Origin of the sequence: Pseudomonas entomophila, from assembly GCF_018417595.1 — a bacterium.
GTDB lineage: Bacteria > Pseudomonadota > Gammaproteobacteria > Pseudomonadales > Pseudomonadaceae > Aquipseudomonas > Aquipseudomonas entomophila_C.
Window position 1 is genome coordinate 1844888 of record NZ_CP070982.1, and the last position, 115343, is coordinate 1960230.

The 115343-nt window shown below is 65.0% G+C and carries 90 protein-coding genes, 1 other RNA gene and 1 pseudogene (2 of these 92 running past the window's edge); 43 read left to right on the plus strand and 49 right to left on the minus strand.

Annotated elements, in window-relative coordinates; genetic code table 11:
• Window positions 1–98 carry the final stretch of a WG repeat-containing protein gene (locus JYG34_RS08200; protein WP_213660233.1) on the plus strand. 1522 nt of this gene lie to the left of the window's left edge, so only the last 98 of its 1620 coding nucleotides appear in the window; its start codon lies beyond the left edge, outside the window; it ends in the stop codon at window positions 96–98.
• 40 nt (window positions 99–138) lie between these two features.
• Here the strand turns inward: JYG34_RS08200 and JYG34_RS08205 are convergent, their stop codons facing one another.
• Window positions 139–1119, minus strand: coding sequence for a DUF1853 family protein (locus JYG34_RS08205; protein WP_213660234.1), 981 nt, complete (start codon window positions 1117–1119; stop codon window positions 139–141).
• Window positions 1120–1163: 44 nt separating this feature from the next.
• Here JYG34_RS08205 and JYG34_RS08210 point away from each other — a divergent pair, with 44 nt between their 5' ends.
• The 11 genes from JYG34_RS08210 to JYG34_RS08260 all read left to right on the plus strand — a co-directional run bounded on the left by JYG34_RS08210 (window position 1164) and on the right by JYG34_RS08260 (window position 13253).
• On the plus strand, window positions 1164–2054 hold the full coding sequence (locus tag JYG34_RS08210) for an NAD(+) kinase (protein WP_011532967.1): 891 nt from the start codon (window positions 1164–1166) through the stop codon (window positions 2052–2054).
• Entirely contained in the window at window positions 2054–3025 is a 972-nt protein-coding gene (locus JYG34_RS08215; protein WP_213660235.1) for a metallophosphoesterase, read from the plus strand. The genes JYG34_RS08210 and JYG34_RS08215 overlap by 1 nt, the downstream gene beginning before the upstream one ends.
• On the plus strand, window positions 3022–3900 hold the full coding sequence (locus JYG34_RS08220) for a rhomboid family intramembrane serine protease (RefSeq protein WP_213660236.1): 879 nt from the start codon (window positions 3022–3024) through the stop codon (window positions 3898–3900). Before JYG34_RS08215 ends, JYG34_RS08220 begins: the two co-directional genes overlap by 4 nt.
• A 13-nt stretch (window positions 3901–3913) precedes the next feature.
• Window positions 3914–4174, plus strand: coding sequence for a YeaC family protein (locus JYG34_RS08225; protein WP_011532970.1), 261 nt, complete (start codon window positions 3914–3916; stop codon window positions 4172–4174).
• Window positions 4171–5001, plus strand: a complete 831-nt coding sequence (locus JYG34_RS08230) for a DUF2797 domain-containing protein (protein ID WP_213660237.1) — start codon at window positions 4171–4173, stop codon at window positions 4999–5001. The genes JYG34_RS08225 and JYG34_RS08230 overlap by 4 nt, the downstream gene beginning before the upstream one ends.
• Window positions 5002–5013: 12 nt before the next feature.
• Window positions 5014–7671: an aminopeptidase N gene (gene pepN / locus JYG34_RS08235; RefSeq protein ID WP_213660238.1), complete on the plus strand. Its 2658-nt coding sequence runs from the start codon at window positions 5014–5016 to the stop codon at window positions 7669–7671.
• 275 nt (window positions 7672–7946) lie between these two features.
• Window positions 7947–8963, plus strand: coding sequence for a WD40/YVTN/BNR-like repeat-containing protein (locus JYG34_RS08240; RefSeq protein ID WP_213660239.1), 1017 nt, complete (start codon window positions 7947–7949; stop codon window positions 8961–8963).
• Entirely contained in the window at window positions 8960–11362 is a 2403-nt protein-coding gene (locus JYG34_RS08245) for an efflux RND transporter permease subunit (protein ID WP_213660240.1), read from the plus strand. The genes JYG34_RS08240 and JYG34_RS08245 overlap by 4 nt, the downstream gene beginning before the upstream one ends.
• A 100-nt stretch (window positions 11363–11462) precedes the next feature.
• Window positions 11463–11753, plus strand: a complete 291-nt coding sequence (locus tag JYG34_RS08250) for a DUF5629 family protein (RefSeq protein ID WP_213660241.1) — start codon at window positions 11463–11465, stop codon at window positions 11751–11753.
• A complete protein-coding gene (locus JYG34_RS08255; RefSeq protein WP_213660242.1) occupies window positions 11719–12846 on the plus strand; it encodes a lactonase family protein in 1128 nt (375 codons plus the stop codon). Before JYG34_RS08250 ends, JYG34_RS08255 begins: the two co-directional genes overlap by 35 nt.
• 230 nt (window positions 12847–13076) lie before the next feature.
• Window positions 13077–13253: a hypothetical protein gene (locus tag JYG34_RS08260; protein WP_213660243.1), complete on the plus strand. Its 177-nt coding sequence runs from the start codon at window positions 13077–13079 to the stop codon at window positions 13251–13253.
• 157 nt (window positions 13254–13410) lie between these two features.
• On the opposite strand, the gene JYG34_RS08265 is transcribed toward JYG34_RS08260, so the two are convergent.
• The 9 genes from JYG34_RS08265 to JYG34_RS08305 form a co-directional block, all read right to left on the minus strand.
• Window positions 13411–14004: a glutathione S-transferase gene (locus tag JYG34_RS08265; protein ID WP_213660244.1), complete on the minus strand. Its 594-nt coding sequence runs from the start codon at window positions 14002–14004 to the stop codon at window positions 13411–13413.
• Entirely contained in the window at window positions 14001–17645 is a 3645-nt protein-coding gene (locus tag JYG34_RS08270; protein WP_213660245.1) for an AAA family ATPase, read from the minus strand. The genes JYG34_RS08265 and JYG34_RS08270 overlap by 4 nt, the downstream gene beginning before the upstream one ends.
• Complete coding sequence (locus JYG34_RS08275; protein WP_213660246.1) at window positions 17642–18880, minus strand: exonuclease SbcCD subunit D C-terminal domain-containing protein; 1239 nt, start codon at window positions 18878–18880, stop codon at window positions 17642–17644. The genes JYG34_RS08270 and JYG34_RS08275 overlap by 4 nt, the downstream gene beginning before the upstream one ends.
• 189 nt (window positions 18881–19069) lie before the next feature.
• Window positions 19070–20695 (minus strand): BatD family protein, encoded by a 1626-nt coding sequence (locus JYG34_RS08280; protein ID WP_213660247.1) that lies wholly within the window; start codon window positions 20693–20695, stop codon window positions 19070–19072.
• Window positions 20692–22404 carry a tetratricopeptide repeat protein gene (locus JYG34_RS08285; RefSeq protein ID WP_213660248.1) on the minus strand — a complete coding sequence of 571 codons (1713 nt, stop codon included), beginning with the start codon at window positions 22402–22404 and terminating at the stop codon, window positions 20692–20694. Before JYG34_RS08285 ends, JYG34_RS08280 begins: the two co-directional genes overlap by 4 nt.
• Complete coding sequence (locus JYG34_RS08290; RefSeq protein ID WP_213660249.1) at window positions 22401–23477, minus strand: vWA domain-containing protein; 1077 nt, start codon at window positions 23475–23477, stop codon at window positions 22401–22403. The genes JYG34_RS08285 and JYG34_RS08290 overlap by 4 nt, the downstream gene beginning before the upstream one ends.
• Entirely contained in the window at window positions 23470–23967 is a 498-nt protein-coding gene (locus JYG34_RS08295; RefSeq protein WP_213660250.1) for a DUF4381 domain-containing protein, read from the minus strand. The genes JYG34_RS08290 and JYG34_RS08295 overlap by 8 nt, the downstream gene beginning before the upstream one ends.
• The gene (locus JYG34_RS08300) at window positions 23964–24908 is read right to left on the minus strand and encodes a DUF58 domain-containing protein (RefSeq protein WP_213660251.1); all 945 of its coding nucleotides are present in this window, start codon (window positions 24906–24908) and stop codon (window positions 23964–23966) included. Before JYG34_RS08300 ends, JYG34_RS08295 begins: the two co-directional genes overlap by 4 nt.
• Before the next feature lie 5 nt (window positions 24909–24913).
• Window positions 24914–25873 carry an AAA family ATPase gene (locus JYG34_RS08305; RefSeq protein ID WP_011532987.1) on the minus strand — a complete coding sequence of 320 codons (960 nt, stop codon included), beginning with the start codon at window positions 25871–25873 and terminating at the stop codon, window positions 24914–24916.
• A 510-nt stretch (window positions 25874–26383) separates the two neighbouring features.
• Between JYG34_RS08305 and JYG34_RS26285 the strand changes: the two are divergent.
• Both JYG34_RS26285 and JYG34_RS08310 read left to right on the plus strand, forming a co-directional pair.
• Window positions 26384–26563, plus strand: a pseudogene (locus tag JYG34_RS26285) (hypothetical protein); the annotation flags it as partial.
• A gap of 115 nt (window positions 26564–26678) precedes the next feature.
• Window positions 26679–26948, plus strand: a complete 270-nt coding sequence (locus tag JYG34_RS08310; RefSeq protein ID WP_213660252.1) for a DUF3077 domain-containing protein — start codon at window positions 26679–26681, stop codon at window positions 26946–26948.
• 698 nt (window positions 26949–27646) lie between these two features.
• On the opposite strand, the gene JYG34_RS08315 is transcribed toward JYG34_RS08310, so the two are convergent.
• From JYG34_RS08315 to JYG34_RS08345, 7 genes are all read right to left on the minus strand, one after another.
• Window positions 27647–27862: a hypothetical protein gene (locus JYG34_RS08315; protein WP_213660253.1), complete on the minus strand. Its 216-nt coding sequence runs from the start codon at window positions 27860–27862 to the stop codon at window positions 27647–27649.
• A 369-nt stretch (window positions 27863–28231) separates the two neighbouring features.
• A complete protein-coding gene (locus JYG34_RS08320) occupies window positions 28232–28666 on the minus strand; it encodes an SMI1/KNR4 family protein (RefSeq protein WP_213660254.1) in 435 nt (144 codons plus the stop codon).
• Window positions 28663–33390: an RHS repeat-associated core domain-containing protein gene (locus JYG34_RS08325; protein ID WP_213660255.1), complete on the minus strand. Its 4728-nt coding sequence runs from the start codon at window positions 33388–33390 to the stop codon at window positions 28663–28665. The genes JYG34_RS08320 and JYG34_RS08325 overlap by 4 nt, the downstream gene beginning before the upstream one ends.
• Window positions 33391–33521: 131 nt before the next feature.
• Window positions 33522–34850, minus strand: coding sequence for an MFS transporter (locus JYG34_RS08330; protein WP_213660256.1), 1329 nt, complete (start codon window positions 34848–34850; stop codon window positions 33522–33524).
• A gap of 45 nt (window positions 34851–34895) precedes the next feature.
• Window positions 34896–36089 (minus strand): L-2-hydroxyglutarate oxidase, encoded by a 1194-nt coding sequence (gene lhgO / locus JYG34_RS08335; protein WP_213660257.1) that lies wholly within the window; start codon window positions 36087–36089, stop codon window positions 34896–34898.
• 103 nt (window positions 36090–36192) lie between these two features.
• Window positions 36193–36903 carry a FadR/GntR family transcriptional regulator gene (locus tag JYG34_RS08340; RefSeq protein WP_213660258.1) on the minus strand — a complete coding sequence of 237 codons (711 nt, stop codon included), beginning with the start codon at window positions 36901–36903 and terminating at the stop codon, window positions 36193–36195.
• A 218-nt stretch (window positions 36904–37121) separates the two neighbouring features.
• Window positions 37122–37475: a hypothetical protein gene (locus tag JYG34_RS08345; RefSeq protein ID WP_213660259.1), complete on the minus strand. Its 354-nt coding sequence runs from the start codon at window positions 37473–37475 to the stop codon at window positions 37122–37124.
• A gap of 271 nt (window positions 37476–37746) precedes the next feature.
• Between JYG34_RS08345 and JYG34_RS08350 the strand changes: the two genes are divergently transcribed.
• Complete coding sequence (locus tag JYG34_RS08350; RefSeq protein ID WP_213660260.1) at window positions 37747–42612, plus strand: NAD-glutamate dehydrogenase; 4866 nt, start codon at window positions 37747–37749, stop codon at window positions 42610–42612.
• 155 nt (window positions 42613–42767) lie between these two features.
• On the opposite strand, the gene ppsR is transcribed toward JYG34_RS08350, so the two are convergent.
• Window positions 42768–43586 carry a posphoenolpyruvate synthetase regulatory kinase/phosphorylase PpsR gene (gene ppsR, locus JYG34_RS08355; protein WP_213660261.1) on the minus strand — a complete coding sequence of 273 codons (819 nt, stop codon included), beginning with the start codon at window positions 43584–43586 and terminating at the stop codon, window positions 42768–42770.
• 181 nt (window positions 43587–43767) lie between these two features.
• Here ppsR and ppsA point away from each other — a divergent pair, with 181 nt between their 5' ends.
• From ppsA to JYG34_RS08395, 8 genes are all read left to right on the plus strand, one after another.
• A complete protein-coding gene (gene ppsA / locus JYG34_RS08360; RefSeq protein WP_213660262.1) occupies window positions 43768–46143 on the plus strand; it encodes a phosphoenolpyruvate synthase in 2376 nt (791 codons plus the stop codon).
• A gap of 160 nt (window positions 46144–46303) precedes the next feature.
• Window positions 46304–47302 (plus strand): alpha/beta fold hydrolase, encoded by a 999-nt coding sequence (locus tag JYG34_RS08365; protein WP_213660263.1) that lies wholly within the window; start codon window positions 46304–46306, stop codon window positions 47300–47302.
• Window positions 47303–47389: 87 nt separating this feature from the next.
• A complete protein-coding gene (rraA, locus tag JYG34_RS08370) occupies window positions 47390–47881 on the plus strand; it encodes a ribonuclease E activity regulator RraA (RefSeq protein ID WP_011532999.1) in 492 nt (163 codons plus the stop codon).
• A gap of 27 nt (window positions 47882–47908) precedes the next feature.
• Complete coding sequence (locus JYG34_RS08375) at window positions 47909–48904, plus strand: zinc transporter ZntB (protein ID WP_213660264.1); 996 nt, start codon at window positions 47909–47911, stop codon at window positions 48902–48904.
• Window positions 48905–49021: 117 nt separating this feature from the next.
• Window positions 49022–49285 carry a CrfX protein gene (locus tag JYG34_RS08380; RefSeq protein ID WP_213660265.1) on the plus strand — a complete coding sequence of 88 codons (264 nt, stop codon included), beginning with the start codon at window positions 49022–49024 and terminating at the stop codon, window positions 49283–49285.
• Window positions 49286–49287: 2 nt separating this feature from the next.
• A complete protein-coding gene (locus JYG34_RS08385) occupies window positions 49288–50112 on the plus strand; it encodes a mechanosensitive ion channel family protein (RefSeq protein ID WP_213660266.1) in 825 nt (274 codons plus the stop codon).
• Between the two features lie 113 nt (window positions 50113–50225).
• Complete coding sequence (sigX, locus tag JYG34_RS08390; protein ID WP_044487874.1) at window positions 50226–50792, plus strand: RNA polymerase sigma factor SigX; 567 nt, start codon at window positions 50226–50228, stop codon at window positions 50790–50792.
• A 110-nt stretch (window positions 50793–50902) separates the two neighbouring features.
• Window positions 50903–51943: an OmpA family protein gene (locus tag JYG34_RS08395; protein ID WP_213660267.1), complete on the plus strand. Its 1041-nt coding sequence runs from the start codon at window positions 50903–50905 to the stop codon at window positions 51941–51943.
• A 240-nt stretch (window positions 51944–52183) separates the two neighbouring features.
• Here JYG34_RS08395 and JYG34_RS08400 read toward each other — a convergent pair whose 3' ends face one another.
• From JYG34_RS08400 to JYG34_RS08415, 4 genes are all read right to left on the minus strand, one after another.
• A complete protein-coding gene (locus JYG34_RS08400) occupies window positions 52184–53854 on the minus strand; it encodes a bifunctional protein-serine/threonine kinase/phosphatase (RefSeq protein ID WP_213660268.1) in 1671 nt (556 codons plus the stop codon).
• Window positions 53851–55062: a nitrate/nitrite transporter gene (locus tag JYG34_RS08405; RefSeq protein ID WP_213660269.1), complete on the minus strand. Its 1212-nt coding sequence runs from the start codon at window positions 55060–55062 to the stop codon at window positions 53851–53853. Before JYG34_RS08405 ends, JYG34_RS08400 begins: the two co-directional genes overlap by 4 nt.
• Before the next feature lie 184 nt (window positions 55063–55246).
• Entirely contained in the window at window positions 55247–55822 is a 576-nt protein-coding gene (locus JYG34_RS08410) for an ANTAR domain-containing response regulator (protein WP_213660270.1), read from the minus strand.
• A gap of 9 nt (window positions 55823–55831) precedes the next feature.
• A complete protein-coding gene (locus JYG34_RS08415) occupies window positions 55832–57046 on the minus strand; it encodes a CmpA/NrtA family ABC transporter substrate-binding protein (protein WP_213660271.1) in 1215 nt (404 codons plus the stop codon).
• A gap of 126 nt (window positions 57047–57172) precedes the next feature.
• On the opposite strand from JYG34_RS08415, the gene JYG34_RS08420 reads away from it, so the two are divergent.
• Window positions 57173–58195 carry a quinone-dependent dihydroorotate dehydrogenase gene (locus tag JYG34_RS08420; protein WP_213660272.1) on the plus strand — a complete coding sequence of 341 codons (1023 nt, stop codon included), beginning with the start codon at window positions 57173–57175 and terminating at the stop codon, window positions 58193–58195.
• A gap of 179 nt (window positions 58196–58374) precedes the next feature.
• Here JYG34_RS08420 and rmf read toward each other — a convergent pair whose 3' ends face one another.
• A complete protein-coding gene (gene rmf, locus JYG34_RS08425; protein WP_003248687.1) occupies window positions 58375–58590 on the minus strand; it encodes a ribosome modulation factor in 216 nt (71 codons plus the stop codon).
• 549 nt (window positions 58591–59139) lie between these two features.
• Between rmf and rlmKL the strand changes: the two genes are divergently transcribed.
• Both rlmKL and JYG34_RS08435 read left to right on the plus strand, forming a co-directional pair.
• Complete coding sequence (gene rlmKL / locus JYG34_RS08430; RefSeq protein ID WP_213660273.1) at window positions 59140–61332, plus strand: bifunctional 23S rRNA (guanine(2069)-N(7))-methyltransferase RlmK/23S rRNA (guanine(2445)-N(2))-methyltransferase RlmL; 2193 nt, start codon at window positions 59140–59142, stop codon at window positions 61330–61332.
• A gap of 93 nt (window positions 61333–61425) precedes the next feature.
• Window positions 61426–63822, plus strand: a complete 2397-nt coding sequence (locus JYG34_RS08435) for a sensor domain-containing diguanylate cyclase (protein WP_213660274.1) — start codon at window positions 61426–61428, stop codon at window positions 63820–63822.
• A 156-nt stretch (window positions 63823–63978) separates the two neighbouring features.
• On the opposite strand, the gene JYG34_RS08440 is transcribed toward JYG34_RS08435, so the two are convergent.
• On the minus strand, window positions 63979–65328 hold the full coding sequence (locus tag JYG34_RS08440) for an NCS2 family permease (RefSeq protein ID WP_213660275.1): 1350 nt from the start codon (window positions 65326–65328) through the stop codon (window positions 63979–63981).
• A gap of 356 nt (window positions 65329–65684) precedes the next feature.
• Here JYG34_RS08440 and JYG34_RS08445 point away from each other — a divergent pair, with 356 nt between their 5' ends.
• Together JYG34_RS08445 and aqpZ are read left to right on the plus strand one after the other, a co-directional pair.
• A complete protein-coding gene (locus JYG34_RS08445) occupies window positions 65685–66443 on the plus strand; it encodes a GntR family transcriptional regulator (RefSeq protein ID WP_213660276.1) in 759 nt (252 codons plus the stop codon).
• Window positions 66444–66660: 217 nt separating this feature from the next.
• The gene (gene aqpZ / locus JYG34_RS08450) at window positions 66661–67359 is read left to right on the plus strand and encodes an aquaporin Z (protein WP_213660277.1); all 699 of its coding nucleotides are present in this window, start codon (window positions 66661–66663) and stop codon (window positions 67357–67359) included.
• Here aqpZ and guaD read toward each other — a convergent pair.
• From guaD to xdhA, 4 genes are all read right to left on the minus strand, one after another.
• The gene (gene guaD / locus JYG34_RS08455) at window positions 67356–68660 is read right to left on the minus strand and encodes a guanine deaminase (protein WP_213660278.1); all 1305 of its coding nucleotides are present in this window, start codon (window positions 68658–68660) and stop codon (window positions 67356–67358) included. The genes aqpZ and guaD overlap by 4 nt on opposite strands.
• 11 nt (window positions 68661–68671) lie before the next feature.
• Window positions 68672–69517, minus strand: coding sequence for a xanthine dehydrogenase accessory protein XdhC (xdhC, locus tag JYG34_RS08460; RefSeq protein ID WP_213660279.1), 846 nt, complete (start codon window positions 69515–69517; stop codon window positions 68672–68674).
• A gap of 130 nt (window positions 69518–69647) precedes the next feature.
• Window positions 69648–72047, minus strand: a complete 2400-nt coding sequence (gene xdhB / locus JYG34_RS08465; protein WP_213660280.1) for a xanthine dehydrogenase molybdopterin binding subunit — start codon at window positions 72045–72047, stop codon at window positions 69648–69650.
• Window positions 72040–73494 (minus strand): xanthine dehydrogenase small subunit, encoded by a 1455-nt coding sequence (xdhA, locus tag JYG34_RS08470; protein ID WP_213660281.1) that lies wholly within the window; start codon window positions 73492–73494, stop codon window positions 72040–72042. The genes xdhB and xdhA overlap by 8 nt, the downstream gene beginning before the upstream one ends.
• 271 nt (window positions 73495–73765) lie before the next feature.
• Here xdhA and JYG34_RS08475 point away from each other — a divergent pair, with 271 nt between their 5' ends.
• From JYG34_RS08475 to JYG34_RS08505, 7 genes are all read left to right on the plus strand, one after another.
• Window positions 73766–74425, plus strand: a complete 660-nt coding sequence (locus JYG34_RS08475) for a GntR family transcriptional regulator (protein WP_213660282.1) — start codon at window positions 73766–73768, stop codon at window positions 74423–74425.
• A 3-nt stretch (window positions 74426–74428) separates the two neighbouring features.
• Complete coding sequence (gene smc, locus JYG34_RS08480; protein WP_213660283.1) at window positions 74429–77917, plus strand: chromosome segregation protein SMC; 3489 nt, start codon at window positions 74429–74431, stop codon at window positions 77915–77917.
• A gap of 205 nt (window positions 77918–78122) precedes the next feature.
• Window positions 78123–79007, plus strand: coding sequence for a cell division protein ZipA (gene zipA, locus JYG34_RS08485; protein WP_213660284.1), 885 nt, complete (start codon window positions 78123–78125; stop codon window positions 79005–79007).
• Window positions 79008–79107: 100 nt separating this feature from the next.
• Window positions 79108–81462 (plus strand): NAD-dependent DNA ligase LigA, encoded by a 2355-nt coding sequence (gene ligA / locus JYG34_RS08490; protein WP_213660285.1) that lies wholly within the window; start codon window positions 79108–79110, stop codon window positions 81460–81462.
• 243 nt (window positions 81463–81705) lie between these two features.
• Window positions 81706–81802: signal recognition particle sRNA small type (gene ffs / locus JYG34_RS08495), an RNA gene on the plus strand.
• A gap of 150 nt (window positions 81803–81952) precedes the next feature.
• The gene (locus JYG34_RS08500; protein ID WP_213660286.1) at window positions 81953–82342 is read left to right on the plus strand and encodes a hypothetical protein; all 390 of its coding nucleotides are present in this window, start codon (window positions 81953–81955) and stop codon (window positions 82340–82342) included.
• 31 nt (window positions 82343–82373) lie between these two features.
• Window positions 82374–84323 (plus strand): hypothetical protein, encoded by a 1950-nt coding sequence (locus JYG34_RS08505; protein WP_213660287.1) that lies wholly within the window; start codon window positions 82374–82376, stop codon window positions 84321–84323.
• Between the two features lie 24 nt (window positions 84324–84347).
• Here the strand turns inward: JYG34_RS08505 and JYG34_RS08510 are convergent, their stop codons facing one another.
• Window positions 84348–84743 carry a helix-turn-helix domain-containing protein gene (locus tag JYG34_RS08510; protein ID WP_213660288.1) on the minus strand — a complete coding sequence of 132 codons (396 nt, stop codon included), beginning with the start codon at window positions 84741–84743 and terminating at the stop codon, window positions 84348–84350.
• A gap of 84 nt (window positions 84744–84827) precedes the next feature.
• On the opposite strand from JYG34_RS08510, the gene JYG34_RS08515 reads away from it, so the two are divergent.
• A complete protein-coding gene (locus JYG34_RS08515) occupies window positions 84828–85322 on the plus strand; it encodes a DUF2938 domain-containing protein (protein ID WP_213660289.1) in 495 nt (164 codons plus the stop codon).
• Here JYG34_RS08515 and JYG34_RS08520 read toward each other — a convergent pair.
• The gene (locus JYG34_RS08520; protein ID WP_213660290.1) at window positions 85319–86089 is read right to left on the minus strand and encodes a substrate-binding periplasmic protein; all 771 of its coding nucleotides are present in this window, start codon (window positions 86087–86089) and stop codon (window positions 85319–85321) included. The genes JYG34_RS08515 and JYG34_RS08520 overlap by 4 nt on opposite strands.
• Window positions 86090–86221: 132 nt before the next feature.
• Here JYG34_RS08520 and dnaX point away from each other — a divergent pair, with 132 nt between their 5' ends.
• From dnaX to recR, 3 genes are all read left to right on the plus strand, one after another.
• The gene (gene dnaX / locus JYG34_RS08525; RefSeq protein WP_213660291.1) at window positions 86222–88273 is read left to right on the plus strand and encodes a DNA polymerase III subunit gamma/tau; all 2052 of its coding nucleotides are present in this window, start codon (window positions 86222–86224) and stop codon (window positions 88271–88273) included.
• 65 nt (window positions 88274–88338) lie between these two features.
• Window positions 88339–88674, plus strand: coding sequence for a YbaB/EbfC family nucleoid-associated protein (locus JYG34_RS08530; RefSeq protein ID WP_011533041.1), 336 nt, complete (start codon window positions 88339–88341; stop codon window positions 88672–88674).
• Between the two features lie 88 nt (window positions 88675–88762).
• A complete protein-coding gene (gene recR, locus JYG34_RS08535) occupies window positions 88763–89365 on the plus strand; it encodes a recombination mediator RecR (protein ID WP_213660292.1) in 603 nt (200 codons plus the stop codon).
• A 149-nt stretch (window positions 89366–89514) separates the two neighbouring features.
• Here recR and JYG34_RS08540 read toward each other — a convergent pair whose 3' ends face one another.
• The 16 genes from JYG34_RS08540 to ccoN (JYG34_RS08615) all read right to left on the minus strand — a co-directional run bounded on the left by JYG34_RS08540 (window position 89515) and on the right by ccoN (JYG34_RS08615) (window position 105159).
• On the minus strand, window positions 89515–90063 hold the full coding sequence (locus JYG34_RS08540; RefSeq protein WP_213660293.1) for an adenine phosphoribosyltransferase: 549 nt from the start codon (window positions 90061–90063) through the stop codon (window positions 89515–89517).
• A 52-nt stretch (window positions 90064–90115) separates the two neighbouring features.
• Window positions 90116–90850, minus strand: a complete 735-nt coding sequence (fnrA, locus tag JYG34_RS08545; RefSeq protein ID WP_186715618.1) for a Crp/Fnr family transcriptional regulator FnrA — start codon at window positions 90848–90850, stop codon at window positions 90116–90118.
• A 187-nt stretch (window positions 90851–91037) separates the two neighbouring features.
• Complete coding sequence (hemN, locus tag JYG34_RS08550) at window positions 91038–92420, minus strand: oxygen-independent coproporphyrinogen III oxidase (protein ID WP_213660294.1); 1383 nt, start codon at window positions 92418–92420, stop codon at window positions 91038–91040.
• Between the two features lie 158 nt (window positions 92421–92578).
• On the minus strand, window positions 92579–93262 hold the full coding sequence (locus tag JYG34_RS08555) for a sulfite exporter TauE/SafE family protein (protein ID WP_213660295.1): 684 nt from the start codon (window positions 93260–93262) through the stop codon (window positions 92579–92581).
• On the minus strand, window positions 93255–93467 hold the full coding sequence (gene ccoS, locus JYG34_RS08560) for a cbb3-type cytochrome oxidase assembly protein CcoS (RefSeq protein WP_213660296.1): 213 nt from the start codon (window positions 93465–93467) through the stop codon (window positions 93255–93257). Before ccoS ends, JYG34_RS08555 begins: the two co-directional genes overlap by 8 nt.
• Window positions 93449–95920, minus strand: coding sequence for a heavy metal translocating P-type ATPase (locus JYG34_RS08565; protein WP_213660297.1), 2472 nt, complete (start codon window positions 95918–95920; stop codon window positions 93449–93451). The genes ccoS and JYG34_RS08565 overlap by 19 nt, the downstream gene beginning before the upstream one ends.
• 152 nt (window positions 95921–96072) lie before the next feature.
• Entirely contained in the window at window positions 96073–96600 is a 528-nt protein-coding gene (locus JYG34_RS08570; protein ID WP_213660298.1) for a FixH family protein, read from the minus strand.
• Between the two features lie 15 nt (window positions 96601–96615).
• Entirely contained in the window at window positions 96616–98031 is a 1416-nt protein-coding gene (ccoG, locus tag JYG34_RS08575) for a cytochrome c oxidase accessory protein CcoG (protein WP_213660299.1), read from the minus strand.
• Between the two features lie 290 nt (window positions 98032–98321).
• Window positions 98322–99299, minus strand: a complete 978-nt coding sequence (gene ccoP, locus JYG34_RS08580; protein WP_213660300.1) for a cytochrome-c oxidase, cbb3-type subunit III — start codon at window positions 99297–99299, stop codon at window positions 98322–98324.
• Window positions 99296–99487 carry a CcoQ/FixQ family Cbb3-type cytochrome c oxidase assembly chaperone gene (locus JYG34_RS08585; RefSeq protein ID WP_011533052.1) on the minus strand — a complete coding sequence of 64 codons (192 nt, stop codon included), beginning with the start codon at window positions 99485–99487 and terminating at the stop codon, window positions 99296–99298. The genes ccoP (JYG34_RS08580) and JYG34_RS08585 overlap by 4 nt, the downstream gene beginning before the upstream one ends.
• Window positions 99488–99492: 5 nt before the next feature.
• Window positions 99493–100101 carry a cytochrome-c oxidase, cbb3-type subunit II gene (gene ccoO, locus JYG34_RS08590; RefSeq protein ID WP_011533053.1) on the minus strand — a complete coding sequence of 203 codons (609 nt, stop codon included), beginning with the start codon at window positions 100099–100101 and terminating at the stop codon, window positions 99493–99495.
• The gene (gene ccoN / locus JYG34_RS08595; RefSeq protein WP_213660301.1) at window positions 100101–101543 is read right to left on the minus strand and encodes a cytochrome-c oxidase, cbb3-type subunit I; all 1443 of its coding nucleotides are present in this window, start codon (window positions 101541–101543) and stop codon (window positions 100101–100103) included. The genes ccoO (JYG34_RS08590) and ccoN (JYG34_RS08595) overlap by 1 nt, the downstream gene beginning before the upstream one ends.
• 431 nt (window positions 101544–101974) lie before the next feature.
• The gene (ccoP, locus tag JYG34_RS08600) at window positions 101975–102916 is read right to left on the minus strand and encodes a cytochrome-c oxidase, cbb3-type subunit III (RefSeq protein WP_213660302.1); all 942 of its coding nucleotides are present in this window, start codon (window positions 102914–102916) and stop codon (window positions 101975–101977) included.
• Window positions 102913–103107, minus strand: coding sequence for a cbb3-type cytochrome oxidase subunit 3 (locus tag JYG34_RS08605; protein WP_011533056.1), 195 nt, complete (start codon window positions 103105–103107; stop codon window positions 102913–102915). Before JYG34_RS08605 ends, ccoP (JYG34_RS08600) begins: the two co-directional genes overlap by 4 nt.
• A 5-nt stretch (window positions 103108–103112) precedes the next feature.
• A complete protein-coding gene (gene ccoO / locus JYG34_RS08610) occupies window positions 103113–103721 on the minus strand; it encodes a cytochrome-c oxidase, cbb3-type subunit II (protein ID WP_213660303.1) in 609 nt (202 codons plus the stop codon).
• Between the two features lie 13 nt (window positions 103722–103734).
• Window positions 103735–105159, minus strand: a complete 1425-nt coding sequence (ccoN, locus tag JYG34_RS08615) for a cytochrome-c oxidase, cbb3-type subunit I (protein WP_011533058.1) — start codon at window positions 105157–105159, stop codon at window positions 103735–103737.
• Window positions 105160–105208: 49 nt separating this feature from the next.
• Between ccoN (JYG34_RS08615) and JYG34_RS08620 the strand changes: the two genes are divergently transcribed.
• Window positions 105209–105898 (plus strand): alpha/beta family hydrolase, encoded by a 690-nt coding sequence (locus JYG34_RS08620; RefSeq protein ID WP_249746228.1) that lies wholly within the window; start codon window positions 105209–105211, stop codon window positions 105896–105898.
• A gap of 124 nt (window positions 105899–106022) precedes the next feature.
• Here the strand turns inward: JYG34_RS08620 and JYG34_RS08625 are convergent, their stop codons facing one another.
• Both JYG34_RS08625 and JYG34_RS08630 read right to left on the minus strand, forming a co-directional pair.
• Window positions 106023–106307, minus strand: a complete 285-nt coding sequence (locus tag JYG34_RS08625; RefSeq protein ID WP_213660304.1) for a pyrimidine/purine nucleoside phosphorylase — start codon at window positions 106305–106307, stop codon at window positions 106023–106025.
• A gap of 72 nt (window positions 106308–106379) precedes the next feature.
• Complete coding sequence (locus tag JYG34_RS08630; protein WP_213660305.1) at window positions 106380–106931, minus strand: exonuclease domain-containing protein; 552 nt, start codon at window positions 106929–106931, stop codon at window positions 106380–106382.
• A gap of 191 nt (window positions 106932–107122) precedes the next feature.
• Here JYG34_RS08630 and JYG34_RS08635 point away from each other — a divergent pair, with 191 nt between their 5' ends.
• Together JYG34_RS08635 and JYG34_RS08640 are read left to right on the plus strand one after the other, a co-directional pair.
• Window positions 107123–107923 (plus strand): substrate-binding periplasmic protein, encoded by an 801-nt coding sequence (locus JYG34_RS08635; protein ID WP_213660306.1) that lies wholly within the window; start codon window positions 107123–107125, stop codon window positions 107921–107923.
• Window positions 107924–107986: 63 nt separating this feature from the next.
• Window positions 107987–109000, plus strand: coding sequence for a GNAT family N-acetyltransferase (locus tag JYG34_RS08640; RefSeq protein WP_213660307.1), 1014 nt, complete (start codon window positions 107987–107989; stop codon window positions 108998–109000).
• 116 nt (window positions 109001–109116) lie between these two features.
• Here JYG34_RS08640 and JYG34_RS08645 read toward each other — a convergent pair whose 3' ends face one another.
• The gene (locus tag JYG34_RS08645; protein ID WP_213660308.1) at window positions 109117–109644 is read right to left on the minus strand and encodes an RNA polymerase factor sigma-70; all 528 of its coding nucleotides are present in this window, start codon (window positions 109642–109644) and stop codon (window positions 109117–109119) included.
• A 319-nt stretch (window positions 109645–109963) separates the two neighbouring features.
• Between JYG34_RS08645 and JYG34_RS08650 the strand changes: the two genes are divergently transcribed.
• Window positions 109964–115343 carry the 5' portion of a non-ribosomal peptide synthetase gene (locus tag JYG34_RS08650; RefSeq protein ID WP_213660309.1) on the plus strand. Its footprint extends 7568 nt past the window's final position, so only the first 5380 of its 12948 coding nucleotides appear in the window; its start codon is at window positions 109964–109966; the stop codon falls past the right edge of the window.

The following is a 115343-nucleotide window of genomic DNA, read 5'->3' on the forward strand; positions in this document are numbered from 1 at the left end:
GCGCGGAGCAGGTGGTCGACGGCAAAGGCCAGGTGCTGTGGCCAAAGGATGCCCAGGCGCATTGCCCGGCGCCTGAGCCGGTGGCCGAAGCGTCCTGACGCTTGAATACCCCGCCGTCAGCGAGGCGGCGGGGCCGTTTCAGCGTGGGGGGAGGTCAGGCCAGCCATCGGCCACCAGGAACATCCGTTCGACCTCTTCCCAGTGCCCTTGCGCCTGCTGCTCCAGTCGGGTCAGCAGGTGTGCATGGGCATCGGGCTCCAGCCCTTCGCGCCAGGCGGCAAAGCGTTCCGTGCTCCAGCATGCCGCTGCTTCGATTCGCGCCGGTGCCAGCCATGCCTGGCGGGACAGGGGTTGCCAGCAGCTGTTGTCGGCGACGTTCCATTCGCCATGGCGCATCCAGCTACCGCGCAGGTGGCCGGGGTTCGTCCCGCTCGGCGCTCGTGTTCGTCCCGCATGTGGGTAGAACAGGTAACCGCCAAGCCAGAGATGAGCCTGCACCTGGTCCAGGCCCAGCCCGGCCAGCACGGCGTGACTCTGTGGCCCGCTCGACATGGGCAACTGATGTTGTGTCAGGTGTGCCAGCTTTCTTCCCAGTCGATCATGGCAACCGGGGCCAAGCCATTGGTCCGGGTCGCTGCCATCACCACTGGGTGGCCCCAGGTAAAGTTTGATCGCCAGCTCCAGGTGATGAACGCCTTCACGGTCGCGCAGCACGATGTCCAGCTCGCCCAGGGTTCGCCCGCCGTCGCGGATCGCCAGGTTGGCGGCCAGCAGCTCGATGCCCGGGGCCTGGCGCAGGGCAAACTGCCACAACGCCTCGTAGTAGAGCCCCAGGCGTCGGCTGGTCAGGCGCGACAGCCAGTCCAGCAGCGCTGTGGGTTCATGATCGAGCGCGCGCAGCCAGTCGGCCAGTTGCCCGGGGTCGTCGGCCCAGGCGCTGGCGCTCAGCGGGTGGCGTTGCGGGGTGCAGGCGTCGTCCAGCAGCGGCGGCGACAGGACCGCCCACGCCAGGTCGCGCACGGCAGGCTGGCGCAGCTGGCGGAGCACGGGCTGCAGATCGGCGAAGGGCATCATCCTGCGAGCATAGCCGGTTTGCCGCTGGCCGGTCCTTTCGCCCATAATCGCGGCATTGTCACCCCGCCGCAGAGCCTCGCAGGAGCACCATGGAGCAATTTCGCAATATCGGTATCATCGGACGCCTTGGCAGCTCCCAGGTGCTCGACACCATCCGCCGACTGAAAAAATTCCTCCTCGAGCGCCACCTGCATGTGATCCTCGAGGACACCATCGCCGAAGTGCTGCCCGGCCACGGCTTGCAGACCTCCACGCGCAAGCTGCTGGGCGAGGTGTGCGACCTGGTCATCGTGGTCGGTGGCGACGGCAGCCTGTTGGGCGCCGCCCGGGCCCTTGCCCGGCACAACATCCCGGTGCTGGGGATCAACCGCGGCAACCTGGGCTTCCTCACCGACATCCGCCCCGACGAGCTGGAAGAGAAGGTCGCCGAGGTGCTCGACGGTCACTACCTGGTCGAGAACCGCTTCCTGCTGCAAGCCGAAGTGCGCCGCCACAACGAGGCCATCGGCCAGGGCGATGCGCTCAACGACGTGGTGCTGCACCCGGGCAAGTCGACGCGGATGATCGAGTTCGAGATCTACATCGACGGCCAGTTCGTCTGCAGCCAGAAGGCCGACGGCCTGATCGTCGCCACCCCCACCGGTTCCACCGCCTACGCGCTGTCCGCCGGCGGCCCGATCATGCACCCCAAGCTCGACGCCATCGTCATCGTGCCCATGTACCCGCACACGCTGTCGGGCCGGCCGATCGTGGTGGATGGCAACAGCGAGCTGAAGATCGTGGTTTCGAAGGACCTGCAGATCTACCCGCAGGTCTCCTGTGACGGCCAGAACCACTTCACCTGCGCCCCCGGCGACACCATCACGGTGAGCAAGAAGCCGCAGAAACTGCGCCTGATCCACCCGCTGGACCACAATTACTACGAGGTCTGCCGCACCAAGCTCGGCTGGGGCAGCCGCCTGGGAGGCAGGGACGACTGATGCTCGATCCGGCGCGCAGTTTCGACATCATCGGTGACGTGCACGGTTGTGCGCTCACCCTCGAACGCCTGCTCGACGCGCTCGGCTACAAGCGGGTGGGCGGGGTGTGGCGGCATCCGCGGCGCCAGGCGCTGTTCCTCGGCGACATCGTCGACCGTGGCCCGCGCATCCGCGAGGCGCTGCACATCGTCCACGACATGGTCGAGGCCGGTCAGGCCTTCTGCATCATGGGCAACCATGAATACAACGCCTTGGGTTGGGTTACCCCGGCGCTGCCCGGCAGCGGCAAGGCGTATGTCCGCGAGCACACGCCGCGCCATGCGCGGCTGATCGACGAAACCCTCACCCAGTTCGCCCAGCACCCCGGCGACTGGCACGACTTCATCCAGTGGTTCTACGAGTTGCCGCTGTTCGTCGACGCTGGCCGGTTCCGCCTGGTGCACGCCTGCTGGGACCACCAGTTGATCGAGCCGCTGCGCCAGCAGTATCACGACGGGCGTATCGACGAGCATTTCGTCCAGGCTTCGGCCGTGTCCGGCAGTTTCGCCAGCACGGTGTGCAACCGCCTGCTGCGCGGCACCGACATGCGCCTGCCGGACGGCCTGACGCTCACCGGTGGCGACGGCCTGACCCGCGCTTTCTTCCGCACAAAATTCTGGGAAGAAGACCCGCAAACCTACGGTGACATCGTGTTCCAGCCCGACGCACTGCCGGACGAGGTGGCCCGCACGCCGCTCAGCCACAGCCAGAAGAATGCCCTGCTGCGCTACGCCGAGGACGAGCCACTGCTGTTCGTCGGCCATTATTGGCGCAGCGGCCGGCCGGCGCCGATCCGCGCCAACCTGGCCTGCCTCGACTACAGCGCGGTGCTGTACGGCAAGCTGGCGGCCTACCGGCTGGATGACGAAACCCGCATCGACCCGCACAAGTTCGTCTGGGTCGATGTCGAACGCCCGCAGGCCAGCCAATGAACGTGATCGAAGTGTTGCGCCTGCCGCTGACGGTCGACCTCGGCGGCTTCGTCGCCTTGCTGCGTCGCCTGCAAGTGCCGCACCGGGTGGTGGAGGAGGGCGAGGAACAGGTGCTCTGGGCGCCTCCCGCCATGGCCGACGACGTGCGCCAGCTGTACCAGCGCTTCCCCGACGGCAATGCCGATGTCGACCTCCCCGTGGCAACCGACTTGCCGGCGAACACCCCCGTGGCGCCTTCCCTCAAGGAACAGGCCCGTGCCTGCAAGATCACCGCTGCCGTCCTGTTCCTGAGCCTGGTGGTGGCCGGCCTGACCGGCCTGGGCGACAACCTCACGACCATTGCCTGGTTCACTTTCCTGCCATTCCAGGTGCAGGGGGACTACATCTACTTCACCTCATTGCCCCAGGCGCTTGCCGAAGGTCAGTGGTGGCGCCTGGTGTCGCCGATGCTGCTGCACTTTGGTGTGCTGCACCTGGCGATGAATGGCCTGTGGTACTGGGAACTGGGCAAGCGCATTGAACTGCGCCAAGGGCCGTGGATGCTGCTGATGCTGACCCTGCTGTTCAGCCTGGTGTCCAACCTGGCCCAGCATTTCAGCAGCGGCCCGAGCCTGTTCGGTGGCCTGTCCGGCGTGCTCTACGGTTTGCTCGGGCATGTCTGGCTGTACCAGTGGCTGGCACCCAATCCGCAGTTCAGCCTGCCCAAGGGCGTGCTGGTGATGATGCTGGTCTGGCTGCTGATTTGCCTGAGCGGCGTGGTCGGCCAGCTCGGCTTCGGTCAGATCGCCAACGCCGCCCATGTCGGTGGGTTGCTCATCGGATGCCTGACCGGGCTCTTGGGTGGATGGCTCGCCAGGCGTAGACTGTCGGCCTGACTGAGGAGACCCCATGTCCACATTCGCGCAAATGATCGAAAACATCACCCCCGAGATCTACGAGAGCCTGAAGACGGCCGTGGAGATCGGCAAATGGTCCGACGGCCGCAAACTGACGGCTGAACAGAAAGAACTGTCGCTGCAGGCAGTGATCGCCTGGGAGATGAAGAACCTCCCCGAAGAGCAGCGCACCGGCTACATGGGCCCGCAGGAATGCGCCTCGAAGTCCGCGCCGATCGCCAACATCCTGTTCAAGTCGGACTCGGTACATTGATCGAACTCGCTCGTGGCTCTCTGAGCAAGATGGCGGTGCGCCTGGACGCACCGGTCGTTCAATACAGTTTCCGCCTGGATGACACCGAGGTTCCGGTCAACCCGCTGATCGGCCAGTCGATCCGCCTGGAATACCTCGGCGCCATTCACTGCACCCATTGCGGAAAACGCACCAAGACCAGCTTCAGCCAGGGTTACTGCTACCCGTGCATGACCAAGCTGGCCCAGTGCGACGTGTGCATCATGGCCCCGGAAAAATGCCACTACGACGCAGGCACCTGCCGTGAACCATCGTGGGGCGAGCAGTTCTGCATGACCGACCATGTGGTGTACCTGGCCAACTCGTCGGGCATCAAGGTCGGCATCACCCGCGCCACCCAGCTGCCCACTCGCTGGCTCGACCAAGGCGCCAGCCAGGCGCTGCCGATCATGCGCGTGGCCACCCGCCAGCAATCCGGGCTGGTCGAGGACGTGCTGCGCAGCCAGGTGCCGGACCGCACCAACTGGCGCGCGCTGCTCAAGGGCGACGCCGAGGTGCTCGACCTGCCGGCCATCCGCGAACAGATCTTCGACGCCTGCGCCGACGGGATCCGTGGCTTGCAGGAGCGCTTCGGGTTGCAGGCCATCCAGCCGCTGCCCGGCGCCGAGGTGGTGCAGATGCGCTACCCGGTCGAGGCCTACCCGAAAAAGATCGTCAGCTTCAACCTCGACAAGGACCCGGTCGTGGAAGGCACGCTGCTGGGCATCAAGGGCCAGTACCTGATCTTCGATACCGGCGTGATCAACATTCGCAAGTACACGGCCTACCAACTGGCCGTGCTCCAGTAAAGGATCGTCACCATGCGCACTGAACAACCGCAAGTGATCTACCTCAAGGACTATCAGGCCCCCGAGTACCTGATCGACGAGACCCACCTGACCTTCGAACTGTTCGAGGACCACACGCTGGTGCACGCGCAGCTGGTCATGCGCCGCAACCCCGAGCGCGGCGCCGGCCTGCCGCCGCTGGTGCTCGATGGCCAGCAACTGGAACTGCTGCGGGCGTCGCTGGATGATGTCGAGCTGAACACCGGCGACTACCAGCTCGATGCCGACAGCCTGACCGTGCAGCCGAAAACCGAGCAATTCACCCTCGATACCAGCGTGAAGATCCACCCGGAAAGCAACACCGCGCTGGAAGGCCTGTACAAGTCCGGCAAGATGTTCTGCACCCAGTGCGAGGCCGAGGGCTTCCGCAAGATCACCTACTACCTCGACCGTCCGGACGTGATGAGCGCCTTCACCACCACGGTGATCGCCGAGCAGCATCGCTACCCGGTGCTGTTGTCCAACGGCAACCCGGTCGGTGACGGCCCGGCTGAAGACGGCCGCCACTGGGCGACCTGGGAAGACCCGTTCAAGAAGCCGGCCTACCTGTTCGCCCTGGTGGCGGGTGACCTATGGTGCGTCGAGGACACGTTTACCCGTCAGTCTGGCCGTGATGTGGCGCTGCGCATCTATGTCGAGCCGGAAAACCTCGACAAGTGCGACCACGCCATGGTCAGCCTGAAGAAGTCCATGCGCTGGGACGAGGAAGTCTATGGTCGCGAGTACGACCTGGACATCTTCATGATCGTCGCGGTCAACGACTTCAACATGGGCGCCATGGAAAACAAGGGCCTGAACATCTTCAACTCCAGTTGCGTGCTGGCCCGCGCCGAGACCGCCACCGACGCCGCCCACCAGCGGGTCGAGGGCGTGGTCGCCCACGAGTACTTCCACAACTGGTCGGGCAACCGCGTGACCTGCCGCGACTGGTTCCAGCTGTCGCTCAAGGAAGGCTTCACGGTGTACCGCGACGCCGAGTTCAGCGCCGACATGAACTCGCGCACGGTCAAGCGCATCGAGGACGTTGCCTACCTGCGCACCCACCAGTTCGCCGAGGATGCCGGCCCCATGGCCCACCCGGTGCGCCCGGACAGCTTCATCGAGATCTCCAACTTCTACACCCTGACCGTGTACGAGAAGGGCGCGGAAGTGGTGGGCATGGTCCACACCCTGCTGGGCGCCGAAGGCTTCCGCAAGGGCAGCGACCTGTACTTCGAGCGTCACGATGGCCAGGCGGTGACCACCGACGACTTCATCAAGGCCATGGAAGACGCCAATGGCGTCGACCTCACCCAGTTCAAGCGCTGGTACAGCCAGGCTGGCACGCCACGCCTGGAAGTCAGCGAACAGTTTGACGCCGCCGCGCAGACCTACAGCCTGACCTTCCGCCAGAGCTGCCCAGCGACCCCGGACAAGGTCGAGAAGTTGCCGTTCGTGATCCCGGTGGCCCTGGGCCTGCTGGACGCTCAAGGCAACGACCTGCCCCTGCGCCTGGTCGGTGAAGCGCAGGCCGTCGGCACCTCGCGCGTGCTGTCGGTGACCGAGGCCGAGCAGACCTTCACCTTCGAAGGCATCACTGCCAAGCCGCTGCCATCGCTGCTGCGTGGCTTCAGTGCGCCGGTCAAGCTGAGCTTCCCGTACGACCGCGACCAGTTGATGTTCCTGATGCAGCACGACAGCGACGGCTTCAACCGCTGGGAAGCGGGGCAGCAGCTGTCGGTGCAGGTACTGCAGGAACTGATCGGCCAGCACCAGCGTGGTGAAGCGCTCAAGCTCGACCAGCGCCTGATCACTGCCCTGGGCACCGTGCTGGGCAACGAAGCGCTGGATTCAGCCATGGTCGCCGAGATGCTCTCGCTGCCGGGCGAGGCGTATCTGACCGAGATCAGCCAGGTGGCCGATGTCGATGCGATCCACGCCGCCCGCGAATTCGCCCGCCAGCAGATCGCCGAGCAGCTGTTCGATGCCCTGTGGCTGCGCTACCAGGCCAACCGCGAGGTCTCGCGCAAGACCCCGTATGTGGCTTCGGCCGAGCACTTCGCCCGCCGCAGCCTGCAGAACATCGCCCTGTCGTACCTGATGCTGGGTGGCAAGCCGCAGGTGCTGGAAGCGACCCTGGAGCAGTTCGAGCAGTGCGACAACATGACCGAGCGCCTGACCGCGCTGGCGGTGCTGGTCAATTCGCCGTTCGAAGCCGAGCGGGGCAAGGCGTTGGAAGCGTTCGCCGAGCACTTCAAGGATAACCCGCTGGTCATGGACCAATGGTTCAGCGTGCAGGCGGCCAGCACGCTGCCGGGCGGGCTGGCGCGGGTCAAGGCGCTGATGCAGCACCCGGCCTTCACCTTGAAGAACCCGAACAAGGTGCGGGCGCTGGTCGGCGCCTTCGCCGGGCAGAACCTGGTCAACTTCCACGCCGCCGATGGTTCGGGGTACCGCTTCCTGGCGGACCTGGTGATCGAGCTCAATGCGCTGAACCCGCAGATCGCCTCGCGTCAACTGGCGCCGCTGACCCGCTGGCGCAAGTACGACGACAAGCGCCAGGCATTGATGAAGGGCGAGCTGGAGCGGATTCTCGCGTCCGGGGCGCTGTCCAGCGATGTGTATGAGGTGGTGAGCAAGAGCCTGGCGTAAGCTTGGAAAGATTGGGGCTGCTGCGCAGCCCTTTCGCGGGTAAACCCGCTCCTACAGGCATCGTACAAACCCCTGTGGGAGCGGGCTTGCCCGCGAAAGGGCGGCGCAGCGGCCTCAATCGTTTTTGTGGTTAACAAAACATAACGTCCCGCTCGTTGTGTTCTGTCGGACAATCCCGATAGCATGGCCCGAAGCTATTCCAGGGCTCTGGAACAGGGTTTTCGCAGTACCTGGCAATAGATTGACCCACCACAAGAACACAACAGGGGGCAGTCATGAGAGAGCGGACAACGGTTCGCCACACGCTGGCAGCCAGCGCGATGCTGGCATTGGCGCTGGGGATCGGGGCAGGCAACGCCCTGGCGGCGGTGGCCGCCGAGCAATACTCGACCGAATCGCCCAAGGCCAGCCAGAGCCTGCTGATCGGCGCCACCCATGCAGGCAAGCGTCTGGTGGTGGTCGGTGACCGCGGCCATATCCTGTTCTCCGACGACCAGGGCAAGACCTGGACGCAAGCCCGGGTGCCCACCCGGCAACTGCTTACCGCGGTGTTCTTCCTCGACGACAAGCGCGGCTGGGCCGTCGGCCATGATGCGCAAATTCTTGCCAGCAGCGATGGCGGCGCGACCTGGAGCAAACAGTTCGAAGACCTCTCCCGCGAAGCCCCCTTGCTCGACGTGCGCTTCCTCGACCCGCAGCACGGCTTCGCCGTCGGCGCCTATGGCGCCCTGCTCGAAACCCTCGACGGTGGCCAGCACTGGCAGGACGTCGCCGAACGCCTGGACAACCCCGACCAACTGCACCTCAACGCCATCACCACAGTGAAGGACGCCGGCCTGTTCATCGTGGGTGAGCAGGGCAGCATGTTCCGCTCCAGCGACAACGGTCAGGTCTGGTCGAGGGTCGAAGGCCCCTACCAGGGCTCGCTGTTTGGTGTGATCGGCACCGCACAACCCAACACGCTCCTGGCCTACGGCCTGCGTGGCAACCTGTTCCGTTCGACCGATTTCGGCGACACCTGGCAACCGATCGAACTGCAGGCCGAACGCGGCCCGCTCGAATTCGGCCTGGCAAGCGCTACGCTTCTCGATGACGGCAGCCTGGTGCTGGTCGGCAATGGCGGCAGCGTGCTGCGCAGCCATGACGGCGGGCAAACGTTCAGTGTACGCAACCGCGCCGACCGCATCGCCCTGGCCGGGGTCAGCGGCCTGGCCGGCGGTGGCCTGCTGCTGGTCGGGCAGGGCGGCGTGCACCTGGCTTCGGCCGATGGCACCGGGGAGGTGCGTCCATGACTAGCCGGGAGAGCTTCGACATGCATCAGCAGCACCACAAGGACAAGGCCACGCTGCTCGAGCGGCTGATCTTCAACAACCGCCCCGTGGTCATCGCCCTCTGTGTACTGGTGAGCATCTTCCTGTTCTGGCAGGCCACGCAGATCCGCCCTTCCACCAGCTTCGAGAAGATGATTCCGCTGCAGCACCCGTTCATCGAACAGATGCTCGAGCACCGCAACGACCTGGCCAACCTCGGCAATACCGTGCGGGTGTCGGTGGAGGCGGTCAACGGCGACATCTTCGACAAGAACTACATGGAGACGCTGCGCCAGATCCACGACGAGGTGTTCTACATTCCCGGCGTCGACCGTGCCGCCCTCAAATCGTTGTGGAGCCCCAGCGTGCGCTGGAGCGAGGTCACCGAAGAGGGCTTCTCCGGCGGCGAGGTCATCCCCAACACCTACAACGGCTCGCAGGACAGCCTCGACACACTGCGCGACAACGTGCTCAAGTCGGGCCAGGTCGGGCGCCTGGTGGCCAACAACTTCAAGTCGAGCATCGTCGACATCCCGCTGCTGGAAAGCTTCCCCGACCCGCAAGACCCGGGCAGGCAGGTCAAGCTCGATTACCAGCAGTTCTCCCATCAGCTGGAAGAGAAGATCCGCGACAAGTTCCAGGCGCAGAACCCGAACGTGAAGATCCACATCGTCGGCTTCGCGAAAAAGGTCGGCGACCTGATCGACGGCCTGGTGATGGTGGCGATGTTCTTCGGCGTCGCCCTGGTGATCACCTGGGCGCTGCTGTACTGGTTCACCTGGTGCATCCGCAGCACCATCGCCGTGCTCATCACCACCCTGGTGGCGGTGGTCTGGCAGCTGGGGCTGATGCATGCGGTGGGCTTCGGGCTCGACCCGTACTCGATGCTGGTGCCGTTCCTGATCTTTGCCATCGGCATCTCCCACGGGGTGCAGAAGATCAACGGCATCGCCTTGCAATCGAGTGACGCCGACAACGCCCTGACCGCCGCGCGGCGCACCTTCCGCCAGCTGTTCCTGCCGGGGATGATCGCCATCCTCGCCGACGCCGTCGGCTTCATCACCCTGCTGATCATCGACATCGGGGTGATCCGCGAGCTGGCCATCGGCGCCTCGATCGGCGTGGCGGTGATCGTCTTCACCAACCTCATTCTGCTGCCGGTGGCGATCAGCTATGTCGGCATCAGCCAGAAGGCCATCGCCCGCAGCAAGAAGGACGCCACCCGTGAGCATCCGTTCTGGCGCCTGCTGGCCAATTTTGCCAGCCCCAAGGTGGCGCCGGTATCGGTGCTGCTGGCCCTGCTGGCCTTCGCCGGTGGTCTCTGGTACAGCCAGAACCTGAAGATCGGCGACCTCGACCAGGGCGCGCCGGAGCTGCGCCCGGACTCGCGCTACAACCAGGACAACAGCTTCATCATCAACAACTATTCCACCAGTTCCGACGTGCTGGTGATCATGGTCAAGACCCCGGCCGAGCAGTGCTCGATCCACTCGACCCTGGCACCGATCGACGAGTTGATGTGGACCATGGACAACACCCCCGGGGTGCAGTCGACCATCTCCCTGGTGACCGTGTCGAAGCAGGTCATCAAGGGCATGAACGAGGGCAGCCTGAAATGGGAGACGCTGTCGCGCAACCCGGACATCCTCAACAACTCCATCGCCCGTGCCGACGGCCTGTACAACGCCGACTGCTCGCTGGCGCCGGTGCTGGTGTTCCTCAACGACCACAAGGCCGAAACGCTGGAGCGGGTCACCGCGGCCGCCAAGACCTTTGCCGACAGCCACAACAAGGAAGGGTTGCAGTTCCTCCTGGCGGCGGGTAACGCCGGCATCGAGGCCGCCACCAACGAGGTGATCAAGTCGGCCGAGCTGACCATCCTCATCCTCGTCTACCTCTGCGTGGCGGTGATGTGCATGATCACCTTCCGCTCCTTCGCCGCGACCTTGTGCATCGTCCTGCCGCTGGTGCTGACCTCGGTGCTGGGCAACGCGCTGATGGCGTTCATGGGCATCGGCGTCAAGGTCGCCACCTTGCCGGTGGTGGCGCTGGGCGTGGGCATCGGCGTGGACTACGGCATCTACATCTACAGCCGCCTGGAGAGCTTCCTGCGCGCCGGCCTGCCGTTGCAGGAGGCCTACTACGAGACCCTGCGCTCCACCGGCAAGGCGGTACTGTTCACCGGCCTGTGCCTGGCCATCGGCGTGTGCACCTGGATCTTCTCGGCCATCAAGTTCCAGGCCGACATGGGCCTGATGCTGACCTTCATGCTGCTGTGGAACATGTTCGGCGCCCTGTGGCTGCTGCCGGCGCTGGCGCGGTTCCTGATCAAGCCGGGCAAGCTGGCGGGCAAGGAGGGCGGTTCGATCTTCGCCCATTGATTGTAAGGGGCCGCTTTGCGGCCCTTCGCGGGCTTGCCCGCGAAGGGCTGCAAAGCAGGCCCATGGTTATAATGGCCACCTTTTCTCCAAAGGTATTCCCATGACCACCCTCGCCACTGCCCTCGAATCCTGCGACATGCTCCTGATCGACGGCCTGCACGCCTTCGACTTCACCTTCGACGAAACCGGCCTGACCATCGAATGCATGGACGGCCGCCAGTTGCGCCGCTGGGCCTTCACCCCCGACCAGGTCGGCGCCGCCACCGCTGCGGGCGACGACTGGACCCTGAGCAGTGTCGACGGCGAGCATCGTCTAGTCTGTATGAGTGCCTTCCGCGCCCCGGATGAAGAAGACGATGAACAGGAAATGGACACGCCTGCTGACCGCTAGCCTGATGACCCTGACGATCGACGCCCATGCAGCGACTTTGCTGGTGGGCAGCTATACCGATGGCGGCAGCCAGGGCATCTATCGCTACGATTTCGATGAGCGCGCTGGCCAGATCGCCGCTCAGCCGCAGCAAGTGGTCAAGAGTGTCAGCCCCTCATGGCTGGTGCTGTCCGCCGACCAGCGCCTGCTGTTCGCGGTCAACGAAACGCCGCAGGGCCATGTCAGCAGCTTCTCGTTGAGCAAGAAGGGCGAGATCAAGCCGCTGAACCAGGTGCCCAGCCAGGGCGATGAACCGACCCACGCCAGCCTCAGTCACGACCAGCGCTACCTGTTCGTCGCCAATTACGCCGTCGCCCCTGACCCGGGCGGCAGTCTGGTGGTGATCCCGGTGGCCAGGGACGGCAAGCTCAAGCCGGTGGTGCAGCAGGCGCGGCACACCCCGAGCAAGGTCAACCCCGAGCGTCAGGCCGGTGCCCATGTGCATTCGCTCGTGCAGTCACCCGATGGCCGCCATCTGTACGCCTGCGACCTGGGCGCGGACAAGGTATTCATCTACCGCTATGACGGCGCCAGCCCCGAGCATCCGCTGAGCCCGGCGATCCCGGACTCGGTCAGCCTGCCACCCGGCAGCGGGCCTCGGCACCTGCTGTTCGACGCCAAGGGACGGCATGCTTATCTGACCCTGGAAATGAGCGCCGAAGTGGTGGTGTTCGATGTACAGGACGGTGCCCTGGTCGAACGCCAGCGCCTGCCGCTGACCGACAGCAAGGATGTTGCGGCCAGGGCCGCTGGCGGCTTGCACCTGGCGGCCGATGGCCGTTTTCTCTATGTGAGCAATCGCGGTACTACCAACGAGATCGTGGTATTTGCCGTGGGCAAGGACGATGGCCGGCTCACTCTGTTGCAGCGCCGTTCGGTGGAGGGTGACCACCCTCGGGAGTTTGCAATTGATCCGGACGGCAACTACCTGCTGGTGGCGAACCAGAAGAGCAACCAGATCGTGGTCATGCGTCGCGATCCGCGTAACGGCAAGTTGGGGGATACGGTGCAGAAGCTACCCCAGCAGGCACCCTCGGACCTCAAGTTCCTGTAGGAGCGGCTTCAGCCGCGAAGCAACCGACGCGGTGTCAGGCACCGGCTTCGCCGCTGTTCGCGGCTAAAACCGCTCCTACAGAGGCCGCCAGCGCCGCACCTTCCAATTATCGATTGCCGTGATAATCGCTACTGCCGCAATGAATTTCTTTGGGCGAGCCCATCGGCGTAAGTTTTGACCCAAGGCCCCGACGGGCCACTGTCAAACCACCGATGTCGAGGTCCGCCCCCATGAACTTCAATCTCTTCCCGGTCATTGCCGCCTCCGCCATTTCCGCCTCCGTCGTGCTGCCAGCCCACGCCCAGGTGGCGTCGAGTGGCAAGGCGTCGAGCACCCACAGTTACACCCAGAAGTACCTGCAGCAGAGCACGCACTTCCACGCCGCCCTGAGCAAGCACTCCAATTGAATGTGTAAAGGCATTGGTAATAGCACAAAGCCATGTGATTTAATTTGACGCTGGATTTTTGACTGGCCAAAGGGGCAGATCATGATGTGGCGTATCACGGCGGTAGTGCTGTTGTTGATGTCCGCGCCAATCCTGGCGCTTTGAGCAACCGGCTGTTTCACTTGGCCATCACGGCCTTGAACAGGTCCGACGCCAACCAGCCCTGCAACCAGCTCCGCAGCCGCGGATAAGCCGCCTCGGCGAACCACTCGGGTTCGACCCCGGCAAACTGGCGCATCAAGGGCAACAGGGCGGCATCGGCCAGGCTCGGGTGGTCGGCGAGCAGGTACCGGCGGCCATCGAGCATCCCCTCGAGCTCCGCCAGCCACGGTTCGGCCTGCCGCCGGTAATGCTCTCGCGTGTGCTCGGGGTAACGCTCGGCATACTTGTACAGGTTCACCTGCGCCTTGAACGTGCTGTCGTTGCGGGCGATCAGCGTGTCGGCCAGCCGCGCCGCCGCCGAGTCGGCCTGCAGGCACCAATCCTCCGGATCATGCCGGCCGAGTGCCCAGCGCATGATGTCCAGGCTTTCCTCCAGCACGCCATCCCCGGTGTCGAGCACTGGCACCGTGCCCTTGGGCGACAGGGCCAACAACTCGGGCGGCTTCTCTTTCATCTTCACTTCCCGGACCTGCACGTCGCACCCGGCATAACGCAGGGCCAGGCGCGCGCGCATGGCCCAGGGGCAGCGGCGGAACGAGTAGAGGATCACCCGCATACCTCCACGTCGCTCAGGCCGTTGCCCTGGCGGCGCACCTGGATCTGCACCGGGATGCGCTCGTGCATTTCCTGCACGTGGGAGATCACCGCCACCTTGCGCCCTTGGGCCTGCAGGCCGTCGAGGGCGTCCATGGCCAGTTGCAGCGACTCGGGGTCGAGGCTGCCGAAGCCTTCGTCGATGAACAGCGACTCGATGCGCAGGGTGCTCGAGGCCATCGACGCCAGGCCCAAGGCCAGGGCCAGCGAGACCAGGAAGGTTTCGCCGCCGGACAGCGAGTGCACCGAGCGCAACTCGTCGCCCATCTCGGTGTCCAGCACCAACAGGCCCAGGGCACTGCCGCCGCGCTTGAGGCGATAACGTTTCGCCAACTGGCGCAGCTGGCTGTTGGCGTGGTGCAGCAGCAGGTCGAGGTTGTAACCCTGGGCGATCTTGCGGAACACATCGCCCGAGGCCGAGCCGATCAATGCGTTCAGGCGCGCCCAGCGTTGCCACTGGCGATAGGCCTGGTCAATCTGTTCGGCCAGGGCTTGATGCGCCTGTTGCCGGCGTTGGTCGTCGGCCTGCCGGGCGCGCAGCTCGGCGCAGTGGTGTTCCTGGGCCGCCAGCCGTTGCTGGAGCTCGGCGAGCGTCTGCTCCAGCGTTTCAACCGGTATGTCGGCCTGCGCCTGGGTGGCGTGCTGTTGCAAACGTTGTTCGCGTTCCTGCATCAGCACGCGGCTTTGCTCGATGGCTTTTTCCGCGGCGTGCAGGCGCTGGCGCAGCTCGCCCAACTGAGCGTCGTCGATGGCCAGCAGGCGATCGAGGCCGGCGTCGTCCAGTTCGGGGTGCTCGCCGCGCCATTGGCTGATCTCACCTTGAAGGTGCTGGTGCTCCTGCTCCAGTGCTTGCTGGCGCTGGTGGTTGGCCTTCAGTTCACCGGCCAGCTCCAAGGCCTGGGTGTGGAGTACCTGGAGGCGCTGCGCGGTGTCCGCTTCGACGGCGCGGGCCTGCTCCAGCTGCTTGTCCATGTGCTGTTGCCAGGCTTCGGCAGTGGGGTGCTCACCCAGCAGTTCGCCCAATGTGGTACGTGCCAGCTGGTGCTGTTCGTCCAGGGCGGTGAGCTTGTGTTGCAGCTGCTGCAGGTTGTGCTGGCGGTTCTGCTGTTGATCGCGCAGCTTGTCCAGCTGGCCCTGGCGGGCCTGCTGTTCTTCCTGTTCATCCTTGCGCTGGTCGAGCTGTTGCCGGCGCAGGGCGATCTGCTGGTCCAGGCCGAGGAAGGCATTGGCCGGGTCGTCGCGCAGGGCCTGGAGGATGTCCTGGGGCAGCACGCTGGCCAGGTCGTTCAGGCTTTGCTCGAGCTGCTGCTCGTCGGTGGCCAGGGCCTGGTGCTGCTGCTCGAGGTGGCGCTGGGCTTGCTGCTGGGCGTCGCTGGCGGCCTGCAACTGCTGGTTGAGGCGCGCCGCATCCTTCTGCAGGGCGAGCAGGATGCCCTGGCGTTTCTCGTCGCGGCTGATCTCTTCGTCCAGGCGGCGCAACTGGCCATCGAGCCAGGCACTGCGGGCCTGGTCGTCCTGAGGGGCGAGGGCGGGCCACAGCGTGTGGGCCTGGACCTGCTCGACCACAGGCTGCAACTGCTCGCCCAATTGCATCTGTTGTTGCTGATAGTCCTTGAGCTGGGCGTTGACCACGCCCAGCTGGGTGCGCAGTTCCACCAGCGTTGCGCCGAGTTGTTCCACACGCTTCTGCGCGGCGTCCTCTTCAGCCTGGTCATGGCGGCCAAGGCTGTGCAGCAGGGCCTCAGGCTGATGGAACGGGTGCTCGGCGCTGCCGCAGACCGGGCAAGGTTCGCCATCGCGCAACTGGGCGCGCAGTTCCTCGACGCTGGTGTTGCGTGCCAGGCGCTGGCGCTCCAGCAACTGGCGGGTGAGGGTCAGGGCCTGTTCGGCCGTTTCCAGTTCGGCCTTGGCGGCGGTGCCTTCGGTGATCAGCTGCTGGCGCTGCTGCATGGCCTGTTGCTGGCGTTCACGCAGCGTGGCGATGCCTTGGCGCAGTTCCCGCTCGCGACCGTGCAGGCGCGCGACTTCCTCGACGGTGCGTTGTTGCTTGCGGTTCTCCTGGAGCATGCTGCCAAGCAGGTCGATCTGCTCGGCCAGCGCCTGGGGCTCGGCCCCGGCCTCACGGAACAACAGTTCGAACGCGTCACGCTGGGTTTGCAACTGGGTGTTGGCCTGGCTGGCCAGCGCTTGCAGGCCGGGCAGTTCTTCACGGCCCTTGGCCAGGCGTCCGCCGATCAGCATCACCTGCTTCAACTGTGGCAGGTAGGCCTGCCAGGCATCTGCAAGGCTGGCCAGGTGTTCGCTTTCGGCCAGGGCGGTATCGATCTGAGCCAACTGCTGCTGGCTGCGTTGCTGATTTTCTTCAAGCTGTTGCAGCTGTTGCTGGCTTTCACCGACGGCCTGTTCGGTGTGCAGGCAGGCATCCCGTTGCTCGGCCAGTTCCTTGTCGAGACGCGCCAGGTCGCCCTGGGCGGCAAAGGCTTGGCGCAGGCGCGGGGCGTTTTCGCTGTGCTGGGCCTGGTGCAGGACCAGGTTTTGGCGGGCCGTTGCCAGTGCCTGCTCCAGCTCGCTGGTGCGGGCTTGCAGTTCGTTTTGCTGGTGCTGCTGCTGATCGATCTCCGTCAGCAGGGGCGTCAGTTGCGCGGCGAGGGTCTGCTGGCGGTGGAACTGGTGGCGCTGTGGGGCCAGGCGCTCCAGGCGTTGCAGGTCCAGGCGCTGCTCGGTCAGCTGCTGCCAGTCGTGTTCGGCGGCTTGCAGGGCTTCGCCGGCCTCGGTGTGCTGGGCCTGCAAGCGGCGCTGCTCGTCGAGCCAGGTGCGTTGCTGCTCCAGTTGACGCTGGCGCGCCTGGTCGGCCTTGAACTGTTGCTGGGCCTGCTCCAGTTGCTGGTCTAGCGCGGCGCGGACTTCGCCTTCCATCGGCAGCAGGTGTTCGGCCTGCTTCTTCAGGTCGTTATGCACTTCGCCGGTTTCCCGGGTCTTGCTGAACGCGCGCTGGCCGAGGCGGGTGTAGATCGCGGTGTTGGTGAGCTTTTCCAGCAGCTCGCTGCGTTCCTTGTCATCTGCTTTCAGGAACGCGCCGAACTCGCTCTGGGCCAGCATCACCGCGCGGGTGAACTGTTCGAAGTTCAGCCCCAGGCGTGCCTCGACCAATTGCTTGTATTCGTTCTTGCCGCTGCCCAGCAATTGTTCGCTGTCCAGGTCATGGAGGCTCTGGCGGCTGTTCTGCAGCTTGCCATTGGCTTTCTCGCGGGCGCGGTTGGCTTCCCAGCGTGCGCGGTAGCGGCAGCCATCGATACCAACGAAGTCCACCTCGGCGAAACCGCTCCCGGCGCCGCGACGCAACAGGTTGCGTGGATCGGAGGTAGGGATTTCGCCGTCGGCATCGGGCACCTTGGCTTCCCGGGCGATATCGTTGAGCCGTGGCACGGTACCGAACAACGCCAGGCACAAGGCGTCGAGCAAGGTGCTTTTGCCGGCGCCGGTAGGGCCGGTGATGGCGAACAGGCCGGCGCTGGCCAGGGGCTCGGCGGTGAAGTCGATCTCGACCGGGCCGGCCAGCGATGCCAGGTTCTTCAGGCGGATGGCGAGAATCTTCATGGCTGCTCCTCCTCGTGCAGGACGTCTTGCAGCAGTTCGGCGAAATCAGCCAGGGCCTGCTCGTCGGCGGCGCTGCCGTAAGTTTGCTCCCAGGCGCGACCGAACAGGTCCTGCGGGGTCATCTGGGCCAGTTCGACGAAGGCCTGCTCGTCATCTTCATCACGGCCATTGCCGGCGTATTCGGCGCTGATGCGCACCAGGCGCACGGCCTTGCCCTGCAGGGCGCTTTCGATCTGTTGGCGCAGGTCCGGTTGCGGCTCGTCCAGGCGTACTCGCACCTCCAGCCAAGGCTGGCGATTGGGGTCTTCGAGCAGGTCGATTACCGGCAGCTCGGCCAGCAGTTCAAGCAGTTCGCCCAGCGGCGCCGGGCCGACCCGGCGCAGCGCCACGGCGCGTGGCACTGGCCGCGCCTCGACGCTGACCAGTTCACTGCCGTCCAGCTCCACCTCGAGCACCTGGTGCGGATAGTTGATCTCGGCGAACGACAGCGGGATCGGCGCGCCGCTGTAGCGGATGCGCTCCTCACGATTGACCTTCTGCGGCTTGTGCAGGTGGCCGAGGGCGACATAGCTGATGGCCTTGTCGAACAGGCGCGCCGGCAGGGCCTCGGCGTTGCCGATGATCAGGCTGCGCTCGGAGTCCTCCGAGATGCTGCCGCCGGCCATGTGCGCATGGCTGATGGCGACCAGCGCCTGGTCTTTCTTGCGCTTGGCCTGCGCGGCGGCGATCAGTTGTTCGTGCACCTGGGTGATGCCTTGCAGGTAATCGTCGCCCAGCGCGGGGCCGGTGACTTCGGCGGGGCGCAGGAAGGGCAGGGCCAGGCACCAGGCGCCGACCTTGCCGCGGGCGTTGGTCAGCGGGATCAGCAGCCGCTCGGTGTCCAGCTGGCCGTCGTCGAGCCAGTGCACCCGGCCCAGGGCGTGGGTGCGCAGGCGCCGCATCAGCGGCGCGGGCAGTTCAATGCGCGAGCCGGAGTCGTGGTTGCCGGCGATCATCACGATATCCAGCTTGGGCTGTTGCTCGTGGGCCTGGACGATGAAGTCGTACAGCCGCTCCTGGGCTTTGACCGGCGGGTTGACGGTGTCGAAGATGTCACCGGCGATCAGCAGCGCGTCGGGCTGGCGCAGGCGCAGCTGGCCGAGTAGCCAGTCGAGGAAGCAGGCATGTTCGAAGTCGCGTTCCTGGCCGTGCAGGCTCTGGCCCAGGTGCCAGTCGGAGGTGTGAAACAGACGCATGGATGACCTGTTGGGTGAGCGGCGGAGGCTTTGAAATGAGGCGGTATGGTAACTCATCGGCGGGTGAGGTCGCTGCCGTGATGTGCCTGCCGAGAACCTTGCAGCACCCTTGAGATTGAGCGCCGCTCGCGGATGAATCCGCTCCTACGGCCCAGCACCTGGCCGCCATTACCAGGTCGCCAGCCGGGCCTACTTTGGATACAACGGCGGCAAGCTGCCTGACTCCCCCGAAGGCACCAGCACCTGCTCGGCGGGCGGAATGGTCCCGATCGCCCGCCACAGTTCATCCCCGTGCCAATACTGGCCACTCTCGCTGTACAACGCTCCGTTCAAGCCATCCAGCGCATCCGACAACGGCACGAACCGCGCCGCCATCTCGGCCAGGGTTTGCGGCTGCTGGCGCGCCCAGGCATCCAGGGCCTGGCGCGTGGCTTGCGGGTCGTTGGCCTGGCAGGCGCGCTTGAGGTCGTCGAGCAGGGTGCGTGGGCTGGGGCCGGTTTGCGCCGCGCGTAGCACCGCCGGTTGCGAGCGGGCGCGCCACCACAGGGCAAAGCCGAGCAGGGTGGTCAGGGCCAGGACCAGCGTGGCCAGCTGCCACGGCCACAGCAGGGCCGTGCGACCACTGCTGTCGCCGACCGGCGTGTCGGCGCTCAGTGCCGGGTTGTCCTGCACCTCCAGGGTGCGCGCCGGCAGGCTGCTGTGCTCCAGGTGGTCTTCGCGGGTGTTCCACCAGGTCACTTCCAGTGCCGGCAGGGCCAGTTGGCCGCTATGGGTTGGCACCAGTGCCTCACGCTCTTCGCGATTGGCGACCATGCCGCGTTCGTCGATTTCGTTGCGCAGCAGCGGTTGGTCCGGGTAACGGCGCAGGCCCGTGGTCTCGGTGGCGGGCAGCGGTGGCAGTTGGGTGCTCGACAGCCCCTCGGCGCGCAGGGTGATGCTGCGGGTCAGCGAATCGCCGATCTGCGTGGGCTGGCTGGCCGGGTCCGGGTTCCAATGCTCTTCCAGGGTCAGGCTGCGTGCCGGCAGCCACGGGCGGTCGCTCGGGTAGCTGGTGGGGATCGGCTTGACCGTCAGGCGTAGCGGCAGCGAGTTGACCTGGACCTGGCGCCCCACCCGCGGCGTCCCGGCCGGCTGCTCGCCGTTGTCGGCCGCGGTGGCGGTGAAACTCAGTGGCGGGATCTCGACGCTGCCGCTTTGCTGCGGGTAGATCGCGTAGCGGGTCTCGATCACGCCGTGACGCACGCCGTTGATCTCTTTCTCGTAGGTGCGCGACTCACCCAGTGGGTCGACCTTGGCGGTGGCCAACTGCAACGGGCTGAGGCTGCTGTCGTCGTACAGCGCCACTGAATGGTAGATGCGCAGGGTGAGCACGGCCTGGGCCTGGACGTAGACGGTGTTGCTGTCCAGGGTCGCTTCGACGAATACCTGCGAGGCCACGTCCGGGCGCTGGCTGTCGGCCTGCTGCACCTGCAGGTCTATGGGCTGGCTGTATGACTGACCCAGCTGCAGTTCAGGGATACGCAGGCTGCCGCTGCGCCGGGGCAGCAGGGTGACGATCCAGCGCGTGCTGGCGCGGGTCTCGCCGTCGAGGCTGTGCAGGCTGTTGAGCTGGCGGGTGCCACGCACCTCGAAGTCGGCGTCCAGAGCGTGCAGGTCGGGTTTGCCGAACTGGGTGACGTCCTGGCTTTCGAGGGTCAGCTCGAAGGTTTCGCCGGCTTCCAGGCGCGTGCGATCGACGCTGGCTTGCAACATGGGGGCCGCCTGGGCCAGGAGGCTCCAGAGCAAGCCTGAGAGAAAGACGCCGAAGCGACTCATCGCGTGGTTTCCTGATGCAATTGCTGTTCATACCAGAACTTGCGCCGCAGCAGCTCCGCCGGGTTGTCGGGGATCTCCCGCAGCCATTGTTCCAGGGCCTGGCGCTGTTCGGCGTCGAGGCTGCTGGATTGCGGCCGTTGGGGCGGCTGCGTGATGCTGTCGTCGTCGCCACCGGCCGTGGCGGGAGGCGCCTGGGTATTGCTGTTGTTCTCACCGGACTGCTGGGTCTGCTCGTCGCTGTCTGGCGTGCCCTGGGCCGGGCTGCTGGTGGAGCTGCTGTTGCCTTCGCTGTCGGCGTCCGGGGTGCCTTGTTCATCGGCGTTGGCCGGTTGTTCCTCGGCTTTGGCCTGCTGTTGCTGCAACAGTTGCTGTACCAGCGCCTGGTTGTCCAGGGCCGGCTTGAAGTCGGGCTGGCGTTCGAGCGCCTGTTCGTAGGCGTCCAGCGCCGCGTCCAGTTCACCGGCACGGGCCAGGGCATTGCCTCGATTGTAGTGGGCGGCGGCCGTATTGCCTTGGGCGAACGCGGCGGCGGCGCCCTCGAAGTCACCCGCCTGGTACAGGGCCATGCCGCGCCATTGCGAATCCTCGAAATGCCGGGCGGCCTCGGCCGGTTGCTGGCGCTGCAGCAGGCGCTGGCCCTGTTGGTCGGGGCGCAGCCACAGGTCGTTGAACTCGAACGCCTGGCTCGGTTGCGGCAAGGCCAGCAGCAGCGGCAGGCAGAACAGCCAGCCGCGGCGGCCGGCGCAGGCGGCGAGCAGCAACAGTGGCAGGAGTAGCCAGTAGCCCTGGTCGGCCCAGCTGTCCAGTTGCACGGTCTGGCCGTCGTTGCGCAGCAGCCGTGGGTTGTCGAACAGACCCAGGCCGCGCAGGTCGAGGTCGTCGATGCGCGCGTGGCGATAGCGCCCACCGGTGCCGTTGATGAAGCCCTTGAGCGAGGCGCTGTCCAGGCGCGGCAGGAGGATGCCGCCCTGGTCGTCCTTGAGGTATTCGCCGTTGGCCTGGCGTACCGGCGCACCTTCGGCGCTGCCCACGCCGAGCATCAGCAGGCTCGGGCCCTGGCGCCCGAGGACCTGCAGAATGCCTTCGCGCTCGGGGTTGCTCAGGGAGGAGCCGACCAGCAGCAGCCGGCCCTGGCCCAGGCCGCTCTGGGCCAGCAGCGCCAGGCCTTTCTGCACGGCCAGGTCGGCGCGCTGGCCGGGTTGCGGCATGATCGACGGGTCGATCGCCTCCAGCAGGTTGCGCGTGGTGCCCAGGTCGTCGGACAGCGGCACCAGGGTGTGGGCGGAACCGGCGTAGACGATCAGCGCGGTCTGGCTGTCCTGGCGGTGCTCGAGCAGGTCGAGGATCTTGCGCCGGGCCTGCTCCAGGCGGTTGGGCGCGCTGTCCTCGGCGAGCATCTGCGGGGTCAGTTCGAGCAGGATCACCAGCGGGTCGGCCGGGCGCTGGCGGGTTTCCTCCAGGCGCTGCCAGCTTGGTCCGAGCAGGGCCAGCACGATCAGCAGCCAGGCCAGGCCCAGGGCGATCCATGGCAGTTTGCTGGTGCTGCCGCTGCCACCTCCGAGCAACACGGCGTGGAACTGCGGCGGCAGGATCATCTGCCAGCGCCCGGCGCGCTTGCGCCGGTGCCACAGCTTGAACAGCAGCCAGCCGAGCAGCGGGATCACCAGCAGCCAGAGCGGGCGCAGCCATTGCGGCCAGAGGTCGATCATCGCCGCCTCCTCAGGCGCAGGCGCTTGAGGCGCTGGCGCCATTCCGGGTGGGGCTGCAGGAAGCTCGGTTTGCGCAGCTGGCGCAGCAGCAGATTGTCGGGCCATTGCACCGCCACCACCAGCAGCACGCTGAGCAGCAATGCCAGCCCCAGCGGCCAGGCATACAGCTCGGTGGCGGTGCGCGCCTGGGTGGGCTGCTGGGCCACCGGCTCGAGCTGGTCGAGGGTGTCGCCGATGGCGTTGAGCTCGGCGCCGTCATGGGCGCGGAAGTAGGTGCCGTGGGTGATGCCGGCGATCTCCTTGAGCGAGGCTTCGTCCAGGTCCAGGCTCGGGTTCAGGCCGAGCAGGCCGGGGGTGCCGCTGGCTTCCGGGTTGGCGCCGATGCCGATGGTGTAGATGCGCACGCCTTCCTGGGCGGCCAGGCGCGCGGCGGTCAGCGGGTGGATCTGCCCGCCGTTGTTGGCGCCGTCGGTGATCAGGATCAGCACCCGGCTCTGTGCCGGGCGCTGGCGCAGGCGCTTGACCGCCAGGCCGATGGCGTCGCCGATGGCGGTGTTCTTGCCGGCGATGCCGATCTGCGCCTCGTCGAGGAAGGTGCGCACGGTGCGCCGGTCGAAGGTCAGCGGTGCCTGCAGGTAGGCCTGGCTGCCGAACAGGATCAGGCCGACCCGGTCGCCCTGGCGGTCCTGCAGGAAGTCGCCCATCAGCGCCTTGACCAGGTCCAGGCGGCTGATTTCATCACCCTGCCACTGCATGTCGGGGAAGTCCATGGAGCCGGACACGTCCACCGCCACCAGCAGGTCGCGACCGCTGGCCGACACCGGCACCGGGTCGCCCAGCCATTGCGGGCGGGCGGCGGCCAGCAGCAGGAGCGACCAGATCAGCACGAATGGCGCCTGCTGGCGCCAGGTCGGCAGGTTCAGGCGCGCGCGGCGCCCGGCCAGGCCTTCGAGCTCATCGAGGAAACCCACCTTGAGCACCGGCTCGCCGCTGTCGGCGGCCGGCAGCAGCAGGCGCATCAGCCAGGGCAATGGCAGCAGCGCGAAGATCCACGGCCAGGCCAGTTCAAACATGCTTGCGGATCCAGGTTTCGACCGCCTGGGCAAGCCCGGCGATGGCCTTGTCGTCGAGCTTGCACTCGGGCTTGTAGGCGCCTTCGACCAGCACCATCCAGCGGGTCAGGCCGGCGGCCGGGCAACGGTTGTCGAGAAACGCCAGCCACTGGCGGCCGTTCAGCGTGTGGCTGTTGGCGCCGGGGTAGTGGGTGCGGCACAGGCGCTTGAGCAGGGCGTTGATCTGCTGCAGCCAGGCGCCGGCTGGGGCGCCGTCGTAGGGGCGCGGCAGGCGTGCCAGTTCGGCCAGGGCTTCGACGCGTAGCGGGTCCAGTGGTTGTTCGGCCCGTACCATCAACTTGCGCTTGCCCGGGCGCCAGCGGCGCAGGCGCCATGCTCCCCAGGCCAGCAATGGCAGCAGGGCAAGCAGCAGCCACCAGCCAGGCGCCGGGGGCCAGAAGCCGACGGCGGGCGGGGCGACCAGCGGTTGCAGCTGATCCAGCGGGTTCATTTGGTGTTCCCCGGGCGCTGGGCGTTCAGGTATTCGCGCAGTTGCTCGATCATCTCGCTCTGGGTGCTCAGCGGCATCAGCACCACGCGCAGTTTTTGCGCCAGCAGCTCCCAGCGCTCGATGCGCGCCTCTGCCTGCTGACGGTAGGCCTGGCGCAGGTTGGCGTCCAGGGTGTCGAGCTCCAGTTGCGCGCTGCGCTGGGCGAAACGCAGCAGGCCGGCGGCGGGCAGGGCATGGTCGAGCGGGTCGCTGACCGGCATCAGCAGCACATCGCAATGGCGCGACAGCATCGCCAGGTGCTGCTCGACGCTGGCGCTGAGGGCGCGCTCGTCGCAGATGACGATGGCCAGGCTGCCCGGGCGCAGCACCTCGCGTGCCCGGCGCAGGGCCAGGCCTAGGCTGTCGGGGTGCGGCAGCGCTTCGGTGTGCAGCGCCTGGTTGACCTTGGCCAGGCGGTTGAGCAGTTGCAGCAGGCTCTGCTTGCTGCGCCGCGGCTTGACCTCGTGGTGCTCGTTGTCGCCGAACACCAGGCCGCCGATACGGTCGTTGTGGCCCAGCGCGGCCCAACCGAACAGTGCCGCGGCCTGGGCCGCGAGCACCGACTTGAATTGCAGCCCCGAGCCGAAGAACAGCCGCTGGCTCTGCTCGACCATGATGAAGATCGGCCGTTCGCGCTCTTCGTGGAACAGCTTGGTGTGGGGCTCCTGGGTGCGTGCGGTGACGCGCCAGTCGATGTTGCGCACATCGTCGCCGGCCTGGTAGACCCGCACCTGGTCGAAGTCCACCCCGCGCCCGCGCAGCTTGGAGTGGTGCAGCCCCACCAGCGGGCTGCGCTGGCCGGGGCGGGAGAACAGCTGGATCTCGCGCACGCGGTGGCGCATGTCGATCAGCTCGGACAGGCCGATGCGGATGCCGTGCTCGGCCAGGTGGGTGGTGGGCATGTCGGTCAGGCGACGGCCACGACGTCGAGGATGCGCTGGACCACCCGGTCCTGGTCGACCCCTGCGGCTTCGGCTTCGAACGAGAGGATGATGCGGTGGCGCAGCACGTCGAACAGCACGGCCTGGATATCCTCGGGGCTGACGAAGTCGCGCCCGGCCAGCCAGGCGTGCGCCCGTGCGCAGCGGTCCAGGGCGATCGAGCCGCGCGGGCTGGCGCCGTAGGCGATCCAGTCGGCCAGTTCGCTGTCGAACTTGGCCGGGGTGCGGGTGGCCATCACCAGTTGCACCAGGTACTCCTCCACGGCGTCGGCCATGTACAGGCCGAGGATTTCCTTGCGCGCGGCGAAGATCGCCTGCTGGCTGACCCGACGCTCGGGTTTCACCTCGCCACCCAGCGCTTCGCCCCGGGCCTGCAGGAGGATGCGTCGCTCCACCGCGGCGTCGGGGAAGCCGATTTTCACGTGCATGAGGAAACGGTCGAGCTGGGCCTCGGGCAGCGGGTAGGTGCCTTCCTGCTCGATCGGGTTCTGCGTGGCCATCACCAGGAACAGCGGTGACAGTTCGTAGGTGCTGCGCCCGACGCTGACCTGGCGCTCGGCCATGGCCTCGAGCAGGGCGGACTGTACCTTGGCTGGCGCACGGTTGATTTCGTCGGCCAGTACCAGGTTGTGGAAGATTGGCCCCTGCTGGAATACGAAACTGCCGGTTTCCGGGCGGTAGATTTCGGTGCCGGTGATGTCGGCGGGCAGCAGGTCGGGGGTGAACTGGATGCGATGGAACTGTGCCTCGATGCCTTCGGCGAGCTCCTTGATGGCCTTGGTCTTGGCCAGGCCCGGGGCGCCCTCGACCAGCATGTGGCCGTCGGCCAGGAGCACGATCAGCAGGCGCTCGACCAGTTTCTCCTGGCCGAGGATCTGGGAAGAGAGAAAGGTGCGCAGCGCGATCAGCGCCTCACGGTGTTCCATCGTCGACGGTTCCTGGGAATGAGCCGGCGCAAACGGGTGGAAGCGACTGCCGGGCAAGGGCTGATACTTTAATCCATCCGGGGGGGCGGGGACCAATGGAGGTTTGCAAAAATCGTGTAAAGCAGGGGCGGGGGGGGGGGGGGGGGGCAGTGCCTGGCGGGTGTTCGGCGAGAGCCTTGCAGTGCCCTTCAGATCGAGCGCCGCTGCAAATCTATCGCCCAGCACCTAGCCGCAGCCCCCAATTCCCGCAAAACGCTCCGTTTTTTAAGACTTTCCCCATTCCTTGTAGTCCATTTCCCAAACATACTCCCAGGCCCTTACAAGCCATTGCGGTGCTCTAGTCTCGGGCGATCGCTACATCGTACGGCTGTGTTTTATGGCGGCTGTGCGTGGGGCATCTTCGGGTGCGCCGGGTTTCCTCTATTTGACCGGTCTGTCAACCCATGTACAGCTGCCACCCTGTGTTTGACAGCGAACGGTGATGGTTCCATCTCAAATTGAGGATTCATCATGCTGGAGATTGTCCCCGATCCACCCCACCACCCTCATTCCCTTGAAGATACCCTCATCCAGGCCACCGAGTACGCCCTGTGCGCGCTGACCGTGGCCCATCAGACCGTGCATGCCCAGCCCAGATCACCGGCCACGATCCTGATGATGGCGTCGATCCACGAAGTCAAATCGCTGCGCGCCCGGCCCTGTTCGCCGGCAAGCCGGCTCCTACCGGCGCTGCGTTTCACCTGTAGGAGCCGGCTTGCCGGCGAAAGGGCCCACCCAGGCACCAACAACTTCAGGGAGAAAAACAATGACTACAGACGACACCAACCCCAACACCACCGCAGGCAAAACCAAGTTCTACCAAGGCGAAGGCCAGACCGTCCCGCTGTTCTGCATCGAATCCGGCATCCCCTGCCAGCACGCCCGCGAACAAGCCTCGGAACTGATGGGCTGCGTGCGCGACCTGACCATTGCCGGGATCATGGAAGAGAAGCCGCAACTGCTCTGGGCGTCGTATTACCTGAGCGCACTGGCCAAGGCGCTGATGGATGATGCGGAGCTGGGCATGAGGCACTGAGGCAGGATCGGTTCGTTCTGGGTGCCTTGCAGCCAGTCGGGTGGGGTCGATCATGCAATGCATACATCGTGGGGCGGCGGGTGCCGCCCCGATTGCGCTGTTATTTAGCCTGCTGTGGCTGTGTTCGGATGCCGTCTCAGAACTGCGTCGCCGACTGTTTGTGTAGGTGCCGCCCAAGACGTCGCAACGGTAGTCAGTCTTGAGCTTGCTAGGAATGAGAGTTTGGTCGGAAATTGCCAGATTTTAGCTCGGTACTTTCCGTAAAGTAACCTGGAAATGCTTGGTTTTAATTTAGCATTTCCTACGGTCATCTAATTTCTTGATGCTCAGGTCTTGGTGTGGCTTGGGATCGTTTGTGAAGTGCAATTTTTAGTTTTCTGTAGGGCTTCGGGACATCTTTTCTGTTTAAGGGGGAGTTCATGTCACTTTCGGTTAGTGTGCTGGCCACCATTCGGATTGCCAAGTGTTCATGCTCTCCGGATTTATCAAGAGAGCTTTCTAGTGTTTCGATAAGATAAGCGCCTCGCGAGCAAGTTTCGTTAAATCTGATAACGTAATAGTTATCTATCGTCATTGCTCCTTCCTTTCGGGTTTCATCAAAGAAGAATTTTAGCGATCTTGATGCTGGCAGGTTCTTTATGAGTGTTGTCAGCCTGGCGCGAGGGCCTATTTCGAATGCGTTGCCAATGGGGAGTTTCTTATTGAAATATTGTTTGTGAAGTATCCAAAGTGGATTGCTTTTTATGAAATATATCTATGTAATTTTCATAGGAGTGAAAATCACAGGTCTCGCCAGTCAAGTAATATCCGGCATCCTCCAGTGTTTCCGGGGAGAAGTCGGAAACGCCAGGAAATTCGGGTTTTTCTACGCAGCCATCGCGCAGAAAAACATCGACAAGTTCAAATAGTTCCATGATTCACCTCATCGTGCAGGATTCGTTTTCGAAGCATGATGCTTGTTCAAGATATCCCTGGTCTTAGCAAGTTCTTCCACTCTATTGGATTTCGGGTTGGCATCGATTCCGGCTTGGGCAGCGGATGCCATTTTCTTGAAGTTGCTGGGCTCTTTAAGATACTCAACAATCCACTCGCATGCTTTTTTCAGCACAATTTTGGACGGATTTATTTTTTTGCTGAATCAGGCTGCGATTGTGGTGAGTTCGCAGTAGGACATGATGGTTTGTGTGTTTTTTATTAATGGTTGACGCGCATAAGCGGTAGCCACAGTCGCTGTGGCTACCGGTGAGTTTCGGTCTGGCACGGGGAAAGCTCTTGTTGGAAGTTTAAGCTGGTGGTTCGAAGTACCAGGTTAAAAACTCGTTAAAGCTTTTCCAGCGAGCAGGGAGTTTGCCATTAATGAACTCATCAAGGTGCGAAATGTCGAGATCGTAAACGGCGCCGTCGTTTATTCCGTACAAATACATTCCCTCACTTTCGTCGGAAGATAGTGCGAGGTAGTTTGTCGGTATCTCGTACCTGTCCCAGACATAGTCAGTTTGATCTGGGATTGCAGGGATGTCTGGGCCTTCAATGTCAAGGAGTTCGGCGACAGGTCGGGGGCTTATAAAGCTACCTTGATACTTAAGGTAGAAGCGTCCGAATTCAGAGTCTGTCGCCACTCCCAGATGTTGAAGTGCCGATGCTGCTCTATTTTGATCCGCTCTGGCGATATCGCCCTTGTAGCCGCTTAAGTACTTTGTAACTTCCAGTGGAATCATATGCTGCAGCCTCCAGTTCTCGATTTGTTTGCCTCTGTCGCACGATCTTTCCAGTACTGCCTTCGGTCAATGTCAAAAGCATCACGATCAACAGGGAGTTCGGGGTTTTTCTTGTTTCCGTGTGGGTGCAAGGCTTCTCGGCCTCGGCCTTTTGCAGCTCTGTGTGTGCTTGTCGTTACCTCTAACAGTGGCCCGACCGACTGTTGACGGGAGTGGTGCAGCTGAAGCTGTTGCGGCACACCATTCTTCATCATGTAGGGTGCGCCACCTTCCATGGCTCGTTGTAAGTTTGTCTTACCTTTGTGTTCCATATCCCAGTCGATATTTTGCTGGTAAACAGTGTAGGTAAGCCCTGTGCCTCGGTTACAGGGTCCCCAGCTTCCCTTTTTGAAGCGGTTCAAGCCGAGTGGGTCGAGCCAGTCTATCGGATTCGGCGCATAAAGATAAAAATTGAGCCCACCAGCCAAACCGATAGGGTCTTGGCTAACAAACCGTCCAGCAATGGGTTCGTAGTACCGGTGCCGGTTGTAATGTAGCCCCGTCTCATGGTCGTGGTACTGACCCTGGAAGCGAATCGGGTTGCTCAGGCCCTGCTGCTTGGCCCAGTCCGAGCGCTCCTCACGCACCTCGCCCCAGGCCTTGTACTGCCCGGTCCAGGCGACATTGCCCTGCTCATCGGTCAGCTCCATCGGCGTACCGAGGTGGTCGCAGTGGTACCAGGCAATCGCGTCGAACGCCTGTGGTTTCACCTCGGTGTGCCACAACGGATCCTGATCGAAGTCGTACTCGCGCTGGCTCCAATCCGGTTGCTTGTGCAGGCGGATCGGGTTCTTGCGCAGGGCCTGGGCGACCGGCACGAAGCTGCCCGGTTCGTACAGGTAGTGCACGGTGCGGCCGGTGTCGCCTTCATCGCGTGGCGGTGAGCTCTCCCAGGCCAGGGTGTCGCCATCCCAACCAAACAAGGTGAAGCCGCAGCCGAGTTCGCGTTGACGCTTGGCCCGTTGCAGCTGGTTCCAGCCGGTCCCCGCTTCGGGACGATCCCAGAAGTGCGCCACCGAATGCTTGTGCAAACGCCGGCCCAAGGCGTCGTAGCTGTAGTCGACCTTGAGCTTATCGTCGTTGTAGCTGGCCAGCCGGTCGAACAGGTCCCAGGTGAAGTGCGCATGGGCGCCGTTGTGCAACCGGTGCACCAGATTGCCGCGTTCGTCATAGCGGTAATGGGTACCCGCGTACTCGCGCAGCAGGTTGTCCATCAGCTTGTTGCGCCGTGGATCGGCTTCCAGCGGGCGGTTGAGTTCCTGGGTTTTCTGGTCCAGCAGGTTGCCGGCCGGGTCGAAGGCGAAGGTTTCCACGCCCAGGCGGCTGGTGGCCTTGAGCAGGCGACCGACCGGATCGTACTGGTACTCCAACGGCCCACGACGGCTGTCGTGGATGTTGCTCAGTTGCCCCGCTGCGTCATAACGGTACTGACGCTTGAGCAGCGTGGACTGGCCGTCATGGCTGCCCAGCAGTTGTTCCTGCAAACGCCCGGCCGGGTCCCAGGCCTGGTTCTGCATCAGTTTATTACCCTGATGGCGCACGATTTCGCGGTGCAGGTCATCGCGCTCGTAAGCCAGCATCTCGTGCTGGTCGAGGGTCATGCCCAGCAGGTGGCCGCTGCCGTAGGTCAGCCAGCTGACCTTGTGGCCATCCGGACGAATCGTTGCAGTACGTTGATTGAGCGCATCGTATTCGTGCTGCCACACCGCGACCATTGGTGTGCCGGTGGCCAGGTAGTGCTGGTGCTCACGGGTCAGGTTGCCGGCTTCGTCGTGGAACCATTGCAGCTTGCTGGCGGCGTTGACCGCCTGGATCAACTGGCCATTGCCGTCGTAGGCGAAGGTTTCGCTTTGGCTCTGGTTGCCCAGGCGGGCCGTGCGCTCACTCAATCGGCCCATCGGGTCGAAGGTCAACTCGATGCGGCGCTGCCCGACTTGGGTCGAGGCGAGGCGGCCGCTGTACGGGTCGTACTGGTAACGGGTGACCAGGCCATCGAAACCGGTTTCTTGCAGCAGCCGGCCCACCGGGTCGTAGAGGAAGCTGGCTTTGCTGGTGTTCTCGTTTTCCAGCCCGATCAAGCGGCCGAGCTTGTCCCAGCGATAACGCAGGGTGTGTTCGTTGGCGTCGACGCGCTCGCTCAGCAGGCCGACCGCGTTGTAGGTCCAGGCGGTACAGCGATCAAGGGCATCGACATGCGCCAGCAGACGCCCTTCGGCGTCGTAGTTGAAACGCTCCTCGGTCTTGTCGGGATGGGTGATCTTGGCCAGTTGCCCGGCCTGGTACTCGTAGGCGGTTGTGCTGCCGGCCGCATCGGTGAAGTCGGTCAACTGGCCGAAGGCGTTGTACGTCCACTGGCTGCTCTTGCCGGAGCAGTCGGTGTAGGCAAGCAACTGTCCGGCATCGTTGTAGGCGAGCGTCTTTTCGTTGCCCAGCGCATCCTTGATCACCTTGACCAGCCCAGTCGGGGTGTAGGCGAACTCGGTCTTGTGGCCCAACGGGTCGACACTTTCGACCAGGTTGCCGCGTTCGTCGTAGTCGCGTAGCCACAAGCCACCTTCGGCATCGCGCAGCTTGATCGGCTGGTCGTGATCGTCGTAGGCGTAATGCACCGTGCTGTGGTCGGCGCGGATGTGCTGCAGCAGGTTGCTGCGCTCATCGTAGGTGTAGCGGTCCTGGCTGCCGTCGGGGTGGACGTGGCGGATGACGTTCTTGCGCTGATCGCGGAACAGCCACTCCTCGCGGCCGTCCGGGTGGATCAGGCGGTAGGTGTAGCCCAGGGCGTCGTAGTAGTGCCAGGTTTCCTGGCCGTGGGCGTCGGTGACATAGGTCAGGCGGATGTTCGGGTCCCAGGCCAGGCGGGTCTCGAAGCTGCCATCGTCGGCCCATTCGTGGATGGCCTTGGCCTGCGGGCCGTTGCCGTCCCATTCCAGGTTGATGCCGCGCCCGGTGCGGTCGGTGTAGCGGGTGATCAGGTGCTGGCGGTATTGGTAGTACCAGGCAGCGCCGTGCTCGTCCTGGGCGGCGATCAGGTCGCCGTGGGTGTCGTAGTGGTAGCCGCACAGCTGACGCAGCGGCGTGCCATCGACCACCTGCCACAGGCCCTGGATATGCCCGTGGTCATCGAGCAAGGTGCCCAGTTGCAGGTGGACTTTTTCGGGGTCGTTGTCGGAATAGGTGTTGATATCCGACAGCACCGGTCGGCCATTGAACTGGTGCTCGTAGTGCAGCATTGCCCCGGCGCCACTGCGCAGCTGGATATGCGTCAGGTAGAAGCGGTCCCCCTGGCGGGCATAGGTTTCGCGGCGGTCCAGGCCACGCAGCAACACCAGTTGCTGCTCGGCGGTACGCACCAGGGTGAAGTACTCCACCGCATCATGGTGCGGCTTGCCCTGCTTGGGCAGTGGGTAGTCGTGGCTGCGGCCGTCGCTGTCGTGGAGCACCACGCCCTTGTCCACAACATCGATACAAGTGGTGAATTCGGTAATCCAGCGGGCGCCGAGCGAACCATGATCGAGGGCCGCCAGCCGCGAGTTATAAGTGCGCGTCCAGTTGACCGGGAACGGCCCGGACAGACTGAAATCCTGGTGAGCAAGGGTTTCATCACCAAGCACATGGCCGATGCTGAAACCGGTACAGGCACAGGGGCCGTTCTTTTCGGGCTTGGGCTGCTTGTTGGCGCGGACCTGGCTGCGCACCACCTCGGTCGGTCCTTCCGCGTGGACATGCCGGGCCTGGTGGGTGACGCCGGGGCGGATGGCGACGGCCATGCCCGGGCGGCGCGGGTTGGCCAGCACGGTCTCGAGCAGGCGGGTCAACAGCCAGGCGATGCTGTTTTCCATACCGGCGCTGCCCAGGGCCTGCAGGCGCTGGGGCACGACCTTGGCCAGGTCTTCGAGGGTGCGGATCAACGGCCCGAGCAGGCTGTCCAGCTCGCCGCTGAAGTGGCGGGCGACGCTGTTGTAGCCGTCCTTGAGGCTGCCTTCGGTGGCGTTGGCCAGGGCCGACAGGGCCAGGCGCCAGGCGTCGGTCTCCAGGGCCGAATCGTACAGCGCCACCTGGGCCATCTGCGCACGGGCCAGGCGGTGGCTGCTGGCGGCATCCAGCTTGCCACGGGCGGCGGCGGTAATGGTCTTGGCCAACGAGGTGAACAACAGGCGCGCGGTGTCGGCAGCGGCGCTGAGCATGGCCGGCAACTGGGCCAGGGCCTCGCGCACGTAGTGCTCCAGGGCACCGCGGATATTGGCATGCAGGTGGCCGTCGATGATTTCCAGGATCACCGCGCCGATGTGCGCGCCGGGGCGGCGGCGCAGGGTCTGGCGGGTCAGCTGCAGCACCGGGCGCAGCACCGTGCGGGCACGGGACAGGCCGGGTGGATAGGGGACGATGCCGATCAGGTTGATGCCCAGGCTGACCCACAGCAGTGGGTCGGGAGAAGGGTTTTCGACCAGTTCGAGGATATCGATCAGGGCGTCCACGCAGGCCAGGGCGTTGGACATGGCGGGTACGGTTTCGGCGGCCTGGCGCAGCAGTTGCAAATCGACCAGGCCGTAGCTGATTTCCTGCAGCCAGTGGTCAACGGAAGCGGCGGCGGCGCCGAGGTCTTCGCTGAGGAGGGTGTCGAGAGGGGCAATGGCGATCTGGATTTCGCGCGTGGTGAGCGCGGCATCGGCGGGTGCGGCAGACATCGTGAAAGGGCCTTCCTAGGCCGGGGACGCGAGGTCCCGGGTGGTCCGTGAGGGCGAAAGGATACTAAGGCGGGGGCGGTTCGGCCATGGGGGAAACCCTGAGGCCTCTGTAGGAGTTTCTGTAACGGGGCTCAGTTCTTCGACTTCGAATGCCGCCACCCTTGGTCAAAGCATGCGAACACCACCACCAGCACACCGGCCACCGCCAGGATCAACGCCACGCCATCGGTGGAATGGGTTGCCGACCCGGCCACCAGCGCCAGCCCACCCAGCGGCGCCAGGCCGCCGGCCACGGCGGTGCCGATCTCGCGCCCGGTGCCGAACCCGGACGAACGCGTCTGGGTCGGGAACTGCCGGCTGAGGAACGACCCCTGCGGGGCGAACATCATCGGCGCCAGGATCCCGGTGCCCACGGCGATGGCCAGGTAGATCATCATCGGCTCGCCGGTCGACAGCAGTTGCAGGAACGGGAACGCGAACAGCGCCGACAGCACCCCGCCCAGCATCAGCACGGTCTTGCTGCTCCATCTGTCGCACAGCCAGCCGAAGAACGGCACGGCGAAGATCGCCACCAGGCTGGCCAGGGTCACCGACAGCGAGGTGACGTGGGCCACGACGCCCTTGAACTGGGTCAGGTACGCCAGCGAGAAGGTCTTGAAGATGTAGCTCAGGGCGTTGTAGCCCACGGCCACGAAGAACACCACGGCCAGGCCCTTGAGGTCGTTCTTGAACAGCAGCTTCAGCGGCGACACCTGCGGCTTGTCGTCGGCCTTGTCCAGCTCTTTGAAGTCCGGGGTCTCGGGAATGCTTTTGCGCACCCACAAGCCCACGGCCACCAGGACGATGCTGGCGATGAACGGGATGCGCCAGCCACCGGCGAGCAGGAACTCATTGCCGTTCATGGTCAGCAGGTACACGGTCAGCGACGACAGCAACAGGCCCAGGTTCAGCCCCAGCGCCGGCCAGGCGCCCTGGCTGCCGCGCTTGCCTTCGCTGGCGTGCTCGTAGGAGGTCACCGCCGCGCCGGACAGTTCGGCACCGGCACCCAGGCCCTGGATGATGCGGATGACCACCAGCAGGATCGGTGCCCAGATACCGATAGTGGCGTAGCCCGGGATCAGCCCGATCAGCGCGGTGCACACCCCCATCATGCAGAAGGTGATCACCAGCACCTGCTTGCGCCCGAAACGGTCGCCCAGGTAGCCGAACAGCACGCCGCCGAAGGGGCGGGCGATGAAGCCGATGGCGAAGGTGGAGAACGCCAGCAGCGAGGCCACCGCCGGGTTGCTCGGGTCGAAGAAGATCTTCGAGAAGACGATCGCCGCCATGGTGGCGTAGAGGTAGAAGTCGTACCACTCCAGCATCGAGCCGAAGATGGTCGCCGCCGCCACCTTGCGCAGGCGCTTGCGTTGCTGTTCGGGCGTTTCGGTCGCGGCCAGGGCCGCCTCGTGTACCGACATCGAAGGTTTCCTTATTGTCTTTGTAGTTGTGGGTGCAGCGGATGTTCAGCGGGCCTTGAGGATTTTCTCGGCGATCATTTGGCCGATGGGGATGGCCGAGGTGGCGGCCGGAGACGGGGCGTTGCAGACATGGACCATGCGCGGGGTCTCGGCGAACAGGAAGTCGTGCACCAGGGTGCCGTCGCGCATCACTGCCTGGGCACGGATGCCGGCCTCGTAGGGCAGCAGGTCCTCGACCTCGAGCGACGGGCAGTACTTGCGGCACTGCTCCAGGTAGCCGCGCTTGAACAGCGAGTTCTTCATCTCGGCGGTGCCGGAGCCAAGGTTGTTCCAGATGGTTTTCCAGAAACCGGGGAAGCTTGCGTACTCGGCGACATCGCGGCAGTTCACCGAGAACTTGCGGTAGTTCTCCCGGCCGAAACCCAGCACCGCGTTGGGGCCGACGGTGACGCTGCCGTCGATCATCCGTGTCAGGTGCACGCCGAGGAACGGCAGTTCGGGGTCGGGGATCGGGTAGATCAGGTGGTTGACGATCTGGTTCTTGCTCGCCGGCAGGCGGTAGTACTCGCCACGGAAGGGGATGATCTGGTGGTCGATCCTGACCCCGGCCAGGCGCGCCAGGCGGTCGGACTGCAAGCCGGCGCAGGCCACCAGCTGGCGGGCGCGCCAGGTATGGCTGTCGCTGGTGACGGTGACGTGGTCGGCGTGCTCCTGGATGGCGCGCACGGCGGTGGACAGGCGCAGCTCGCCACCGGCCTGCTGGATCACCTTGGCCATGGCGTCGCACACCTGTGTGTAGTCGACGATGCCGGTGGCATCGAGGAACAGCGCACCCTTGCCGACGATGTTCGGCTCCCGCTCGCACAGCGCGCCGGCATCCAGGCGCTCGACCTTCAAACCGTTCTGCTGCGAACGCTCATACAGCGCCTGCATGCGCTGCACTTCCAGGTCGTTGGAGGCCACCAGCAGCTTGCCGCACACCTCGAAGGCGATGCCGTGCTCGCTGCAGAAGTCCTTGGTGGCCTGGGCGCCGCGTTTGCACAGGTCGGCCTTGAGGCTGCCGGGGGCGTAGTAGATGCCGGCGTGGATCACACCGCTGTTGTGGCCGGTCTGGTGGCGGCCGAGGCTGGCCTCTTTCTCCAGGAGCAGCAGCGAGGCGCCGGGGCGCTGTTCGAGCAGGGCCATGGCGGTGGCCAGGCCGACGATGCCGCCGCCGATGATGCAGTAGTCGTAGGTCATGCAGGGTTACCTTGGTGTTCTTGTCGGTGGATCTGCTTATCAGGTTGTCAGACTAACTAATGCGCGTGAAAACCTCGCCAGGTCGCGATGAGATTCTCCGGGGTCAGTCGAGGGCGGGGAGGTCGAGTTTCAGGCGTTTGGCCGAGGCGCGCAGGTGGGCTTCGGCGCAGGCCGCTGCTGCCTGCCGGTCGCCGTCGGCGATGGCCAGGTACAGTGCGCGGTGCTCGCGCAGGGCGTCGGCCGAACCACCTACCGCTGGGGTGGCGGAGTTTTCCCAGGCAGTGCGGCGCGCGGCGGCCAGCTGGCCGCCGAGGAAATCGTGGAAGGCGACGAAGTAGTCGTTCTTGCTGGCTTCGGCGATGGCGCGGTGGAAGGCCACGTCGGCGGCCGAGGCGGTGGCGAAGTCGCTGCGTTGGCCTTCCATGGTCTCCAGGGCGGTGGCCATGCGCTTCAAATCATCCGCGTCGCGGCGGCGAGCGGCAATGGCGGCGGCCTGGGTCTCGATCCACAGGCGCATCTCGAACATCTGCACCAGGTCCGGCTTGCGCCCCTGGCTGCCTGGGAAGCGGAATACCGTGCCGCTGGGCGTCTGCGAGATGTACGAACCGAGCCCGCGGCGGGCGATCAGCACGCCGTCGGCCTTGAGCTGCGCCACGGCCTCGCGCACCACCGAGCGGCTGACGTTCAGCTGTTCGGCCAGTTGCTGTTCGGTAGGCAGGCGCGATTCGGCGGCCAGGCGGCCGGCATCGATTTCACCGCGGATGGCGCTGACAACCCGTTCGACGAGGGTGTCTGGGCGCTGAAGCTCGAGCATGGACAGTGGTTTCTTATTGGTCAGGTTGTCAGACAATGCCTGTGTCAGTAGTGGCCTGTCAATGTTCTGGAAGCTTGCGCGTGCCCTGTGGGAGCGGCCTTGTGTCGCGAAAGGGCCGCACAGCGGCCCCGGCAATTTCAGCTTCGCCGCCGAGATACTGGGGCTGCTGCGCAGCCCTTTCGCGACACAAGGCCGCTCCCACAGGCGATGTGCCGGGTTCAAACCTCGGACACGAACGTCCCGGTTCCGTCGAGGATATTGCGCAAGGTCAGCGCCACTTCGTCCAGGTCGCTGCCGGTAGACGTCAGCACGATCTCCAGCGACTCGTCCCCCTTCAGCGCATCACGATCCCCCGGCGCCACCTCGATCAGCAGCCGCTGCGCGCTCAGGGTCACCTTCAGCCCATCCAGCGTAGAGGGCTCGTCGTCCAGCGTGAGGTCGACGGTGTCTTCGTCCGGATAGCGGGTCAGCAGGAACATCTGGCCCTTGTCGCTGTGGCAGCACAGGGTCGCCATGTTGTCTTCCTCGTCGTCGCAGGGGGTGGCGAAGAGCAGGGCGGTTTTCAGTTGCATGGGCGGCTCGGGTCAATGGAAATGAACGGGAATTCTGACAGCCTTGACCGCCGCGATAAACGTAAAGTTACCGCCCCTTGACCGAATATGTCGCAGCGCTGCAAGCCGCAGTGACCGTTCAGTCGTTAAGCTCCCCAGTCGGTGGACATGACGCTCATGTCCAACGCCTGGTTTTACCGTCCGGCTTGCCGCGGGTTGGCTATCGTTGATCCGTACGTGGCGGACGCACGCGACGCTTCACCTATAACAAAGCCCAAGCGGAGTACCACAGATGGCGTTTTTCACCGCAGCCAGCAAAGCCGACTTCCAGCATCAACTGCAGGCGGCCCTGGCGCAGCACATCAGCGAACAGTCCCTGCCACAAGTGGCGCTGTTCGCCGAACAGTTCTTCGGCATCATCTCTCTGGACGAACTCACCCAGCGCAGGCTGTCGGACCTGGCCGGCTGCACGCTGTCCGCCTGGCGCATCATCGAGCGCTTCGACCCCCAGCACCCGCAGGTGCGGGTCTACAACCCTGATTACGAACGCCACGGCTGGCAGTCCACGCACACCGTGGTCGAGGTGCTGCACCACGACCTGCCGTTCCTGGTCGACTCGGTGCGCACCGAACTCAACCGCCGTGGCTACAGCATCCACACGCTACAGACCACCGTGCTCAGCGTGCGCCGTGGCAACAAGGGCGAACTGGTCGAACTGCTGCCCAAAGGCACCCAGGGCGAAGGCGTCAGCCACGAGTCGCTGATGTACCTGGAAATCGACCGCTGCGCCAACGCCGCCGAACTGACCACGCTCACAAAAGAGCTGGAGCAGGTGCTGGCCGAGGTGCGCAGCGTGGTCGCCGACTTCGACCCGATGAAAGCCAAGATCCGCGAACTGCTGGAGCTGGTCGAGCAGAACGCCTTCGGCCCGGCGCAGAGCGACAAGGCCGAGGTGAAAAGCTTCCTGTCGTGGCTGCTGGACAACCATTTCACCTTCCTCGGCTACGAGGAGTTCACTGTCGCCTCGGATGCCAACGGCGGCCATCTGGTCTACGACGAAGGCTCGTTCCTGGGCCTGGCGCGCATGCTGCGGGCGGGCCTGGGCGCCGATGACCTGCGCATCGAGGATTACGCCGTCGCCTACCTGCGCGAGCCACGCCTGCTGTCGTTCGCCAAGGCCTCGCAACCGAGTCGCGTGCACCGTCCGGCCTACCCGGACTACGTGTCGATCCGCCAGATCGACAAAGAAGGTAACGTCGTCAAGGAATGCCGCTTCATGGGCCTGTACACCTCGTCGGTGTATGGCGAGAGCGTGCACACCATCCCTTACATCCGTGGCAAGGTCGCCGAAGTCGAGCGCCGTTCGCACTTCGACCCGAAAGCCCACCTGGGCAAGGAGCTGGCCCAGGTACTGGAAGTGTTGCCGCGCGACGACCTGTTCCAGACCCCGGTCGACGAGCTGTTCAGTACCGCCATGTCGATCGTGCAGATCCAGGAACGCAACAAGATCCGCGTGTTCCTGCGCAAGGACCCGTACGGCCGCTTCTGCTACTGCCTGGCGTATGTACCGCGCGAGATCTACTCCACCGAAGTGCGGCAGAAGATCCAGCAGGTGCTGATGGAGCGCCTGAAGGCCACCGACTGCGAGTTCTGGACCTTCTTCTCCGAATCGGTGCTGGCCCGCGTGCAACTGATCCTGCGCGTCGACCCGAAGAACCGTATCGACATCGATCTGCAGCAACTGGAAAACGAAGTGATCCAGGCCTGCCGCTCGTGGCAGGACGACTTCTCCACGCTGGTGGTGGAGAACTTTGGCGAAGCCCACGGCACCAACATCCTCGCCGACTTCCCCAAAGGCTTCCCGGCCGGCTACCGCGAGCGCTTCGCCGCGCATTCGGCGGTGGTCGACATGCAGCATGTGCTCAACCTGTCGGAAACCAAGCCGCTGGCCATGAGTTTCTACCAGCCGCTCACGCAGCTGGGCGAGCGCACGCTGCACTGCAAGCTGTACCACGCCGACACGCCGCTGGCGCTGTCGGACGTGCTGCCGATCCTGGAAAACCTCGGCCTGCGCGTGCTCGGTGAGTTCCCGTACCGCCTGCGCCACGCCAGCGGCCGCGAGTTCTGGATCCACGACTTCGCCTTCACCTACAGCGAAGGCCTGAACCTCGACATCCAGCAGCTCAACGACACCTTCCAGGACGCCTTCGTCCATATCGTCAAGGGCGACGCCGAGAACGACGCCTTCAACCGCCTGGTGCTGACCGCCGGCCTGCCATGGCGCGACGTGGCGCTGCTGCGCGCCTACGCCCGCTACCTCAAGCAGATCCGCCTGGGCTTCGACCTGGGCTACATCGCCAGCACCCTGAACAACCACACCGACATTGCCCGCGAACTGACCCGGTTGTTCAAGACCCGCTTCTACCTGGCGCGCAAGCTGACCCAGGACGACCTCGACGACAAGCAGCAGCGCCTGGAGCAGGCGATCCTCACCGCGCTGGACGAGGTCCAGGTGCTCAACGAGGACCGCATCCTGCGCCGCTACCTGGACCTGATCAAGGCCACGCTGCGCACCAACTTCTACCAGCCGGACGCCAACGGCCAGAACAAGTCCTACTTCAGCTTCAAGTTCAACCCGAAACTGATCCCCGAGCTGCCGAAACCGGTACCCAAGTTCGAGATCTTCGTCTATTCGCCACGGGTCGAGGGCGTGCACCTGCGCTTCGGCAACGTCGCCCGCGGCGGCCTGCGCTGGTCGGACCGCGAAGAGGACTTCCGCACCGAAGTGCTGGGTTTGGTCAAGGCCCAGCAGGTGAAGAACTCGGTGATCGTGCCGGTGGGCGCCAAGGGCGGCTTCCTGCCGCGCCGCCTGCCGCTGGGCGGCAGCCGTGACGAGATCGCCGCCGAAGGCGTGGCGTGCTACCGCATCTTCATCTCCGGCCTGCTCGACATCACCGACAACCTCAAGGACGGTGGCGTGGTGCCGCCTGCGAACGTGGTGCGCCACGATGACGACGACCCGTACCTGGTGGTGGCGGCGGACAAGGGCACCGCGACCTTCTCCGACATCGCCAACGGCATCGCCATCGACTACGGCTTCTGGCTGGGCGACGCCTTCGCCTCGGGCGGCTCGGCCGGCTACGACCACAAGAAGATGGGCATCACCGCCCGTGGCGCCTGGGTGGGCGTGCAGCGCCACTTCCGCGAGCGCGGCATCAACGTGCAGGAAGACCCGATCACCGTGGTCGGTGTCGGCGACATGGCCGGCGACGTGTTCGGCAACGGCCTGCTGATGTCCGACAAGCTGCAACTGGTGGCGGCGTTCAACCACCTGCATATCTTCATCGACCCGAACCCGGACCCGGCCACCAGCTTCGTCGAGCGCAAGCGCCTGTTCGATTTGCCGCGCTCGGCCTGGAGCGACTACGACACCAGCATCATGTCCGAAGGCGGCGGGATCTTCCCGCGCAGCGCCAAGAGCATCGCCATCAGCCCGCAGATGAAGGAACGCTTCGCCATCGAAGCCGACCGCCTGACACCCACCGAGCTGCTGCATGCGCTGCTGCAAGCGCCGGTCGACCTGCTGTGGAACGGTGGTATCGGCACTTACGTCAAGGCCAGCACTGAAAGCCACGCTGATGTCGGCGACAAGGCCAACGACGCCCTGCGCGTCAATGGCAACGAGCTGCGCTGCAAGGTGGTGGGCGAGGGCGGCAACCTGGGCATGACCCAGCTCGGCCGTGTCGAGTTCGGCCTGAACGGCGGCGCCACCAACACCGACTTCATCGACAACGCCGGTGGCGTGGACTGCTCCGACCACGAGGTCAATATCAAGATCCTGCTCAATGAGGTTGTGCAGGGTGGCGACATGACCGAGAAGCAGCGCAACCAACTGCTGGGCAGCATGACCGACGAAGTCGCCGGCCTGGTGCTGGGCAACAACTACAAGCAGACGCAAGCGCTGTCGCTGGCGGCCCGCCGCGCCCGCGAGCGGATCGCCGAGTACAAGCGCCTGATGGCCGACCTTGAGGCCCGTGGCAAGCTGGACCGTGCCATCGAGTTCCTGCCCACCGAGGAGCAGTTGGCCGAGCGCCTGGCGGCTGGCCAGGGCTTGACCCGCGCCGAGCTGTCGGTGCTGATCTCGTACAGCAAGATCGACCTCAAGGAGCAACTGCTCAAGTCGCTGGTGCCGGATGACGACTATCTCACCCGTGACATGGAGACAGCCTTCCCGCCGTCGCTGGTGAGCAAGTTCGCCGATTCGATGCGCCGTCACCGCCTGAAGCGCGAGATCGTCAGCACCCAGATCGCCAACGACCTGGTCAACAACATGGGCATCACCTTCGTGCAGCGCTTGAAGGAGTCCACCGGCATGAGCCCGGCGAACGTTGCCGGCGCCTATGTGATCGTGCGCGACATCTTCCACCTGCCGCACTGGTTCCGCCAGATCGAGGCGTTGGACTACCAGGTGCCGGCCGAGATCCAGCTGACGTTGATGGACGAACTGATGCGCCTGGGCCGTCGCGCCACCCGCTGGTTCCTGCGTAGCCGGCGCAACGAGCAGGACGCGGGTCGTGACGTCGCCCACTTCGGGCCGGTGCTCGCGCAGTTGGGGCTCAAGCTCGACGAGTTGCTGGAAGGGCCGACCCGCGAGCGCTGGATGGTTCGCTACCAGAGCTTCGTCGAGGCCGGCGTGCCGGAACTGCTGGCGCGCATGGTCGCGGGGACCACCCACCTGTACACCCTGCTGCCGATCATCGAGGCCTCGGACGTCACTGGCCATGACCCGGCGCAAGTGGCCAAGGCGTTCTTCGCCGTGGGTAGCTCGCTGGACCTGACCTGGTACCTGCAGGAGATCAGCAACCTGCCGGTGGACAACAACTGGCAGGCCCTGGCCCGCGAGGCGTTCCGCGACGATATCGACCTGCAGCAGCGGGCGATCACCATCTCCGTGTTGCAGATGGCCGATGCGCCGGACGACATGGACGCCCGCGTCGCGCTGTGGTGCGAGCAGCACCGGGTGATGGTCGAGCGCTGGCGCGCCATGCTCGACGATCTGCGCAACGCCACCGGTACCGACTATGCGATGTACGCGGTGGCCAACCGCGAGCTGGTCGACCTGGCGATGAGCGGGCAGGCGGTGGTGATTCCGTCCTGAGCCTTGCGTTGAAGTAAAAAAAGAAGCCCCGGCAGCGATGCCGGGGCTTTTTCATGGGGTCCTGGCGCGGATTTTGTGGTGGTGCGCAAATCGAGCGCCGCGCGGGCGGCGCTCGGTCTGGCTGGCGATAAAAATCTTATGGCGAGCCCCTCGCGTTACTTGAACCGCCGCTCCACGCCTTTCTCCACCAGGATCTTCGCCGAAATCTCCTCCACCGAGAAATGCGTGGAGTTGATGTTGGGGATGTTCTCCTTGCGGAACAGGTTCTCCACCTCGCGCACCTCGAACTCGCACTGGGCAAAGCTCGAATAGCGGCTGTTGGGCTTGCGCTCGTGGCGGATGGCGGTCAGGCGGTCGGGGTCGATGGTCAGGCCGAACAGCTTGTTGTGGTGCTTCTTCAGCACCGCTGGCAACTGCAGGCGCTCCATGTCGTCCTCGGTCAGCGGGTAGTTGGCGGCGCGAATACCAAACTGCATGGCCATGTACAGGCAGGTCGGGGTCTTGCCGCACCGCGACACGCCCACCAGAATCAGGTCGGCCTTGTCGTAGTAGTGGGTACGCGCGCCATCGTCGTTGTCGAGGGCGAAGTTGACCGCCTCGATGCGCTCCATGTAGTTCGAATTGCCGCCGATCGAGTGGGATTTACCCACGGAATAAGACGAATGGGCGGTCAATTCCTGCTCGAGTGGGGATAAGAACGTCGAGAAGATGTCGATCATGAAGCCATTGGACGTGGCCATGACCTCACGGATGTCCTGGTTGACGATGGTGTCGAAGATGATTGGGCGCACCCCGTCGCGCTCGGCCGCGGCGTTGATCTGCTGGACCATGGCGCGAGCCTTGTCCAGCGTATCGATGTAGGGGCGCGTGAATTTGTTGAACGGAATGCTCTCGAATTGTGCGAGCAGGCTCTGGCCCAGCGTTTCTGCGGTGATGCCGGTACCGTCGGAGATGAAGAACGCAGTTCGTTTCATTTGCACCTGGGGCCTTAAGCTGCCGAATATTTCTGGATATGATAGGTTCGGTTTGCCGAACAGGGTCGTTTGGCATTCTCACTTATTTTCCAGGTCCAGGCCACAAGCGTCCCGGCCCAGTCGCACAACCGGCAGGCGGGCGCCCTTGAGCTTTTCCAATACAGTTAGTGGAGAGATCACCTTGGTAGAGTACGTAGTTTCCCTCGATAAGCTCGGCGTCCATGATGTGGAGCATGTGGGGGGCAAGAACGCATCCCTCGGCGAGATGATCAGCAACCTCGCCGGTGCCGGCGTGTCGGTGCCGGGCGGCTTTGCCACTACGGCCCAGGCGTACCGCGACTTTCTCGAGCAGAGTGGCCTGAACGACCGCATCCATGCGGCGCTCGACGCCCTGGATGTGGACGACATCAACGCCCTGGCCAAGACCGGCGCGCAGATCCGCCAGTGGGTGATGGAAGCCGAATTCCCGGCGCGCCTGGATTCGGAAATCCGTACGGCCTTCGCGCAGATGTCCAAGGGCAACGACAACATGGCCGTGGCCGTGCGTTCCTCGGCCACCGCCGAAGACCTGCCGGACGCCTCCTTCGCTGGCCAGCAGGAGACCTTCCTCAACATCCGTGGCGTCGACAACGTCATCCGTGCCGCCAAGGAAGTCTTCGCCTCGCTGTTCAACGACCGCGCCATCGCCTACCGCGTGCACCAGGGCTTCGACCACAAGCTGGTCGCCCTGTCCGCCGGCGTGCAGCGCATGGTCCGCTCGGAAACCGGCACCGCTGGCGTGATGTTCACCCTCGATACCGAATCGGGCTTCCGCGACGTGGTGTTCATCACCGGTGCCTACGGCCTGGGTGAAACCGTCGTGCAGGGCGCGGTCAACCCCGACGAATTCTATGTCCACAAGCAGACGCTGCAGGCCGGTCGCCCGGCGATCCTGCGCCGCAACCTGGGCAGCAAGGCGATCAAGATGGTCTACGGCGACGAAGCCAAGGCCGGCCGTTCGGTCAAGACCGTCGAAGTCGACCGTGCTGAACGCGCACGCTTCTGCCTGAGCGACGCCGAAGTCAACGAACTGGCCAAGCAGGCCATGATCATCGAGCAGCACTACCAGCGCCCGATGGACATCGAGTGGGCCAAGGACGGTGACGACGGCAAGCTGTACATCGTCCAGGCCCGCCCCGAGACCGTGAAGAGCCGCTCCAGCGCCAATGTCATGGAGCGCTACCTGCTGAAAGAGAAGGGCACCGTGCTGGTCGAAGGCCGGGCCATTGGCCAGCGCATCGGCGCGGGCAAGGTCCGCGTGATCCACGACGTCTCGGAAATGGACAAGGTCCAGCCGGGCGACGTGCTGGTCTCGGACATGACCGACCCGGACTGGGAACCGGTGATGAAACGCGCCAGCGCCATTGTCACCAACCGCGGCGGCCGTACCTGCCACGCGGCGATCATCGCCCGTGAGCTGGGCATCCCGGCGGTCGTCGGTTGCGGCAACGCCACCCAGGTGCTCAAAGACGGCCAGGGCGTCACCGTTTCCTGCGCCGAAGGCGACACCGGCTTCATCTTCGAAGGCGAGCTGGGCTTCGACATCAAGCAGAACTCGGTGGACGCCATGCCCGAGCTGCCGTTCAAGATCATGATGAACGTCGGCAACCCGGACCGCGCCTTCGACTTCGCTCAGTTGCCCAACGCCGGTGTGGGCCTTGCGCGCCTGGAATTCATCATCAACCGCATGATCGGCGTGCACCCCAAGGCGCTGCTCAACTACGCCGGCCTGCCGCCTGAGCTGAAAGACAGCGTCGACAAGCGCATCGCCGGCTACGATGATCCGGTTGGCTTCTATGTCGAGAAACTGGTCGAGGGCATCAGCACCCTGGCCGCGGCCTTCTACCCGAAAAAGGTCATCGTGCGCCTGTCGGACTTCAAGTCCAACGAGTACGCCAACCTGATCGGCGGCAAGCTGTACGAGCCGGAAGAAGAGAACCCGATGCTGGGCTTCCGTGGCGCCTCGCGCTATATCAGCGAATCGTTCCGTGACTGCTTCGAGCTCGAGTGCCGCGCACTCAAGCGCGTGCGCAACGATATGGGCCTGACCAACGTCGAGATCATGGTGCCGTTCGTGCGCACCCTGGGCGAGGCCAGCCAGGTCGTCGATCTGCTCGCCGAGAACGGCCTGGCCCGCGGCGACAACGGCCTGCGCGTGATCATGATGTGTGAACTGCCGTCCAACGCGCTGCTGGCCGAGGAGTTCCTCGAGTACTTCGACGGCTTCTCCATCGGCTCCAACGACCTCACTCAGCTGACACTGGGCCTGGACCGCGACTCCGGCATCATCGCCCACCTGTTCGACGAGCGTAACCCGGCCGTGAAGAAGCTGCTGGCCAACGCCATCCAGGCGTGCAACAAGGCCGGCAAGTACATCGGCATCTGCGGCCAGGGCCCGTCGGACCACCCGGACCTCGCCAAGTGGCTGATGGAACAGGGTATCGAGAGCGTGTCGCTGAACCCGGACTCGGTGCTTGAAACCTGGTTCTTCCTGGCCGAAGGCCAGGGCGCGGCCTGATGCAATACCTGCGGGAGCGCCCGTGCGCTCCCGCATGAAACCCTGTGGGAGCGGGCTTGCCCCGCGATAGCGCCAGCCAGGACAGCACTGTCCGTCGGCCTGGTTCAATCGCGGGTCAAGCCCGCTCCCACGTTCATGTCCTTAGTTTGTTCGTGAATCCATGCAAAGCAGCAGCACCCTTTTCCCCGTCGCGTTGCTCAGTGCCGAGCGCCGCGGCGACCTCAGCGAAGACGTCTATCGGATCAAGGCCGGCAACAGCCCGGACCCGAGCGTCGAACTGGCAGTCACCCGCCTGGGGCTGGCTGATCAACGGCGCGCCCAGGGCGTGCCGGTCATTCTGCTGCACGGCAGTTTTTCCAACCGACGGTTCTGGTTCTCGCCAAAGGGTATCGGCCTGGGTGCCTTCCTCGCACGCGCCGGATTCGACGTTTGGGTCCCGGAAATGCGCGGTCACGGCCTGTCGCCGCGCAACCGTGACTGGCGGCACAACCGGGTAGCGGACTACGCCCGCTACGACTTGCCGGTGATTGCTGCGTTCGTTCACGAGCAGACCGGCCAGGTGCCGCACTGGGTTGGGCACTCGTTGGGCGGCATCACGCTGGCCGCAGCCCTGGGCAGCGGGTACCTGGAGGCCGGGCTGGTGGCCAGCGCGGCGCTCTTCGGCACCCAGGTCAGCCGTGTCTACTGGCCGTTGAAGGTGCCGCCGGTGGAGTGGGGCGCGCGCCTGTTGATCAAGCGTTTTGCGCAGATTTCCGGCTCGCGCCTCAAGCGTGGCCCGGAGGACGAGCCCATTGGCCTGGCCCTGGAAAGCCTGCGCTGGAATGGCCTGTTCGGTCGCTTTGGTGACAAGGAGCAGGACTGGTGGGCGGGGCTGGCGGACGTCGAGGTGCCGCTGCTGGCGGTGGCCGGCGCGGCGGACTTCCAGGACCCGGTGTGGGCCTGCCGCAAGCTGTTCGAACAGTTCGGCGGCGACAGCAAGCAGTTCCTGCGGCTGGGGCGCGAGGAGGGCTTCGAGGCCTTCGGGCATGTCGACATGCTGGTCAGCAAGGCGGCGCAGGCGCAGGTGTGGCCGCTGGTGGAGCGCTGGTTGAGGGATCCGCTGGTCGCGGTGCATGCCTCGACGGTGGCGGCTGAGCCGGTACACGCAGCAGCAAACTGACTGACCGGTCCCGGATGACTGCCATGCCGTCCAAGGTGTAGCCTTGATGCCACCTTCGCTTTCGTTGTGACTGACAGGAGTTTCCCCATGCAGCATTACGTAACGCCCGACCTGTGCGACGCCTACCCGGACCTGGTCCAGGTGCTCGAACCCATGTTCAGCAACTTCGGTGGCCGCGATTCGTTCGGTGGCCAGATCGTCACCATCAAGTGCTTCGAGGACAACTCGCTGGTCAAGGAGCAAGTCGATCTCGACGGCAAGGGCAAGGTCCTGGTGGTCGATGGCGGCGGTTCGCTGCGCCGCGCGCTGCTGGGCGACATGCTTGCAGAGAAAGCCGCGAAGAATGGCTGGGAAGGCCTGGTGATCTACGGCTGCGTGCGTGACGTCGATGTGCTGGTGCAGACCGATGTCGGCGTGCAGGCCCTGGCCAGCCACCCGATGAAGACCGACAAACGCGGCATCGGCGACCTCAACGTCGCGGTCACGTTTGCCGGCGTGACCTTCCGCCCGGGCGAGTATGTGTATGCCGACAACAATGGCGTCATCGTCTCGCCAAGCCCGCTGAAGATGCCGGAGTGACGCGCCGCGGGCGCTGATGGAGCTTTGATGTTCGAGGAAGACAACGCGCAGTGGGGCCTGGTGCATGCCCTGGTGCTCGATGGCAAGGGCGGCGCGCGTTCGATCGCCCGGACCGAGCTGGACGATCTGCAGTTGGATGCTCATGAGAGCCTGTGGCTGCATTGGGATCGCAGCCACCCGCAGACCCGCACCTGGCTGCTGCAGGACAGTGGCCTGAGCGCGTTCGCCTGCGACCTGCTGCTGGAGGAAAACACCCGTCCACGCCTGCTGCAACTGGCCAACGAGCAGATGCTGCTGTTCCTGCGCGGCGTCAACCTCAACCCGGGCGCGGAGCCTGAAGACATGGTGTCGGTGCGCATCTTCGCCGAGGCGCGCCGGGTCATCTCGCTGCGCCTGCGCCCTTTGCGCGCCAGTGACGAAATACTGCAACAGCTGGACGAGGGCAGGGGGCCGAAATCTGCCTCCGAACTGCTCCTGCTGATGGGCGAGCTGTTGACGGAAAAGGTCCAGGCACTGGTCAGCGACCTGTCGGAAGCCGTCGATCTCGAGGAAGAGAAGGTGGAATCCGACGAACGGTATGCACCAGAGCAGGGCAGCCTGCAGCAAATCCGTCGTCGCGCCGCCGGCCTGCGCCGTTTCCTCGCCCCGCAGCGGGATATCTACGCCCAGTTGTCGCGCAACAAGTGCAGCTGGTTCGCCGACCCCGACGCGGACTACTGGAACGAGCTGAACAACAGTCTGATCCGCTACCTGGAAGAGCTGGAACTGGCCCGCGAGCGCGCCGCGCTGGTGCTGGAGAGCGAGGATCGGCGGCGCAGCGAGCGGATGAACCGGACCATGTACCGCTTCGGCATCATCACCTGCATCTTCCTGCCCATGAGCTTCGTGACTGGTCTGCTGGGCATCAACGTCGGCGGTATTCCGGGTTCCAGCAGCCCTTATGGCTTCCTGTTCGCCAGCCTGATCGTGCTGGGGTTGGCGGTGGGGCAGTGGCTGTTGTTCCGGCGGCTGAGGTGGGTGTGATGCGTCTCATCACGGGGCAAGGCGGGCGCAAATCTCATTTTGAAACATTCGTCCCACATTCATGTGTGACCCATCGGGCGGCGCCCTCGTCTTTGACTCACATTGCGCGAGGTGCCCATGCACGATCCGTTTGAAGAATCCCTGCGCGACCTGCTCAAGGCGTCGCCGTCCGGCCATGACCGTGACGACGCCGCTTGCCTGGGTCGCGTGCTCAAGACCGCCAACCGCCAGGTCGGCGCGGGTGATCTGTTCAGCTTGCTTGGCCGCTGGAGCCAGGCGCTGCTGATTGCCGTGAACAATGGCTCGGCGCATGTCGCGCCGGTCCGTCGCAACTCTACCCGCAACGCTGCCGCTGGCAGGCACGCAGATAAGGCCGATTGAATATGGAACTCGATCTCTGGACCCAGAGCCTGGTCACCGCCATGACCGCCCTTTGGACCAAGGTGGCGAACTTCATCCCCAACCTGTTCGGCGCGCTGGTCGTGGTGCTGCTTGGTTTCGTCGTGGCCAAGCTGCTCGACACCCTGCTCTCCAAGGTGCTCGCCAAGTTCGGCCTCGACCGCCTGATGAGCGGCACCGGGCTGACCAAGATGCTGGCCCGGGTCGGCATCCAGGTGCCGATCTCGACGCTGATCGGCAAGGTCGTCTACTGGTTCGTGCTGCTGATCTTCCTGGTTTCGGCCGCTGAGTCGCTTGGGCTTGAGCGGGTTTCGGCAACCCTCGACATGCTCGCCCTGTACCTGCCCAAAGTGTTCGGCGCGGCGCTGGTGCTGCTGGCCGGTGTGCTGCTGGCACAACTGGCCAATGGCCTGGTGCGCGGCGCCGCCGAGGGTATCGGCCTGGAGTACGCCGCAGGCGTCGGGCGTATCGTCCAGGGCCTGGTGATCATCATCAGCATCTCGGTGGCCATCAGCCAGCTGGAGGTCAAGACCGACCTGCTGAACCACGTGATCGTCATCGGTTTGATTACCGTTGGTCTGGCCGTTGCACTGGCGATGGGCCTGGGCAGCCGTGAAATCGCCGGGCAGATCCTGGCAGGAATCTATGTGCGCGAGCTGTATCAAGTAGGCCAGCAGGTGCGTATTGGCGAGGTCGAAGGGCATATCGAGGAGATCGGCACGGTCAAGACGACGCTACTCACTGATGATGGCGAATTAGTGTCGTTTTCTAATCGCGTGCTGCTCGAGCAGCGCGTGAATAGCCGCTAACCGCACAAAAGCTGTTAATGTATGCCGCCGCGAAATCGGCCCAAGGGGGCCGAGCGGCGACATTGACCTGACTGTCGGCCAGATCCGTTTTGAATAAAGTTCATTCGCCGCCCATGCGCTATGACCCCCGGGAGCTCACCGACGAGGAGTTGGTGGCGCGTTCGCATGAGGAGCTGTTTCACGTTACCCGCGCCTATGAGGAACTCATGCGGCGCTACCAGCGGACGCTGTTCAACGTCTGCGCGCGCTACCTGGGGAACGATCGGGATGCCGACGATGTCTGTCAGGAGGTGATGTTGAAGGTGCTGTACGGGCTGAAGAACTTCGAGGGCAAATCGAAGTTCAAGACCTGGCTCTACAGCATCACCTACAACGAATGCATCACCCAGTACCGCAAGGAGCGTCGCAAACGAAGGTTGATGGATGCCTTGAGCCTGGACCCTGTCGAAGAGGCGTCCGAGGACACGGCACCGAAGCCTGAAGAAAAAGGCGGGCTGGATAAATGGCTGGTGCATGTGAACCCGATCGACCGGGAAATCCTGGTGCTGCGATTTGTCGCAGAGCTGGAATTCCAGGAGATCGCGGACATCATGCACATGGGCCTGAGCGCCACGAAAATGCGCTACAAGCGTGCGCTCGACAAGCTTAGAGAGAAATTTGCAGGCCTGGCTGAAACTTAGTCGGCTGCAAATACCTCTAACCAACCGGCAAGTTCTGCTAGACTAGCCGTCGAGTTGTCCCCCGGATGTTGGTGGGACTGCTTAACTATCACCAGATGGGGATTTAACGGATGAAATTGAAAAACACCTTGGGCTTGGCCATTGGTACTCTCGTAGCCGCTACTTCGCTCGGTGCTCTGGCACAGGGCCAAGGCGCGGTCGAAATCGAAGGCAACGTCACCAAGCAGTTCTACGATAGCGAGCGCAACTTCAAGAACGACGGCACCAACCCTGGTGTTCGCCTCGGTTACTTCCTGACCGACGACGTCTCCCTTGACCTGGGCTACAACGAGACTCACAACGCTCGTGGCGAAGTCTTCAACAAAGACATCAAAGGCTCGAAAACCAAGCTGGACGCCACCTACCACTTCGGTACCGTCGGCGATGCACTGCGTCCGTACGTTTCCGCTGGTTTCGCTCACGAGAGCCTGGGCCAGGCCACTCGCAGCGGCCGTGACCACTCCACCTTCGCCAACGTTGGCGCTGGCGCCAAGTGGTACATCACCGACATGTTCTTCGCCCGTGCCGGCGTTGAAGCCATGTACAACATCGACAACGGCAACACCGAGTGGGGTCCGACCGTTGGTCTGGGTCTGAACTTCGGTGGCAGCGGTGGCCAGAAAGCCGCTCCTGCGCCGGCTCCAGTTGCCGAAGTCTGCTCCGACAGCGACAACGACGGCGTCTGCGACAACGTCGACAAGTGCCCTGACACCCCAGCCAACGTTACCGTTGACGCTGATGGCTGCCCGGCTGTTGCCGAAGTCGTTCGCGTTGAGCTGGACGTCAAGTTCGACTTCGACAAGTCGGTCGTCAAGCCAAACAGCTACGGCGACATCAAGAACCTGGCTGACTTCATGAAGCAGTACCCACAGACCACCACCACCGTGGAAGGTCACACTGACTCCGTCGGCCCAGACGCTTACAACCAGAAGCTGTCCGAGCGTCGTGCCAACGCTGTCAAGCAGGTCCTGACCCAGCAGTACGGCGTAGAATCGAGCCGTGTTAGCTCGGTTGGCTACGGTGAGACCCGTCCGGTCGCCGACAACGCCACCGAAGCTGGCCGCGCCGTTAACCGTCGCGTAGAAGCTCAGGTAGAAGCCCAGGCCAAGTAATTGGTTTGACGCTTCACGAAAAACCCGGCCTCGGCCGGGTTTTTCTTTGCCTGCTGTTCAAGAGCGCCAGATCGCCCGGCTCCTTGAGCTTCGTGCGGGAAACAGGGTTATCTGTAGGAGCGGCTTCAGCCGCGAATCAGGCGACGCGGTCTCTGCTACCCGCTTCGCGGGTGATCGCGGCTAAAGCCGCTCCTACAGGTGCTGCGCCAAATCAATGGGCTATGAGCGCCGGCTTGCGGTTCATCCCTTGAGCAGGGCGAGCAGTAGTACCAGGTTGAATAGCAGGGACAGTAGCGCCACTGTTCGCCACACCTTCAGCGGCTCACGCTCCAGCAGCGGGCGTGGTCGATCGGGCAGTTCCTGTCGATCCCCGCGCTCAAGCAGCAACAACCACTGTTCAGCCGTCTCGAAGCGGTACGCTGGATTGGCGGCCACCGCCTGCTCCAGATTGCGCTGCAACCACTCAGGCAAGTCGGGGCGATAACGAGCGGCACTGACTGGAGCGCCGAAACGCGGCCGCTGGAAGGCTTCGATCTCACCGTAGGGGTAGTGCCCTGTCAGCAAGTGGTACAGCGTCACACCCGCCGCATAGAGGTCCTGGCGCGGGCTGGGTGGCTGGCCATCGAAGGCTTCCGGGGCGATGTACGACGGCGTACCGGGCAGGGTGTGGGGCAAGTCCTCGGACAACCCCGGGCAGTAGGCCAGGCCGAAGTCCAGCACACGCAACTGACCATCGCTGCCCAGATGCAGATTTTCCGGCTTGATATCGCGATGCAACAGATTGCGCCGATGCAGTATGCCGACCGCCTGCAACAGCTGACGGGCAACTTCCAGCCACTGTGGCAGGGGCAAAGGGCCGTGGTTGGCGAGCAGGCAGGCGAGGGTGGTACCTGGATACTCGCGCATCAGGTAATACAGGTGTTGGCGTTGGCTGGCCGGGTGCGTCTCGGGAAAGTGCCGGCCGGCGACCCGGCGCAGGAACCACTCTTCCAGCAGCAGGCCCTGGGTCGCCTTGAGCTCTACCTCGCGGGTTTCGGGCAACGTCTTGAGCAACCAGGCTTGGCCGTGGTCATCCCGCACACGATAGAGCAGTGACTGACGGCTTTGGCTGAGCATTCCTTCGACCGTCCAGCCATCGACCATTTGCCCGCTGCGCAAGGCGCCGGGCAGTGGCCATTGTTGCGACTGTGCCAGTGTATCGGCGAGGTTGGCCGAGCCCAGCGCATCGATACGGACCAGCAAGGCGCTGGCGTTGTCCTGGCTACCGCAAAGATGAGCGCAGGCCACCAGTGTATCGACGACTTCCTGCAGGTCTGGCTGTTCACGCAGGATCGCCTGGATATGCGTGTCTCCCAGGCTGGTCCAGACACCGTCGCTGAGCAGCAGGAAGCACTCGCCTTCGTGCAGGTCGCCCTCCAGGTAGTCCACCAGCAGTTGCTGGTCCAGCCCCAGGGCGCGCTTGAGCACGTGCTGCATGCCCGGCTGGCCCCAGACATGGTCCTCGCTCAGGCATTGCAGGCGGCCCCCATGCCAGCGGTACAGGCGGCAATCGCCGACATGGGCGAGGGTGAAGCGTCGACCGCGCAGTACCAGGGCGCTAAGGGTGGTCAACAGGGGCTGGCCATTGCCCTGGGCGCGCAACCAGCGGTTCTGCGCCAGCAGCAGACGGTCCAGGGCCTGGGCCACGCTCCAGGTGGCGGGTGTGGCGTAGTAGTCCAGCGCCAGTGCCTGCAGGCTGGCCCGTGCCGCCAACCCGCCATCGGCGCACTGGCTGACGCCATCGGCGAGGGCGAACAGGTAACCCTTGCTGGCGGCCAGCTCCGGCGCGGGGGTGACCAGGCGCAGGGCGTCCTGGTTTTCCGCCCGCGGCCCAGTGGCGCTGGCCTGGGCGAAACTCAGGCGCAGGCTCATACCCGTGCTGCGGTGACCGCCGCCGAGCCCCAGGTGGTGCGCCAGCGCAGCTTGACGCCATGCAGGCCGAACCAGGCCAGCAAGCCGAGGCTGGCGAACAGCCACAAGCCCAGCTGGTAGTCGCCGGTATGCTGCTTGATGGCGCCCAATCCGGCCGCGAGGAGAAAGCCGCCGATACCACCGGCCATGCCGATCAGCCCGGTCATCACCCCGATCTCCTGGCGAAAGCGTTGCGGCACCAGCTGGAACACCGCGCCATTGCCGGCGCCCAACCCCAGCATGGCGCTGACGAACAGTGCCAGCGCGGCGGCCGCGCTGGGCAGGTTGAAACCAACCGCGGCGATGCACACGGCCGCCACGCCGTACATGGCCAGCAAGGTGCGGATGCCGCCGAAGCGATCGGCCAGGGCCCCGCCCAGCGGGCGCATCAGGCTGCCGGCGAACACGCAGGCGGCGGTGTAGTAGCCTGCGGTGACGGGGCTCAGGGCGTACTGGTCGCTGAAGTAGCCGGGCAGGGCGCTGGCCAGGCCGATGAAGCCGCCGAAGGTGACGCTGTAGAAGAACATGAACCACCAGCTGTCGCGGTCGCCCAGGGCCTTGAGGTAGTCAGCGATGGCTTTCGGTTTGGGGCGCTCTGGGGCATTGCGCGCCAGCAGGGCGAACAGCGCCAGGGTCAGCAGCAGCGGCAGCAGGGCAAAGCCGAATACATTGTTCCAGCCAAAGCCAGCCGCCAGGGCGGGCGCCAGCAGGGCGGCGAACACCGTGCCGGAGTTGCCGGCGCCGGCGATGCCCATGGCCTTGCCCTGGTGCTGTGGTGGATACCACTGCGAGGCCAGCGGCAGGGAGACGGCGAACGAGGCCCCGGCGAAGCCGAGGAACACGCCGAGCAACAGCGCCTGTTCATAGCTGTGCACGCCCAGGTGCCAGGCGCAGGCCAGGGCGACGATCACCACCACCTGGCCGATCAGGCCGGCGGTCTTCGGCGACAGGCGGTCCACCAGCAGGCCCATGGCGAAGCGCAGCAGTGCGCCGGCCAGGATCGGCGTGGCCACCATCAGGCCTCGTTGCTGGGCACTGAGTTGCAGGTCTGCAGCGATTTGCACCGCCAGGGGGCCAAGCAGGTACCAGACCATGAAACTCAGGTCGAAGTAGAGGAAGGCGGCGAACAGGGTGGGCACATGCCCGGATTTCCAGAAGCTCGTATTCATCGAACACCTCGTTGGGCGCACAACACAGGGGTGCAAACGCAAAGACGCCGCTGCCCGGTCCACGTTTGTGGAGAGGGGAGCGACGTCTTTGTCGGGGTTTGGGGGCAACCGCCGTTGGCTACCTGGCCTGTATTTCAGCAAGAGCCGGGCCAACTTCTTGGGGGCAGTCCAGAGGCGGTGGTGTTCAGCCGAGCATTTCGGACAGGGCGATGATCTGTTCCGCCACCTGGATCAGCTTCTGCTGGCGGCTCATGGCCTGGCGGCGCATCAGGGTGTAGGCCTGCTCCTCGTTGCAGTCCTTCATCTTCATCAGCAGCCCCTTGGCCTGCTCGATGCGCTTGCGTTCAGCCAACTGCTGGTCGCGGGCCTGCAGTTGGGCACGCAGCGCCTGGTCGCTCTCGAAACGCGCCATGGCGACGTCGAGGATGGGCTGCAGGCGTGCCGCGTGGATGCCTTCGATGATATAGGCGCTGACTCCGGCCTGGATCGCCTGGCGCATCACCCCGGGATCGTGTTCGTCGGTGAACAGCACGATGGGCCGTGGGTGGTCGCGGCTGACCAGCACCATCTGCTCCAGTACATCCCGGCCGGGTGACTCGGTATCGATCAGCACCACGTCCGGGCGCACCGTTTCGACGCAGCCGGGCAGGTCGATGGTCAGGCCGCCGGCCTCGATCACCTCGAAGCCCGCCTCGCTCAATGCGGCCTTGAGGCGGCCAACCTTCTTTTCGGTGTCGTCGATCAGCAGGATGCGCAACATGATCGTCCCTCAGTGTCCGACGCGCGCGCCGGGCGCCGCGTCCAGGGCGTGCAGGCTGAAGCTGCGCGCATAACCATGGGGGTCGCTGCCGTCCCAGCGGCTGCCGTCGATCAGCAGGCTGCTGCGCATCGGTCGTTCGGCGCAGGGTACGTGCAAGGCTTCGGCAGCCTCACGGTACAAGGCCATTTGCTGGACTTGGCGTGCCACATCGAGGTAATCCGGGTCTTCGCGCAGGATGCCCCAGCGGCGGAACTGGGTCATGAACCACATGCCGTCGGAGAGGTAGGGCAGGTTGGCGCGCCCCTGGTCGAACAGGCGCAATGCGTGGCGGTCCTGCCAGCGGTTGCCCAGGCCATCCTGGTAATCGCCGAGCAGGCGCGGTTCGATGCTGCTCACCGGGATGCCCAGGTAGCTGTCGCCACTGAGCAACTGTGCGGTGCCACGCCGGTTCTCGAGGTTCTGTTCGATGAACCGGCTGGCGGCGAGGACCGCCTTGATCAGTGCCCGGGCGCTGTTGGGGTATTGCTCGACGAAGCTGCGGGCGCAGGCCAGCACCTTCTCCGGGTGGTCCGGCCACACTGCCTGGCTGGTGGCCAAGGTGAAGCCCTGGCCCTTGGCGATGGCGTCGGCCGACCAGGGCTCGCCGGCACAGAAGCCGTCGATGCGCCCGGCCTGCAGGTGGGCGACCATCTGCGCGGGTGGCACTACCACGCTGTCGACGTCACGCAATGGGTGAATGCCCTGGCTGGCCAGCCAGTAGTACAGCCACATGGCGTGGGTGCCGGTGGGGAAGGTCTGGGCGAAGGTCAGCCGTGCGCCATGCTGGTGCACCAGCCGGGCCAGTGCCTCGGGGCTGGTCACGCCCTTGCGCTGCAGCGCAGGCGAGAGATTGATGGCCTGGGCGTTCTGGTTCAGGCCCATGAGCACCGCCATCTCCCTGGCTGGGCCGCCGCCCACGCCCAGCTGCACGGCATAGACCAGCCCGTACAGGCAGTGGGCGGCGTCCAGCTCGCCCCGGGTCAGCTTGTCGCGCAGGCCGGCCCAGGAGGCCTGGCGGTGCAGGTTCAGGGTCAGGCCCTGCTGCTGGGCGAAGCCCTGGGTGGCGGCCACGATCACCGAGGCGCAGTCGGTCAGGGCCATGAAACCGATGTCCAGGCAGGTCTTCTCGGGGGCATCGCTGCCGTTGACCCAGGCCAGGGGCATTGTCGGGGGGGCTGTATTCACGGGGCTCCTCGGGGGGGGCAGCGCAACTGCATGGAGCAGAAGAAGCAACCCATGTGCCAGGGCCCTGTCGCCACGGCGGCGCGCTGGCTATAATCGCCCCCTCACACACCGCGAGTCCGCCCGCCCATGTATACCCTGGCCCGCCAGCTGCTGTTCAAGCTTTCCCCGGAAACCTCCCACGACCTCTCGCTGGACCTGATCGGCGCCGGTGGCCGCCTTGGGCTCAATGGCCTGCTGTGCAAGCAACCGGCGGCGTTGCCGGTGAGCGTCATGGGCTTGAACTTCGCCAACCCGGTCGGCCTGGCCGCGGGCCTGGACAAGAACGGCGCGGCCATCGATGGCTTCGCCCAGCTGGGTTTCGGTTTCGTCGAGATCGGCACCGTGACGCCGCGCCCGCAGCCGGGCAACCCCAAGCCGCGCCTGTTCCGTATTCCCGAGGCCACCGCGATCATCAACCGCATGGGCTTCAACAACCTGGGTGTCGACAACCTGCTGACGCGGGTGCGGGCTTCGAAGTACAGCGGCGTGCTGGGTATCAACATCGGCAAGAACTTCGACACCCCGGTCGAGCGCGCCCAGGATGACTACCTGATCTGCCTGGAGAAGGTCTACAACGACGCCAGCTACATCACCGTCAACGTCAGCTCGCCCAACACTCCGGGCCTGCGCAGCCTGCAGTTCGGCGACTCGCTCAAGCAACTGCTCGATGCCCTGGCCGAGCGTCGCGAGCAACTGGCGGTGAGCAACGGCAAGCGCGTGCCCCTGGCGATCAAGATCGCCCCGGACATGAGCGACGAGGAAACCGCCCTGGTGGCGGCGGCGCTGATGGAATCGGGAATGGACGCGGTGATCGCCACCAACACCACCCTTGGCCGCGAAGGTGTCGAGGGTTTGCCCTTCGGTGGCGAGGCGGGTGGCCTGTCGGGGGCGCCGGTGCTGGAGAAGAGCACCCACACGGTGAAGGTGCTGGCGGGCGAACTGGGTGGCAAGTTGCCGATCATTGCGGCCGGTGGTATCACCGAGGGCCGTCATGCGGCTGAGAAGATCGCTGCAGGGGCGAGCCTGGTGCAGATTTACTCGGGCTTCATCTACAAAGGCCCAGCGCTGATTCGCGAGGCCGTGGACGCGATTGCCGCGATGCCGAGGTGAGCCCATCGCGGATGAATCCGCTCCTACAGGGGGCGTCGTTCCCGGTAGGCGCGGATTCATCCGCGAAGCAGTCGACACCGATTCAAGGCCATAAAAAAGGGCCCCTCAAAAGGGGCCCCTGGGCCGCAGCCCGCCGCCCGGATAGGGCGCGCATGGTAACTCGAATTCAGTGTCCTCGTTCAGCCAACGGCGTGATTTTCGTTGAGTCTATGAATGCCAGCGGTACCGGTCATGCCGTCCCAATTGTCGCCGCGACCTTCGCGCCAGCCGTTGATCCAGGCCTGGCGAACGGATGGCAGGTTGAAGGGGCAAAGCTCGCGGGATTTGCCGGTGACCCCATACTGGTAGCCACGTGAATATGCTCTTTCCAACGGATCACGCTTAAGTCTTCTCATAGGGTGTTGCCCTCACTTGTTGACTGTAATGTCCCGTCGGCCTCTCCGAGGCCGGGCAGAATCGTTCTGCCGGTGTGCGCCCGCTGCCGGCGTGGCGGGCTGAAAGTGCCGTCCCGTTGCGAGACGACCTAAGGCCAGTTCTAACGAATGCAGGTCACAGTGTGAATGATCGATTTGTCATAAGGACGTAACCTTTTCGAGGGTGAGGGGATAAGTAAATAAATGCGACTGAACCTTGTTTGCCGTTGAGCCCGCTATGATCAGGGTTTAACCAACATTGACGTCAATTGGCCAGCGTTGCTGGATGATGATCGTCATACTTGCTGATGCGACGAAGGGTCGCCCCTTGCGCCCAGCGTCCTGGAATTTTTAATACTGCCTGACGATCAAAGTTGCTTTCGCCAATGGCGTGGCGGCGATGCGTCGGGCGGCCCGGTCTTGCGGTTGGTCCGCAAGGCCACCCGGGCGCCTGCTGGAAGGCGTGCGGGCAAACAGCGGCAGGTCGCGCGTCGGCCTGTCATCTACCTAGCCAAAGGCTCTGGAACTCTCATGTCGGACCGTTTCGAACTCTACCTCACTTGCCCCAAAGGTCTCGAAGGCCTGCTCGCCGAAGAGGCGAACCACCTGGGCCTGACCGAAGTGCGTGAACACACTTCGGCCATCCGCGGCTCGGCCGACATGGAAACCGCCTATCGCCTGTGCCTCTGGTCGCGCCTGGCCAACCGGGTGCTGTTGGTGCTCAAGCGCTTCTCGATGAAGAACGCCGACGACCTGTACGATGGCGTGCATGCCGTCGACTGGGCCGAACACCTGGAAGCCGATGGCACCCTGGCGGTGGAATTCAGCGGCCATGGCTCGGGCATCGACAACACCCACTTCGGCGCCCTGAAAGTGAAGGACGCCATCGTCGACAAGCTGCGCAACCGCGAGGGTCTGCGCCCTTCGGTGGACAAGCTCGACCCCGACCTGCGCGTGCACCTGCGCCTGGACCGTGGCGAGGCGATCCTGTCCCTCGACCTGTCCGGCCACAGCCTGCACCAGCGCGGCTATCGCTTGCAGCAAGGCGCCGCGCCGTTGAAGGAAAACCTGGCGGCGGCGGTGTTGATCCGTGCCGGCTGGCCACGTATCGCCGCCGAAGGCGGCGCCCTGGCCGACCCGATGTGCGGCGTGGGCACCTTCCTGGTCGAGGCGGCGATGATCGCCGCCGACATCGCGCCCAACCTCAAGCGCGAGCGCTGGGGCTTCAGCGCCTGGCTCGGTCATGTGCCGGCGCTGTGGCGCAAGCTGCACGACGAGGCCCAGGCCCGTGCCCAGGCGGGCCTTGCCAAGCCACCGCTGTGGATTCGCGGCTACGAGGCCGACCCACGCCTGATCCAGCCGGGGCGCAACAACGTCGAGCGCGCAGGCCTGGGTGACTGGGTGAAGATCTACCAGGGCGAGGTGGCCAGTTTCGAGCCGCGCCCAGACCAGAACCAGAAGGGCCTGGTGATCAGCAACCCGCCCTACGGCGAGCGTCTGGGCGATGAAGCCAGCCTGCTGTACCTCTACCAGAACCTGGGCGAGCGTCTGCGCCAGGCTTGCATGGGCTGGGAGGCTGCGGTGTTCACCGGCGCGCCCGAGCTGGGCAAGCGCATGGGCATTCGTAGCCACAAGCAGTACGCATTCTGGAACGGCGCGTTGCCGTGCAAGCTGCTGTTGTTCAAGGTGCAGCCCGACCAGTTCGTCACGGGTGAACGCCGCCAGGCCGCAGTCGAAGAGGGCGAGCCCCGTCGCCAGGCCCCGGTGGCCAGCGAACCGGCGCGTCTGTCCGAGGGGGCGCAGATGTTCGCCAATCGCCTGCAGAAGAACTTCAAGCAACTGGGCAAGTGGGCCCGCCGCGAGCAGGTCGATTGCTATCGCGTCTACGATGCCGACATGCCCGAGTACGCCCTGGCAGTGGATCTGTACCAGGACTGGGTGCACGTCCAGGAATACGCCGCGCCCCGTTCGGTCGATCCGGACAAGGCCCAGGTACGTCTGCTCGATGCCCTGGCGGCAATCCCCCAGGCGCTGGGCATCGACCCGCAGCGCGTGGTGCTCAAGCGCCGCGAACGCCAGAGCGGCACTCGCCAGTACGAGCGCCAGGCCACCGAAGGCCGCTTCCAGGAAGTGACTGAGGGCGGCGTCAAGCTGCTGGTCAACCTCACCGACTACCTGGACACCGGCCTGTTCCTCGATCATCGCCCGATGCGCATGCGCATCCAGCGCGAGGCTGCCGGCAAGCGTTTCCTCAACCTGTTCTGCTATACCGCCACGGCCACCGTGCACGCGGCCAAGGGCGGTGCGCGCAGCACCACCAGCGTCGACCTGTCCAAGACCTACCTGGACTGGGCCCGTCGCAACCTGTCGCTCAATGGTTTCTCCGAGCGCAACCGTCTGGAGCAAAGTGACGTGATGGCCTGGCTGCAGAACAGCCAGGAAAGCTTCGACCTGATCTTCATCGACCCGCCGACCTTCTCCAACTCCAAGCGCATGGAAGGCGTGTTCGATGTGCAGCGCGATCATGTGGAACTGCTCGACTTGGCCATGGCGCGCCTGGCCCCCGGCGGGGTGCTGTATTTCTCCAACAACTTCCGCAAGTTCCAGCTCGACGAGCACCTGGGCGCGCGGTATGCCGTGGAGGAAATCAGTGCCCAGACCCTGGACCCGGATTTCGCCCGTAACAACCGCATCCACCGGGCCTGGCAACTGCGCCTGCGCTGAGTCGCGGGACTGCTGGCATGGCTTCTTGCTATTAGCTATAAAGTAGTAGGGGCGAAACCATTCGCAGGACGCTGACGTTGACGAGAGTTATCCATGTCGAACCCAGGCGTACCTGCGAAGCTGCCCGGCCGGCTCGGCGACGAGCTGTCCGCCTGGGGCGTGGCCCTGGCGGCGCTGGTCGTCGGGTGCCTGCTCACGGCTGCGCTGGCCACCGCCACCCATGCCTTCTACAAGCAGCAGTTGCGCCAGCGCTTCGAGCTGCTGGCCAGCGAACGCCATAGCCGCATCGCCGAACGTTTCGAGGAGCAGGAGCGGCGCCTGGACGGGTTGCGCCGTTTCGTCGGCTACTCCCGCGAAATCACCCCCCGCGAATTTGACGGCTATGCCCGGCCGCTGCTGCACCGCACCCAGGCCTATTCCTGGGCGCCCCGGGTGGCGGCCGACCAGCGTGAGGCGTTCGAGCAGCATGCGGGCGCCTTGCTGGCGCAGTCTTATCGCATCCGTGACCGGGATGCCCAGGGGGGCTGGCAGGACGCGCCGCCGCGCGCGTTCTACTACCCCGTGCTGTATACCCAGGCCGCGAGCCAGCAGGATCAGCCCTATGGCTTCGACCTGCGCGGCCAACCCCAGCGCGAGGCCACCCTGGCCCGCGCTTCCCGCCCGGGGAGCATGGCGGTGTCCGAGCCGCTGGACATGCTGAACGTGGAGCCTGCCTACACCCGTGGCCTGTTGATGGTCGCGCCAGTGTTCAGCGATGCGACGCCGCTGGATGGCCCGCCCGGCGGCTATGTCATGGCCTTGCTGAGCCTGCACCAGTTGATCGCCGAAAGCCTGCCGACGGCCGTCGATGACAGCCTGGTGGTACGCATCCTCGACCTGTCGACCGAAGACAGTCATGAAGTGCTGTTCGACTCGGGCAACAGGCCCGCGCAGATCGGGCTGGCCAGCAGCTTCCTGCTGCGCCTGGCCGATCATCAGTACCAGCTCGATATCCGGCCGAGCCTGGGCTTTCTGGTTGCCAACCGTTCCTCTGCCGTCCTGGTGGTCAGCCTGTTGGGTGGCTTGCTCAGCGTGTTGCTGGCGACGTTGCTGTTCAGCCTGTTCAGCCAGCGTCAACGTGCCCTGGGGCTGGTCGCCCGGCGCACCGCCGAGTTGCGGGTCAGCGAACAGTCGCTCAGGGAAACCCACAACCAGCTGCGCAGTGTGCTGGATGCCGCGACCCAGGTCGCGATCATCGCCACCAGCCTGCGCGGGGTGATCGGCACCTTCAATGCCGGTGCCGAGCGCATGTTGGGTTATTCGGCCGATGAGGCGCTGGGGCATCTCACCCTCGAGGATCTGGTCCAGCCCGAGGAGCTGCATCGCCGCGCCCACGCCTTGAGCGTGCGCTATGGTCGCGAGGTCGGTGCAGGCCAGGCGATGTTCGCCGAAACCGTGCAGGAAGCGGGGGGCGAGCCGGTGGAATGGACGCTGGTGCGCAAGGACGGCAGCCATTTGCTGGCCAACATGCTGGTGACTGCCGTGCTTGATGAGCAGGGACTTTGGGTCGGTTACCTGGCGATCTGCATCGATGTCACCGAGCGGCGGCGGGTCCATGAGGCATTGGCGGCCCGCGACCGGCTGCTGGAAAAGCTCAGTGCCGAGGTGCCGGGAGGGATCTATCAATATCGCCTGGATGCTGACGGCCACTCGTGTTTCCCCTACGCCAGCGCGGGGTTGCAGGACATCTACGAGGTTGACCTGGCCGAGTTGCGCCGGGACGCCAGCGTCGTGTTCGAGCGCATCCACCCCGACGACCTGGAGCAGGTGCGGCGCTCGGTACTGTATTCGGCCGAGCACCTGACACCCTGGCGCGAAGAGTACCGGGTGTGCCTGCCGCGGGCGGGGTTGCGCTGGGTCCGGGGGGAAGCGACGCCGGAGATCGGTGACCATGGTTGTACGTTGTGGCATGGCTACCTGACGGATATTTCCGACCTCAAGCGGGTGGAAGAAGAGCTGCGCGCGTTGTCGATCACCGATTCCCTTACGGGGATCCATAACCGGCGCTATTTCCAGGAGCGCCTGCGCATCGAGCTGGACCGTGCCCAGCGGGATGGGCAGGGGCTGGCGGTGATCATGCTCGACATCGACCACTTCAAGCGGATCAACGATCAGTTCGGCCATGCGGTGGGGGATCGGGTGTTGCGCAGCCTGTGCCAGCGGATCGGCCAGCGGTTGCGGCGTACCGATGTGTTCTGCCGGCTGGGTGGCGAGGAGTTCATGGTGCTATGCCCGGGGAACAACGCCGAACAGGCGCGCTTGCTGGCGCTGGAGTTGTGGCAGGGGGTGCGAAGCGTGCCGATAGAGGGGGTGGGGCGGGTGACGGCGAGTTTTGGCGTGGCCGGCTGGCGGGCGGGGGAGGGAGCGGATGCGTTGTTGTTGCGGGCGGATGCTGGGGTGTATGCCGCGAAGCAGGGGGGCAGGGACCGGGTGGAGGCAGAGTTGGGGTGAGATAGGTTCCGGCGGCCGGGCGCCGCCCGTGCGGCGTATCGCGGATGAATCCGCTCCTACAGGCCGGCGCCTGACGGTGTAGGAGCGGATTCATCCGCGATGCGCCGCGCAGGCGGCGCTCGATCTCACAGGCGCTGCTGCAGCCCAGGCCTCATCTCAAAGAAACACGAACTTGGCAATGAAGATCACGCACAGCACCCACAGGCTCGCGGAAATCTCCTTGAACTTGCCGGTCCCCGCCTTCAGCGCCACATAGCTGATGAACCCCAGGGCAATCCCGTCCGCCACGGAGAACGTCAGCGGCATCATGATCACCGTGACGATCGCCGGAATGCTGTCGGTGGCCTCGTCCCAGTTGATATGCGCCATGCTGCCCATCATCAGCATCGCCACGTAGATCAGCGCGCCGGCCGTCGCATAAGCCGGGATCATCCCCGCCAGTGGTGCGAAGAACATCGCGGCGACGAACAGCAGGCCGACCACCACGGCAGTGAGCCCGGTGCGGCCACCCGCTGCCACGCCTGCGGCACTCTCCACATAGCTGGTCACCGGGGGCACGCCTACCGCCGCGCCAAACACGCTGGAGGCACTGTCGGCCTTCAATGCCCGCGACAGGTTCTCGATACGCCCGTCAGGCGCCACCAGCCCGGCCCGCTGGGCCACGCCCATCAGCGTGCCGGCGGTATCGAACATGTGCACGAACAGGAACGCCAGCACCACGCTGATCATGCTGACGTTGAACACCCCCGCGACGTCCATGGCCATCCAGGTCGGCGCCAGGCTCGGCGGCAGCGAGAACACCCCGCCATACTGCACCAGGCCCAGGCCCCAGCCGGCCAGGGTGACACTGATGATGCTGATGAGGATGGCGCCGAACACCCGGTGGTAGCTGAGCACGGCGATCATCAGGAAGCAGATCGCCGCCAGCAGCGGGCCAGGCTCATGCAACGAACCAAGCTTGATCAAGGTGGCCGGGCTGTCGACCACGATGCCGGCGGTCTTCAGGCCGATCAGCCCGAGGAACAGGCCCACGCCGGCGCCCATCGCGTGGCGCAGGCTCACCGGAATGCTGTTGAGCAGCCATTCGCGCACCCGTGACAAGGTCAGGAACATGAACAGCACGCCCGAGATGAACACCGCGCCCAGCGCGGCCTGCCAGGTGTAGCCCATGGTGCCGACCACGGTGTAGGTGAAGAACGCATTGAGCCCCATGCCCGGCGCCAGGCCGACCGGCCAGTTGGCGTACAGGCCCATCAGCAGGCAGCCCAGCGCGGCGGCGATGCAGGTGGCGACGAAGGCCGCCCCGTGGTCGATACCGGCGTCGGCCATGATGTTGGGGTTGACGAAGATGATGTAGGCCATGGTGATGAAGGTGGTCACCCCGGCGATCAGTTCGGTCCTGACGGTGGTGCCATGTCGCTTGAGTTTGAAAATCCGCTCCAGCCAGCTCGTTTCGAGCGGTGGGGCGAGATCCAGCGCAGGGGCTTCGGATTTGCGGCTTTCCACAGCGAGTACTCCTCAAGTCTTTCTTGTTGTTCGAAGCCTGGTCCTGAGCCAACGCACTTGGGGGCTTCGCGAGGGAGGGTGTGGCAGACGTCCGACCATTTTGTTGACTTCTGGGTCAGGAAGTTGCTCGCAGGATTATGCTTTTGTGTACAAAGAATGCAAATAATGTTTTATCTTTTGTGCGCGCAAACGCTCGTACAACAGCTATATAGGGAGTAGGCCACCTGCAGAAACGGGTCAGCCTGTGTACAATGGCGCCATACCTTGGTCCTTCATCTTTTTCCCGGACTCGCCCCACCCGCTGACAGGTACTACAGTCACGGTCCGACAGGCAGATCCTTCGTGCTCGAGAGCCCATGAACGAACAGCTGCAACCTCTGAAAAAACCTGCGCGCACCGGCAAGGCCGGCCGCAGTGGTACCCAGGACGACATCGTCTATGCGCACATCTTCGAGGCGATCCTCGAGCAACGCCTCGCGCCGGGCACCAAGTTGAGCGAGGAAGCGCTGGGCGAGATCTTCGGCGTCAGCCGCACCATCATCCGTCGCGCCTTGTCGCGCCTGGCCCACGAGAGCGTGGTGCTGCTGCGGCCCAATCGCGGCGCGGTGGTGGCCAGCCCGACGGTCGAGGAGGCGCGCCAGGTGTTCTTCTCCCGGCGCATGGTCGAGCGCGCCATCACCGAGCTGGCGGTGCAGCACGCTACCGTCGAGCAACTCAACGAACTGCGCCAGATGGTCCGCGAGGAGCGTGACAGCTTTTCCCGTGGCGACCGTGGCGCGGGCATCCGCCTCTCCGGGGAGTTTCACCTCAAGTTGGCCGAGGCGGCCGGCAACGCGCCGCTGGTGAGCTTCCAGCGCAGCCTGGTGTCGCAGACTTCGCTGATCATCGCCCAGTACGAAAGCGGCAACCGCTCGCACTGCTCCTACGATGAGCACATGCAACTGATCGACGCCATCGAGGCGCGTGACGCGCAGCAGGCGGTGAGCCTGATGATGCATCACATGGACCACATCGACAGCAAGCTCAACCTCGACGAGGAAAGCGCCTCGGACGACCTCCACGCGGTGTTCTCGCACCTGCTGCAGAAAAAGCCCAAGGTCTCGGCCAAGGGTTGATCGTTTGCCTCGATAGGCAAGCCATTGGGGCCGCTTCGCAGCCCGTCGCCGGCAAGCCGGCTCCTGCAGGGGGCGGCATGCTGGCGATGGGGCGCGCAGCGGCCCTTGTCATGACTGGCCTTCGGCCAGATACCTGATAAATTTACTAGTTGCAGACCCCTGAAAAATGTAGTTGGGCTTGCGCAGCTGTTGCGTTCAACTACGTGAGGAAGGGTTCATGACTACGTCCCTCGGTGTGCGCATGGGTGCCGAACTGGTCGGCACTTTCTGGCTGGTGCTGGGTGGTTGCGGCAGCGCGGTGCTGGCCGCCAGCTCACCTGTCGGCATCGGTGTCCTCGGTGTCGCCTTCGCGTTCGGCCTGACTGTCCTGACCATGGCTTTCGCCATCGGCCATATCTCCGGTTGCCACCTCAACCCCGCCGTGTCGTTCGGGCTGGTGGTGGGCGGGCGTTTTCCCGCCAAGGAGCTGCTGCCCTACGTGATCGCCCAGGTGATCGGGGCGATCATCGCGGCGGCGGTGATCTACTTCATCGCCAGCGGCAAGGCAGGCTTCGAACTGTCCAGCGGGCTGGCGTCCAATGGCTACGCCGAGCACTCGCCAGGCGGATATACGCTGGCGGCCGGTTTCGTCAGTGAAGTGGTGATGACGGCGATGTTCCTGGTGGTGATCATGGGGGCTACCGATGCCCGTGCGCCGGCTGGTTTCGCGCCGATCGCCATCGGCCTGGCCCTGACCCTGATCCACCTGATCTCGATCCCGGTGACCAACACCTCGGTGAACCCCGCGCGCAGCACGGGGCCGGCGTTGTTCGTCGGTGGTTGGGCCCTGCAACAGCTGTGGCTGTTCTGGGTGGCGCCGCTGATCGGGGCGGCGATCGGCGGCGCACTGTACCGGGGGCTGGCCAAGCAGCCTTAGCGCTGGTGCACACGACGCCCGGCGGCGTAGGTTTCACGCACGGTACGGTCATCACCCAGGGTGGTGAGCACGAACAGGGTTTCCTCGATGCTGTTGGACTGCTGGAGGCGGTAGTCCAGCAGCGGCGTGGCCTTGTAGTCGAGCACCACGAAGTCGGCATCGTTGCCCGGGCGCAGGCTGCCGATGCGGTCGTCCAGGCGCAGGGCGCGGGCGCCGCCGAGGGTGGCCAGGTACAGCGACTTGAACGGGTGCAGGCGCGCGCCTTGCAGCTGCATCACCTTGTAGGCCTCGTTCAGGGTGTTGAGCAGCGAGAAACTGGTGCCGGCACCCACGTCGGTACCCAGGCCCACGTTGACCTTGAAGCGCTCGGCCTGGGGCAGGTTGAACAGGCCGCTGCCCAGGAACAGGTTGGAGGTCGGGCAGAAGGCGATGGCCGAGCCGGTTTCAGCCAGGCGCTTGCACTCGTCGTCGCACAGGTGCACGCCGTGGGCGAACACCGAGCGCTCGCCGAGCAGCTCGAAGTGGTCGTAGACATCCAGGTAACCGTTCTGCTCGGGGAACAGCGCCTTGACCCACTCGATCTCCTTGAGGTTCTCGGACAGGTGGGTGTGCATGTACACGCCCGGGTGCTCCTTGAGCAGTTGGCCGGCCAGGGCCAGTTGTTCCGGGGTGCTGGTGGGGGCGAAGCGCGGCGTCACCGCATAGTGCAGGCGGCCCTTGCCGTGCCAGCGCTCGATCAGCGCCTTGCTCTCGGTGTAGCCGGATTCGGCCGTGTCGGTCAGGTAGTCGGGGGCGTTGCGGTCCATCATCACCTTGCCGGCGATCAGGCGCAGGTCCAGACGCTCGGCTTCCTCGAACAGGGCATTGACCGACTCGGGGTGCACGCTGCCGAACACCAGGGCGGTGGTGGTGCCGTTGCGCAGCAGCTCCTTCAGGAAGATCTTCGCCACTTTATCGGCGTGGGCCTTGTCGGCGAACTGCTTCTCGCAGGGGAAGGTGTAGGTGTTCAGCCAATCCAGCAGTTGCTCGCCGTAGGAGCCGATCATGCCGGTCTGCGGGAAGTGGATGTGGGTGTCGATGAAGCCCGGGGTGATCAGGGTGTCCGGGTAGTGCACCACCTCGATGTCGTCATCCAGGGTCGGCAGCAGGTCGCAGGCGTGGCCGAGGGCCTTGATACGGCCGTTGTCGACCACCAGCAGGCCATCCTCGAAGTACTCCTGGGAGGCCTCCAGGCCGACCTCGGCCGGGTCGGCGATGCTGTGCAGGATGGCGGCGCGGTAGGCTTTGCGTGTTGCGGTCATGGGTACGCTCGTCAGTGGGTCTGGCTGCGCCGGGAGGGCGGCAGCAATTGGGCGATCGGGCCTGCGTTCACGGCAGCGTCGTGCTGGCCGAAGCAGGCGTTGTAGGTGGCAATGATTTCGGCGGCGATGGACACGGCGATCTCGATCGGCAGCTTGCCCTTCACTTCGGCCAGGCCCATCGGGCAGCGCATCCGCGCCAGCAGCGCGTCGTCGAAGCCGCGTTCGCGCAGGCGGTGTTCGAACTTGACCCGCTTGGTCTTCGAACCAATCAGGCCGAACCAGGTGAAATCATTGCGTTTGAGAATGGCGGCGGTCAGTTCCAGGTCGAGCTGGTGGTTGTGGGTCATGACGATGCAGTAGCTGCCGGCGGGCAGGTCGGCCACTTCGTCGACCGGGTCTTCGCTGACCAGCTTGCTCACCCCGTTGGGGATCTGCTCGGGGAACTCCTGCTCGCGCGAATCGATCCAGCGCACCCGGCAGGGCAGCGCGGCGAGCAAGGGTACCAGAGCCCGGCCGACATGGCCCGCGCCGAACACCGCGATCTGCGCCTGCACGCCGGTCATGGGTTCGAACAGCAGCACGGTGGCGCCACCGCAGCACTGGCCGAGGCTGGCGCCCAGGCTGAAGCGCTCCAGGTGCGGCGTGCTGCGGTGTTCCTCGAGCATCTGCCGGGCGATGTGCAGCGCCTTGAACTCCAGGTGGCCGCCGCCGATGGTGTCGTACAGGCTGCTGGCGCTGACCACCATCTTCGAACCGGCGTTGCGTGGCGTGGAGCCGCGCTCCTCGATGATGGTGACCAGGACGCAGGGCTCGCCGCGGGCCTGATGGTCGGCGAGGGCGTTGATCCATTGGTGCATGATGCAAATCCTCTTTCAAACGACTCGGCCCCTGTAGGAGCGGGTTTACCCGCGATCAGCCGCGAAGCGGCTGCCAGGCACCGCGGTGTCGGCTTCGCGGCTGAAGCCGCTCCTACAGGGGGCGGCGTCGTCAGTGCGTCACGGGTTCCAGTTCCTGCTCGGCAGGCTGCGCGGCGGCCACCGCCTTGCGCATCTGCTCGCAGCCCCACAGCACCCGCTCCGGCGTCGACGGCGCGTCGATGTCCGGCTGCACGCGGTAGTCGGCGATGCTCGCCACGGCATCCTTGATCGCGCACCAGGCGGCGATCCCCAGCATGAACGGCGGCTCGCCCACGGCCTTGGAGTGGAACACCGTGTCCTCGGGGTTCTTGCGGTTCTCCACCAGCTTCACGCGCATGTCCACCGGCATGTCGGCGATGGCCGGGATCTTGTAGCTGGCCGGGCCGTTGGTCATCAGCTTGCCCTTGTTGTTCCACACCAGCTCTTCGGTGGTCAGCCACCCCATGCCCTGGACGAAGCCGCCTTCCACCTGGCCAATGTCGATGGCCGGGTTAAGCGAGTCACCGACGTCGTGGAGGATGTCGGCGCGCAGCATCTTGTACTCGCCGGTCAGAGTGTCGACGATCACTTCCACGCAGGCGGCGCCGAAGGCGAAGTAATAGAACGGCCGGCCACGGGCCTGGGAACGGTCGTAGAAGATCTTCGGCGTGCGGTAGAAGCCGGTGGTCGACAGCGATACCTGGGCGAAGTACGCCTGCTGCACCAGTTGCTCGAAGCTGACGATCTGGTCGCGCACGCGCACATGGCCGTTGCGGAACTCGACGTCCTCCTCGGTCACGTTGTAGTGCCGCGCGGCGAATTCGGTCAGGCGCTTCTTCAGAATCTCGGCGGCGTTCTGCGCGGCCTTGCCGTTCAGGTCGGCGCCGCTGGAGGCGGCGGTCGGCGAGGTGTTGGGCACCTTGTCGGTGTTGGTGGCGGTGATCTGGATACGGTTGAAATCGACCTGGAACACCTGCGCCACCACCTGCGCGACCTTGGTGTTCAGGCCCTGGCCCATCTCGGTGCCGCCGTGGTTGAGGTGGATGCTGCCGTCGGTATAGATGTGGATCAGCGCGCCGGCCTGGTTGAGGAAGGTGGCGGTGAACGAGATACCAAACTTCACCGGGGTCAGCGCCAAGCCCTTCTTCAGTACCGGGCTGTTGGCGTTGAAGCGGCGGATCGATTCGCGGCGCTCGTGATAGTCGCTGCTGGCCTCGATCTCGGCGGTCATTTCTTCGAGCATGTTGTGCTCGACGGTCTGGTAGTAATGGGTGACGTTGCGTTCGGTCTTGCCATAGTAGTTGGCCTTGCGCACGGCCAGCGGGTCGAGCGCCAGGTGGCGGGCGATGTGGTCCATCACCTGCTCGATGGCGACCATGCCCTGTGGCCCGCCGAAGCCGCGATAGGCGGTGTTGGAGGCGGTGTTGGTCTTGCAGCGGTGGCCGTGCACCGTGGCGTCGCCCAGGTAGTAGGCGTTGTCGGAGTGGAACATGGCGCGGTCGACGATCGACCCGGACAGGTCGGGCGAGTAGCCGCAGTTGCCGGCCAGGTCGAAGTTGATCCCGTGCAGGCGGCCGCTGTCATCGAAACCGACGTCGTACTCCACGTAGAACGGGTGGCGCTTGCCGGTCATCATCATGTCTTCGACGCGGGGCAGGCGCATCTTGGTCGGCTGGCCGGTCAGGCGCGCGATCACCGCGCACAGGCAGGCGGGGCTGGCGGCCTGGGTTTCCTTGCCACCGAAGCCGCCACCCATGCGGCGCATGTCGACGACGATCTTGTGCATGGGCACATCGAGCACTTCGGCCACCAGCTTCTGCACCTCGGTGGGGTTCTGCGTGGAGCAGTAGACGATCATGCCGCCGTCTTCGCTGGGCATCACCGAACTGATCTGGGTTTCCAGGTAGAAGTGTTCCTGGCCGCCGATGTGCAGGCTGCCCTGGATGCGGTGCGGCGCGCTGGCCAGGGCCGCCGCCGAATCACCGCGCTGGTGGGTATGGCTGTCGAGCACGAAGTGCTTCTTGCGCAGCGCCTCGACCACGTCCAGCACCGGCTCCAGGTCTTCGTACTCGATGATCGCCGCCATCGCCGCGCGGCGGGCGGTGTCCAGGTCGCGGGCGGCCACGGCGAGCACCGGCTGGCCGAAGAACTCGACCTTGTCGATGGCCAGCAGCGGGTCGCCGGCGACCACCGGACCGATATCCTTCAGCCCCGGGATGTCCTCGTGGGTGATGGCGATGCGCACCCCCTCGAACTGGTAGCAGGGCGTGGTGTCGATGCGCAGGATGCGCGCATGGGCGCGGTCTGCGGTGCGCGCGTAGACGTGCAACTGGTTGGGGAATTCCAGGCGGTCGTCGATGTACACCGCCTCGCCCGCCACGTGTTTGTCGGCGCTGTCGTGCTTGAGGCTGCGGCCGACCCCGGTGGTCAGGTCCTGGCTGAACAGTGCGGCCATCTCGGCCTGGCTCTTGACGGCGTGATGGTTAGACATAGGCGGTCACCCGGGTTTCGATGTGCGGCGATTGCAGTTCGATGAAGTACTTGCGCAGCAGGTTCTGCGCGGTCAGCAGGCGGTATTCGCGGCTGGCGCGGAAGTCGCTGAGCGGGGTGAAGTCCTCGGCCAGGGCCTGGCAGGCGCGCTCGACGCTGGCCTGGTTCCAGGGTTTGCCGCGCAGGGCGGCTTCGCAGGCGCGGGCGCGCTTGGGGATCGCCGCCATGCCGCCGAAGGCGATGCGCACGCCGCTGACCATGCCGTTCTCGATGCTCAGGTTGAATGCCGCGCAGACTGCGGAAATATCGTCGTCCAGGCGCTTGGACACTTTGTAGGCGCGGAATGTCCAGTCATTGCTGGCGCGTGGCACGATGATCTTCTCGATGAACTCGCTGTCCTGGCGCGCGGTGATGCGGTAGTCGATGAAGTAGTCTTCCAGGGCCAGGGTGCGCTGGCGCTCGCCCTGGCGCAGGACGATCTGCGCGTCCAGGGCGATCAGCAGGGGCGGCGAGTCGCCGATCGGCGAGGCGTTGCCGATGTTGCCGCCCAGGGTGCCCTGGTTGCGGATCTGCAGCGAGGCGAAGCGGTGCAGCAGGTCGCCGAAGTCGGGGTATTCATCGTTGAGCGCGGTGTAGCAGTCGGTCAGCGGCGTGGCGGCGCCGATCTCCAGGTGCGTGGCGGTCTTGTCGATGCGCTTGAGCTCGGCGACATGGCCGACGTAGATCATCACCGGCAAGGTGCGGTGGAACTGGGTGACCTCCAGCGCCAGGTCGGTGCCGCCAGCCAGCAGGCGCGCCTCGGGGTGCGAGCTGTAGAGGTCGGCCAGGTCGGCCACGGTGAGCGGCACCAGGCAGCGCTTGTCACCGCTGTTGAGCTCGCCGGTGTGTTGCGGGGCGATGGCCTTGAGGCGGGCGATGGTCTGCGCCTGTTGCGCGTCGAACTGGTCGCGGCAGGGTTGGGCGCAACTCTGTTCGGCGGCGGCGAGGATCGGTCGGTAGCCGGTGCAGCGGCACAGGTTGCCGGCCAGGGCTTCCTGGGCCTGGTGCAGGTCGTGGCCTTCACTGTTTTTTTGCAGGGCGAACAGCGACATGACGAAGCCGGGGGTGCAGAAGCCGCACTGCGAGCCATGGCAATCGGCCATGGCTTTCTGCACGCTGTGCAGCTCGCCCTGGTGCTTGAGGCCTTCGACGCTGATCAGTTGCTTGCCGTGCAGGGAGGAGACGAACGTCAGGCACGAATTGAGGCTGCGGTAGCGGATGCTGTCGCCTCCCTGCGGGTCCTGGACGAGTTCGCCCACGACCACGGTGCAGGCGCCGCAGTCGCCGCTGGCGCAGCCTTCCTTGGTGCCGGGCTTGCCCAGGTGCTCGCGCAGGTATTGCAGCACCGTCATGTTCGGGTCCAGGGCGTGCTCGCTGTGCAGCTCCTGGTTGACGAGAAACTGGATCACGGGGGAGGGCCTCGCAATGATTTTATTGTTGTTCGGGCGGACTCTAAGCAACGCTTGACCTTGCGGTCAATAAATTTCTGACCTTTGGGTCAAGATTTTGCTCAAGCAGCTTCGAACGACCTCGATGAGCCTTTCTCCAAGCATAGTTCGCGCCGGCCACGCCGGCTGACCGAAAAGTCGCACAAAGCCCCATGTTCCGCTGCGCGCAGGCCCGGCAAGTGCGCTACAATCGCGCTCTTGTGCACAGCTATCCAGATTGCGAAGGAAAACCATGACGTTCAAGGCGCCGGACAGCCTCTCCGAGCAAATTGCCCACTACCTGGCCGAGCGGATCATCCGCGGCGAACTCGCGCCCGGCGAGCGCATCCAGGAGTTGAAGGTCACCCAGGCGTTGAATGTCAGCCGTGGCTCGGTGCGCGAGGCGTTGCTCATTCTCGAGCGCCGCCACCTGGTAGCCATCCTGCCGCGCCGTGGCGCCCATGTGACCGAGCTGGACGAGAACAGCGTGCGCAGCCTGTGCACGCTGATGGGCGAGTTCTACATCCTGCTGGGCAATGCCGTCGCCCAGCATTGGCGCACCGAAAGCGACCTGCGCCCGTTCCTGGACATCCAGCAGCGCCTGCATCAAGCTCACGACGGCAAGGATATCAAGACGTTCGTCGCCGACAGTTTCGCGGTGATGCGCGCCGCCTATCCGTTCGCCAACAACCCCTACCTGCAGGAAACCGTCGAGAACCTGCAGCCGGCCATGAGCCGTGCCTACTATCTCGCCCTCGACCAGCGTCAGGCCAGCATGGTCGACTACCTCGACCTGTTCGCCAGCCTGCTTGGCGCCGTGGTCGCCCGCGACCTGCCGCGCATCCGCGAGGTGCTCACCGCGTATTGCCAGCGCAGTTGCGAGCTGGTGCTGGCGGCGCTGGCGCGGACCTGACCGATGCGCCTGAAGTGCATTCGCCTGGCCGGGTTCAAGTCGTTCGTCGACCCGACCACGGTCAACTTCCCCAGCAACATGGCGGCCGTGGTCGGCCCCAACGGTTGCGGCAAATCGAACATCATCGATGCGGTACGCTGGGTGATGGGCGAGAGTTCGGCGAAAAACCTGCGTGGCGAGTCGATGACCGACGTCATCTTCAACGGCTCCACCAGCCGCAAGCCGGTCAGCCAGGCCAGCATCGAGCTGGTGTTCGACAACAGTGACAACACGCTGGTGGGCGAATACGCCGCCTACGCCGAGATTTCCATCCGTCGCAAGGTCACCCGCGACGGGCAGAACACCTACTTCCTCAACGGCGCCAAATGCCGGCGCCGCGATATCACCGACATCTTCCTCGGCACCGGCCTGGGGCCGCGCAGCTATTCGATCATCGAGCAGGGCATGATCAGCAAGCTGATCGAGGCCAAACCAGAAGAATTGCGCAACTTCATCGAGGAGGCGGCGGGCATCTCCAAGTACAAGGAGCGCCGCCGCGAGACCGAGAACCGCATTCGCCGTACACAAGAGAACCTGGCGCGCCTGACCGACCTGCGCGAAGAGCTGGAGCGCCAGCTCGAACGCCTGCACCGCCAGGCCCAGGCCGCCGAGAAGTACCGCGAGTACAAGGCCCAGGAGCGCCAGCTCAAGGCCTGCCTGTCAGCGCTGCGCTGGCGTGACCTGGATGAGCGCGTGCGCCAGCGCGAGACGGTCATCGGCGACCAGGAGATTGCCTTCGAGGCGCTGGTGGCCGAGCAGCGCAATGCCGATGCCAGCATCGAGCGCCTGCGCGACGGTCACCACGAATTGTCTGAACGCTTCAACCAGGTGCAGGGGCGCTTCTATTCGGTGGCCGGCGATATCGCCCGGGTCGAGCAGAGCATCCAGCACGGGCAGCAACGTCTGCGCCAGCTGCAGGACGACCTGAAGGAAGCCGAACGCACCCGCCTGGAGACCGAGTCGCACCTGGGCCACGATCGCACGCTGCTGGCCACGCTCGGCGAGGAGCTGGCGATGCTCGGGCCGGAGCAGGAGCTCACCCTGGCCGCAGCTGAAGAGGCCACAGCGACGCTCGAGGAAGCCGAACTGGGCATGCACGGCTGGCAGGAGCAGTGGGACAGTTTCAACACCCGCTCCGCCGAACCACGCCGCCAGGCCGAAGTGCAGCAGGCGCGCCTGGCGCAGCTCGAATCCAGCCTGGAGCGCTTGGCCGAACGCCAGCGCAAGCTGGGCGAGGAGCGTGACCAGTTGGGTGCCGACCCGCAGGATGTGGAGATGGCCGACCTCAGCGAGCAGGTGGCCAGCAGCGAACTGCTGCTCGAAGCGCTGCAGCTTCAGGAACGCCAGGTCGTCGAGCAGCTCGATACGGTGCGTGAGCAGTTGCAGCAGGCCGGGCAGGCCCAGCAACAGCAGCAGGGCGATCTGCAACGCCTGGGTGGCCGTCTGGCTTCGTTGGAAGCCTTGCAGCAGGCCGCGCTGGAGCCTGGCGCCGATGCCGCCGACTGGCTGCGCGGGCAAGGGTTGGAACAGCGCCCCCGGTTGGCGGAAGGCCTGCGGGTCGAAGCGGGCTGGGAGCTGGCGGTTGAAACGGTGCTGGGCGCCGATCTGCAGGCCGTGCTGCTCGACGATTTCGACAGCCTCGACTTCACCACGCTGGAGCAGGGTGAGCTGCGCCTGCTGCTGGGGGCCGGCGATGGCACGCGGATCCCGGGCAGCCTGCTGGACAAGGTCGAGGGTCGCACCGACCTGTCGCCCTGGCTCGGCCAGGTCAGGCCGGTGGAAAACCTGGAGCAGGCCTTGGCCTTGCGGGGCTCGCTGGGCGATGGCCAGAGCCTGGTCAGCCGCGATGGCTACTGGGTCGGGCGCCATTTCCTGCGTATCAGCCGCGGCGGCGAGGCCCAGGGCGGCGTGCTGGCCAGAGGCCAGGAAATCGAACGCCTTGGCCAGGAACAGCTGGAGCAGGAGGCGCTGCTCGAACAGCTGGACGAGCAGTTGCAGCGCCTGCGTAAGCAGCAACTCGACCACGAAGACCAGCGCGAGCAATTGCGCCGTCGCAGTCAGGACGAAAGCCGCCAGCATGGCGAGCTCAAGGCCCGACTGTCCGCCGGCCGGGCCCGTGCCGAACAGCTGGAGCTGCGCCTGCGCAGGTTGCAGGAAGAGTTGTTGGAGGTGCAGGAACAGCGTGCCCTGGAACATGAACAGTTGGGTGAAGCGCGGTTGCTGCTGCAAGAATCCCTGGACCTGATGGCCCATGACACCGAACTGCGCGAGCAGTTGATGGCGCGCCGAGACACCCTGCGAGAGGGCCTCGACCGCGTTCGCCAGGAGGCCCGTCAGCACAAGGACCATGCCCACCAGCTGGCTGTGCGCATGGGCTCCCTGCGTGCCCAGCACGATTCCACGCGCCAGGCGCTGGAGCGTCTGGAGCAACAGGCCGCGCGCCTGAGCGAGCGTCAGGAGCAGTTGAACCTGAACCTGGAGGAAGGCGAGGCGCCGCAGGAAGAGTTGCGCCTGAAGCTCGAGGAACTGCTCGAGCGGCGCATGAGCGTCGACGAGGAAATGCGCCAGGCCCGCCTGCACATGGACGAAGCCGACCGCGAGCTGCGCGACGCCGAAAGGCGCCGCACCCAGGCCGAACAACAGGCCCAGCTGCTGCGCGGCCAGCTGGAACAGCAGCGCCTGGAGTCTCAAGGGCTGGACGTGCGCCGCAAGACCTTGCAGGAACAATTGCTGAGCGACGGCTACGATCTTCAGGGCGTGCTCGCGACGCTCGATGCGCAGGCCAGCGAGCAGGGCACCGAACAGGAGCTCGAGCAGGTCGAGGCGCGCATCCAGCGCCTCGGGGCGATCAACCTGGCGGCCATCGAGGAGTATGAGCAGCAGTCCGAACGCAAGCGTTACCTGGACGCCCAGGACGCCGACCTGGTCGAGGCGCTGGAGACCCTGGAAAACGTCATCCGCAAGATCGACAAGGAAACCCGCAACCGCTTCAAGGATACCTTTGATCAGATAAATGCCGGATTGCAGGCACTTTTCCCAAAAGTTTTCGGTGGCGGCAGCGCTTATCTGGAACTGACGGGCGAAGATCTACTCGATACAGGGGTGACGATCATGGCGCGCCCGCCGGGCAAGAAGAACAGCACCATCCATCTGCTGTCCGGTGGCGAGAAGGCGTTGACCGCCCTCGCGCTGGTGTTCGCCATCTTCAAGTTGAACCCGGCACCGTTCTGCATGCTCGACGAAGTCGACGCGCCGCTGGACGATGCCAACGTGGGGCGCTACGCGCGCCTGGTGAAGGAAATGAGCGAAAGCGTGCAGTTCATCTACATCACCCATAACAAGATCGCCATGGAAATGGCCGATCAATTGATGGGGGTGACCATGCACGAACCGGGCTGTTCACGCCTGGTCGCCGTCGATGTGGAGGAGGCGATGGCCATGGTCGACGCCTGATGAGCGAAGATGGGGTGCGAACCTGTAGGCAAAAGCCCCAGCAGGTGCGACAGACGGTGTAAAGTTGCCTTTGGTCGTGCTAGCTTAATGTCACTTGTTTTTTGCGTGGGTAAAACGCCTGTCAGAACATAGAGTTGGCGCCACGTGTTAAAGGCCTTTGAAGCCTTTGTTTTCAAGCATATTTTTTATAGAGGCACGGGATTACATGGAAATCGGTCTGCGCGAGTGGCTGATCCTCATCGGCATCATTGTCATCGCCGGTATTCTTTTCGACGGCTGGCGGCGCATGCGCGGCGGCAAGGGCAAGCTGAAATTCCGTCTGGACCGTAGCTACGCGAACGCGCCGGATGACGAAGGCGGCGCCGAGGTGCTTGGCCCTTCGCGGGTGCTGGAGACGCATAAAGAACCTGAGCTGGACGAGTCCGACCTGCCGTCGGTCAGCGCGCCCGCGCGTGAGCGTGAGCGCGAACCCAAGCCTATAAAGGCCTCCAAGCGCGGCAAGCGCAATCACAGCGAGCCGCAGCAGGGCGACCTGAACCTGGCTGCCGAAGCCCGTGAGCCGGACCTGTTCGCCGACGACAAGGATGATTTTGTCGCTGACAACAGTCGCCATGGCGCCGCCGCCACGCCCAGCACGCCGGTCAAGGAGCTGCCACCTGCCGAGGAAGTGCTGGTGATCAGCGTCATCTCCCGCGATGAAGGCGGCTTCAAGGGCCCGGCGCTGCTGCAGAACATTCTGGAAAGCGGCCTGCGTTTCGGCGAAATGGACATCTTCCACCGTCACGAGAGCATGGCTGGCCACGGCGAAGTGCTGTTCTCCATGGCCAACGCGGTCAAGCCGGGCGTGTTCGACCTGGACGACATCGACCACTTCAGCACCCGTGCGGTGAGCTTCTTCCTGGGCTTGCCCGGCCCGCGTCACCCGAAGCAGGCCTTCGATGTGATGGTCGCCGCCGCCCGCAAGCTCGCCCACGAGCTCGATGGCGAGCTCAAGGATGACCAGCGCAGTGTGCTGACCGCCCAGACCATCGAGCACTACCGCCAGCGTATCGTCGAGTTCGAGCGCCGCGCGCTCACGCAGAAACGCTGATGTAACCGAGCGGGTGGGCCTTGCCTCGGCCTACGCCGCGATGATTCAAGCAAAAGAGCAGCCTGGGGCTGCTCTTTTGCTTTGCAAGAGAAGACGAAGAATGAACGCCGAATCCCGAATCCATGCATTGCGCGCCGAACTCGACCAGCACAACTATCGCTACTACGTGCTCGACGAGCCCAGCGTGCCCGACGCCGAGTACGATCGCCTGTTCAACGAGCTCAAGGCGCTGGAGGCTGAGCACCCGCACCTGGTGACTGCCGATTCGCCGACCCAGCGTGTCGGCGGCGCGGCGCTGGCAGCGTTCAGCCAGGTGCGCCACGAAGTTCCGATGCTCAGCCTGGGCAACGCTTTCGAGGAGGACGACCTGCGCGATTTCGACCGTCGCGTGGTCGAGGGCCTGGACCTGCCGGGCGGCGACCTGTTCGCCGCGAAGGCTGCGGTGGACTACAGTTGCGAACCCAAGCTCGATGGCCTGGCGGTGAGCCTGCTTTACCGCGATGGCCAACTGGTGCAGGGCGCCACGCGGGGTGATGGCACCACGGGTGAGGACATCAGCGCCAACGTACGCACCGTGCGCAACATCCCGCTCAAGTTGCAGGGCGAGGGCTGGCCCGCCGTATTGGAAGTGCGTGGCGAGGTGTACATGAGCAAGGCCGGTTTCGATCGGCTCAACGCAGCCCAGGCCGAAGCTGGCGGCAAGACCTTCGCCAACCCGCGCAATGCCGCGGCTGGCAGCCTGCGCCAGCTGGATTCGAAAATCACCGCCAGCCGTCCGCTGGAGTTCTGCTGCTATGGCGTGGGCCAGGTGTCCGAGCCGTTCGGTGATAGCCATATCGGCATCCTTGAAAAGCTCAGGACCTGGGGCCTGCCGATCAGTCGCGAGCTCAGGCACGCTGCCGGCATCGAAGAATGCCTGGCTTACTACCGTGATATCGGGGCGCGCCGCAACGACCTGCCCTATGAGATCGACGGCGTGGTGTTCAAGGTCAACAGCCTGGCGTCGCAGCGCGAGCTGGGTTTTCGCGCCCGCGAGCCACGCTGGGCGATCGCCCACAAGTTCCCGGCCATGGAAGAGCTCACTGAAGTGCTCGACGTCGAGTTCCAGGTCGGCCGCACTGGCGCGGTCACGCCCGTGGCGCGTCTCAAGCCGGTCAAGGTGGCGGGTGTGATGGTCTCCAACGCCACCTTGCACAACATGGATGAGATCGCACGTCTGGGTTTGCGCATCGGCGATACGGTGATCATCCGCCGCGCCGGCGATGTGATTCCGCAGGTGATGCAGGTGGTGCTCGACCGCCGTCCGGAAAATGCCCGCCCGGTAGCAGTACCCACCGAATGCCCGGTATGTGGCTCGCAGGTCGAGCGCACGCAGCTGGTCAAGCGTAGCAAGGGCAAGGAAACCATCAGCGAGGGTGCTGTGTATCGCTGTGTCGGTCGCCTGAGCTGCGCCGCTCAGCTCAAGCAGGCGATCATTCATTATGTGTCGCGTCGCGCCATGGACATCGACGGGCTGGGCGAGAAGAGTGTCGAACAGTTGGTCGATGAAGGCCTGATCCGTTCGCCAGCTGATCTTTACACGCTCGAATTCGAGCAGGTGGTCGCGCTCGAAGGTTTCGCCGAGGTGTCCAGCCGCAAGCTGCTGGAGGCCATCGAGGCCAGCAAGCGGCCGAGCCTGGCGCGCTTCATCTATGCCCTCGGCATCCCTGACGTGGGCGAGGAGACCGCCAAGGTGCTGGCCCGCTCGCTGGGCAGCCTGGCGCGGGTGCAGGTGGCGCTGCCGCAGGTGCTCACCTACCTGCCGGACATCGGCCTGGAGGTCGCCCACGAGATCCACAACTTCTTCGAGGACGCGCACAACCGCGACGTCATCGCGCAATTGCTGGCCAGTGGCATGCAGTTGCAGGAGGAGGGTGAGCTGGGCGCCGAGTTCGCCGCCAGCACCACGCTCGCCGGCATGTTGGCCAAGCTCGACATTCCCTCGGTCGGCCCCACCGGTGCGGAAAAGCTGGTGGACAAGCTGGGCACCCTGGACAAGATCATCGCCGCCGATGGCATCGACCTGCGCCAGGCCTTGAATACCAAGCAGGCAGAAGGCGTGCGCGAGTTCTTCAGGGACGAGGCCAACCAGCTGTTGGCCCGTGCCATCGAGGCCCAGTTGCTGGACTTCGGCATGCACTGGTCCTGCGAGAAGAAGTCCGCCGAAGGCCTGCCCCTGGCCGGCCAGACCTGGGTGCTGACCGGAACTCTGGAGCGCATGAGCCGCGATGTCGCCAAAGAGAAGCTGGAAATCCTGGGCGCCAAGGTGGCCGGGTCGGTGTCCGGCAAGACCCACTGCGTGGTCGCCGGGCCGGGCGCAGGTTCCAAGCTGGCCAAGGCCAATGAGCTGGGGGTCAAGGTGCTGGACGAAGAGCAGTTCGTGGCCTTCATGGCCGAGCAGGGCATCACCCTCTGACCCTGACCTGCTGACAGGTGTAGGAGCGGCTTCAGCCGCGATCACTCGCGACGCGGGTGCCAGGCTACGCGGCGCCTGTTTCGCGGCTGAAGCCGCTCCTACAAGGTTCGGGCCGACGCCGCTATTGCGTCATGCCCACAAGTCCTTGAGAAATGATGGTTTTTTCTCGCTCAAAGGTTGTAACTTCTTCCCGGCGCTGTACAATGGCGCGGCTCGTCACATGGCGAGCCGTCGTGGTGGCCCCATCGGTCCCCCCGCATTGATTACCCGTTAACCTGGTCAGGCCCGGAAGGGAGCAGCCATAGCGGGAACATCGAGTGCCGGGGTGTGGCTGGTGGGGCCGCCTCCATTTCAGGCGCAGGATTTTTCTTTCCCGCCCTCGTTTCATCCCCGCCTTCACATCCATACACGCCTTTACGCCTGCACAATCCTGCGCGGCGCCTTATCATGCACTCATCGTGTCAGTCCGTTCGGCCAGGAGAGAGCGACCGTGGAACATGTCGACGAGATTACCCGTCACAAGATCCGGGAATGGCAGCTGCGCCGCCTGGAGATCAAGGACCAGATGATCGCCCAGCCCGAGCGGGTGCTCGAGCTTTCGCAAGTGCTCGACCAGATGGAAGAGGAGCATGAGCGCATCCTGGGCGAGGCTGCACCGCCTCCCGCCGAGGCAAGACCGGCGCTGGCGCTGCAGGTGAACGTATCGGCGGGCAATGCACGTGACCTTCGCAAGTTGTTGGAACTGGCGCTGCACGAACTCGACAGTGCCCTGGACGAACAGGCGCCTGGCGCCACCTATCCGGGTGAAATGTCGGGCTCGCTGGGCACTTACCGCTTCGAGCTGGTGATCGGGCAGGGTCCCGATGCCGGCAAGCCCTGAATGATCCTCCGCACCTGGACCGCGAACGACGATGCAACCTGAACACTTCGACTTTTCCCGCCCGGTGTTCCTGCCGATCACCGCAGAGTGCTGCCAGGGCTTGCTGCAGGCCGAGGGTGCGCCGGTGCTCGAGGGATTGAGCGACCCCGAGCTGGCTGCGCTGCTGGTGATCCAGAACCTGGCCCAGACTTCGGGCAGGGTCGATGCGCTGGCGGCGGAAAAAATCCTCGGCAAGTTGCTGGCGTGGGCTGTCGACGGCTCCCACGCTGGCGAAGTCGGGTTGTTGTCTGAGGCGCATCGATTGTTCGATGCGCGCAAGTTGTACTTTGGGCTCGAGGTGATCAAGGGGTCGAAACTTCACCTGCTCGATGCGCAAGACGTGAAAGGCCGGGAATACCTGCTGGCCGATGGCAAATGGGACTTCGACTACCGCATTCGTCGGCACCTTCAGGACAACCCCTTTAGCCAGCAAGTGGTCACCGGCTTCGACAAGGAGCGCTGGCTGACGGTCGAACAGGACAAGCTGCTCAAGGTCGTACGCGCCAACCTCGACGAAGACCTGCACGTTCAGGGCTATGCCGGCATCGGCAAGAGTTACCTGCTGGGCGCGCTCATGGATTGTCTGCCGCGCGGCCGGGTGCTGCCCCTGGCGCGTACCCCGGCCAAGCTGGCGACGCTGCGCCAGCGCATGGGCCTGGACGCGCAGGCGAAGGTCGGCATGACCTTTGGCCAGTTTGCCCAGGCGCTGCTCAGGGATCGCGGGCCAGCGCCTGCCAGGGCGACCGCTCGAGGGCCGGGCAAGCGCAGGCTGGCCGAGGAGCTGGGGATCCTCGGTGTGCGCCAGTACGACGCCGAGCATACCTTCGAGATCTGCCTGGAAGTGCTGCACAACTACTGCGAATCACGGGATTACAGCCTGTCGAGTCGGCATCTGCCGTTCTTCCGCCAGGCGCTGTCGAACCTGGATACACAAGTGCTGATCGAGTACGCCAGCCGCCTGTGGCGCTATGTCGAAGCGCACCCGGCGTGGGCGGCGCAGAGCGGGTTCGAGGCGTTGCTGCTGATCAAGCGCGCCAGCCTTGCCGGGTGCAGCGTGCCCGGGCGCTTCAGCCACGTCATCATCGATGAAAGCCAGGATCTGCCGGCCGCGCTGTTGCAGGTCATCGAGCGCGGCCGCCAGGTGCTGATCACCCTGGGCGACGAGTACCAAAAGGCTTCGGGGGCGGTGGTGCGGCGCGAGCGCCAGGTGCGCCAGAAGGACATCGCTTTCGCCGTGCGTTCCGGGCCCAAGGTCGAGCGCTTGATCAACCCTTTGATCGGCATGCACTCGCAGAAGTCGAAGGTTGCTTTCGAGGCGGCGCGCAGTGTGGATGTGGGCATCGAGCACTACCCCGAGGGTTTTGTCCCGCCCGAGGGGTGTGTGGTGTTGACCGCCTCGCGCTGGGACAGCATGCGTTGGGCGATGGAGATGGCCGAGTCGAACTGCCTGCTGAAGTTTCCCGACTGGGCAGACATGCGCCGCTTCATGACCACGGCGGTAGGCCTGTTCAGGGCAGGGTTCTATGCTCCCGGGCAGGATGCCGAGGGCGCGCATCCGTACTTCGCTCATCTGCTTGACTGGCAGCAAGTGCGTGAGGCGGAACGCTTCGATGCCTCCTTCCGCTGGGTCGAGGCGCGGCTTGAAGCCGGTTACAAGCTGGCCGACCTGACCGTGCTCGCCGCGCGCGTGGCCGATCATCACGCCAGCCTCACCTTGATGATGGCGGAGCAGGCCGGGGGGCTCGAGTTCGACCGTGTGCTGCTCACGCCGGAGCTGATGGCCACTGAACGCTTCAAGGATGCCTACGCCTTCGATGCACGGATCTGCGCCGTGTATATCGCATTGTCGCGGGCGCGCCGGCAGCTGTACCTGCCGTTCGATGTGGAAGAGTGGGTCAATTACCACAAGGGCCAGCCGTTCCGCGAGCTACACGGTCATTGATGCAGGATCCGGCAAGGCCGGCTCCTACCGCTGTTGGCGTCGTTTGCCCTGGCTGGCCGACACCTGCATCAAGCGCTGGAATGTCGGGCACTGCAGGTGGTTTTCCTCCGGGCACGCCGCGGCATGGCGCAACCCCTTGCTCATTGCCTGCAGGCGCCTCACTCGCCGGTCGATCTCGTCGGCCTTGGCCAGCAACATCTGCCGGTCGACTTGCTGCTCCACCAGCATCGCCGCCACCTCGTCCAACGAAAAACCGGCCGCCTGGCCCAGGGCGATCAATGCCAGGCGCTCCGGTGTGTCGGCGGGGAACTGCCGGCGCTGGCCACGCACCGACAGCGACCTGAGCAAGCCCTTGCTGGCGTAGTAGCGCAGCGTGGAGGCTGGCACTCCAGTGCGCCTGGCGACATCGGCGATGTCCATGCCTGACTCCTTGACTTGAAGTTGACTTCAACTTGCATGCTGCGCGGCATGGACTTTTCCGTCAATCCGCCAAGGGTATTCGCCATGACCACCATTCCCCTGACTCTCTCCATCCTGTCGATCGGCATAGGTGCCACGCTGATCATGGACCTGTGGACGCTCGTGCTCCGGCGCCTGGGTGTCACCACCTTGAATTACGCCATGATCGGACGTTGGGCGGGGCATCTGTTCGAGGGGCGTTGGCGGCACCCGGCAATCATCAAGGCGGCCCCGGTCGAGGGTGAGTTGATGTGGGGCTGGCTGATCCACTATGCCACCGGGCTGTCGTTCGCCGGGCTGTTGATCGGGATGGCCGGGCAGGGGTGGCTGCTCGATCCGACGCTCTGGCCGGCGCTGCTGTTCGGGATCGTCTCGGTGCTGGTACCGCTGTGCGTGGTCCAGCCGGCATTGGGGGCGGGTTACTTTGCGGCAAAAACGCCCGCGCCGCTGAAGAGCTGCCTGCGCAGCCTGGCCACGCACAGTGTGTTTGGCTTTGGCCTGTACATGGCCGCGCTCGGCGTGGCCCGGGTGACAGGCTAGTTTCCGTCGCCCTCGGCCAGGTGCCCTTGTGAGCGCTCATCGGTATAGCGCTGAATGATCCGCTCGATCTCCCCGGATTGCTTCAGTCGCACCAAGGCTCTGAGCAGCGCCTGGGTTGGCAGCGCCGGGTCGTTGCGCACCATGCAGCCCAGCGCCTGCTCCTGCAGCACGGCCAGGCCATGCAGGCGCTGCGCTGCCGGCAGCTGGCGATTGAACCACTGCAGCGACAGCTGATTGCTCACGGCATGCCGATAGCGCCCGGCCTGGAGCTTTTGCAGGGCCAGCAGCTGGTTGCGGCTGTCCTCGCGTTGCAGGCGGCCGCTGCTGAACAGCGGTTCGAGGGTAGGGTAGGTGTAGCCAAGCACGGTGCCGATGGCCTGGGGCGACAGCTCATCAGGGCTGGCCGGGCCACTGTCGCCGGCACGGCCGACCAGCAAGTCGCGCTGCTCGATGAGCGGGACGCTCCACAGGTAGTCGCCTGGGCGGTCGCTCAGCCACTGTGGGGAGACGTAGCAGCGCACGTCGATATCGCCATTTTGCATGGCCTCCTGCAGGCGCAGGCGGGCCATCACGTGGTACTGCGGGCGTGCGCCTACCTCGCGGGCCAGGGCCTGGATCAGGTCGAACAGGATGCCCTCCACCGGTTGTTCTTGCTCGGTGCGCATCAGCGGCATGCTCCAGCTTTCGGCGATGGAGAAGCGCAGCACCGGCTGCTCGGCCAGGCTTTGAGTGGTCCACAACAACAGCAAGGCCAGGACTCGGCGCACGTCGCATCCTCCCTGATCTGTCCGCTCGTGTGCCCGTCACTGAGCTTAGACGAGATCGGCAGGGTGCAATTTCGGCCCCGCTCCGCTAGCATTAGCGCTCTTTCCGCCCGCTCCGGTCACGATGGTTTTTTGATGAGTTATCAGGTTCTTGCACGTAAATGGCGTCCGCGCTCGTTCCGCGAAATGGTCGGCCAGACCCATGTGCTCAAGGCTTTGATCAACGCCCTGGACAACCAGCGCCTGCACCACGCCTACCTGTTCACCGGTACTCGTGGGGTGGGCAAGACCACCATCGCGCGGATCATCGCCAAGTGCCTGAACTGCGAGACCGGTATCACCTCGACACCCTGCGGCACCTGCTCGGTGTGCCGGGAGATCGACGAGGGGCGCTTCGTCGACCTGATCGAGATCGACGCCGCCAGCCGCACCAAGGTCGAGGACACCCGCGAACTGCTCGACAACGTGCAGTACGCACCGAGCCGCGGGCGCTTCAAGGTCTACCTGATCGACGAAGTGCACATGCTCTCCACGCACTCGTTCAACGCCTTGCTCAAGACGCTGGAAGAGCCGCCGCCCTACGTCAAGTTCATCCTCGCCACCACCGACCCGCAGAAGCTGCCGGCGACCATCCTGTCGCGCTGCCTGCAGTTCTCGCTGAAGAACATGAGCCCGGAGCGGGTGGTCGAGCACCTCAGTCACGTGCTGGGCGCCGAGAACGTGCCGTTCGAGGACGATGCCCTGTGGCTGCTCGGGCGTGCCGCCGATGGCTCCATGCGCGACGCCATGAGCCTGACCGACCAGGCCATCGCCTTCGGTGAAGGCAAGGTGCTTGCCGCCGATGTGCGGGCGATGCTCGGTACGCTCGACCACGGGCAGGTCTATGGCGTGCTGCAGGCGCTGCTGGAGGGCGATGCCCGGGCGCTCCTGGAAGCAGTTCGCGGCCTGGCCGAGCAAGGGCCGGACTGGAACGGCGTGCTCTCGGAAATGCTCAACGTGCTGCACCGCGTAGCCATCGCCCAGGCGTTGCCCGAAGCCGTCGACAACGGCCAGGGCGACCGCGATCGCGTGCTGGCCCTGGCCCAGGCGCTGCCGGCTGAGGACGTGCAGTTCTACTATCAGATGGGCCTGATCGGCCGTCGCGACCTGCCGCTGGCACCCGACCCGCGCGGCGGCTTCGAGATGGTGCTGCTACGCATGCTGGCGTTCCGCCCGGCCGATAGCGATGATGCGCCGAAACCGGTACTAAAGCCGGTGGGGATCAGCCAGGCCACAGCTGATCCGGCCCAACCGGTGGCAGCAGCGGCCGTGGCTGTCGAGGCGCCCGTTGCCAGCCCCGTCGCCCAAGTCGCCCAAGTCGCCGAACAAGCCCCTGCGCCGGTCGAGCGTCAGCCTGAGCCGGTCGTTGAGCCTGTAGCGCAGGCTGCTCCTGCGGTAGCACCTGAGCCGGTGCCCGAGCCGCAACTGGTCGAGGAGGTGGTCGACCTGCCGTGGGAAGAACCTTCCGCGCCTCCGGCCGTCGAGCCACAACCGCAAGTCATCCAGGCGCCAGCCGCCGAGCCCATCGCCAGCCCGCCCGGCTACGACGAGCCACCGTTCGATCCGGCTGCCTATGGCGCGGTCGGCATGGATCGTGACGACGAGCCGCCGATGGACGAGGATTACTACGTTGCGGACAGCGACCCGGCAGGCTTCAGCTACCTGGACGAGCTGGCCGAGCATGTACAGGAAGAAAAGCCGGTCAAAGCCCCGGAGCCCCTGCCCGCATCCAAGCCGGCCACCGGCCTGGCCCTGCAATGGCTGGAATTATTCCCACAGTTGCCTGTCTCCGGTATGACAGGCAACATCGCCGCGAATTGCACGCTGATCGCCGCCGACGGCGACGACTGGCTGCTGCACCTGGACCCCGGGCAAGGCGCGCTGTTCAACAGCACGCAACAGCGCCGCCTCAACGAGGCGCTCAACCAGCAGCTCGGGCGTGAGATCCGCCTGAAGATCGAGCTGATCCGCCCGGAGCAGGAGACGCCGGCCCAGGCCGCCGCGCGCAAGCGCGCGGAACGCCAGCACGAGGCCGTGCTGTCGATCGAGCAGGACCCGCTCATCCAGCAGATGATCCGGCAGTTCGGCGCGACGGTGAGGCAGGATACTATTGAGCCTGTGGATGCCCTGGCCAGCCCGGGGCAATGAACGAATAACCATGCGGCCCGCCCCGTGCCGGGCCGCATCACATGACCCAATCGAGGTATACCCCCATGATGAAAGGTGGCATGGCCGGCCTGATGAAGCAGGCCCAGCAGATGCAGGAAAAGATGCAGAAGATGCAGGAAGAGCTGGCCAACGCCGAAGTCACCGGCCAGTCCGGTGGCGGCCTGGTGAGCGTGGTGATGACCGGTCGCCATGACGTCAAGCGCGTCAGCATCGACCAGAGCCTGATGTCGACCGACGCCGACGACAAGGAAGTGCTCGAGGACCTGATCGCTGCCGCGCTCAACGATGCGGTGCGCAAGATCGAGCAGAACAGCCAGGACAAGATGGGCAGCATGACTGCCGGCATGCAACTGCCACCTGGTTTCAAGATGCCGTTCTGATCGGCCTCTTGCTTCAAATGGGGAGCAACGACTGTCTGGTCGTTGCTCCCTTGTTCATTCCGATTCCTGAATTGGCAGGCCTGCACACATGAGCTTCAGCCCCCTGATCCGCCAACTGATCGACGCCCTGCGCATCCTGCCCGGGGTCGGCCAGAAAACCGCCCAGCGCATGGCCCTGCAGCTGCTGGAGCGCGATCGCAGTGGCGGCACGCGCCTGGCCCAGGCCCTGAGCCAGGCCATGGAAGGTGTCGGCCACTGCCGCCAGTGCCGCACGCTGACCGAGCAGGAACTGTGCCCGCAGTGCGCCGATCCGCGCCGTGATGACACGCAACTTTGTGTGGTCGAGGGGCCGGTGGACGTGTATGCGGTGGAGCAGACCGGCTATCGCGGCCGTTACTTCGTGCTCAAGGGGCATCTTTCGCCGTTGGACGGCCTGGGGCCGGAGGCTATCGGTATTCCGCAACTGATGGCCAGGATCGAAGAGCAGGGCACCTTCAGCGAGGTGATCCTGGCGACCAACCCGACGGTGGAAGGGGAGGCGACCGCCCACTACATCGCCCAGCTGCTGGCCGAGAAGGGCCTGGCCGCCACGCGTATCGCCCATGGCGTGCCGTTGGGTGGGGAGTTGGAGCTGGTGGATGGCGGGACGCTGGCCCATGCGTTTGCCGGGCGCAGGCCGATTTCGTTGTAAGACTCAGCGCTTTCAAGGTCTTTGGGTGCGAGGATTATTGGCCGAGTGAGGGTCACCAAGTGCACGCCGGAACCTTTGCAGCGCCGATAAAATCGAGCGCCGCCCGCGCGGCGCTCGGTCAGATAGGCGCTACAACTCTAACGTCGATCTCAGTATTCGCTGAGGGAGAACTCGGTCAGGCAGAAGGTCGGTACCCCGGCCGCCTGCAGCCGGCGCGAGCCTTCCAGCTCCGGCAGGTCGATGATCGCCGCCGCTTCGAATACTTTTGCACCGGTGCGGCGCACCAGGTTCGCCGCGGCCAGCAAGGTGCCGCCGGTGGCGATCAGGTCATCGAAAATCAGTACCGAGTCGCCGTCGCAAAGGCTGTCGGCGTGCACTTCCAGGAAGGCTTCGCCGTACTCGGTCTGGTAACCCTCCGACAGCACATCGGCCGGCAGCTTGCCCTGCTTGCGGAACAGGATCAGCGGCTTGTTCAGCTGGTGGGCGATGATCGAGCCGATCAGGAAGCCCCGCGCGTCCATGGCGCCGATGTGGGTGAAGTCGGCTTCGACATAGCGCTCGATGAACTGGTCGGCGACATAGCGCAGCCCGCGCGGCGACTGGAACAACGGGGTGATGTCGCGGAAGATCACGCCCGGCTTGGGGAAGTCCACTACCGGGCGAATCAGGGCTTTGAGGTCGAAGGTGTCGCTGTGCATGGGCGGGTATCCTGGAAAAACTCGGCGCCAGTATACCCTGTTCACCGGGCGATCAGACTTCGAGTGCACCACCGGCCAGCGCGCACAGCTGGATCGGGTCGAGGATGTGCACTTCCTTGCCCTCGGCCTTGAGCAGGCCGTTCTGCTGGAAGCGGGTGAACACGCGGGACACGGTTTCCACGGCCAGGCCGAGATAGTTGCCGATCTCGTTGCGCGACATGCTCAGGCGGAACTGGTTGGCCGAGTAGCCACGGGCGCGGAAGCGTGCGGACAGGTTGACCAGGAAGGTGGCGATGCGCTCGTCGGCGGTCTTTTTCGACAGCAGCAGCATCATCTGCTGGTCGTCGCGGATTTCGCGGCTCATGACGCGCATCAGTTGGCGACGCAGCTGTGGCAGCTGCACCGAGAGTTCGTCGAGGCGCTCGAAGGGGATTTCACACACCGAGGTGGTTTCCTGGGCCTGGGCCGACACCGGGTAGGCCTCGGTGTCCATGCCGGACAGGCCTACCAGTTCGCTGGGCAGGTGGAAACCGGTGATCTGCTCTTCGCCCGCATCGCTGAGGCTGAAGGTTTTCAGGGCGCCGGAGCGGACCGCATAGACCGAGCCGAAATTGTCACCCTGGCGGAACAGGAACTCGCCTTTCTTCAGCGGGCGGCCGCGTTTGACGATTTCATCCAGTGCGTCCATGTCTTCCAGGTTCAGGGACAGGGGCAGGCACAGGGGGGCCAGGCTGCAATCCTTGCAGTGGGCCTGGTTGTGTGGGCGCAGTTTTACTGGCTCGGACATTTCTTTCGATCCTTGTGGGAAAGCACACATAAGCCGTAAGGATAACCTGCGGCATGGGCTGTAGGCCAGTGTGCGCATTTTTGGTGCACGCTAGCGGCGGGCCGGAAGGGGTGTTCCGGCACCGTTCAACTGTCCATAGTGTGCCTCGAAAGGCGGGCTGTCCATGCGGTGAAACGACTCAATACCCTCAGATCACCCGCGAAAAACGCTGGCGATTGTGCAGCGCCAGGTAGCCATCGAAAACCATGCACACCGAGCGTACCAGCAGGCGTCCCGCCGGCAGAACGCGGATGCCCTTTTTATCCAGGCTGATCAGCCCGTCGCGTTGCATGGTCAGCAGTTCCGGCCACTGATCATTGAAATACCCGCGAAAATCGATGGTGAAGGCCTGTTCGATAGGTTCGAAGTCCAGTTCGAAGTGGCAGATCAACTGCTGGATCACCGCCCGGCGCAGGCGGTCGTCCTGGTTGCACAGCAGGCCGCGCTGGGTGGCCAGCTGGGCGCTGGAAAGGCTGTCCTGGTAGGTGTTCAGGTCGCTGCTGTTCTGGCAGTAAAGGTCGCCGATCTGGCTGATCGCCGAGACGCCCAGGCCGATCAGGTCGCAATGACCGTGGGTGGTGTAGCCCTGGAAGTTGCGTTGCAGGGTGCCTTCTTCCTGGGCGATGGCCAGTTCGTCGTCGGGCAGGGCGAAGTGGTCCATGCCGATGTAGCGGTAGCCGGCCGCGGTCAACTGGTCGATGGTGGCGTGGAGCATTTCCAGCTTGGCGGCCGGTGCCGGCAGGTCGTTGCCGTCGATGCGCCGCTGGGGCATGAAGCGTTCGGGCAGGTGGGCGTAGTTGAATACCGACAGGCGGTCGGGTTGCAGGCGGATGACCTCCTCAACGGTGCGGGCGAAACCTTCCGGGGTCTGCTTGGGCAGGCCGTAGATCAGGTCCAGGTTGATCGAGCGGAACTGCAGGGTCCGCGCAGCCTCGATCAGGGTGCGGGTCTGCTCCAGGCTCTGCAGGCGGTTGACCGCGCGCTGCACGGCCGGGTCGAGGTCCTGCACCCCAAGGCTGACACGGTTGAAGCCCAGCTCGCGGAGCAGGCCCATGGTCGACCAGTCGGCCTCGCGCGGGTCGATCTCGATGCCATAGTCGCCCGAGTCGTCGTCCAGCAGGTTGAAGTGCTGGCGCAGGGTCGCCATCAGCTGGCGCAGTTCCACATGGCTGAGGAAGGTCGGGGTGCCGCCGCCGAAGTGCAGCTGCTCGACCTGCTGCTTGGGGTCCAGGTGGCAGGCGATCAGCTGGATTTCCTGCTCCAGGCGTTGCAGGTACGGCGCGGCGCGGGCGCGGTCCTTGGTGATGACCTTGTTGCAGGCGCAGTAGTAGCAGATGTTGGCGCAGAACGGCACGTGCACGTACAGCGACAGGGGGCGGGTGGCGCGGCGGCTTTCACGCAGGGCGTGGAGCAGGTCGAACGAGCCCACTTCACCGTGCAGCTGCACGGCGGTCGGATAGGAGGTGTAGCGTGGCCCGGCCAGATCGTAGCGACGAATCAGGTCGGCGTCCCAGCGTAGGTCGTCGAGCATGTGGGTAGTCCCCGGATAGAGCTGCAGTGTCCGGAGTCTAGGGGCGGATGTAAGAAGTCGTGTTGATTTGTATCAAGGTGAGTTGGCGACTCCATCGCGGGGCGAGCCCGCTCCCACGCCAGCGCGTGTCAACTCGTGGGAGCGGGCTTGCCCCGCGATCAGTGCCCCATCAACCAGTGTTGATGCGGCCCTGGCAATGTCCACAGACCAAACAGGATCACGAGCAATCCGCCAGTGACGCGTATGCCGCGCTTGCGCAACAGGGCGCCCACGCGCTCCGCTGCGAGCCCCGTGGCCAGCAGCACCGGCCAGGTGCCCACGCCGAAGGCCAGCATCAGCGCCGCGCTGCGCAGCGCATCGCCCTGGCTCGCCGCCCACAGCAGGGTGCTGTACACCAGCCCGCAGGGCAGCCAGCCCCACAGGGCGCCGAGCAACAGGGCGCGCGGCAGGCTGGACACCGGCAGCAGCCGCGTGGCGAGCGGCTGCACATGCCGCCACAGGCCGCGGCCGAGGGCTTCGATGCGGGTCAGGCCGCTCCACCAGCCCGCCAGGTACAGGCCCATGCTGATCAGCAACAGCGCCGCGACGACCCGCAAGCCGATGGCCAGCGGACTGCTGGCCAGGGCCACGCCGGCCACGCCCAGCAGCAGGCCGGCGCAGGCGTAGCTGAGCACGCGCCCGAGGTTGTAGGCCAGCAGCAGGCGCAGGCGGCGGCCGCGTTGTTCAGGGGGGATGGCGAGAGTCAGGGCGCCCATCAGGCCGCCGCACATGCCCAGGCAGTGGCCGCCACCCAACAGGCCCAGCACCAGTGCCGAACCGAGCAGGGGAATCAGGTCAGGCACGCGGGGTGGGGTCCTTGTCTTCGGGCTGCTCCAGCTCCGGTTTGGCGGCCGCCTGGTGGCGTGGGTCCTGGTCGTCGAACAGGATGCTGTGGGCCGGGCCTTCGAGGTCGTCGTACTGGCCGCTGTCCACCGCCCAGAAGAAGATGTACACGGCGACGCCGACCAGCAGCAGGGCGGCGGGGATCATCACATAGAGGGCGGGCATAGGTTGGTCCTTCCGGGCTGGGTCGCCTCGTTCGCGGGCTTGCCCGCGCCCACGGGCAGGCGGGTCAGGCGCAGGGCATTGAGCACGACGATCAGCGAGCTGACCGACATGCCGACCGCTGCCCAGACCGGGGTGATCCAGCCCAGGGCGGCGAACGGCAGCATGAGGCCATTGTACAGCGTCGCCCAGAGCAAGTTCTCGACAATGTTGCGGCGGGTGCGGCGGGCCAGGTCAAAGGCCTGCGCCAGCGCCTGCAGGCGGTTGGACAGCAGCACCGCGTCGGCGCTGGTTTTGGCCAGGTCCGTGGCGCTGCCCATGGCAATGCTGATGTCGGCGGCGGCCAGCACCGGCACGTCGTTCACCCCGTCACCCAGCATCAGCACCTTGCGGCCCTCGGTTTGCAGGGCTTTGAGGCGGGCCAGCTTGTCGTCCGGGCGCAGGCCGCCGACGGCGGTGTCGATGCCCAGCTGGGTGGCAACCTCGTTAACCATTGGCGAGCTGTCGCCGGACAGCAGCAGGGTCTGCCAGCCACGTGCCTTGCAGGTAGCGACCAAGTCCAGGGCGTCGTCGCGCAGGCGGTCGTCGAGGCCGAACCAGGCCAGCGGGCCGCGACGATCACCCAGCAGCAGCCATTGCCCGCGCGGCTCGGGCACGGCGGGCACCTCGGCACCACTCAGGGCACAGACGAAGGTGGCCTGGCCGATGCGCAGGCGCTGGCCGTCCATCTCGCCCTCCAGGCCCAGGCCGGGGACGGCGTTGACGTCTTCGGCGGGCCGGGCGGTTCGGCCGAAGGCACGGGCGATGGGGTGTTCGGAACGGTTTTCCAGGGCGGCGGCCAGCGCCAGGCACTGGTCGCTGTCCAGTCGCCCCAATGGGCGGATGCTGCGCAGGGCCAGACGGCCTTCGGTGAGGGTGCCGGTCTTGTCGAAGATCACCGTGTCGATCTGGTTCAGGCCCTCCAGCACATGACCGCGGGTAATCAGCAGGCCAAGCTTGTGCAGGGTGCCGGTGGCGGCGGTGAGGGCGGTGGGGGTGGCCAGCGACAGGGCGCAAGGGCAGGTGGCAACCAGCATTGCCAGGACGATCCAGAACGCCCGCGAGGGATCCAGCTGCCACCAGGCCAGGCCGATGATCGCCGCAGCCACCAGGCTGAACAGCAGGAACCACTGCGAGGCGCGGTCGGCGATTTCGGCCAGGCGCGGCTTCTCCAGTTGCGCCCGTTCCAGCAGGCGGACGATGGCCGACAGGCGCGAGTCCTGGCCCAGGGCCTGGACTTCGACGGTCAGGGTGCTCTCGACGTTGAGCGTGCCACCGGTAACCGTGTCGCCACTTCGCCGCGGCAGGGGCAGGTATTCGCCAGTGAGCAGCGACTCGTCGACGCTGGAGCGTCCTTCGAGGATGCGGCCATCGGCCGGGATCACCGCGCCGGGCAGCACTTGCACATGGTCGCCACAGCGTAGCTCGCCCAGCAGGATGCGCTCGGCCTGGCCATCCGAGTCCAGGCGCAGGCACGAGGCGGGCAGCAGGTTGACCAGTTGCGCGGTAGCCGCTGCCGTGCGTTCGCGGGCGCGGCGCTCCAGGTAGCGGCCGGTGAGCAGGAACAGCGCGAACATGCCCACGGTGTCGAAGTACAGCTCGCCGCTACCGGTGATCGCCGTCCAGATCCCGGCGCAGAAGGCCAGGCCGATGGCCAGCGATACCGAGACGTCCATGGTCAGGTGGCGGGTGCGCAGGTCGCGGGCGGCGCCCTTGAAGAACGGCGCGCAGCTGTAGAACACGATGGGGATGGTGAGAAACAGCGCGACCCAGCGCAGGATGGTGTGCAGCTCGGGCGACAGGTCGATGTTGAATTCCGGCCAGGTGGCCATGGTCGCCATCATCGCCTGGAACCACAGCAGCCCGGCCACGCCGAGGCGGCGCAGGGCGCTGCGGTTTTCCCGGGCCAGTTGCTCGGCGGCCTGGTCGGGCTGGTAGGGGTGGGCGGCATAGCCGATCTGGCGCAGTTCGGCGAGCAGTTTCGACAACGGCAACTGGTTGTCGGCCCAGGTGACCAGCAGGCGGTGGTTGGACAGGTTCAGGCGCGCCTCGGCAACGCCGGGCAAGTTGCGCAGGTGTTTCTCGATCAGCCAGCCGCAGGCGGCGCAGCTGATGCCCTCGACCATCAGGGTGGTTTCGGCCAGTTCGCCCTCATGGCGCACGAATGACTGCTGCACATCGCTGCGGTCGTACAGCGCCAGTTCGTCCTGCAACTGACGGGGCAGGGCTTCGGGGTTGGCGCTGGTGTCGCTGCGGTGCTGGTAGTAGTGCTCCAGGCCCCCGGCAACGATGGACTCGGCCACCGCCTGGCAGCCAGGGCAGCAGAACGGCCGGGGCTCGCCGAGGACCACGGCGGTGAAGCGGCTGCCGGCGGGGACGGGCAGGGCGCAGTGGTAGCAGGGGGTGGGTTGGGTCATCGACATCTCTTCTGGCTGGCGCGGGCCTTGTAGGAGCGGCTTCAGCCGCGATCACCCGCAAGGCGGGGGCACATACCGCGTAGCCTGCATCGCGGCTGAAGCCGCTCCTACAGAAGGTTCAATGCTGGCGAGGTAGCCCCGCCAACAGGGCATTACTGACGTTCGGCACCTTGCAGCGCTTCATCCCCCAGTTGCAAGGTCACGCCATGCTCGACCTTCTCCTCCTCGAACAACCGCCACACGTGATCGTCCTGGCTGCCCAGCAGCTCGACGAAGCGCCGCCCCTCGACCTTGTCGACCAGCTGGCCGACATAACGCCCAGGCTCGCTGCGCGCCAACTGGATCTTGCGGTCCTTGTCCGGCTGGGTCGGCGAGATCAGGTTCAGTTCCAGGGCCTGCGGATTGCTGTTGCCGGTCAGGCGCACCTCGACTTCGCCGGTCAGTTCGTCCAGGTGCACACTGGCCTTGAGGTTGAGGGTCTGGGCCAGCAGCTCGCGGTCCAGCGAGCGGTTGATGCCCTTGCCGGCCTCGTAGTAGTTGTCGTTGACCAGGTTGTCCGGGTTGCGCACGGCGATGCTGACCATGGTCAGGCTCAGGCACACCGAGGTGGCCAGGATACCGATGATGATCCAGGGCCAGAGGTGCTTGTACCAGGGGCTGGCGGCGGTGGCGGCAGGCATTGTTCGTCTTCTCTCTCAGCGGATCTGTGGGCCGATGAAACGGCTCTTGGCTTCAACCTGGCTGGCGCTGTCGTCGGCGTCCTTGAGGATGAAGGTGATTTCGTTGGTGGTCGAGGGCAGCTTTTCCGGGGCGACCGACAGCTGCACCGGCAAGTTGACGATGTCGCCGGCAGCGACACGGATCTCGCGATGGCCTTCGAGCTGCAGGTCGGGCAGGCCGGCGGCGTCGAGCACGTAGACGTGGTCGCGCTGGTCCTTGTTCATCACTTTCAGGCTATAGACGTTCTCGATCCGCCCTTGCGCGTTCTCGCGATACAGCACGCGGTCCTTGGCCACGTCGAAGCCCACCAGCGAGCGGGTGGCGAAGGCGGTGGCCAGGGCGCCGATCATCACCAGCAGCACCAGGGCGTAGCCGATCAGGCGCGGGCGCAGCATGTGGGTTTTCTGCCCGGACAGGTTGTGCTCGGTGGTGTAGCTGATCAACCCCTTGGGGTAGTTCATCTTGTCCATGATGCTGTCGCAGGCGTCGATACAGGCGGCGCAGCCGATGCACTCGATCTGCAGGCCGTCGCGGATGTCGATGCCGGTGGGGCAGACCTGCACGCACATGGTGCAGTCGATGCAGTCGCCCAGGCCCTTGGCCTTGTAGTCGATGTCTTTCTTGCGCGGGCCGCGGGTTTCGCCACGGCGTGGGTCGTAGGAGACGATCAAGGTGTCCTTGTCGAACATCACGCTCTGGAAGCGCGCATACGGGCACATGTAGATGCACACCTGCTCGCGCAGCCAGCCGGCGTTGCCGTAGGTGGCCAGGGTGAAGAAACCGACCCAGAAATAGGCCCAGCCGTCGGCCTGCCCGATGAAGAACTCGATGGCCAGCTCACGGATCGGCGAGAAATAGCCGACGAAGGTCATGCCGGTGACGAAACCGATCAACAGCCACAGGCTGTGCTTGGCCAGCTTGCGCAGGAACTTGTTCGCGCTCATGGGCGCCTTGTCCAGCTTCATGCGCTGGTTGCGGTCACCCTCGGTGACTTTCTCGCACCACATGAACACCCAGGTCCACACGCTCTGCGGGCAGGTGTAGCCGCACCAGACCCGGCCGGCGTACACGGTGATGAAGAACAGGCCGAAGGCGGCGACGATCAGGATGCCCGAAAGCAGGATGAAGTCCTGGGGCCAGATGGTGGCGCCGAAGATGTAGAACTTGCGCTCGGGCAGGTTCCACCAGACGGCCTGGTGGCCGCCCCAGTTCAGCCAGACGGTGCCGAAGTACAGCAGGAACAGCACCGCGCCGCCGACCATCCGCAGCCTGCGGAAGATGCCGGTGAAGGCGCGGGTGTAGATTTTTTCACGCGAGGCGTAGAGGTCGACGGAATCCTTTCCCTTGTTGGCAGGCGGGGTGACGTCATGTACCGGAATTTGCTTGCTCATCATCAAGTCCCACGGCAGTGGAAAAACGCCGTAGCCAGTGCGTGCCGGCTGCGGTCTTGCGCATGCTGCTAGCGCTCTGCGGCCCATGATACGCCTGTCATGGCGCGCCGGGGACGCGCTGCGACCTTTAGTCGCGTTGGGTTGGTGGTGTGAATCGTGTTATGGCGGGTGTCAATTGATTCAGGTCAGCTTGTGCTGAGTTTGCTGGCCTCATCGCGGATGAATCCGCTCCTACAGGTATCGCGCTGAACCTGTAGGAGCGGATTCATCCGCCAGAGGCCTGGCCTGCCTTACTCGGTCTTGGCCGGCTCCGCCTGATGCGACAGGCTGTACACGTAAGCGGCCAGCAGGTGCACCTTGTCGTTGCCCTGCATCTGCGCCTGGGCCGGCATCTGCCCCTGGCGACCATAGCGGATGGTCTGTTGCAGCTGGGCGAAGCTCGAGCCGTAGATGAACGCCTGCGGGTGCGTGAGGTTCGGCGCGCCCATGGCTGGGGTGCCCTTGCCTTCAGGCCCATGGCAGGCCACGCAGTTGGTGGCGAAGATCTGCTGGCCCTTGACCGGGTCGGCCTTGGCGTCCTCGGGCAGCTTGCGGCCGTCGAGGTTGGTCAGCACGAAGGCCGCCACGTCCGCCACGCCCTGCTCGCCGATCACCGTGGCCCAGCCCGGCATCACGCCGTGGCGACCGTTCATGATGGTGGTCTTGATGGTCTCCGGCTCGCCGCCCCAGCGCCAATCGTTGTCGGTCAGGTTGGGGAAACCGTAGGCGCCGCGGGCATCGGAACCGTGGCACACCGAGCAGTTGGAGGCGAACAGGCGCGCGCCCATCTTCAGTGCCTGCGGATCCTTGGCCACCTCCTCGACGGGCATGGCGGCGAACTTGGCGAAGATCGGCCCGAAGCGGGCATCGGCCTTGGCCATCTCCTTCTCCCATTCGTGCACGCCGGTCCAACCGGCCTGGCCGTTGGAAAACTCGGTCTTCTTGTCGTTGTCCACGTATGCGTAACCGGGGAGCACGCCTTTCCAGTTGCCCAGGCCCGGGTACAGCACCAGGTAGCCGAGGGCGAAGACGACGGTGCCGACGAACAGCCAGAACCACCACTTCGGTAGCGGGTTGTCGTATTCCTCGATACCGTCGAAAGCGTGGCCGACGACTTCGTCGGTGATCTCTTCGCGCTGGCCCTTGCGGGTCGACAGCAGCAGCCAGGTCAAGGCGAAGATGGTGCCCAGGGTCAGGACGGTGACGTACAGACTCCAGAAGGTTGTCATTGTTGTTTGCTCCTAGACGCTTGTGCTTGCTCGACGTGTCGGGTGGCCTCGGGGTCGTCGGCGAACGGCAATTGCGTCGCCTCGTCGAATTCCTGCTTGCGCCGCGGGCTGAACACCCACAGCGCCAGGCCCACGAAGGCCACCAGCACCACGACGGTGCCCAGGCCGCGAATCGTGCCGATATCCATCAGGGTCACCGTTTGCTCTTGATGAGGGTGCCAAGGCCTTGCAGGTACGCCACGAGGGCGTCCATCTCGGTCTTGCCCTTGACCGCGTCGCGGGCGCCGGCGATGTCTTCGTCGGTGTACGGCGTGCCGAGGGTGCGCAGGACTTCCATCTTCTTGGCGGTGTCCTTGCCGTCGAGCTTGTTCTCGACCAGCCACGGGTACGACGGCATCTTCGACTCGGGCACCACGTTGCGCGGGTTGTACAGGTGCGCGCGGTGCCAGTCGTCGGAGTAGCGGCCGCCGACGCGTGCCAGGTCCGGCCCGGTGCGCTTGGAGCCCCACAGGAACGGGTGGTCCCACACGCTCTCGCCGGCCACCGAGTAGTGGCCGTAGCGTTCGGTTTCGGCGCGGAACGGGCGGATCATCTGCGAGTGGCAGCCCACGCAGCCTTCGCGGATGTAGATGTCGCGCCCTTCGAGCTCCAGCGCGGTGCGCGGCTTCATGCCTTCGACCGGCTTGTTGGTGACGTCCTGGAAGAACAGCGGGACGATTTGCGTGAGGCCACCGACGCTGACGGCGATGACCATGAAGAAGGCCATCAGGCCGATATTCTTCTCGACTGCTTCATGCTTCATCAGTGGGCTCCCACGACGACGATCTTGGCGGCTTCCTCAGCCTGTACCGGGTTGGCGGCACGCACGGTGCGCCACACGTTGTAGGCCATCAGCAGCATGCCGGAGGCGAAGAACGCACCGCCCAGGGCACGGACGATGAAGCCCGGGTGGCTGGCCTGCAGCGCTTCGACGAAGGAGTAGGTGAGGGTGCCGTCGTCGTTGATGGCGCGCCACATCAGGCCCTGGGTGATGCCGTTGACCCACATCGAGGCGATGTACAGCACGGTGCCGATGGTGGCCAGCCAGAAGTGCGCGTTGATCAGCCCGACACTGTGCATCTGCTCGCGGCCATAGAGTTTCGGGATCATGTGGTAGACCGCGCCGATGGAGATCATCGCCACCCAGCCCAGGGCACCGGCGTGGACGTGGCCGATGGTCCAGTCGGTGTAGTGCGACAGCGAGTTGACCGTCTTGATGGCCATCATCGGGCCTTCGAAGGTGGACATGCCGTAGAACGCCAGAGACACCACCAGGAAGCGCAGGATCGGGTCGGTGCGCAGCTTATGCCAGGCGCCCGACAGGGTCATCATGCCGTTGATCATGCCGCCCCAGCTCGGGGCTAGAAGAATGATCGACATCACCATGCCCAGCGACTGCGCCCAGTCCGGCAGTGCGGTGTAGTGCAGGTGGTGCGGGCCGGCCCAGATGTACAGGGTGATCAGCGCCCAGAAGTGCACGATCGACAGGCGATACGAGTAGATCGGGCGTTCGGCCTGCTTCGGTACGAAGTAGTACATCATCCCCAGGAAGCCGGTGGTGAGGAAGAAGCCCACGGCGTTGTGGCCGTACCACCACTGGATCATCGCGTCGGTGGCACCGGCGTAGGCCGAGTACGACTTGAACAGGCTGACCGGCAGCGAGATGTGGTTGACGATGTGCAGCATCGCGGTGACCACGATGAAGGCGCCGTAGAACCAGTTGCCGACGTAGATGTGCTTGGTCTTGCGCTTGACGATGGTGCCGAAGAACACCAGGGCGTAGGTGACCCAGACGATGGCCAGTAGGATCGCCAGCGGCCACTCGAGCTCGGCGTACTCCTTGGTGGTGGTGAAGCCCATCGGTAGCGTCACCAGCGCGCCGACGATCACCGCCTGCCAGCCCCAGAAGGTGAAGGCGGCCATGCTGTCGGAGATCAGGCGGGTCTGGCAGGTGCGCTGCACCACGTAGTAGCTGGTGCCGAACAGGGCACAGCCACCGAAGGCGAAGATCACCAGGTTGGTGTGCAGCGGGCGCAGGCGGCCGAAGCTCGTCCATGGCAGGTCCAGGTTGAGCTGGGGCCAGACCAGTTGCGAGGCGATGAAGACGCCGAGCCCCATGCCAAGGATCCCCCAGACCACCGTCATGATGGCGAACTGGCGGACGACCTTATAGTTATAAGCAGTCGGACTGATTGCAGTGCTCATTCTAAGGTTCCACGGTTTGGGTGTTCTTGTTGGTTGGTAAATCGGCGCCAGTATCGATAACCACCAGGGTTATGGCAACGCAAGGAGACTTGCGCCGACCCGTGTCCAGGCCCTTTCCGCCACCGTCCCGCGGCGTGGGGGCTGAACGATTGTACACAAATAAATATTTGTAATGTGTACCGTTTTCCATGTTTTTCTGATCGATCGGTCAAGCTTTTTAATCGAGGGACGGGCACGCAAGGCGCATCCCAAAGCCGCAGGCTCGTGAGCGTGGAGTCGATGCGCGATGCCAGGCTGTGCACCACGTCTGTTCCGGTCGCTGCGAGCGGAGCCACTGTGGCAACAAGCTTAGTTGCGTTCGGAGGGGGTGCAAGGCGGGGAGGGGCGAGGGAAGGGATCGTGGGAGCGGGATAGCCCGCTCCCACGAGGTGTTACTTGGCGGTCACTGTTTCAGTGGCCTGATCCTGCGACAGGCTATACACATAGGCTGCCAGCAGGTGGACCTTGTCGTTGCCCTGGATGTCATGCTGCGCCGGCATCTGGCCCTGACGGCCGTAACGGATGGTCTGCTGCAGCTGGGCGAAGCTCGAACCGTAGATGAACGCCTGCGGGTGGGTCAGGTTGGGCGCGCCCATGGCTGGGGTACCTTTGCCTTCAGGGCCGTGGCAGGCCACGCAGTTGGTGGCGAACAGCTCCTTGCCCTTGGCCGGGTCGGCCTTGGCATCCGCCGGCAGGGTGCGGCCGTCGAGGTTGGTCAGCACGAACGCTGCCACATCGGCCACGCCCTGCTCGCCGATCACCGTGGCCCAGCCTGGCATGATGCCGTGGCGACCGTTCATGATCGACGCCTTGATGGTCTCCGGCTCGCCGCCCCAGCGCCAGTCCTTGTCGGTCAGGTTGGGGAAGCCGTAGGAGCCCTTGGCGTCCGAGCCGTGGCATACCGAGCAGTTGGAGGCGAACAGGCGGCTACCCATCTTCAGCGCCTGCGGATCCTTGGCCACGTCCTCCACCGGCATGGCGGCGTACTTGGCGAAGATCGGCCCGAACTTGGCATCGGCCTTGTCCATCTCTTTCTGCCACTCGTCCACCTGGGTCCAGCCGTTCTCGTAGCCGGGCAGGATGCCTTTCCAGTTGCCCAGGCCCGGGTAGAGGATCAGGTAACCCACCGAGAACACCAGGGTGCCGACGAACAGCCAGAACCACCATTTCGGCAGCGGGTTGTCGTATTCCTCGATGCCATCGAAGCTGTGGCCCATGGTCTGGTCGGTGGTGTCGCTGCTCTGGCCCTTGCGGGTGGCGAGCAGCAGCCAGGTCAGGCCGATCAGGCTGCCGAGGGTCAGTACGCTGATATACGTACTCCAGAAGGTGGTCATTGCCGGGTACTCCTCATGGCAGCAGGTTCCTGCCCGGCAGGGGGCAGGCGGTCGTCGACGAAGGGCAGCAGGCGCGCTTCGGCGAAATCACGGTCGCGGCGACGGTTGAACACCCAGAGCGAGAGGCCGATGAAGGCGATCATCACCACCAGGGTGCCCAGGCCACGGATCATGCCGATGTCGATGTCCATCGCACTCACCTCTTGTTCTTGATCGCGGTGCCGAGCACCTGCAGGTAGGCGACCAGTGCGTCCATCTCGGTCTTGCCTTTGACAGCATCCTTGGCACCGGCGATGTCGTCGTCGGTGTAGGGCACACCCAAGGTGCGCAGGGCGCGCATCTTGACGTCGGTGTGGCTGTTGTCGACCTGGCTGGCCACCAGCCACGGGTAGGACGGCATCTTCGACTCGGGCACCACGTTGCGCGGGTTGTACAGGTGCGCGCGGTGCCAGTCGTCCGAGTAGCGGCCACCGACACGGGCCAGGTCCGGCCCGGTACGCTTGGAGCCCCACAGGAACGGGTGGTCCCATACGCTCTCGCCAGCTACCGAGTAGTGGCCGTAGCGTTCTGTTTCGGCGCGGAACGGCCGGACCATCTGCGAGTGGCAGCCCACGCAGCCTTCGCGGATGTAGATGTCGCGGCCTTCGAGTTGCAGGGCGGTGTAGGGCTTCATGCCCTCGACCGGCTTGTTGGTGACGTCCTGGAAGAACAGCGGGACGATCTGTGTCAGGCCGCCGATGCTGACGGCGAACACCATCAGCAGGGCCATCAGGCCTATGTTTTTCTCAACGACTTCATGGTTCATCAGGCTCTACTCCTCAAGCCAGCTGGGCGTTGGCGGTGGCTTGCTCGGCGGCGGGGGCACGCACGGTGCGCCAGGTGTTCCAGGCCATCAGGAACATGCCGCTGAGGAAGATCGCGCCGCCGACGAAGCGCACGACGAAGCCGGGGTGGCTGGCCACCAGGGTTTCGACGAACGAGTAGGTCAGCGTGCCGTCGCTGTTGACCGCGCGCCACATCAGGCCCTGGGCGATGCCGTTGACCCACATCGAGGCGATGTAGAGCACGGTGCCGATGGTGGCCAGCCAGAAGTGCGCGTTGATCAGCCCGAGGCTGTACATGCGCTCCTTGCCGAACACTTTCGGGATGGTGTGGTACAGCGCGCCGATGGAGATCATCGCCACCCAGCCGAGGGCGCCGGCGTGGACGTGGCCGATGGTCCAGTCGGTGTAGTGGGACAGGGCGTTGACGGTCTTGATGGCCATCATCGGGCCTTCGAAGGTGGACATGCCGTAGAACGCCAGCGACACCACCAGGAAGCGCAGGATCGGGTCGCTGCGCAGTTTGTGCCAGGCACCCGACAGGGTCATCATGCCGTTGATCATGCCGCCCCAGCTCGGGGCCAGCAGCACCAGCGACATGATCATGCCCAGCGACTGCGCCCAGTCCGGCAGGGCGGTGTAGTGCAGGTGATGCGGGCCGGCCCAGATGTACAGGGTGATCAGCGCCCAGAAGTGCACGATCGACAGGCGATACGAATACACCGGGCGTTCGGCCTGTTTCGGTACGTAGTAGTACATCATCCCCAGGAAGCCGGCGGTGAGGAAGAAGCCCACGGCGTTATGCCCGTACCACCACTGCACCATGGCGTCGGTGGCGCCAGCGTAGACCGAGTAGGACTTGGTCAGGCTGACCGGTATTTCCAGGTTGTTGACGATATGCAGGATCGCCACGGTCAGGATGAAGGCGCCAAAGAACCAGTTGCCCACATAGATGTGCTTGGTGTTGCGCTTCATCAGCGTGCCGAAGAACACCACGGCATAGGCGACCCAGACGATGGTGATCAGGATGTCGATCGGCCATTCCAGTTCGGCGTATTCCTTGGTGCTGGTGTAGCCCAGCGGCAGGCTGATCGCCGCCAGCAGGATCACCAGTTGCCAGCCCCAGAAGGTGAACGCGGCCAGGCGTGGCGCGAACAGGGTGGTCTGGCAGGTGCGTTGCACCGAATAATACGAGGTGGCGAACAGGGCACAGCCGCCGAAGGCGAAGATCACCGCGTTGGTGTGCAAGGGCCGCAGGCGGCCGAAGCTGGTCCACGGCAGGTCAAGGTTGAGGGCGGGCCAGGCGAGCTGGGCGGCAATGAAGACGCCGAGCCCCATCCCGACGATGCCCCACACCACCGTCATGATGGCGAATTGGCGGACCACCTGGTAGTTGTAGGCGGTACTGCTGGTTGTGTTCATGTATGGGTTCCCATCCACGGTTATAGGCAGGCTAGACAGCGAGGCAAGCATGAGTAATGGGCAAAGTGCCGGTATTGACGGGGATCAATGGGCGAAGATCGGAAATGTCCCAGGCTTGCGCTGCGATCCTCCACGAATCTCGGCCGATCGCGGTTATCGCGGTTGCCTGATCCTGGCCCATGGCGCGGGTGCGCCGATGGACAGCGGGTTCATGGAGGACATGGCGCAAAGGCTGGCGGGGCAAGGGGTAGGGGTGGTGCGCTTCGAGTTTCCGTACATGGCCCAGCGCCGTGTCGACGGCGGCAGGCGGCCGCCCAATCCGCAGAAGGTGTTGCTGGAATGCTGGCGTAATGTATACGACCAGGTGCGACCATTGGCCGCAGGCCCTGTGGCCATTGGCGGCAAGTCCATGGGCGGGCGCATGGCCAGCCTGTTGGCCGATGAGCTGGGGGCCGATGCGTTGGTGTGCCTGGGGTATCCGTTCTATGCGGTGGGCAAGCCGGAGAAGCCGCGCGTCGAGCACCTGGCGGGGTTGCGCACGCGCACGCTGATCGTCCAGGGCGAGCGCGATGCCCTGGGCAACCGTGAGGCGGTGGAGGGGTATGTGCTATCGCCGGCGATCGAAGTGGACTGGCTGGCGGCGGCGGATCATGACCTGAAGCCGCTGAAGGTTTCCGGGTTCAGCCATGAGCAGCATCTGCAGACGGCGGCTGAGCGGGTGGCGGGATTTCTCTCATGAAGACAACCAACCCTGTAGGAGCGGCTTCAGCCGCGATCACCCGCGAAGCGGGTGCCAGGCATCGTGTCGCCTGCATCACGGCTAAAGCCGCTCCTGCCCGGAAATGGCGTAGGAGCCGGACTGCTTAGTCGCGGTACTCGCACAGGTAGGCGGTGTCTACAGCCACCTTCAGCTGGAACTTGCTGTCGGCCGGCACGTTGAACTGGCTGCCTGCCGCGAACTTCTCCCAGTTGTCGCTGCCCGGCAGCTTGACGGTCAGGGCGCCGCAGACCACGTGCATGATCTCGCGCTTGGCGGTGCCGAACTCGTATTCGCCCGGGGCCATCACGCCCACGGTGGCCGGACCTTCCTGGCCTTCGAAGGCGATCGACTTGACGGTGCCATCGAAGTATTCATTGACCTTGAACATGGGCGACTCCTGGAAAAGGGCTGAAAAAAGGGCTGGCCAGTATGCCCAAGGCCTGCCCTTGCGTCATCTGTTTCAGGCGCCGCCAACCGGCAGGCTCAGGGGTAGCAGGCGTGCCGTGTTGCGGGCATCCTCCAGGGCCCGATGCTGCTGCCCGGAGAACTGCAGCCCGGCCAGTTGCAGGGCGCTGTTCAGCCCCGCTGGCCGTTGCAGGTGGCGGGCCTTGGCGAAGCGCTGCTTGAGGTTGATGTGTGGCAGTTGCAGCAACAGGCTGTCGACATGATGCAACTGCCACTCCTGCAGCAGCTGCTTGCGATCGTAGTCGCCCCAGCTCACCCAGGCCTGCAGTTGCGCCTGGTGGTTCACCAGCCAACGCTCGAACTGCCCCCAGACCTCGCTGAACGGCGCGGCGTTGTCGACGTCGGCCTGGCTGATATGGGTCAGCTCGCGGCAGAACGGCGTCAGCTGCGGCCGCCGCCGGGGCCGCACGAAGCGCTGGAAGTGGTCGACCTCGCGGCCTTCGCGGGTGACCAGGCTTGCGCCGATTTCTATGATTTCCATCTCCGTGACCGGCCAGCCGCCGTCATCGGTGGTAGCTTCCAGGTCGATCACCAACCAGTGGCCCATGCCAGGCTCCCTATCAATGCACAGTAGCCTGCGGCGTCTCGCAAGGACCCTTCACGCAGGCCCGTAGAGCGTAGCCAAAGTCGCGGCGAACGGCATCCCCTGGCACTTTGGCATATCCGGCGGTTGTGCCCGCCCGGGAAAACGCCTAGCTTAGGTGGATTAAGGCCTTAACCCGTGATGAGTGTCTCGACTTGATCCCACTGCCCCGCCTCAAGGTGTCGTCCTCCCTGCTGCTGTTCGCCGCGTTGTTGCTCAGTGCCGTGGCCCGGGCCGACGAGGCGGTCGAGGTGAAGATCGGCGCGGCGCATTTCCCGCCCTACACCGTACGCCCGGAGCAGGGTGCCGACACGGGCCTGCTGCCGCAACTGGTCGAGGCACTGAACAAGCTGCAACCCGGGTACCGCTTCGTGCTGGTGCCCACTTCGATTCCGCGGCGCTTCGGTGACTTCCAGCAGGGGCGCACCGACATGGCGATCTTCGAGAACCCGCAATGGGGGTGGCAGGGGATCGCGCACAAGGCGGTGGACATGGGGCTCGAGGATGCCGAGATCTTCGTGGCCCGGCCGCAACCCGGGCGCGACCAGCATTATTTTGACGACCTGGAAGGCAAGCACCTGGCGCTGTTCAACGGCTACCATTACGCTTTTGCCCATTTCAACGCTGACCCAGCGTATCTGAAGGAGCACTACCGCGCGGCACTGACCTATTCCCACGACAGCAACCTGTCCATGGTCGAGCGTGGGCGTGCCGACATCGCCCTGGTCACCCGCTCGTATCTGAGCGACTTCCTCAAGCGCAATCCGCAGAGCGAGGGCCAGTTGATGGCCTCGAAGCGGGTCGACCAGGTCTACCATCACTACGCCTTGCTGCGCCCCGACGCGCCGATCAGCCCTGAAGCATTTGCCGCGCTGATGCGTCGTCTGCGCGAGAACGGTGAATTGCTGCGCATCTTCCAGCCTTACCAGATCACCGTGGAAAAACCCCACGACTAAATTCCACGGGTGTGGCCACGTATTCAGGGGTGAGCCTTTATTTCATTCCCGTGAGCCATGATCATGCCGTTCGATGCCGCTTCGCAGCCTTCTTGCGCCCCCCGCTGGCACAGCCTGCAGGCCGACGAGGGCGATTGCCGCCTGAGCCTGACCCTTGAAGGCCGCCCGTTGATCCAGGTGCGTCTGGTGGCGGCAGCCCGACTTGAAGTCCACCTCGAGCAGCTCTGCCCGCAGCGCCCGGAGCAGGCGTTGTGGGCGGCCTGCTACTGGTTGCTGTGCCGTGACCCGGCCTGCCAGCGACTGGCCTGGCAACTGCCGCAACCGATACCGCAGGCGCTGGCTAGCGGGTTGTTGGTGGCCGGTGAGCGGCCGGGCGAATATTTCTGCGAGCGCACCCTGTTCTGGCAGTTGCCCCAGCCTTGGCTGGGCAAGTCCGCTGCCGGGGCCTACCCCCAGCAGATGCAGATCAGCAACGGCAAGCGCCACCCCCGGCGCGGGCCCAAGCCTCGGGGTGAGGTATACCGGCGTTTCGATGCGCGCCTTGGGGCCTGGGTGTCACTGCGCACCCTGGAAATCGACCACGACCTCGAGCGATTCAACCGCTGGCAGAACAATCCACGGGTCGTGCACTTCTGGCAGGAAGGTGGCTCGCTCGCCCAGCATCGCGAGTACCTGGCCAAGCTGGAAGCCGATCCGCATACCCTGACCCTGATCGGTTGTTTCGATGACGAGCCCTTTGCCTACTTCGAGGCCTACTGGGCCAAGGAGGACCGCATCGCACCGTTCTATCCGGCCGACGACTACGATCGTGGCATCCACATGCTGGTGGGGGAGGAGGCGCACCGCGGCCCGCACAAGGTGGCCAGCTGGTTGTCGGCGCTGGTTCACTACCTGTTCCTCGACGATCCGCGTACCCAGCGCGTGGTGGCCGAGCCGCGGGCCGACAATGGCAAGATGATCGGCTATATGCACGACCAGTGCTTCCACTGCGAGAAGGAGTTCGATTTCCCGCACAAGCGGGCGGCGCTGATGATTCTGGGGCGGGAGCGCTTCTTCGAACGTTGCAAGTTGGTGTGATGCAGCAGGGGCCGCTTCGCGCCCCATCGCGGCTCAACGCCGCTCCTGCAGAACAACGCGATCCCTGTAGGAGCGGCCTTGAGCCGCGATGGGCCGCGAAGCGGCCCCTTGGGGCTTCAGCCCAGGCGACTGCTCTTGCGGCAATGGATCAGTGCATCACGGATCATGAAGTTGACCAGCGTCGGCGACACCCCCAGCTCCTTGGCGATATCCTTCTGCGGTACCCCGTGCAGGCGGTACATCTCGAAGGCGTAGCGGGTGCGCTGGGGCAGTTCGTTGAGGGCGTCGGCGATGTGCTCGAGGGTGGCGAGGTTGATATGGGTGGCTTCGGGCGAGGCGTTCTGGATGACCACGTTAAGCCCTTCCTCTTCGCTGCCCGAGTATTTCAGCTCCATGGCCTGCTTGCGGTAGTGGTCGATGGCCAGGTTGCGCACGATCTGGAACAGGTAGCTGAGCTGGGCCTTGAACGACGAGGTGATCTGCGGGGCGGCGCTGAGCCGGAAGAAGGCGTCCTGCACCACATCCTCGGCGCGGGACCGGCAACCGGTGATGCGCGCGGCGATCTTGACCAGGATGCCGCGGTTGTCGACGAACGCCTGGAGCAGTGGTGAATCGCACTTACTTGTGGATAGTTGTTCCGCCATGGAAATCACCTTGTCTCTGTGGAAAAAGGGAGCACACCAAGCTAGGAGGCTTCCTACGACGTGCGACAAGCTATTCAGAATGATAATGATTGTCAAATACGAAAGTTAATGATTTTGCATTGCATTTGGTTCTAAGCCGCGGGCTGTGACGGCCTTCAACTTTTCCCGTCGGTCGCGTCCCGCCCTTCGGGCCGGCCACGCTAATTTCTTTCCCGCTCCATCCGTTCCCCTGTGTACATCCGGCTGCCGAGCGCCGCCTGCCCTGATGGGCGGGGCGCCGCTCTGGCACGACTTACCCAGACACTGGCAGGAACATTCCATGACGGACGCCTTCGAACTCCCGCACTCGCTGGTCCAGGCCCTGGCGCAACGCGCCGCCCGGACCCCGGACCGGATCGCCTTGCGCTTCCTGGCCGACGCGCCCGGCGAGCAGGCCGTGCTCAGCTACCGGGACCTCGACCAGCGCGCACGTACCATCGCGGCCGCGTTGCAGGCCAGGGCAGGTTTCGGCGACCGTGCGGTGCTGCTGTTCCCCAGTGGGCCGGACTATGTCGCGGCGTTCTTCGGCTGCCTCTACGCCGGGGTCATCGCCGTGCCGGCCTATCCGCCGGAGTCCGCGCGCCAGCACCATCAGCAGCGGCTGCTGTCGATCATCGCCGACGCCGAGCCGCGCCTGCTGCTGACGGTAGAAGCGCTGCGCGACAGTTTGCAGGGCCTGGAAGCGCTCACCGGCAGCCAAGCCCCTGGCTTGCTGGCAGTGGATCGGCTGGACCCGATGCTCGCGGAGCAGTGGCGCGAACCGGTGCTGGGGGGGGATGACATCGCCTTCCTGCAGTACACCTCCGGCTCCACTGCATTGCCCAAGGGCGTGCAGGTCAGCCACGGCAACCTGGTGGCCAACGAACAACTGATCCGTCACGGTTTCGGCATCGATGTGAACCCTGACGATGTGATCGTCAGCTGGCTCCCCCTGTACCACGACATGGGCCTGATCGGCGGCCTGCTGCAGCCGATCTTCAGCGGCGTGCCGTGCGTATTGATGTCGCCGGGCTACTTCCTCGCCCGGCCGCTGCGCTGGCTGCAGGCAATCAGCGAGTACGGCGGTACCATCAGCGGCGGCCCGGACTTCGCCTACCGCCTGTGCAGCGAACGGGTCAGCGAGGCGGCGTTGGCCGGGCTCGACCTGAGCCGCTGGCGCGTGGCCTATTCCGGCTCCGAGCCGATCCGCCAGGACAGCCTCGATAGCTTCACCGAGAAATTCGCCGCCTGTGGCTTCGCCGCCAGCAGTTTCTTCGCCAGCTACGGTCTGGCCGAGGCGACGCTGTTCGTCAGTGGCAGCCGCCGTGGTCAGGGCATCGGTGCCCTGGAACTGGATGCCGAGGCGTTTGCCGTCAATCGTGCCGAGCCGGGCCAGGGCAGTGTGCTGATGAGTTGCGGCTACCCGCAGCCGGGCCACGCGGTGCGTGTCGTCGAGCCCCAGCGCCTGGAGGTGTTGGGCGACAATCGTGTCGGCGAGATCTGGGCCGCTGGCCCGAGCATCGCCCTTGGCTACTGGCGCAACCCCGAAGCCAGTGCCCGTACCTTCGTCGAGATGGACGGCCAGACCTGGCTGCGCACCGGCGACCTGGGCTTCATGCGCGATGGCGAGGTGTTCGTCACCGGGCGCCTGAAGGACATGCTCATCGTCCGTGGTCAGAACCTCTACCCGCAGGACCTGGAAAAGACCCTGGAACGTGAGGTCGAGGTGCTGCGCAAGGGCCGTGTCGCGGTGTTCGCCGTCGACGACCAGGGCGAGGAGGGCATTGGCGTGGCGGTGGAGATCAGCCGCAACGTGCAGAAGTCGACACCGCCCGACACACTGATCAACACCCTGCGCCGGGTCATCGCCGATGCCTGTCGCCAGGCGCCGGCAGTGGTGCTGCTGCTCAACCCGGGCGCGTTGCCCAAGACCTCCAGCGGCAAGCTGCAGCGTTCGGCTTGCCGGCTGCGCATGAACGACGGCAGCCTGGATTGCTACGCGCGCTTCCCGGCGCAGGCCCAGGCATCGATCGGTGAAGCCGGTGGTGACGATCTGCAGGCGCGCATCGCCGCGGTGTGGCGCGATCTGCTCAAGGTCGAAGCCGTGGCGGCGGACGATCACTTCCTGCTGCTGGGCGGCAATTCCATCGCCGCGACCCAGGTAACCGCGCGCCTGGCCGACGAGCTGGGCGTGGCATTGAGCCTGCGCACGCTGTTCGAGGCACCGACCCTGGCCGAGTACTCGGCTGCGGTGGCGGCCATCCTCGCCGAAGGCGGCGAGGGTGTCGGGCGCATCGTCCTGCAAGGCCGCGATCGGGCCCTGCCGCAATCCCTGGCGCAAAACCGTCTGTGGCTGATGTGGCAACTGGAGCCGCAATCGGTCGCCTACAACATTCCAGCCGGCCTGCACCTGCGTGGCGAACTGGACGAAGCCGCGCTGGAAGCAAGCTTCCAGGCCCTGGTTGTGCGCCACGAGTCCCTGCGCACCGTGTTCGACGAGGTCGATGGCCAGGCGCTGCAGCGCATCCTGCCGAGCCTGCCGCTCACCGTGCAGCGTCTCGACCTGGAAGGGCTGGAGGCCGATGAGGTGGCCGCGCGCCGCGAGCGCGAAGCGCGGCAGCCGTTCGACCTGCGTGTCGGCCCGCTGCTGCGGGTCACCCTGGCGCGCCTGGACGACGAAACCCATCAACTGTGGGTGACCCTGCACCACATCATTGCCGATGGCTGGTCGCTGAACATCCTGCTCGACGAGTTCGCCCGCCTGTATGCCGCGCAAGGCCAGGCCACGAACCTGGCCGAGCTGCCCCTGGGCTACGCCGATTACGGCAACTGGCAGCGCCAGTGGTTGGCCGAGGGCGAGGCCGCGCGGCAACTGGCGTACTGGAGCGACACGCTGGGCGACGAACTGCCGGTGCTCGACCTGAGCACCGACCATCCACGCGGCAACCAACGCAAGCACAGCGCGGCGCGCCTGAGCCTGAAGGTACCGGCCAAGCTCGGCGGCGCCCTGAAAGCCCTGGCCCGCGACCAGCAGGCCAGCCTGTTCATGGTCCTGCTGGCCGGCTGGCAGGCGCTGCTGCACCGCTACACCGGCCAGGGTGATATCCGCGTCGGTGTGCCCAACGCCAACCGCCCGCGCCTGGAAACCCAGGGCATGGTCGGCTTCTTCATCAACACCCAGGTGCTGCGCGCCGAGCTTGAGGGTCGCCTGCCGTTCGAGCAACTACTGGCCCAAGTGCGCCGAGCCACCCTCCAGGCCCAGGCCCACCAGGACCTGCCGTTCGAGCAACTGCTCGAAGCCTTGCCCCAAGCCCGCGAGCAGGGCCTGTTCCAGGTCATGTTCAACCACCAGCAGCGCGATCTTTCGGCCCTGCGCCGCCTGCCCGGCCTGCTCGCCGAAGAGCTGCCGTGGCACAGCCGCGAGGCCAAGTTCGACTTGCAGCTGCACAGCGAGGAAGACCACCAGGGCCGCCTGAGCCTGGCCTTCGACTACGCCGACGAACTGTTCGATGCCAGCACCATCGAGCGCCTGGCCAATCACCTGCTGGCCCTGCTGGAGCAAGTCTGCGCCCAGCCGGCGTTGGCCCTGGGCGACGTGCGCCTGCTTGACGAGACGGGCCGCGCGCAGCTGCTGGCCTGGGGGCAGGCGCCGATGGCGGCCGCGCCACGCTTGCTGGTCGAGCAGCTCAACGAACAGGCTCGCCTGACCCCTGAACGCACCGCGCTGGTGTGGCAGGGCGGCCAGCTCGACTACGCCGAACTGCACCAGCAGGCCAACCGCCTGGCCCATTACCTGCGCGACAAGGGCGTCGGTCCCGACACCTGCGTGGCCATCGCCATCGAGCGTTCGCCGCAATTACTGGTCGGTTTGCTGGCCATCCTCAAGGCCGGTGGCGCATACGTGCCACTGGATGTCGACTACCCGGCCGAGCGCCTGGCGTACATGCTGGGCGACTGCAAGGCCAGCCTGCTGCTCAGCCACAGCGGCCTGCTCGAGCGCTTGCCCCAGGTCGACGGTGTCAGCGCCATCGCCCTCGACCAGCTTCACCTGGACAGCTGGCCAAGCCAAGCCCCCGGCCTGCACCTGCACGGCGACAATCTCGCCTACGTGATCTACACCTCCGGCTCCACCGGCCAGCCCAAGGGCGTCGGCAACACCCACGCCGCGTTGGCCGAGCGCCTGCACTGGATGCAGGCGACCTATGCGCTGGATGACAGCGACGTGCTGATGCAGAAAGCACCGATCAGCTTCGACGTCTCGGTGTGGGAGTGCTTCTGGCCGCTCGTCACCGGGTGCCAGCTGGTGCTGGCCGGCCCCGGCGAGCACCGCGATCCGCAGCGCATCGCCCAGTTGATCCAGCAACACCAGGTGACCACGCTGCACTTCGTGCCGCCGCTGCTGCAGGTGTTCGTCCAGGAACCGCTGGCAGCCGGCTGCACCAGCCTGCGCCGGCTGTTCTCCGGTGGCGAGGCACTGTCCGCCGCGCTGCGTGACCGTGTGTTGCAACTGTTGCCGCAGGTCCAGTTGCACAACCGCTATGGCCCGACCGAAACCGCGATCAACGTCACCCACTGGCATTGCCAGGGCAGCGATGGCGAGCGCTCGCCAATTGGCCGGCCGCTGGGCAATGTGCTGTGCCGGGTGCTGGACGATGAATTCGAACTTGCCGCGCCCGGCGTGCCGGGTGAGCTATGCCTCGGGGGTGTGGGCCTGGCCCGTGGTTACCTGGGCCGCCCAGGGCTGACCGCCGAGCGTTTCGTGCCCCGGCCGGATGGCGACGGCACGCGCCTGTACCGCAGCGGTGACCGTGCGCGCTGGCATGTGCAAGACGAAGCGCTGGACTATCTCGGTCGTCTCGACCAGCAGGTCAAGGTGCGTGGCTTCCGCGTCGAACCGGAGGAAGTGCAGGCTGTGCTGCTGGCCCAGCCGGGGGTCGAGCAGGCCCTGGTGCTGATCCACAAGGACGCCGTTGGCGCCCAGTTGGTGGGCTACTACAGCGGTGGCGCACGGCACGATGGATTGCTGGCTGCCTTGGCCGAGCGTCTGCCGGCGTACATGGTGCCGGCACAACTGATCCACCTTGCGCGGATGCCACTGGGCCCAAGTGGCAAGGTCGACCGCAAGGCATTGCCGGCGCCGGTGTGGCAACAGCGCGAGCATGTCGAGCCGCAAAGCGAACTGCAGCGGCAGGTCGCGGCCATCTGGCGCGAGGTGCTGAACCTGCCGCGGATCGGTTTGCAGGATGACTTCTTCGCCCTCGGCGGCCACTCGCTGCTGGCCACCCAGATCGTTTCGCGCACCCGCCAGGCGCTGGATGTCGAGCTGCCGCTCAAGGCGCTGTTCGAAGCCAGCGAGCTGGGCGCCTTCTGCGCCGAAATCGCCCGCCTGCGTGACAGCGGCGAACGCAACCAGCAAGGCGAAATCGTCCGGGTCGATCGCCGCCAGGCCGTGCCGCTGTCGTACTCGCAGCAGCGCATGTGGTTCCTCTGGCAGATGGAGCCAGACAGCCCGGCCTACAACGTCGGCGGCATGGCACGCTTCAAGGGCGTGCTGCATGTGGACGCCTTCGAGCGTGCCCTGCAGGCCCTGATCGTGCGCCATGAAACCCTGCGCACCACCTTCCCGAGCATCGACGGCAAGCCCTACCAGTGCGTGGCGGGCGACAGCAATCTACAGCTGC

What these genes read in the sequence shown, in the direction of transcription:
- ccoO (WP_213660303.1), bottom strand. Translation starts at nt 103,721, where the DNA reads ATGAACCATGAAGTCGTTGAGAAAAACATAGGCCTGATGGCCCTGCTG.
- JYG34_RS08245 (WP_213660240.1), top strand. Translation starts at nt 8,960, where the DNA reads ATGACTAGCCGGGAGAGCTTCGACATGCATCAGCAGCACCACAAGGAC.
- JYG34_RS08625 (WP_213660304.1), bottom strand. Translation starts at nt 106,307, where the DNA reads ATGTTCAAGGTCAATGAATACTTCGATGGCACCGTCAAGTCGATCGCC.
- ccoP (WP_213660302.1), bottom strand. Translation starts at nt 102,916, where the DNA reads ATGACCACCTTCTGGAGTACGTATATCAGCGTACTGACCCTCGGCAGC.
- hemN (WP_213660294.1), bottom strand. Translation starts at nt 92,420, where the DNA reads ATGCTCGACGACCTACGCTGGGACGCCGACCTGATTCGTCGCTACGAT.
- JYG34_RS08320 (WP_213660254.1), bottom strand. Translation starts at nt 28,666, where the DNA reads ATGATTCCACTGGAAGTTACAAAGTACTTAAGCGGCTACAAGGGCGAT.
- JYG34_RS08315 (WP_213660253.1), bottom strand. Translation starts at nt 27,862, where the DNA reads ATGGAACTATTTGAACTTGTCGATGTTTTTCTGCGCGATGGCTGCGTA.
- recR (WP_213660292.1), top strand. Translation starts at nt 88,763, where the DNA reads ATGAGCTTCAGCCCCCTGATCCGCCAACTGATCGACGCCCTGCGCATC.
- ccoN (WP_011533058.1), bottom strand. Translation starts at nt 105,159, where the DNA reads ATGAACACAACCAGCAGTACCGCCTACAACTACCAGGTGGTCCGCCAA.
- JYG34_RS08295 (WP_213660250.1), bottom strand. Translation starts at nt 23,967, where the DNA reads ATGAACCCGCTGGATCAGCTGCAACCGCTGGTCGCCCCGCCCGCCGTC.
- JYG34_RS08350 (WP_213660260.1), top strand. Translation starts at nt 37,747, where the DNA reads ATGGCGTTTTTCACCGCAGCCAGCAAAGCCGACTTCCAGCATCAACTG.
- zipA (WP_213660284.1), top strand. Translation starts at nt 78,123, where the DNA reads ATGGAAATCGGTCTGCGCGAGTGGCTGATCCTCATCGGCATCATTGTC.
- pepN (WP_213660238.1), top strand. Translation starts at nt 5,014, where the DNA reads ATGCGCACTGAACAACCGCAAGTGATCTACCTCAAGGACTATCAGGCC.
- JYG34_RS08645 (WP_213660308.1), bottom strand. Translation starts at nt 109,644, where the DNA reads ATGGCGGAACAACTATCCACAAGTAAGTGCGATTCACCACTGCTCCAG.
- guaD (WP_213660278.1), bottom strand. Translation starts at nt 68,660, where the DNA reads ATGACCGCAACACGCAAAGCCTACCGCGCCGCCATCCTGCACAGCATC.
- JYG34_RS08380 (WP_213660265.1), top strand. Translation starts at nt 49,022, where the DNA reads ATGCACGATCCGTTTGAAGAATCCCTGCGCGACCTGCTCAAGGCGTCG.
- ccoN (WP_213660301.1), bottom strand. Translation starts at nt 101,543, where the DNA reads ATGAGCACTGCAATCAGTCCGACTGCTTATAACTATAAGGTCGTCCGC.
- JYG34_RS08540 (WP_213660293.1), bottom strand. Translation starts at nt 90,063, where the DNA reads ATGCACAGCGACACCTTCGACCTCAAAGCCCTGATTCGCCCGGTAGTG.
- JYG34_RS08375 (WP_213660264.1), top strand. Translation starts at nt 47,909, where the DNA reads ATGTTCGAGGAAGACAACGCGCAGTGGGGCCTGGTGCATGCCCTGGTG.
- lhgO (WP_213660257.1), bottom strand. Translation starts at nt 36,089, where the DNA reads ATGACCTACGACTACTGCATCATCGGCGGCGGCATCGTCGGCCTGGCC.
- JYG34_RS08310 (WP_213660252.1), top strand. Translation starts at nt 26,679, where the DNA reads ATGACTACAGACGACACCAACCCCAACACCACCGCAGGCAAAACCAAG.
- JYG34_RS08410 (WP_213660270.1), bottom strand. Translation starts at nt 55,822, where the DNA reads ATGTTGCGCATCCTGCTGATCGACGACACCGAAAAGAAGGTTGGCCGC.
- JYG34_RS08445 (WP_213660276.1), top strand. Translation starts at nt 65,685, where the DNA reads ATGAACGAACAGCTGCAACCTCTGAAAAAACCTGCGCGCACCGGCAAG.
- rlmKL (WP_213660273.1), top strand. Translation starts at nt 59,140, where the DNA reads ATGTCGGACCGTTTCGAACTCTACCTCACTTGCCCCAAAGGTCTCGAA.
- JYG34_RS08405 (WP_213660269.1), bottom strand. Translation starts at nt 55,062, where the DNA reads ATGAATACGAGCTTCTGGAAATCCGGGCATGTGCCCACCCTGTTCGCC.
- ccoO (WP_011533053.1), bottom strand. Translation starts at nt 100,101, where the DNA reads ATGAAGCATGAAGCAGTCGAGAAGAATATCGGCCTGATGGCCTTCTTC.
- ccoP (WP_213660300.1), bottom strand. Translation starts at nt 99,299, where the DNA reads ATGACAACCTTCTGGAGTCTGTACGTCACCGTCCTGACCCTGGGCACC.
- JYG34_RS08510 (WP_213660288.1), bottom strand. Translation starts at nt 84,743, where the DNA reads ATGGACATCGCCGATGTCGCCAGGCGCACTGGAGTGCCAGCCTCCACG.
- JYG34_RS08330 (WP_213660256.1), bottom strand. Translation starts at nt 34,850, where the DNA reads ATGTCGGTACACGAGGCGGCCCTGGCCGCGACCGAAACGCCCGAACAG.
- JYG34_RS08530 (WP_011533041.1), top strand. Translation starts at nt 88,339, where the DNA reads ATGATGAAAGGTGGCATGGCCGGCCTGATGAAGCAGGCCCAGCAGATG.
- JYG34_RS08250 (WP_213660241.1), top strand. Translation starts at nt 11,463, where the DNA reads ATGACCACCCTCGCCACTGCCCTCGAATCCTGCGACATGCTCCTGATC.
- xdhC (WP_213660279.1), bottom strand. Translation starts at nt 69,517, where the DNA reads ATGCACCAATGGATCAACGCCCTCGCCGACCATCAGGCCCGCGGCGAG.
- ccoS (WP_213660296.1), bottom strand. Translation starts at nt 93,467, where the DNA reads ATGCCCGCCCTCTATGTGATGATCCCCGCCGCCCTGCTGCTGGTCGGC.
- JYG34_RS08260 (WP_213660243.1), top strand. Translation starts at nt 13,077, where the DNA reads ATGAACTTCAATCTCTTCCCGGTCATTGCCGCCTCCGCCATTTCCGCC.
- JYG34_RS08305 (WP_011532987.1), bottom strand. Translation starts at nt 25,873, where the DNA reads ATGGAACACCGTGAGGCGCTGATCGCGCTGCGCACCTTTCTCTCTTCC.
- JYG34_RS08210 (WP_011532967.1), top strand. Translation starts at nt 1,164, where the DNA reads ATGGAGCAATTTCGCAATATCGGTATCATCGGACGCCTTGGCAGCTCC.
- rraA (WP_011532999.1), top strand. Translation starts at nt 47,390, where the DNA reads ATGCAGCATTACGTAACGCCCGACCTGTGCGACGCCTACCCGGACCTG.
- JYG34_RS08620 (WP_249746228.1), top strand. Translation starts at nt 105,209, where the DNA reads ATGAGTAATGGGCAAAGTGCCGGTATTGACGGGGATCAATGGGCGAAG.
- sigX (WP_044487874.1), top strand. Translation starts at nt 50,226, where the DNA reads ATGCGCTATGACCCCCGGGAGCTCACCGACGAGGAGTTGGTGGCGCGT.
- JYG34_RS08505 (WP_213660287.1), top strand. Translation starts at nt 82,374, where the DNA reads ATGCAACCTGAACACTTCGACTTTTCCCGCCCGGTGTTCCTGCCGATC.
- JYG34_RS08385 (WP_213660266.1), top strand. Translation starts at nt 49,288, where the DNA reads ATGGAACTCGATCTCTGGACCCAGAGCCTGGTCACCGCCATGACCGCC.
- JYG34_RS08395 (WP_213660267.1), top strand. Translation starts at nt 50,903, where the DNA reads ATGAAATTGAAAAACACCTTGGGCTTGGCCATTGGTACTCTCGTAGCC.
- JYG34_RS08225 (WP_011532970.1), top strand. Translation starts at nt 3,914, where the DNA reads ATGTCCACATTCGCGCAAATGATCGAAAACATCACCCCCGAGATCTAC.
- JYG34_RS08290 (WP_213660249.1), bottom strand. Translation starts at nt 23,477, where the DNA reads ATGTTTGAACTGGCCTGGCCGTGGATCTTCGCGCTGCTGCCATTGCCC.
- ligA (WP_213660285.1), top strand. Translation starts at nt 79,108, where the DNA reads ATGAACGCCGAATCCCGAATCCATGCATTGCGCGCCGAACTCGACCAG.
- JYG34_RS08420 (WP_213660272.1), top strand. Translation starts at nt 57,173, where the DNA reads ATGTATACCCTGGCCCGCCAGCTGCTGTTCAAGCTTTCCCCGGAAACC.
- JYG34_RS08255 (WP_213660242.1), top strand. Translation starts at nt 11,719, where the DNA reads ATGAACAGGAAATGGACACGCCTGCTGACCGCTAGCCTGATGACCCTG.
- JYG34_RS08280 (WP_213660247.1), bottom strand. Translation starts at nt 20,695, where the DNA reads ATGAGTCGCTTCGGCGTCTTTCTCTCAGGCTTGCTCTGGAGCCTCCTG.
- JYG34_RS08270 (WP_213660245.1), bottom strand. Translation starts at nt 17,645, where the DNA reads ATGAAGATTCTCGCCATCCGCCTGAAGAACCTGGCATCGCTGGCCGGC.
- JYG34_RS08400 (WP_213660268.1), bottom strand. Translation starts at nt 53,854, where the DNA reads ATGAGCCTGCGCCTGAGTTTCGCCCAGGCCAGCGCCACTGGGCCGCGG.
- dnaX (WP_213660291.1), top strand. Translation starts at nt 86,222, where the DNA reads ATGAGTTATCAGGTTCTTGCACGTAAATGGCGTCCGCGCTCGTTCCGC.
- ccoG (WP_213660299.1), bottom strand. Translation starts at nt 98,031, where the DNA reads ATGAGCAAGCAAATTCCGGTACATGACGTCACCCCGCCTGCCAACAAG.
- JYG34_RS08570 (WP_213660298.1), bottom strand. Translation starts at nt 96,600, where the DNA reads ATGCCTGCCGCCACCGCCGCCAGCCCCTGGTACAAGCACCTCTGGCCC.
- smc (WP_213660283.1), top strand. Translation starts at nt 74,429, where the DNA reads ATGCGCCTGAAGTGCATTCGCCTGGCCGGGTTCAAGTCGTTCGTCGAC.
- JYG34_RS08345 (WP_213660259.1), bottom strand. Translation starts at nt 37,475, where the DNA reads ATGCAACTGAAAACCGCCCTGCTCTTCGCCACCCCCTGCGACGACGAG.
- JYG34_RS08300 (WP_213660251.1), bottom strand. Translation starts at nt 24,908, where the DNA reads ATGCCCACCACCCACCTGGCCGAGCACGGCATCCGCATCGGCCTGTCC.
- aqpZ (WP_213660277.1), top strand. Translation starts at nt 66,661, where the DNA reads ATGACTACGTCCCTCGGTGTGCGCATGGGTGCCGAACTGGTCGGCACT.
- JYG34_RS08435 (WP_213660274.1), top strand. Translation starts at nt 61,426, where the DNA reads ATGTCGAACCCAGGCGTACCTGCGAAGCTGCCCGGCCGGCTCGGCGAC.
- JYG34_RS08515 (WP_213660289.1), top strand. Translation starts at nt 84,828, where the DNA reads ATGACCACCATTCCCCTGACTCTCTCCATCCTGTCGATCGGCATAGGT.
- JYG34_RS08205 (WP_213660234.1), bottom strand. Translation starts at nt 1,119, where the DNA reads ATGGGCGAAAGGACCGGCCAGCGGCAAACCGGCTATGCTCGCAGGATG.
- JYG34_RS08240 (WP_213660239.1), top strand. Translation starts at nt 7,947, where the DNA reads ATGAGAGAGCGGACAACGGTTCGCCACACGCTGGCAGCCAGCGCGATG.
- JYG34_RS08475 (WP_213660282.1), top strand. Translation starts at nt 73,766, where the DNA reads ATGACGTTCAAGGCGCCGGACAGCCTCTCCGAGCAAATTGCCCACTAC.
- JYG34_RS08215 (WP_213660235.1), top strand. Translation starts at nt 2,054, where the DNA reads ATGCTCGATCCGGCGCGCAGTTTCGACATCATCGGTGACGTGCACGGT.
- JYG34_RS08220 (WP_213660236.1), top strand. Translation starts at nt 3,022, where the DNA reads ATGAACGTGATCGAAGTGTTGCGCCTGCCGCTGACGGTCGACCTCGGC.
- JYG34_RS08285 (WP_213660248.1), bottom strand. Translation starts at nt 22,404, where the DNA reads ATGATCGACCTCTGGCCGCAATGGCTGCGCCCGCTCTGGCTGCTGGTG.
- fnrA (WP_186715618.1), bottom strand. Translation starts at nt 90,850, where the DNA reads ATGTCCGAGCCAGTAAAACTGCGCCCACACAACCAGGCCCACTGCAAG.
- JYG34_RS08605 (WP_011533056.1), bottom strand. Translation starts at nt 103,107, where the DNA reads ATGGACATCGACATCGGCATGATCCGTGGCCTGGGCACCCTGGTGGTG.
- ppsR (WP_213660261.1), bottom strand. Translation starts at nt 43,586, where the DNA reads ATGAAACGAACTGCGTTCTTCATCTCCGACGGTACCGGCATCACCGCA.
- JYG34_RS08630 (WP_213660305.1), bottom strand. Translation starts at nt 106,931, where the DNA reads ATGGGCCACTGGTTGGTGATCGACCTGGAAGCTACCACCGATGACGGC.
- JYG34_RS08585 (WP_011533052.1), bottom strand. Translation starts at nt 99,487, where the DNA reads ATGGATATCGGCACGATTCGCGGCCTGGGCACCGTCGTGGTGCTGGTG.
- JYG34_RS08340 (WP_213660258.1), bottom strand. Translation starts at nt 36,903, where the DNA reads ATGCTCGAGCTTCAGCGCCCAGACACCCTCGTCGAACGGGTTGTCAGC.
- JYG34_RS08565 (WP_213660297.1), bottom strand. Translation starts at nt 95,920, where the DNA reads ATGACCCAACCCACCCCCTGCTACCACTGCGCCCTGCCCGTCCCCGCC.
- JYG34_RS08325 (WP_213660255.1), bottom strand. Translation starts at nt 33,390, where the DNA reads ATGTCTGCCGCACCCGCCGATGCCGCGCTCACCACGCGCGAAATCCAG.
- JYG34_RS08640 (WP_213660307.1), top strand. Translation starts at nt 107,987, where the DNA reads ATGCCGTTCGATGCCGCTTCGCAGCCTTCTTGCGCCCCCCGCTGGCAC.
- rmf (WP_003248687.1), bottom strand. Translation starts at nt 58,590, where the DNA reads ATGAGAAGACTTAAGCGTGATCCGTTGGAAAGAGCATATTCACGTGGC.
- JYG34_RS08275 (WP_213660246.1), bottom strand. Translation starts at nt 18,880, where the DNA reads ATGCGTCTGTTTCACACCTCCGACTGGCACCTGGGCCAGAGCCTGCAC.
- JYG34_RS08365 (WP_213660263.1), top strand. Translation starts at nt 46,304, where the DNA reads ATGCAAAGCAGCAGCACCCTTTTCCCCGTCGCGTTGCTCAGTGCCGAG.
- xdhB (WP_213660280.1), bottom strand. Translation starts at nt 72,047, where the DNA reads ATGTCTAACCATCACGCCGTCAAGAGCCAGGCCGAGATGGCCGCACTG.